The organism is Sinorhizobium sojae CCBAU 05684, assembly GCF_002288525.1.
Classification (GTDB): domain Bacteria; phylum Pseudomonadota; class Alphaproteobacteria; order Rhizobiales; family Rhizobiaceae; genus Sinorhizobium; species Sinorhizobium sojae.
Genome location: NZ_CP023067.1, coordinates 1867394 through 1980804, shown reverse-complemented (window position 1 = coordinate 1980804; position 113411 = coordinate 1867394). Strand labels below are relative to the sequence as shown.

Genomic DNA, 113411 nt, shown 5'->3' with positions numbered 1-113411 from the left:
GGGCGGGTGCCTGAACACCTGCTGAGATCAAATACGCCGGAAATATCGCTCCAATGTTCCGCAATGAAGCGGCTAAGTAACAAATAACTGGCTGGGTTAATTACACCGAATGTTCGCAACGGGCCGCGAAATGTGGCGCCATCAAAGAATGTTGTGCTGCCAAAATAGTTGTTTGGCGGTCTCAGGCTATCTTTAACATTGGAGAAATTTCGCGTCTTAAACGGCGGAGGGAGTTCGACAGGATAGAAACCTTTATCTAACAATCGGATTAATCGGGTCCGTGATGAAGCCATAATATTACTTCGGTCGAAAACGTGATTTTGGGATAGTTGTAGTCATTGTCATTATGCGTACTCCGGAGATCACGTCTGCTCAGCAGGTGTATTTTCAGATGGGATCACTCCAAGGTTGGTGAACTCCATCATTAAAAAATTAAGTGGAGTTTAATGCGGCCCAGTAAACTCGAAGCCGGACATTTGATTGCAGCAAAATGGAACCTCCACTTCGCCTTCGTCTCCATTCGAATTTTTTGCCAGCAATGGCAGCTTTGGCTGGCACCGGAAATTCCAGTCGGTCTCTACGGGCGGCAGCAGTGGGTCGGAACGGGCAGTTCGCACCGAGCACCAACCCTCAGATTTTCACCACTGGTTTATTGGAATTGCTTGTCAGGAAACGGAACAGTGCATCCTCGATCCGCTGGTGATCTGAATGATGCTGCCGCTGGCATTGGAATTCGCATGTTCCATCGACGCCAGTGCGGGACGCTGCGCGCCTCCTGATGCACGCGGCGCAGTACATCAGTCAGCTACCGCACGCTGGCCTCAGGTGTCGAGGCCAGTGGTTTGCAACTGGTTCGGCGAGTCTGCGATGATTGCAACGTCAGCGTCTTCCGCGCTGCCTTTCTGTCCACCACCGCAAACGGTTAGGAAAGATACCATGCCTTCGAACGAAAAAGCTGCAGCGGCGCGGGCACTTCTCGACAATCCGCTGTTTGAGCGGCTGATGGACGAATTGGAGGGAGCGGCGATCAACGGGTGCCTCAACGCTAAGCTCACCGACCACGAGACCCGTGCGGCCTTTGCAGCCGAGGCGCGGGCTATTCGGAATTTCCGTGCCAAGCTTAAGTTCATGGCGGAGCAAGCCAAGACGGAGGGAACAGGCGCCCCTGCGTAATGCGGGTGCCTCGGAGGCCAGGAGCGGCTTCTGCCGTCTTCAAGCTGCGTGCTTTGAAATTGAGTCATGAAGCCGCGGCAACCCATTAAATCGCGTAGTTCTTCGATGCGCAAATGAGGCGCGTAATCGCGCCGCTTAGCAACTCACAAAAGGTCTTTCCATGATGAACGATAGTGCCAACCTGCCTTTCGGCGGGAGCAAAACCGTTGAGGGCTCGACGGAACCCGCAACCTACGACGACCTGGATTTCTGGGAGCCGCACGAGGCCAACCAGCAAGACGAGGACGAAGAGAAGCGGGCCGGCAAGGAGACCGGACACTACACCGAGGAGCCAGGCGAGCTCAACGGCGAAGGCTACGAGCCGACCCATCCTGGCGAGGAGGAGGTAGCCAACGAAGCCGAGGACATGATCGTGACGCTCAAGGGCGGTGAGCGGGTTCCGCTTGGGGAGCTGAAGCTCGGCTACATGCGCGATCAAGACTACCGCCATAAGACCCAGGATCTGGCCAACCAGGGGCGGGCGCTCGAAAGCATGAGCAGCCGTGTGGCGGCGACCGCCAATGCCGTTGCGGAAATGGTCGCTGGGCAGATTCCAGACGAGCCGTCGGAGGAGCTGCGGCTACGCAACCCGCAGGCCTATCAGCGGCAATGGGCGCTGCATCAGGCGGGGCTGCAGCAAGTCGCGCGGGTGATGGCGCTCGCCAATGAACCGGCGGGCGTCGTAGCGGACCTTCAAGCTGCGGTGGCCGAGGAGAGGCTGGCGTCGGAGAACGCCAAACTTCTCGAAGCTTTCCCGCAGACGGGACAGGAGGAGGGGCGGCTGGCCTTCTTCGCAGACGCTTTCGAGACGGCGCGAGAACTCGGCTTCTCCGAACAGGAAATGCGCGAGGTGATCGACCACCGCCTCTTTAAGCTCGCACATTATGCCCGGCTTGGGCTCAATGCCGAGCGGGCGCGTGCAAAGGCCTTGCAAAAAATCACTGCAGCCCCGGCCCCGGTACCCCGCCTGAAGGCGAAGAGCCAGGCGCAGCGGCACAGCCGAGAAAGCCGCGAGGCAATGCAGCGGCTGACGCGAAGCGGATCAATCCGAGACGCTATGGCGGTCGATTTCGAATAGCGCGCTAAGAGGGCGGTCGATCGCCTCTTCACCCCAGACGCGTTGACATCAGAGGCTTTCGAAGGGCCTGGCGGGGCGTGGGCAGCCCCATTCATTATCATAGAAGGACGAACACATGGCAGTTCTCACGAATACATTTCAGACAACGCAAGCTGTCGGCAATCGCGAGGAGCTTTCGGACGTAGTGTCGCGCATCACGCCGGAGGACACCCCGATCTATTCGCTGATCGAGAAGGGCAAGTGCGCAACGGTACACCCGGAGTGGGAGACGGACGAACTCGCCGCACCGGGCGCCAATGTCCGAGAGGAGGGCGAGGAATATGCCTTTGGCGCGATAACCCCGCCAAAGCGGCTTGGCAACTATACGCAGATCATGCGCAAGGACTGGATCATCTCGGCGACGCAGGAAGTCGTTTCCGAGGCCGGCAACGTGCAGAAGCGGAAGTATCAGAAGTTGAAAAAGGGCGTCGAGATCCGCAAGGACGTCGAATATGCAATCGTCGATACTAACGCGTCCGTGGCCGGCGCAACGCGCGAGTTCGGCTCGTTGCCGACTTGGATCGAAACCAATGTCTCGCGCGCTCCCGGCGGCATCAACGGCGGCTTCGATCCGGGCACCGGCCTGACGGTGGAACCGACCGACGGGCCCCAACGGGCATTCACAAAGACCATCCTGGACGATGTGATGCAGCAGGGTTACCAAAACGGCGCGAATTTCCGGCATGTCTCGGTTTCGCCCTATGTCAAATCCGTCTTCGTCACCTTCATGTCCGACGGCAATGTCGCGCCCTTCCGATACGCGGTCTCACAGGGCGGAGAACGAAACACGATCGTCGCGACGGCGGACTATTATGAAGGGCCGTTCGGCACGGTGATGATCCACCCGAACCGGGTGCAAGCGGTCAGCGCCGGGCTCGCCCGCAATGCCTTCTTCATAGACACAGACATGCTGTCCTTCCTTTGGCTGCGCAATATTCAGGAAGACCGCGATATCGCTAAAACGGGAGACGCGGATAAAGGAGTCATCATCGGTGAAGGTACGCTGAAGGTGCACAATGAGAAGGGGCTTGGCATTGCGGCGGACCTCTTCGGGCTTAGCGCCGCCAGCTAGTAACTCGTGCCGATCCGTCGACTTTTCATGCGGGCGCCTGCAGGCGCCCTTTTGTTTTTGGGCCAAGACACGATGACAGAAGAGAAGATGAAGACCGTACCGCTTAAGCTGCTCTACGACAGCTGGACAACTGGAGGGGAACGCATCCCCGCCGGCACGGTACTCGATCTGCCGCTCCGTACGGCTAAACAGTTGATTGCCAAACGCAAGGCCGAGCGCGCCGATCCGCTGCCGGGGGAGTGACCATGGTAATACGCGACGGCGACTGGAAGCTCTTCGACTATGATTTTCTAACCGGCCGCTCTGTCTGGGTAATGGAGGACGGAAACAAAACCCATTGGCGGACGGACTATCCAGTCGAAAACCTCGTCCGCCAGAATGCCTTTGCCCGCAATGCCACCGCCGGCAACGGCTTCGGCGAATGGACGAAGGTTGCCTCTATTCCGCTCAATCTCGCGCATTCGGAAAACCTGGTCCGTGCCCATTCCGAAGGGGACGACCGCTATGTGAAGCGGTGGCTCAATGACGGCGACAACCGCGCGTGGCGAACATTCGAGGGACGGCTATGACGATATCGGACTATGCATCCCTGCTGGTCGATGCCGGCGCCTATGCCGGCCGCGAAGACATTGCCCATCTCTTCCCGCGCTTCGTTTCACTGGCGGAACAAAAGCTCAATCGCACATTGCGCGTGGCCGACATGGAGAAGGCGGCGACGCTGGCGCTGACGGAAGGCGAGGGCACCTTGCCCACGGACTTCCTGGAGGCGCGGCAGGTGCTTGCGCCGGGCAAGCGTGTGCTGCGGGCGAGACCGCTGGCTGAACTGACGGTGCTTGCAACATCGGGTGGCGCGCCGGTCGGGTATGCGATTGTCGGCGACCGAATCCGGGTGCGGCCGAGGGGGGCTGCTGAAATGGAGATCACCTATTACGCCAGGATACCGGCTTTGACGGCGGCCGATCCGAGCAATTGGCTGATCGACAAGGCGCCCGACGTCTATCTCTACGGGCTGGTCGAGGAGATCGCCATCTGGGAACGGGACGCCGCGAAGGCGGGCGCGGCGGAGACGCTGAAGCGACAAGCGATAGCGGGATTAGGGCTTGCCGACGAGCGCCTGCGCTGGGGCAATGCAGAAATCGTCATCGGAGGGCTGACGCCATGACGCTTCTGACCGTGATCAACGGGGTGTGCGATATCGTTTCGCTCGACCGTTTCGACAGCGTCTATGGGACGAACGATCCCAACGCGCAGACGATGGTGGCACTGGCGCAGGAGGCGGGCGGCGAGATTGCGCGGCGGGCCGACTGGAGGCACCTGTTCAAGAGCCTTGCCGTCTCCGGTTCGCCGGAGCTGCTGCCGTCCGACTATCAGCGGCTTGCGCCGGGGGGCGCGGTCCGCGGCGCAGATGGGGGATGCGTTCGGCTCGTGACCAATGACGCGCAATGGGCAGTGGTGGCGGCCGTCGGCTCTCAGGCGCCCTATTGCCATCTTCGCGGCAAGGAGATGCTCTTTTCCCCGGCCGCTTCGGCCTCCGGTGCGACGATCGACTATCTCTCCAGGAACTGGGTGCTCGGCGATCCCTATGAAGAGCGCGATGTCTTCCGCGCCGACGACGACACGACGATCTTTCCGGAGCGGCTGCTTGCCAAAGGGCTGATCTGGCGCTGGAAGCGGCAGAAGGGCCTTCCCTTCGAGGACAATCTTGCGGAATTCGAAGCGGATCTCCTGCAGGAGATCAATGCGGACAGGGGGGCATCATGACCAGGGTTCTTCCTGGCCGGCTGCCGCTCACCAATCGCGGCCAGGCGAGCATCGGCCGCTCCCAGACCTCGCAAGCGGTGACGTTTCCGGCGCCGAAAGGCGGGCTGGTGACGACCGCCGACATGGCCTCGCAAGCGCCGGGATCGGCGAGCGTGCTCAGAAATTTCCTGCCGACTCTGACCGGCTGCGCGATCCGCGGCGGCTCGCGAAGGGCGGGGCTGGCGGCGGATGGCGGCGCCATCCGGAGCGCCTTCAAATACAAATATGGCAGCAATGAAAAGCTGTTCATGGCGACGGCGAGCGCGATCTACAACATGACGGCGCCGGCAGCACCGCCGGCGCCGACCGCAGCGGAGGTCAGCGGGCTCAATGGCGGCGACTGGTGCGCCTTTCAGCACACGACGGCCGGCGGTTCCTTTCTCGTCTGCCTCAACGGCGCGGACGCACGCCGGGTCTATGATGGATCGACCTGGGCGACGACGCCGGCCATCACCTTCTCCGATACGACGACCATGGCTCAGCTCAACTATGGCTGGCTCTTCAAAAACCGCGAGTTCTTCCTGAAGAATGCGACGCTCGATGCCTATTACCTGCCGGTCAATGCGATCGCGGGCGCGGCTTCGGTGTTTCCGCTCGGCGGCGTGATGAAGAAGGGCGGATCGTTGCTGACCGGCTTTTCCTGGTCGCTCGAAAGCGGCGACGGGCTTTCCGATCTCTGCGTCTTCGTTTCGACGGAGGGGGAAATCGCCGTCTATTCCGGCTCCGACCCTTCGAGCGCCAGCGACTTCGCGCTGAAGGGCGTTTACCAGATCGGCAAGCCGCTCGGGAAGAATGCCTGGATCCGGATCGGCGGCGACGTGCTGATCGCCACCACGGACGGCCTGACGCCGATGTCGCAGGTGTTCGAGCGCGAGTTCTTTCAGCGAGAACGGCAGGCGCTGGCGCAGGTCTCGGTCTCGCGGCCGATCGAGGACGACTGGCGGCAGGCGGCGAATGCGACCGGCTCGGGCTGGACCCTGAAGCCCTGGGTCGAGCAGAACCTCGTCTTCGTCGCCTTTCCGGACAACAGCGTCGTCAGCGACAAGACCTTCGTGCTGAATGTCCTGAACGGGCGCTGGTCGACGATCAGCAACTGGCGGGCAAACTGCTTCGAGACGCTGCAGGGTGGCCTCTTCTTCGGATCGCTTGGCGGCTATTGCTGGCAGGGAGATACCGGCGGAACCGACGACGGGCTGACCTTTACCGCCACATATCTCTCGCAGTTCACGCCGGCGGGACAATTCGGCCAGCGGGCGGCGGCCTCGCTGGCGCATATGTATTTCCGCGCGAAATCCAGGCCGAAGGTGCAGCTCTTCGCGCGGGCCGACTTCGACAGGACCGCGCCGCCCTTCGACCGGGTCACCGAGGGCGATACGGCGTCGCCGGAATGGGATGTCGGACTTTGGGACGTGGCCCGCTGGGACGGCGTGTCGGAGATGTTGCGCTACGATTTCCGCCAGAACGTGCGGGCGGCGGGCGATATGCTTGCCGTCGGCTGCGTCATCACCTCCGGCGGCGCGGTGAAGCTCGACCTGGAGGTGGATCTCGCCACGCTGCAGGTTTCGACCGGGGAGGGGAGCGCTTAACGCGCATTTCTCCCTTCGCCTGCATTCGTCTCGCCAAAACGTGGCGCAAGGCAAGGGAGTGTGAGAAGTGCGGGTCAACATCCTCTGGGGCGGGACGGGCAACCGCGCGACAAACGAGGCGATCGGCTCCTTCGTCGCCAGCCGGATCGGCGGCTGCGAAAGGGGCTTTGCCGACTTCACGACGCTCGGCGTCCTGGAGCAAGGCCGGCTCATTGGGGGCGTCGTCTACCACAATTACGTGCCAGAGGCGGGGGTGATCGAGCTTTCCGCGGCCTCTACCAGCAGGCGCTGGCTGACGCGGCCGGTGCTCAAAGCCATGTTCGGCTATCCCTTCGACGAGATCGGCTGCCAACTGGCGGTGCTGCGCGTCTCGGAGGAGAACGGCGGCATGGCCGATATCGCCCGGCGCTTCGGGTTCACAAGCCATCGCATCCCCCGCCTGCGCGGACGAGGGGAGGCGGAAATCATCTTCACGCTGACGGACGATGACTGGCGGGCGCATGCCGTCAATCGTGCCGTCTCGATCAAATAGGTGTCCATATGGGAAAATCGAAAGCCCCCACTCCTCCCGATCCGAAGGCGACGGCGGCGGCGCAGACCTCGACCAATATCGGGACGGCCGTTGCCAACGGCTATATCGGCAATGTCAACCAGGTCACGCCGGACGGCAGCCTCACCTACAAGGTGACGGGCACGAACAAGTGGACCGACCCGATGAGCGGCAAGGCCTATGACCTGCCGACCTGGACGGCGGTCCAGGAACTCTCGCCCGATCAGGCGGCGATCAAGAAGCAGAATGATGGCGCGAACCTCAATCTCGCGACGCTTGCAAACCAGCAGTCCTCCCGCCTGACGGACCTGCTCGGCAAGCCGGTGGACCTTTCCGGCGCACCGGCGGCGGGCGACCCTTCGAAGCTCACGCTGCCGCAGTACCAGCAATTTTCCGGCGGGCCGAAGCTTGCGACCGCTGTCGGCAATGGCGGCAGCGTAACGCGCAGCTACGACACGGATTTCGACACGAGCCGATACGAGGAGGCGCTGATGGCCCGCCTCAACCCGCAGCTCGAACGCGACCGGGCGGCGCTCGAGACGCGGCTTGCGAACCAGGGGCTGCAGCCGGGATCGGAAGCCTATGATCGCGCGGTCGACGAGGCGAACCGGACGACGAACGACGCGCGCATTGCGGCCGTGCTGAATGCCGGGCAGGAGCAGTCGCGGCTTGCCGGGCTTGCGCGAGACAAGGCGGGCTTCGAAAATGCGGCCCAGGCGCAGGCCTATGGCCAGGCGCTGCAGAATGCCGATTTCAGCAACAATGCGCTGCAGCAGATGCACCAGAACGGCCAATCGGCGACTGCGGCCAACAATGCGCTCGACGACCAGAGCTTCAATGCGCAGCAGGCGCTGCTCAGCGCCCGAAATGCGGCGCGCTCGAACTACCTGAACGAGCAATATGCGATGCGCAACCAGCCGATCAACGAGATCTCGGCGCTGCTTTCCGGCGCGCAGGTGACGAACCCGAATTTCGTGCCGACGCAGGGGCAATCGATCCAGCCGGTGGATTATGCGGGGCTGGTGCAGCAGAACTACCAGAACCAGGTGGCGGCCTATAATGCGCGGCAGCAGGCGGGCGCGGGCTTGTTTCAGTCTCTGCTCGGCCTCCTGCCGAAGTCCGACCGCCGCGCCAAGAAGAATATCGAGAAGGTCGGCCGGCTCAAGGGGCACAATCTCTATGAATACCGCTACAGGGGCGAGCCCGCCGGCGGGCCGAAGCATATCGGGGTGATGGCGCAGGAGGTGGAGAAAGCCCGCCCCGATGCGGTCGTCCGCGGGCCTGACGGCATGCGGCGGGTGGATTATGGGCGGCTTTTTGCGGCGGGCAAGATGCCAAAGTAGGGCCGGCAATTCCTGACGCTCCCGAGAGATGCTCCCGATTAACGTTTGATGGAGGCACCATTGCCAAGAACAGGCGGAATCTATTCACCCCCGGCCGGCACCAAGGGCGTGCCGAACACGACAATTCAGAGTGTGCCCTATAACGCGCTGATCGACGACCTGACGGCCGATGCCAATGCCGCGCGACCGATCACCGCGGGCGGAACCGGCGCCACATCGGCGAGCGCCGCTCGAACGGCGCTCGGCGCGCAGACGGCCCATGCCGCGCTGAGTTCGATTTCCGCCCTCGCCACCTCGGCCGACAGAATGATCTACACGACGGCGGCGGATGCCTATGCGACAACGGCGCTGACGCCTTTCGCGCGGACGCTGCTCGACGACGCAAACGCCGCGGCCGCGCTGACGACGCTCGGGATCTCGGCCTTCATGCAGACGGTTCTGAACGATGCGGATGCGGCGGCGGCGCGTGCCACGCTCGGTGCCAACGATGCGTCCAACCTGACGACGGGCACGGTCCCGGACGCTCGGATTTCCGGTGCCTATTCCAGCATTACCACGCTTTCCACGTCAGGGAAGATCACGACCACCGGAAACGAGGTCGAAATATCCGGCGGGAACCCCAGGGTCAAATTCAACGACACGACAACCGGGGCCTATGACTTCTGGGCCTATGTCGACTCCCACAATTTCCATATCCTCGTTGACAGGATAGGTGACGGAGCCTGGAATACCCCGCACCCGCTTCAACTCGAGGGCGATACGAACACAGGCTATCTGTTCGGAAGCCAGATTCTCACGGCTGGAAACTACGACGCCCTGGGTGTGGCGCCGGAAGCGCGAACGATCACCGCCGGCAACGGCCTGACGGGCGGCGGTGACCTCGCCGCCAACCGGACGCTGACGCTGGGGACGCCGGGCAGCATCACCAATGCGACGACAAACTCGGTTACTTCGACGAGCCATACGCATGCGTTGGGGTTTACGGCTGCGGAGGTCTACGCCGGCGCAGGGGCGAACGACACGAGCTTTCCGTTGGGGCATGCTATCTTGTGTTATACTAATAATACGGCCCGGAACGCTTCTGTTACGCCAAGTCTGCGTTTAAATCTCAATTACCAGTATCTCTATTCCGGCCATACGGACGCGGGCAACCTATTGTCGGGAACGTGGCGGGCTCGCGGGGTGAACGGCGACGGTTGGGCCCTCTTGCAGAGGGTTGCGTGAATGGCGATGACATCATCCGGCACGACTCTCAATTCTGTTGCTTCAATCAAGGCCACGAGCGAGCGCGGCGTCTTCATCCTTCGTTGCAACATCACAGACGCGGAGGGAAACACCTATGACGCGGATTATTGCAGTCGCCCGGATGACATGTTCGGCTTGAACCCAATGGTCCGGAAGTGGCTCGCCGACAACCCTTCGTTCCCGATCCGGCCCTACATCCCGCCGACGGCAGCGGAAGTTCGCGCATCCTTGCCGCGGTTGACCGCGCGCAAGCTCCGAGTAGGTTTGCTCCGCGCCGGCATTTCACCGCGTCAAGTTACGGCCGCGATTGATGCCATGCCGGCGAGCGTCGACCGGGAGAAGGCGCAGATTGAGTGGGAATACGCGACGACCTTCGCACGAGCCGACCGTATCGTCGCGACGATCAGTACAGCGCTCGGCTTGAGCGATGCGCAAATTGACGCGATGTGGACCGACGCGCTCAACGTTTAACGTTCCGTGTTTGCCCGAATCGCTCACAGTGTGGCGGTGAGAGAAGCGGGTTAGGGCGGCGATCCCAATTGAGTGATGCCACGGTAACGATCTTTCTCGACTTCGCCCGTAGAAGGGAGGGCAGGTGGAGAGCCATGCAAAAGGCGACCGCATGGTCGTCAAAGAAAGGTATCTCACTACAAGACTGCGGTGAGCACGTCGCGGACGCTTTCATCCCCTACCAGGGTCTGGCGACCACTCTCTCATTGGAGTCAGGCGTCTGTCATCTAGGTCAAATGTGATAGACGGAATAAAGCCGAGATCGACTAGCTGCATGGGATCGGTGAACTTTATTGAACCTTCGTGCATGAAAGCGATCGAGCCCAATTCGTCAATCTCCTTCTTCATAGCGCGGTAATGCTGCGACGAATTGTAATGTTGCTGATCAGAGACTGCTTCAGTTATCTTGTCTCGATAGTTGGTAAAGAATTTGAAATGTAACAGCGCACCCCATAGGGGGGAGAAGTTGCGCTGGTATGGCAGCGGCTGGTGAATGCTGCTTCCAAAGAAACACGCTCTATCCCAATAAATTACCGGATACTTGATGAGTTCGTTGTTTTCACCAAAAAGGCGCTTTCTCGGGCCGCCTTTGATGCTTATTCCGCGTTTTCCAAAATTCACCTCGTAGCCTTGGCCATCGAAATTGTTGACACTTTTCCAAGGCATCTCGTCTGGTATCTGATTGTTTGCGCCGGATGGATAGAAGTCCAGCATAGGTGCCGGGAGCCGCCAAATATTGCGCTCTTCGAGCACACTAATGAGGTCTGGGAGTGTTTCTCGGGGACATTGATCGTAGACTAGGAACTCGTCTGAGTCCACGTTCACGTACCAGCGGTTGTGCCCATATTGCTCAATTAGAGCCTCCCGCCAAATACGCCCTCTTCTTGCTTCCGCGAATCGCATCGGCGATGTCCAGACATCTACGTCCTTCTGTTGAAGAAGATACTCACGAGATCCATCACTCGATCCGTCATCAACGCAAATGAAGCGGGTAACGCCCAATTTGCGATAGTGCCGGAGGAAGGCCGGTAGGATCGTGATTTCGTTTCGAGTAATAAATATGAGTGGCAAATCTGACACTGCCAAGTTCGAAACATCCCGGACTGGACAAATTGTCGATACCCTTCTGTCGCGGCGCTCCCGACGAGACACGCGCCAGTTATCAAAGTATGTTCTGGCAATTTGACCTAAAGATCGGCGTGGGAACGAGAAATCTTTTCTAAAAGGATATTGCATGATTACAGAATCCAAAACAATTTATATCGGGTCTTTCGACGAGCATCATTCCAGCACATGCGGAAGAATCTTAGTCTTGTGAGTAATGAAACGGGGGGTAACTTTTCTCTGAGGCGGTAACAGCCGATCGTATACTTGAGCCGCTGGCTCAACCGCTCCTGAAAGCTTTTGGCCCCGTATCGCTGTTCAGAACCAGAGCCTTCAGTAAAATCGTATGTCGGTCCGTCTACGTAGATCACCAAATCTCGTACCACAAATTCCGATACAACGTAGGACGCAAAGCACCAGGGATTCCCTAGCTCGAACCACCGGGACAAAAGCATTTCCTTAGCGCTCGACCGGTACAGATTGTAGATCCACTCAGCCGGAAATGTAAGATTTCTTGGCACGCTTCCCCGAACATAGCCGTCAACGAAGCCAAAAATAGACTTATCGGGACGCTTAATTCTACTCCTATTCGGGCCGACCAATCTGGTCGCGCAGGTAGCAACCATCCTGGTTGGATCACTTTCCAAAGCTTGAACAAGCTTTTCAAGGAAATCTAGGGAGGAGTGATCATCGCAAGCTCTAAGGCAGAAGTACTCACCCTCTGCTGCACCTAGACGAACGCCTCTTGCGAGATTTTCAGGTCCGCTGACGTGTTTTTCATTTGTGACCAATGAAAATCTGCTGTCTGTCCCACAGAAGGCCTTTGCAATTTCCGCAGTATTGTCGGTGGATCCATTTTCCAGAATGATGGCTTTGAAGTCGACAAACGTCTGATTTGCAATGCACTCCAGGCTGCTTCGAAGAGTCTTGGCGCCATTGTAAACGGGAACAACAACGGCGATCTTCGGTCTGCTGGCCATCACAGTCTCTTCAAAAAGCCGTCCGGTGCCACCGTGACCATGAGCTTGTTCGCCATCGTACGATCAATACTGAATTCAGGGTGCATGGCGGTATAGGCGTGAACGGCGGTCATCGGATTATTGCCTACATCCCAAGCGCGATCTCCGAAGAAGCCGGGAGATAGTTCTTCCACGAAAGTATCAAAAACAACGCAGTAGCAGCCCCGCGTTACGAGGGGCGCATAGGCCTCTAGCTCGGCGAGGACATGGTCGTGCGTGTGCATCGAATCGAGGCAAACCATGACTCTCTCGTGGCCCATCGCCAGCGCTTTGACAGACTCTATGACTTCTGCATCGATGGAAGAGCCCTGAATCATTTCGATCCGGGTGGCCATGGGGTGCTTTTCTATTGCGGCGCGGTTGTGCGCACGGATGTCAATATCTACGCCAACGACCTTGCGCTTGGCTTCCCTGGGATCGAATGATACACCTGCCTCGATGGCGTCACACATGTCAAGGAGAGCAAGCAAGGAGGCGCTGAGAATAAGCGACCCGCCATGTGCTATGCCGGTTTCAATAATAAGGTCAGGGCGAGTCGTCCACACCAGTTCCTGTATCGCCTGGATATCCTGCGGATATTGGATTATCGGGCGCCCCAGCCAGTCAAAATTATAGACATAGCGCTCCGCCATTGACTTGGCGCGCCACTCGGCAGAAATCGTCCGGAATTCCTCATTCCGGCCATAGGCTTCGATGGCAGAAGTACGTTCCAATCTGAATTGTTCAGCAGGGTCCATGAAATCAAACCTAGTTCTATTCGTCTATGCGGGTTTTCTCTGCAGTTCGGAGTCGGTCGGCGAGAATATCGGGAAGATAGCCCAGCACGTCCGCTGGATAAAACTGAAATTCCCGCTGAATCCTTTGAATTGATATTGGCGGGAATGAAACCGCGGGTGCGTGCTCCGCGACAGTGAGAGAACAACCAGTGCGGCCACAAATTGCCTCTACCCACTGCGCATGCGTGATATTTCTACCGCTCGCCACATTATAAATGGACTGGGTGCCCTCACTTGCGATCCGTGCGAGTAGATCCACAACATCGCCGATCCAGATGTAATCTTTTCGAGAATCTAAGGCCGTTTGCAAAGTAATACGCCCAGTTCGCGCCTCACGGCATAGGGCGCCGATGAAAGTATCCGCGCTTGCTTCATCAATTCCTACGACGTTCGAAAGGCGGGCGATGCGCACGTCAGGACGCCCCGATTGCAAACAGATCGCTTCACCCGTCAACTTGGAAAGGTTGTAGAGGTCGGAAGGATCGGCCGGGCGCGCTGATAAAGAGGCATTCTCCTCCGTCTGCGTCCCGTTGCCGTAAACTCGAGTTGAGGACAGATATAGGAATGAGCAAAAGTGCGCCGCACGCAGAATATCCGCGGTGAGGGAGACATGCGCGGTGATGGTATCAAAAGGACGGCTGCGGAAATCTGCGGTCAGCCCAATCGCATAAATGACGTGTCCGAGATCCGCGTCAGGCATTGCCGCAAAATCGCGAGGAGCGGCCAATACGTCGTGACCAAGCTCTCTGAGCCGTCGAACGAGATGGCCGCCTATCAGGCCGGATGCGCCAAAGACGGTGTATTTCACGACCGTTCCCCCAGCACCCGCAAGGGATTTCCGCCATAGACCGTATAGGATGTGAGCTCCCCGCGCACGATCGCGCCGGCCGCGACCACGCAGCCGCGCCGTATGATCGCACCGTCGAGAATGACGCAATTTGCTCCAAGCCACACATCGTCTTCGATTAGAATTCCGCCTCGGCTCGCCTGGAAGCCCTGTTGGCGGATAGGCTGGTTCCTATCCGAAAAGGCGTGGTTTACTGGGGCGAAGGTGCAGTTGGCGGCTACTAGAACATCATTGCCGATACGAATCCCATTTCCGGTGTAAAGCACGCACCCGCTGTTGAGATAGCAATGATTGCCGACCTCTAAATCGCCCCTGCCGCCTGCCGCCTTGATCTTCACGAAGCTGTCAATCACCGAGTTCGCTCCGATTACAACGCGGGTTCCGCGGGTCGAATCATCGATATCAGCCAAGGGGCTGACGTGAGCGGTGGGGTGAATCTCGATCACGTAACCACCAACTCGGGGAGAGCAACTACAAATTTCATTCCCTTTTCTGCCAGAGCAGCATTCTGCTGCTTGACCTCCTCAGCGATGTTCCACGGCAGAATGAGCAGAAAATCTGGTGTGTTTTCCAGAAGAACTTGAGGCGGCAGGATAGGAATGCGGCTGCCAGGCATAAACTTCCTTTGTTTCGCAGGCGCTGCATCGCAAATAAACGGTAGGAGATCGGCTTTTACACCGGCATAGTTGAGCAGCGTGTTTCCCTTCGCCGCCGCTCCGTAACCAGCCACGGTCTTGCCTTGCTTTTTCTGATCTAGGAGAAATGCAAGGAGGCCGTCCTTCGCTGCACAAACCTTCTCCTGGAAGGCCGCATAGAACTCCGCGCCGTCCATTCCTCGGCTCTTCTCATCAGCGAGTAGCGAGGCGACAGCGGGCGTCTCCATGTGCTTTGCGGACTTACGGCAGCCATAAACCCGCAGACTGCCTCCATGTGTTGATAGTTCCTCGACATCGAAGATGCGAAGGCCCGCGTTCTCAAAAATCCGCTTTACGGTGAAAAGGGACAAATAGGAAAAATGCTCGTGATATATCGTATCGAACTGAATGCCTTCCACGAGCCGCATAAGATGCGGAAATTCCAGTGTGACGACCCCTTGAGGTTTCAGCACAGTATAGAGGCCGCGCGTAAAGTCGTTGATATCAGGCACATGGGCATAGACATTGTTTCCCACAATGAGATCTGCCTGTGTGCCATTCTCGGATAGCTCGTCCGCCAGCGCCTGTCCGAAGAACCTCCGCAGAACCGGAATCCCAATTGTTTCGGCCGCATCCGCAGTGCTGTCGGTTGGCTCGACACCCAAGCAGGGAATTCCGGCGGCGACGAAGTTCCTCAACAGATAACCGTCGTTGGAGCCGACCTCGATTACAAAGCTGTCACGGTTGAGTCCGAGGCGGCGAATGATCGTAGCAGAATAGTCGCCAGCATGGTTGAGCCAAGTTCTAGAAATGGAGGAGAAATATGCATAATCCTTGCGGAATAGACCCTCGCGCTCCACGTAGTCGTCGGTCTGCACTAATCGGCACTCGGAACAAACGAAGAGACGTAGAGGGTAGTAGGTCTCCGGCTTTGCCAATTCGTCCGCAGTCAAATAGGCGTTTGAGGGAGGTGCAGTCGCCAGATCGAGGAACAAGTCCGTCAGTAATGTTCGACAGTGGCGACAATTCATATCGGTATCGAGCCCAATTGGGTTAGTGATGGATGCTGGCGATCTTTTAGCGAAATTTCGGTGATTGGCAACGGCCAACTGATCGCGATATCGGGGTCATCGAAGCGCAATCCAGCTTCGTGCTCGGGGCTGTAGAATGCCGAATGAAGATAAAGAAGTTCAGTATCGCCCTCTAACGTTTGAAACCCGTGGGCGCAACCTGTCGGGATGTAGATCGTTGTGCGGTTCTCGTGGGTCAGTTCAACGCCATGCCAATGACCATAGGTCGGTGAGCCCTTCCGGAGATCGACTATGACGTCGAATACTGCTCCCTTCACGCAGCGGACGAGTTTGGCTTCTGCACTTGGCCGGCGCTGGAAATGCATTCCGCGCACAGAGCCTTTGCGCTTTGTAAGCGACGTGTTCATTTGCACCCAGACGGTCTCGAGGCCTTGAGAGGCAAACTCCCGCACGCAGAAAGTTCGGGCGAAGAATCCGCGCTCGTCTTTGCGTTCTTCGATGTCGATCAGGAACGCCCCGGCAATTGGAAGAGCTCCGAATTTCATCCGTCCGCATAGGCCCCTATTTGTGCCAAGGTCAGAGCGCGTGCGTCCGCGCCCTCGTGCACAGCGCGATACCATGTCATAGTCTGCCTTACCGCTTCCGCCATGTCCCATCGGGGCGACCAGCCGAGAAGGGTGCGAGCCTTGTCAATCGAAAGGCTAAGGTGTGCCGCCTCGTGTACAGCCCGTGGCTGTGGCTCGCTTTGCCACTCTCCCGGCCAATGCCGCAACGCCTCTTTCAATACCGTCTCCACGTCACTTATGCCTGAAGGCTCAGGTCCAAAATTAAAGGAGGTGTCAAGGCCGGGAGTGTCCTCCTCATAAAGCCGCTGCGCCAGCAGGAGATAACCGGAAAGGGATTCAAGCACATGTTGCCAAGGACGAACGGACGCCGAGTTGCGAATCGAGATTGTCTCTCCAGCAGCGAGGGAACGCGCGATGTCTGGAATCAACCGATCCTCTGCCCAGTCGCCGCCACCGATAACATTACCAGCGCGAGCCGAAGCCAACTTGACCGGAGATTCCGCTCCGAAAACGGCGTTCCGCCAAGTGGCGACGGCGAGCTCCGCGGCGGCTTTGCTGGTGCTATAGGGATCATGCCCGCCTAGAGTATCGGTCTCTCGATAGCCATAGAACCATTCCCGGTTTTCGTAGACTTTATCGCTCGTGACGATTACGGCCGCACAGCGTTGATCATGGGAGCGCAAACTCTCTAGCAGATTGGCCGTTCCTATGACGTTCGTCTGCCATGTCCGCAACGGTTCGCGGTAGGAGCGGCGCACGATCGGCTGCGCGGCAAGGTGCAATACTACATCTGGCACAGCATGTCGCACACAAGCAGCAACTGCGTCGCCATCCCGGATGTCACAAACTATGTGGTCGAGATCGCGCTCAAGGCCAAGCTGGCGAAAGAGCGAGGGGCTCGTGTGCGGTTCCAGCGCGCAGCCGTAGACCTTTGCTCCGAGGTGTGACAACCACAAGGCCAGCCAGCTGCCTTTGAAGCCCGTGTGTCCAGTGAGCAGTACCCGCTTGTCGCGCCAAAAGCCTTTCATGCCCAAACTTTCCATGGAGCTTCCCCCGCGTTCCAAAGTGCGTCCAGATGGTTCTTGTCGCGCAATGTGTCCATTGCCGCCCAAAAGCCAGTATGTTTCCAAACAGACAGCTGGTTGGTAGCCGCCAAATGCTCCAGGGGCTCACGTTCCCAGAAGGTGTCGTCACCTTCTATGAGATCGATTGCACCTTGTTCACACACGAAAAAGCCACCATTTATCCAGCGTCCATCTCCCGCAGGTTTTTCGAGGAAGCTCTTCACCTTCGCGCCCGCTATCTCCAGTGATCCAAAGCGCCCCGCCGGCTGAATCGCTGTCACGGTTGCAAGCGTTTGCTGCTCTCGGTGGAAAGCGATCAGCGCCCCAATATCGACGTCGCTAACCCCATCGCCGTAGGTGAGGCAGAACGGCCCGTCAATGTAATCCCGTACTCTGCGGATGCGCCCTCCAGTCATGGTGTCTTCGCCGGTATCCACAAGTGTTACCTTCCATGGCTCGGCGTAGCGCTGGTGTACTTCCATGCTGTTGGTGCTGAGATCGAGGGTCACATCCGAGGTATGTAAGAAGTAGTTGGCGAAATATTCTTTGATCTGGTAGCCCTTGTAGCCGCAGCAAATCACGAACTCATGGATGCCGTGCTGCCCGTACAGCTTCATGATGTGCCATAAGATCGGGCGTCCGCCGATCTCGATCATTGGCTTCGGCCGCAGATGCGATTCTTCGCTGATCCGCGTCCCGAATCCACCTGCCAAAATTACTGCTTTCATCTTTAACCGCCAGAGGAATCGGACCGAAACGCGCAAACCGGAACCGTGAGTAGGTGTCCGGACCTCGATGCCATCTAGCATCACTGGACAGGCCGTTTCAACAGCTACGCCCGCTGTTGCAGTCCGCAATTTGGGTAAGCCATAGTCGCCCCTATCCAATAAGGTGAACCATGAACAAAACCGTGCCTCCCGGCGCGGCGATCCTGCTCGACTTTGTCCGTGAAGCGGAAGTCGGGCGGGGCGACCGCGCGTCTTATGATGTGATCTACGGCAACAATCAAGACAAGCTGCCGCGGCCGATAACGTCGATGACGCTCGACGAGGTCGAGGCGGCGCAGGCGGGGTGGTCCAGGTGGTTCGGGTCGAGTGCGGCCGGCGGCTACCAGTTCATGAAGAACACGCTGGATGCGCCGCGCTCGCTGAGGGACATAGAAGGCGAAATGGGGCTCAGCGGCAAGGAGCGGTTCACGCCGGACCTGCAGGACCGCATGGCCTACCACCTCTTGAAGCGCCGCGGCTATCAGGCGTTCATTGCCGGAAGGATGAGCCGCATTGCGTTCGGCAAGCGCCTTGCGCAGGAATGGGCGTCGCTGCCCGTGCTTGCGGACACGAGGGGCGCGAAGGGCAGGGTCAGGCGGGGACAGTCCTATTATGCCGGCGACGGGCGCAACAGGGCGCTGGTGGGGCCGGAGGCGGTGGAGGCGGTCATGGAGCGGGCGCTCGCGGCGGCGCGGCGGGCCGAGACGCCGGAGGAAGTTCCGATTCAGGCCGAGAGCCCGGTGCGGCCGCAGAAGCCGATCCGCAAGTCGGGCCGGTTCTGGACCTGGCTGCTGACCGCCGGCGGCTCGATCCTCACGGCGCTGAAGGAGCTCAACCTGGTGGCGCTCGACTGGCGGGTGCAGCTCGCCATTCTCACCGTCATCGTCGGCTTCGCGGCCTATGCGATCACCTCCATGCCGGCGGTGCGCCGGGCGCTGGGGGTGAAGTGATGCCGGGCTGGGTGAAGATCGCCGCCGGCGCGCTGGTGCTCGCGGCCGTCGCCTGGGCGGTGCTCCAGATCCGCGAGGAGGGCGCCCGGTCGGTCAAGCAAACAATCGAAAGGCAGAACAATGAAGCGGCTTTGCAATCGGCTGCTCGCCGCAGCGACTTTGACCGCTGCGTCGATGGCGGCGGCCTGTGGAACTTCGGGACCGGCGAGTGTCGCCGGCCTGCGCCCGGTGGTCGGGACTGACCTCATCGGCGCGCGCGGCGCCACGGCGGCGGACCAGCGGAAGATCGACCGGACCGTCGTCGGCATCTGCGCCGCGGCGGTGTGGTCGAAGGCGGAATGCTCGAGTCATGGGGAAGGGCGGGGTCACGGGGAAGGGCGGGGGCACGGGGAGGGACGGGAATGATCGACGGGCATGTTCACCAGCAGCTCGGCACGCTGCTCGCCGAGGTGAAGAACCTGCGCGAGGATTTCCGCCGCGCGGAGGACCGAAGCGATGCCGCCCGCGCCTCGATGAGCCGCCGGATCGAGGAACTGGCGGGGCGGGTGGGGACGCTCGAAGGCATTGTGGCCACGGCGCGGGACGATATCCGCGAGATGAAGCCGGTGACCGAGGATGTGCGCAAATGGAAGCTGATGGGCCTGGGCGCGCTCGGCGTCATCGGCATCGGCGGCGCCTCGCTCGGCGTGACCTTTGCCGATGTGGTGAAGCGCGGAATGGCGCTGCTCAGGGCCGGTTAAGAGGTCGCTGCCCCAAGACCGCACAGTCTTGGGCGACGGGCATTACAGCGGCCAGAACCACATCAGCAACGGCACCGTCGCGATGATGATGACGATCGACAGCGGCAGCCCGAGCCGAGGATAGTCGCTGAACCGGTAGCCGCCGGGGCCCATGACCAGCGTATTGCACTGGTGGCCGATCGGGGTGAGGAAATCCGAACCGGCGCCGATCGCCACCGCCATGAGAAAGGCGTCGGGCCTGTAGCCGAGCGCGGTGGCGAAGCTCGCGGCGATCGGTGCCATGACGAGCACGGTCGCGGCATTGTTGAGGAAAGGCGTCACCGCCATCGCCGCGATGAGGATGAGAGCGAGGGCCCCGGCCGGCGGCAGATGGGTGGCGATGCCGCCGAGCCAGCCGGCGATCAGATCCGAGCCGCCCGTCGTGCGCAGCGAGTCGCTCACGGGGATGAGCGCTGCCAGCATCACCAGGATCGGGCCGTCGACGGCGCGATAGACGTCGCGCAACGGGATGACGCGGAAGATCACCATGGCGAGCGCCGCAGCAAAGAAGGCGACCGGCACCGGCACCACGCCGATTGCGGTCGTCGCCATCGCCGCAGCGAGCAGCAGGAGCGGCAGGGTGCCGCGACGGATGGTGCCGAGCAGGATTTCGCGCTGCGCCAGCGGCAGGCAGCCGAAGTCCTGCAGGAAGGAAGGCAGCTCGCTTCGCGCCCCCTGCAGCACGACGATATCGCCGGCCTGCAGCCTGATGCTGCCGAGGCGCTGCTTCAGCCTCTCGCCCTGCCGGCTCACCGCAAGCAGGTTGACATTGTGATTGTTGAAGAGCGCCAGTCGCTCGGCGGACATGCCGATGAGGGATGAATTGCTGCCGATCACGGCTTCGATCGCCTCGATCTCCGAACGGGTCTTGTCGCCCGGCATCGGCAGCCGCTCGCCGGCGATCTTCAGCTTCGCCTGGGAGACGATGCGGTCCAGGGCGGCCGGCCCGCCCTCGAGCAGCAATATGTCGTCCGTCTCGATCACCACATCGGGAAGCGGCGCCAGATGCGTGCCGCGCCGGAAGATGGCGATGACGACGGCGCCGCCGTCGCCGATCCTGACGAGGTTGCTCACGGGCTTGCCGATCGCCGGCGAGCCGGGCGCCGCCATGGCTTCCGCCGTATAGTCGGTGATCTCGATCGCCTGATTTACCGAGACCTCCTGGCTCTTGCGCTCCGGTACCAGGCGATAGGCAAGCAGCAGGAAGACGCAGCCGACAAGCGCAAGCGAAGCGCCGACCGGCGTGAAATCGAACATCGAGAAACTTTCGCCGGTGAGGTCTGCACGCATCCGCGAGACGACGACGTTCGGCGACGTGCCGACCTGCGTCATCAGCCCGCCGATCAGCGAGCCGAAGGCCATCGGCATCAGAAAGACCGAGGGCTGCACCTTCGAGCGCCGGGCAAACTGAAACGCGACCGGAATCATGATCGCGAGCGCACCGATATTCTTGATGAAGGCCGAGAGCACGGTGACGGTGACCACGAGAAGCGCAAGCTGCGCCCGCACCGACTGCAGTTCCGGCAGGAAGCGCTGGATCGCCGCATCCACGATGCCCGAACGGGCAACGCCGGCGCTGACGATCAGGGCACTGGCGACGATGATGACGATGTCGTCGCTGAAGCCGTCAAAGGCATGGTCAAAGGGCACGATGCCGACGGCCACCGAAAGCATCAGCGCCGAGCAGGCGACGATGTCGTACCGGAGCCGACCCCATACGAAAAAGACCATCATGGCGCCGATGACGATAAACGAGAGGAACTGGTCGGCGGTCATAAGCGAGTACCTGAAGCAACGACTGATCGGACATGGGCCTTTTGCAACGCACCACCCGGCCGGTATCGGACGGGCAGCCTCGTTGCGCCGCCGTCCGACGGCCTGGCGAGTTTCCCTCTACATCCTCTAAAGCATCCATCGGATGCAACTGAAATATCGCGGAATTCCTGGCGAAGCGCCCCGCCTTCACCAGGAAACTGCGCCGGACCCCCGCCTTTTCTTGGATCGCCTGCGAAGAAGGAATAAGATGTTAGGAGCAGTTGAAGGCCTGACAACGGTTCCTCGCTTTGGAAATGCGCCCGGATGCCACCAGGAACACCAGCATGAAGATTGCCCTTGCCGTTTTCTACGCGACGCTTGCGCTCGCTGCCTGCACGCCCGCGACACGCACGGTCGGTTACGGGCCCGGCCTCGAGCCGATTCCCGGCAGCATCACCTATGGCGGCCAGCCGCGCACGAAACTGACCAAGGCGCCCATCGGCAGCATCGTCCCGCACCAGTTCTTCGATCGATTTGGATATCGAGTCTATGAGACCTACATCATCGAACCGGATCGCTCGCTGCGCCTGACAAGCCGCCGCATAGACTACGACATCTTCGACGATTGACTTGCGAAGGAGGGCGAGATGCCCTGCAAAGCTTTGAAAAATGCGGTTCCCCTGATCGTTGCGGCGCTCCTTTCGGGCGCCTGCACGGTGACCTATGCGGGCGGCTACGGCTATGGGCTCGAGCCGATCCCCGGCAGCATCACCTATGGCGGCCAGCCGCGCACGAAGCTGACCAAGTCGCCCATCGGCAGCATCGTCCCCCATCAATTCATCGATCGCTTCGGGCGGCGGGTCTACGAGACCTACGTGATCGAGCCGGATCGCTCGCTGCGCCTGGTAAGCCGCCGCTACCGCGACCTGCCCTTCTTCGACGATTAGCGCATCGGCCCGAATATCGGAAAGGGCGATGCGCGGATTCAAGGAGCTACAGAGACCTTGCGCGTCCGACAAGACGCGTGGCGTCGTGAAGCGAAATCTTCTCCCGCCCCCATTGCGTCCCGCGCAGACTCATGCGACCAAGGGCGCGATGGTGCTGCTGCCCTTGATCCGGCAGCGGCTGAAAAGGGAACACGGTGAGGATGCCCGAAAGGGGCCGATCCCGTGGCTGCCCCCGCAACTGTGAGCGGAAAGCGCATCTACAACATGTCACTGGCCGGGAGGCTGGGAAGACGTGGAGGCGCCTCGACCCGCGAGCCAGGAGACCTGCCATCGAACCGATCAACCACAACGGACGGGGTGTTCCGATGGAAAAGAAGTGGCTTCTGCCTGGCGGGCAATCGTCGGTCCGGATTTTCGCTATCTTCTCTGCGGCCCCGCTTGTAAAGCTGGCAGGGGCCGGCGGAGAACAGCCATGGCGAATTCGCATCAATCAGCGCACAAGATAACGCTTTCGACCGAGTGCCACTTCACAGGCGGGCCCTGCCGTCCGGGCGCCCAGTTGCTTGCCATGCTCAACCGCAGCGTTTCGGCGCTCGGCAAGCCGCTCGACGATGATTTCGCGATCGCCGGCACGGTGTGCATGGCCGCCTGCACGCGGCCCTGCACCATTGCCTTCCAGGCGTCGGGCACGGCGACCTATCTCTTCGGCGATGTCGATGTGGAAGAGAATATCGACGATCTCGTCGACTTCGCCGTCGCCCATGCGGACGGCGGCCCGAGACCTGCCGGCGGCGGCAATCTCGCCCGCGTCCCGGCGGCGCTGATCGTCTCCGAAGCCCTTGCCGGGCATTTCCAGTGAGGGGGGCCGTCTGGTCATCGTCGCAGTTCGTCCGTCGGTCAGCCGGCCTATTCAGTGGAGCTACAGCGCCGCGCGTCTTTTCAAAGGCGCAAAGGTCACCGTAACTCTTTGAATCTGCGCATCGAGCTTTCGGAAAATCGGGTACGATTTTCGGGCCGATGCGCTGGCGCCCGGCTGGAAATCGCGGGGGCGATCGCCTATTTGACGCGATGCGACCGTCGGAAGGGGGAAGGGTGGGAATGACTGACCAAAGCGCGATCTGCACACCGGATGACGTGTTGAAATTCTGGTTCGAGGAGCTTTCCTACGAACACTGGTTCACTCCGAGCGCCGAACTCGATCGCGAGTGCGCGCGGCGATTCCAGGACACGCATCTGGCGCTTTCGAGGCATGTCGACGACGTCTGGCGGGCGAACCCGCGCAATTGGCTTGCGGCTCCTTCTCTTCGACCAGCTCCCGCGCAACATGTATCGCGGATCGCCGCTGGCGTTTGCGACCGACGGCCTGGCCTTGCGCGAGGCGCAGCTTGCCATAGGCGCTAGCGCCGACATGGCGGTGCCGCCGGAATGGCGCGCCTTCTTCTACATGCCGTTCGAGCATTCCGAGAACCTCGCCGATCAGACGACGGCCGTGAAGCTCTTTACCGAGCTCGGCGAGCCAAACTATCTCGATTATGCGATTCGCCATCGCCAGGTGATCGAGCAGTTCGGTCGCTTTCCGCATCGCAACGCCATCGTCGGGCGCAGATCGACCTCGGCGGAGGAGGCCTATCTCGCCCAGCCCGGCGCGGGATTTTGACGGTGCTTCGTTGACGGGAAGGTCGTAAGAGGTGGCGGCGGTGTGCCGGTTTTGCATGTTTTCGCCATGTTCCTTATGGAGATCGGACAAGGGCCGTGATCGCTTGGCGGCGCCATCGGCGAGAGACGGATTGCGAAGGATTTTGAATTGCGTTCGGCAGCACACTTGACCGCCCTTTTGTTTGCCCTGGTTGCGCTGGCGCTCGCGGGCGGCGCGCCGGCGACGGCACAGGAAGCGGCTCAGCCCTTAGAGCAGAGCGAGCCTCGTCAACAATCGCCCGCAACGGCGGTCGAGCCTGCACAGCCAGCGCAGCCGCCGAGGCAAGCCGGGGCGGACGCCGAAGCTGCCGCAACGCCGGCACTGCAGCAGGCGGAAACGCAACTGGCCAAAGCCGAGCGCGATCTGCAGCAGCTTGGGGAGCGCGTTGCAAATGCAAAGGACGACGAACGCCTTGCCGAACTGAAAGTAGAGGCTGACGCTCTTGCCAAGGACATCGTTTCGGCGTCTGCGGCCCTCCAACCACGACTCGACGAGATCAAGGCCCGCCTGGAAGAGCTCGGCGAACCGCCGGGCGAGGACCAGCCGGCGGAAGCGGCAATCGTGACGGAGGAGCGGCAGCGCCTGCTTGCCGAACGCGCGGCGATCAATGCGGTCGCGGCCCGGGCGGAAAGTCTTGCCGCCGAGGCGAGAAGGCTCGCCAACACGATTACCGCGACCCGGCGCGCGCTGTTCTCAAACACATTGCTGAGGCAAACGGACGTGTCGGCAGAGATGCTGAGCGAGGCGGTCGCGGCGACGGTGGCCGAAGCTGCCGCATTGTGGCGCAGCGTCAGCAGCTGGCTGACCTTTGCCTGGACCTACAAGCGCGTGCCCTTCCTCAGCGCGATATTCCTGTCGCTCTGTGCGGCGCTGCTCTTCCTGGCCGGAGGGTACCGGCTCTTCGCTCCCTTTCTCCAGCGATATGACGAGGAGCCCACCTATTTCCGGCAATTGTCGGTGGCATTCTGGTCGACACTGATCCCGACCGCGGCGCTGACGGCCTTCGCCGCTTCGAGCTATTTCTTCCTCGACAGCTTCAATGTGCTCCGGCCCGATATCGCGCCGATCATTGCCGTCACGCTCGGCATAGGCGTCGCGCTGTTCTTTGTGACGAGACTTGCCAACTCTGTCCTGTCGCCGACGCGCTCGGGCTGGCGGCTCGTGCGGCTCTCGGACCGCGGTGCAAAAGTGCTGATGGTGCCGATCTTCGTGATGGCGCTCGTCAATGGCCTGGACTACCTGCTCGGGAGCATCAGCGAAGCGCTTGGTTCGCCCGTGATATTGACGGTTGCCAAGAGCTTCCTCGCGTCGATCATCATCGGGCTCATCCTGATGTCGATGGCCTGGATACGGCCGGTGCTCAGGCGCGACGACCCTTTCGACGCCCCGGGTCGCCCGTGGCCGCGCATCATATCCGTATCGCTCCTGGCCATGGGAGCGGCGCTGATCGCCATCGCGCTTGCGGGCTATGTCGGGCTGGCGCGCTTCGTCGCCACACAGATCATCGTCACCGGTGCGATCCTGGTCATGATGTATATCGGGTTTCTCACCGGAAAATCGGTCGCCAAGCACGGCGCTTTTGCGGAGACGATTGTCGGTCGCTACCTCGAACGGCGGTTCAACCTCGAGCCGGTAGCGCTCGATCAGATTGGCCTTGCGGCGGGGCTCGGCATCTATGCGCTCGTTCTTCTGTCCTTCATCCCGCTTATCCTGCTCCAATGGGGCTTCCAGGTCGCCGACATCGAATCCTGGGCCTATCGCCTCCTTACCGAGATCCGGATCGGCACGATCACCATTTCGCTGGTGGGCATTCTCGCCGGGCTGCTGTTCTTTGCGTTCGGCTACGCGGTGACGCGGTGGATGCAGGCCTGGATCGACAGGAACGTGATGGCGCGGAGCCGCGTCGATGCCGGCGTGCGCAATTCGATCCGCACCGGTATCGGCTATATCGGCATCGGCGTCGCGGCCATCATTGCCGTTTCGGCGGCGGGCTTCGATCTCTCCAGCCTCGCCCTGGTCGCCGGTGCTCTCTCGCTTGGCGTTGGCTTCGGTCTGCAGAACGTCGTTTCGAATTTCGTCTCGGGCCTGATCCTGCTGGTCGAAAGACCTTTCAAGGTGGGCGACTGGATCGTCAGCGGCACGACGGAAGGCTTCGTGCGACGCATTTCCGTCCGCGCAACCGAAATAGAGACATTCCAGCAGCAATCGATCATCGTGCCGAATTCCGAACTCATCAACGCGTCTGTCGGCAACTGGACGCATCGCAATCGCGTCGGGCGGGCGGAGGTTGCGGTGGGTGTCAGCTATGACAGCGATCCCCGCCGCGTCATGCAGATTCTGCTCGAAATCGCCGAGCAGCACCCCATGGTCCTGAAAAATCCGGAGCCGGCGGTCGCCTTCATGAACTTCGGCGAGTTCTCACTGGATTTCGAGTTGCGGGTATATCTGGCCGATCTCCTGACCGGCGTGGACGTGCGCAACGACCTGCGCGTTGCGATCTTCGAGCGCTTCCGAGAGGAGGGAATCGAGATTCCGTTTCCCCAGCGCAACCTCAATATCCATATCGAAGGTGACGACGACAACCAAAAGGCGGCGCTGGAAAAGGCCCTCGAAGATGAAGGTTTTTCCAAGTCCCGCGCGAAACGCGTGATGACGAGGTTGCAGCCCGTCGATGAAGACGCACCGGAGCCTGACGCTCGGAAGAAGAGCTGAATTCGGCTAATCGATTCTTACAAACGAGGCCGGCGGCACTACGGCGCCGTGCGTCTTTCAGGACGCACAAAGGACGCTGTAAGTTTTTGATCCACACATCGAACTTTCCGAAAATCGGGTCCGATTTTCGGGCCGATGCGGTAGGGCACCGCCGGTCTATGCATCAGGCGCCGGTCAAGCGTGATGGCCGCTGACGGCCTTGGCCAGTTCGCCGGCCAGTTCCTGGCTGGTGCAATGGGAAACATCGCCCAGAGACAGCATGCCGACCATGCGCTTATCGTCGTTGATGACCGGAAGTCGGCGAATCTTCTTCGACTCCATCAGGTGAATGGCGTCTTCGACGGATTCGCTGGTGCGGCAGTAAACGATCTCCTTCGTCATGACGTCGCGGGCGGTGAGCGAAGAGACGTCATCGCCATTGGCAAAGGCGCGCAACGTAACGTCGCGGTCCGTTACCATGCCGATCAGGCGGTCATTTTCGCCGACGGGCAAGGCGCCGATATCCTCCTCTTTCATGATGCGCGCGATGGTACGCAAGTCCGTGTCCGGCCCGATCCAACGAACGCCGGGATGCATGGCTTCTTCGGTTCTCATCATACCCTCCATCTGTCAGCTGAAACCCATTATACGCGATAAATCGTGGCTAATCGTGGGTATTCGCATGATGGGAAGGGAAATCCGCCGGCTCTGTTCAGGTCAACCGCCGTCGCCGCTCCAGTTCCGCCTCCGTCGGCTGCTCGAACTCGAAGGAGCCGGTCACGACGTCACCAGCGCGGACGTATTTGTTGACCGTTACGCCTGATCCGGAAACCCGTGAGCCGACGAGGTTCAGCGCCATGGGTTTCGCACCCTCGCCGAAGAGTCTCTTGCCCCTTCCAAGGACGACAGGAAAGAACGAGACATACATCTCGTCGACGAGGTCGTTCTGGAAGAGCGTCTGCAGGAAATCGGTCGAACCCTGCGTCAACAAGTTCGGTCCCTCCTCGCTTCTGAGCGCTCTGAGGGTGCCGACCACGTCCGTGCCCAGGGTCTGGCTGTTCTGCCAGTCGAGCCGCCGGTTCGGGTCGCGCGTCGCGACGTATTTCGTGATGCGGTCGAACAGGGTGCCGATCGGATCGTTGGCGCCTGCATAGGGCCAGTGGGCCGCGAATATGTCGTAGGTTTTTCTGCCCAGAAGAAGATCGAAGGGTTCGGCGAACATCTCATCCACCGCCTGGCCCATCGCTTCATCGAAATAGGGAGCGGCCCAGCCGCCATATTCAAAGCCGCCGACTGGATCCTCATGCGGACCGCCCGGCGCCTGCATGATTCCGTCGAGGCTGGTGAATGCACCAACAATGATCTTTCTCATGGCCGTATCTCCTGGCTCGCCCTGTCGCTGCATCTAAGACGTCCGCCGGCGGGGAATGCCGACAGGGGAGAAACGATTTTAATTCCCGGTCGCATGTTGTGGACCGACGGCAGGGTCCGCACTTCCGTGTGGCTCTCGACCTGAATGCGGACCGGACCAGGTTACAGCTTCAGCGTCTCGGCCTGCAGGAGCCCGCGATCGTCTCTTCCTCGTCGAGCCCACCGGCCGCTGCAAAGGCGAGCGCGTTGACGCGGCAGAGCTTGCGGTCCGGCGCATCCCGAAAAAGCCGCTCGAACGCTTCCACGATTTGCGGCTTCACCGACTGGCGCAGAACATCGAATAGAGAGCTTCTCCCATGGTGGCATATTATATCGAAAGCGCGGTCAGTATTTTGATGGCTCAATCGCCTTCGTCCGGGATGTTAAGGAGCTGACCGCAGGCCTTGCAATGTACCGCATCGACCTCATGTCGCTGCAATCCGCATTTGGGGCAGGGAAAGTTCACCTTGTGGGGACGAACGATCACTTGAGCAAGTCTGAAGAAAAGCGATATGCCGACGATCATCGTCACGACGGATGTCAGCTTGCCGAGCACGCCGGGAAGCGTGATGTCGCCGAAGCCAGTGGTGGTAATCGTGGCCACCGTGAAATAAAGGGCGTCGACGAATCCCGCTCCGGCCTCACGTCCATAGAAGAAGGTCGTGTAGACGAACCCCGTCACCACGAACAGGAAGACGAGGAAATTCAGGCAGGCCCGGATAAGATCGTGCAAATGCGCCCACCCGAAGCGGCGCAGGATTTCGCAGAGCAGCGGACTATTCCCGACCGCCCAGATGCGCATGGCTCGCAGGAAGGCAAAATTGAACAGGACCTCCGGAAACAATAATGTCCCGAGGATGACCAGGTCGACCCACGTCATGGGCCTCTTGATGAAGTTCCGCAATGACGACGCGGCGACTGCGCGTGCGAGCAACTCCCCGCCAATCCAGGCCGCGATCGTGTAGTCTATGATCAGATAGGAGGGACCGGCCCGCAGGTAGGGCCCCAGGAGGAAGAAGGCCAGTATGCTGATATCGATGATAGCCAGCAGCGCCTGCCAGCGCAGTGCCCACGGATCGCGCCCGCGTTCAATGCGCCGGATGGCCACGGACAGCGCTCGCAGGTTTGATGAGGCGGACCATGGCCGATGATCAGTCGTGTGCATGACCCGGAGATAGGCTTCCGGGGATTGGGGTCAAGCGGCTGCCGAAGAAGCTCGAAGATCCCGGTGCGATTTGAGACCGCGCCTCAAGGTATCGCGTCGACCGCAGCGTGCTGCTATGCCCGGTTGTTTGCCCATCATCTCATTAACACCCCCTAAAGCCTTTTCCCCCTAGCATGTCGTCGGGGAACACTCTTTCTTGAAGGCGATCAATGTCATTCTTCGGCGTTTCCGGAATGTATTATTCCGGCGAATCTCTTGGCGAGCACCGGATCGTGCTGGCCGAGGACTCCAATCTTTTCTCGTCCATGGTCTCGAAACGGCTGAAGGAACTGTTCGATATCGACGTGATCGTCTGCCGCGATCTTGAGGATCTGCAGTTCGCCATCGAGAATGCATCCTTTCCGCCGACGCTTGCCATCTCCAATATCAACCTGCCCGGGGCGGAAAACGGCGAGGCGCTAAACTATCTGATCGAGATGAGCGTGCCGACGGTCGTCTTCACGGGCTCGTTCCAGGAGAGCACCCGCGAGGCGATCCTGGCAAAGGATATTGTCGATTACGTCATCAAGGACAGTGTCTTTGCGGTCGACATGCTGGCGGAATCGGTCTGCCGGTTCCTGACCAACCAGAAGCATCACGTGCTGATCGTCGACGATAGTCCGACAGCGCGTGCACTGCTCACCACGCAGCTGAAACGCTACAATTTCCGCACGAGCTCAGCGGAAAGCGGTGCGGCCGCGCTCGAGATACTGAGGAACCATTCGGATATCGCCCTCGTCATCACCGACTACAACATGCCGGACATCGACGGTTTCGAACTGACGCGTCGCATCCGCGCCGCCCGCGGACCGCACCAGCTGCGCATCATCGGCGTTTCCTCTTCCACCGACCGGCTGCTTTCCGCGCGCTTCCTCAAAGCCGGGGGCAACGATTTCGTCGTTCGCCCCTTCGTCAATGAGGAGTTCTATTGCCGCGTCAATCAGAACCTCGACACGTTAGCGAAGATCAGGACACTGAACGAGAAGGTGAAGGTTCCCGCCTGAACCTCATTGTGACGTCGTGCTGCTTGCGAAAAGTTGTGGCTGTTGGTTGATCTGTTAACGGAATTGCAACCGGAGCATTCTTCAATCGCCGCGGACAGAATTGGGAATACCCGGTCCCGCACCTCCTGTCGAAGCACGGCTTCAGCAAGGGGCGCGAACCGGGCGCAATTGCATATCCGGCGCCTGCTGTGATTTTTGGGAGTGCCGCGGGCCCTCCTCTCCGTTGCGACGGGAAGCAGGTGGCCGGCAGCCGGATGAACGGCAAAAATTTGTGAAAGGCGATGCGCCGCGCTCGCGCGTCGCCAAAAGGGGGTGGGGGTGCAGGAATCGTGAGATTGCGCCGCGCGTCGAGACGGGCGAATTATGTGCAGAAGCACCGCGACAAGCGACTGCTGCTCATCGAGGATTCGCGCATGTTCGCCACCGCCCTGAAATACGGGCTGGAACTGACGCACGGCATCAACATCACCCATTGTGCCTCGCTAGACGCTGCCCGGGCGGAAATGGCCGCCGCCGTGGAGTCGCCATTCTCGCTCTCCGTCCTCGACCTCAACCTGCCGGATGCGCCGAATTGCGAGGCGCTGGACTTCGTTCTCGAAAACCGTGTGCCTGCCATCGTCTTTACGGCGGCCTTCAATGACGGCACGCGTGACGAGATCCTGGCAAGGGGCGTCGTCGATTGCATCATCAAGAACGAGCCGGGATCCATCGACCGCCTGCTCATGGCTGTCGACAGGGCATTGACGAACGGCCGGATCACCGTGCTGGTCGTGGATTCAAACAGGGAGACGCGTTCTGAAGTGGCGGGCATCCTGCGCAGAGAGCGGCTGTCGGTGATCGAGGCGTCCGAGGCAGGGGAGGCGCTGCAAATTCTGGATCAAGGCGAATCGATCGATGTCATTGTCGCCGATGCGGAGAGTGCCGACAGTGCGCCTCCGGTCTTGCTCGAAGAGGTCCGCAAGCGCCAGGAGGAGGACGCCGTGCCGGTGATCGGCCTCTGCGAGCACGGTGATGCGCGCTCAGCGGCGCGCTACATCGAGGCAGGTGGGGCAGACTTCATCCGCAAACCCTTCCTCGAGGCGGAGTTCTGTGGGCGTGTGCGTCACGCTGCGACGCTGCAGCAGCGCATCCAGGGGCTAAGGCGCGCCGCTGCAAGCGACTATCTGACCGAGATATTCAACCGCCGTCATTTCTTCCTCACCGGCCCGCGCCTCGTCGATCAATGTCTGAGGCGGGGCGAGGGAACGTCGATCGCCGTGCTCGACATCGACCACTTCAAGCGCCTCAACGACACTTATGGCCACGAGATCGGCGATGTCGTGCTGAAGCATGTCGCGCGGCGGATGAAGGCGCTGGTCGGCGAGGAGCATCTGCTTGCCCGCCTCGGCGGCGAGGAATTCGGCATCCTCTTCGACGGGCTGGATGTCCGCCAAGCATTCGCCTTCTGCGAGAGGGTTAGGGTGGAATTGGCGAAGTCCAAGATCGTCGTCGATGACGATGACCTGACGATCACGGTCTCCATCGGGTTGGCAACTGTAGAGGCGCCCGAATCCTTCGAGAACTACCTGCACGCTGCCGACCAGTTCCTCTACATGGCAAAGCACGCCGGGAGGAACCGCGTGATGTCGGAACTGACGCTGCTCGACGCGCTGGCCTCGTGATTAACGGCAGGCAGTCTCCGCCTTGCGCCGCGCGTCTTTTCAGACGTGCAAAGGTCGCTGTAGTGTAACTCTTTGAACCTGCGCATCCAGCTTTGCGAAATCGTTACGAAGCCGATGCGCTAGCGCGCGGCCATCTGCAGCGTCAGCTTGCGCTCGGCGCGCTCCTGCTGCGGCGAGCGGTTGTAGAGTTCGCGATAGCACTTGGAGAAATGCGAGGCCGAGACGAAGCCGCAAGCGACCGCCACTTCGACGACCGGCATCGACGACTGGATCAAGAGGTGACGGGCGCGGTCGAGGCGGATTTCAAGATAGTAGCGGGCGGGAGAGCGTCCCATCTCCTGGCGGAACAGCCGCTCGATCTGGCGCCGAGAGAGGTCGGCGCTTTCGGCAATCTCGACCAGCGAGAGCGGTTCGGCGAGGTTGGCCTCCATGAGTTCGATGATCGAGAGAACCTTGGCGTTCTGTACGCCGAGTCGCGCGCGCAGCGGGAGCCGCTGGCGATCGTGCGGGCCGCGGACACGGTCCGTCAGCGCCTGCTCGCAGACGCGGTTGACTAGGCTCTCGCCAAAATCCTGGTCGATCAGGTTCAGCATCATATCGAGCGAGGCGGTGCCGCCGGCGCAGGTGTAAATATTGCCGTCGATCTCGTAGAGATCGGCAAAAACATTCGCCTGGGGGAAGCTTTCCGAGAAGCCGGGCAGGTTCTCCCAATGGATGGCGCAGCGCTTGCCCGTGAGCAGGCCGGCAGAAGCCAGCACGTGTGCGCCGGTACAGAGGCTCCCGACGGCGATGCCGCGATTGTAGACCTCGCGAAGCCAGGCATTGACGGACTTGTTCTGGAAATCTTCGACAAAGACGCCGGAACAGACCAGCACCATCGAGGGGCGGCTCTCGCCACCGAGCGCCTTGCGCTCTTCGGCCAGCGACGAGTTGACTTCAAGGGCGATGCCGGCGGATGAAAGGACCTTCTGGCCATCTGTCGAGGCCAGGCGCCAGCTGTAGGCGTCGTAGCCCAGCATGCGATTGGCAATGCGCAGCGTCTCTATCGCCGCTGAAAAGGGCAGCATGGAGAAATTCGGCACCAGGAAGAAAACGAGCGAACGCTTTTTGATCAGGGGCTTGTTCATGAGATTTCCCATGCTAGAGGCGGTGCCTATTCGTCGCTTTTAATATAACAGTCAGCTTGTCGATTTACGACGTCTGCGAGGATAGCCGCGACGGGAAAATTTTTCGCAAAGCGGCATCGCAGTGATGAAGCTGCGCGTGCGGAATGCGGCAGATGTATGGAATGCGACGCAGCGCCCGCCGCAATGACGCAATACGGCGATCGTTGTTGAAGATTGCAAGAAGTACGACGGTTGTGATTCGGTTGCAGGCTTTGCTGATTGCGCCCCTGGGGCGCGGTATCGGAGATGTCGATATCTGAACAAGCGGCACGACGCGCCATCGCGAGCCGCTCAGTGGCAGTCAGGCGCCACTGCGCCAAGGAGTGGCTGCATTCCGTGCCGCGCAAAGGCCGCTGCAGCACTGCGCTGCGTGTCTTGGATCGGGTTCTATTCAGGGAATCGCGGGAGGCTTCAGCGGTGAATCGTCTCGCCTCGTCGGCGATGCGGCTGCAGGCGACCTGCAGCGCCGCGCGTCCTTCAGACGCGCAAAGGTCGCTGTAGTGCTATGAGTTGCCGCATGTGTTCGGCTTAGGAGACATGCAGTCGAGCGGCGATATCGATCGGGGCCAACCGCCGCCAGATGAGGTAGCCGCGTGACAAGCGAGCCTGTCGCCGCAAGCCGCCTCGGCGAAGGCAAGGAAGTATGCCGCGCCTGATTTGCAGGGTGCCCTGCCTAAGCAAGAATGGCATCCCACTTGGTGGAATGCCATTCAGTGGCTCGCTAAGCGGTCAATGCCGGGAGGATGGCATTTGGCGTCGCTGTTCATCATTCCGTCTTATGTACCATGTCGTCGACGGCGGGGAAGCCGATATCCTTCAACGTATCGTAGGAGAGGTTTTCCAATACGCGCTCGTTGCGATGCCGCTTCCAGGCGGCCCAGGCGCGTGCGCGCAAGTTGAAGAGAGCGGGGAGCGCCGAAAGGCTCTGGCTCGATGACGATGAATGCTGGTTCGTAGACACTGCTGGTATCCTTCTGAGCTTCTCAAAAGGTCGCGACCATAATGGCTGTATGGCGCAACCCTATTGATCAATCAAGCGAATATGTTTGATGTTTTCCATCAAACAATGTGATTGGTCCTTGCTCGACGACAACGGTTTTAGCCGACGGCATGACCATCTTCTGTTCCGCAGGGAACAGGTCGTTTCGGACCCATGCCGGCAGTCTCGCCAATTGCCGGCGGGTTTTCACCCGCACCCTGTCGATCTTGGCGGCGCGCCTCTCGGCGACGACGCGTTCGATCATGACCTGCACCCGAGACAGCATGGACAGCAGGAAATCGCCGTTCGCGTCCTCGCCGGGGTGCGGCGCGGCATCTTCGGGGCGAGAGGGCCTGCCCGCCAGCATACGCTCGGAGGGAACGCCATTTTTCTGCCGAGTGGACGTCGCGGCGTCGTCGATTGAAAGCGTCAGAGCGGCCATTCCTTTCTCCTTCCTTTGCTTTGCCAGCGGGCGCTTCCGCCTGCCTTGCGACTTGACTATCGCTCCGAGGTAATGTTCAATCAAACGAAATGTAATAAAGCTATCAATCAGATTTTCTGAATGAGGATGTGCCATGAACGTGATGCTGCGTCACGCGCTGCCACTGCTTGAGATGGATGTGCTCAAGACCTTTGTCGCCATAGCCGAGACGGGCAATTTCACCACGGCTGCGGAAGCCGTCTATCGCACACCGTCGGCAGTTTCGATGCAGATCAAGAAGCTCGAAGAAACTCTAGGCTCTACGCTGTTCCTGCGCGATGCGCGGTCGGTGTCGCTGACGCCGAAGGGTGAACTCCTGCTCGGCTTCGCCCGGCGATTGCTCTCGCTCAACAATGAGACTGTGTCGCGCTTCCTGATGCCCGACATGAACGGCGTGGTTCGGGTCGGCGCCCCGGAGGACGTGGGTGAGCGGATCCTGCCGGACGTGCTGAAGCGCTTTGCCGAGAGCTACCCGAATGTGACGGTCGACGTTTCGATCGGCATGAGCAATGCCATGCGGAAACGGGTCGACGAACATCGGATGGATCTCGCCATATACAACAGTCTTCCGGACGACGCGGCCAAGGACGGCGAAATCCTGATGCAGGAAAGGCTGGTTTGGGCTGGCGCCAAGTGCGGTAACGCGCATCTGCGCGATCCGCTGCCGGTCTCGATGTGGGAGGACGGTTGCGTGTGGCGTGCCGATGCCGTCGAGAAGCTTTCGCAGGCCGGGCGCAACTTCCGCGTTGCATTCCTGAGCGCTTACACGACCGGACAGAGGGCGGCCGTGCTTGCCGGCCTCGCAATTGCGCCGCTGCCGCGCTACCTGGTCCAAGGCGAGATGGTCCCGCTCGGCGAGCATGACGGACTGCCGGATCTCGGGCACTACAATATCGGCATGAAGGTGATCGAGGATGCGCCGGCACCGGTGCTGGCGGTCGCCGAGCATGTACGCGCCGCGTTTGCGGAACTGCAGATGCAATAGGCTGGGTCTTCGAGAAATAGATTGACATCCATAAGTCGTGCCTTATCATAAGTAATGACTTATGAAGATGCGATATTTGCTGCACTCGCCGACCCGACGCGGCGCGCGATTTTCGAGCGCCTCGCGCAGAAGCGGCAATCCGTCGCGGAACTGGCTCGGGCCATGCCCGTGTCGCAACCCGCGATCTCGCAGCATTTGAAGGTCCTGAGAGAGGCGCGGCTCGTGCGTGACGAGCCCATGGGGACGCGACGGATCTACTCGATAGATCCGGGTGGGCTCGGGCCGCTCAGGCAATGGCTTGATCGCTTCTGGGGCGACCAACTCGCGGCCTTCAAGGCAGCTGTCGAGCAACGGGAGGACAGATAACGGCATCGTAGCCGCGCATGCTTCAACAGCAGGTTAGTCGCAGGAGGAGGTATCAAGCACATGATCGAGCCGGCAGTCCGCAAATCCGTTACCGTCCACGCATCGCTGGAAAAGGCCTTCGACATTTTCGTCAGCGGCATGGGCAGCTGGTGGATCAAGGACCACAGTGTCTCGAAATCCGGCCAGCGGACGGTAGTCGTCGAGGCAATTGCCGGCGGCCGCTGGTACGAAATCGGCAATGGCGGCGAGGAATGCGATTGGGGCCGCGTGATCGATTGCGACCGACTCACCGCATCCTCTTTGCCTGGCAGCTCAATGCCGATTTCACCTTCGATCCGCAATTCCAGACGGAAGTGGAGGTGCTCTTCGAGGCAAGGGGCGAGAACGAGACAATCGTCACCCTCGAGCACCGCAATCTTGAGAACTATGGCGCGAGGGCCGCCGATCTGCGCGGCGTCCTTGATTCCGATCAGGGTTGGGAGGGGTTGCTCGCATCCTATGCCGCTATAGCGCCGCGCGTCTGATCAGACGCGCAAAGATCACTGTAGCACTTTGAATTGCTGTATGTCCTGAGTCCGAGATCGATCCAGGGCGACATGCAGTAGCGCATCGGCCCGAAGAGACCCGAATTTCGGAAAGCATGACAGGTAGAACGTTCTGCAGCGTCCTTTGTGCGTCCTGGAGGAGGCACAGCGCTGTAAGGTGCGAGAGACCCGACGGGGTGGCGCCGGGGGCGCCGTGACTGTCTACTCCCGGCTCCTGCGCCTCCTGCGTCCTCCTGCGGCCTCATCGTTGGCCAGCGCCTTCCGCGCGGGCAGGGTAACGGCCTCGGCGAGTTTCGGGAAGGCGTCCGCCTTGTTGGGCATGGCCATGGCGTTGACGAAGTGCTCCTGAAATTTCGATTCAAGAGCCGTCTCGATCTTCTCGATTTTCCTCACTGTTTCTTCGATCTCGCGGCGATGGCCGCGGTTCAGCAGGCACATGCGCGCGCCGGTGCCGGCGGCATTGCCGACGGCTTTCACCTTGTCGAGATCGCAGTCCGGAATGAGGCCGAGGACCATCGCATATTTCGGATCGATGAAGGTGCCGAAGGCGCCGGCGAGTCCGATGCGGTCGACGTGGTCTATTCCCTGCTTGTCCATCAGCAGCTTGACGCCGGCATAGAGCGCTGCCTTGGCGAGTTGGATGGCGCGGACGTCGCCCTGAGTCACCATGATCTTCTGCTCGCCGTCACGGAGTAGATAGGAGTAGGTGCGGCCGCTCTGAACGATGCGCGGCGAGCGGGCCGCGAGTGAGCCGTCCACGACGCCGTCTTCCGAAATGATGCCGGCAAGGAACATCTCCGCGATCACCTCGATGATGCCCGAGCCGCAGATGCCGGTGACACCGATTGTCGCCGCCGCCTCGGCAAAGCCCGGCTCGTCGGACCAGGGCTCGATACCGATCACGCGGAAACGCGGCTCAAGCGTGACGGGGTCGATGCGCACACGCTCGATGGCGCCCGCTGCCGCGCGCTGCCCACAGGAAATTTCCGCGCCTTCGAAAGCCGGTCCCGTCGGCGACGAGGCGGCGACCGTGCGTATCCAATTGCCGAGCACGATTTCCGCATTGGTGCCGATGTCGACGAGCAGCATCATCTCGTCCTGGCGATGCGGTCCCTCGGTCAGCGTTGCTCCGGCCGCGTCGGCGCCAACGTGTCCGGCAATGCAGGGCAGCACGTAGACGCGCGTGCCGCGGTTCATCGAGAGGCCGAGATCGTGCGCGGCGGCCCGTACCGCACCGGAAACCGCAAGCGCGAAGGGCGCGCCGCCGAGCTCCGTCGGGTCGATGCCGAGGAAGAGGTGGTGCATGATCGGGTTGCCGACGAAGACCGCTTCAAGAACATCCTCGCGCGAAACGCCGCCCTGAGAGCAGACCCGTTCAGTAAGTCCGTTCAGCGCATCGCGCACGGCTTTGGTCATCGCTGCGCGACCGTCCGGGTTCATCATCACGTAGGAAACGCGGCTCATCAGATCCTCGCCGAAGCGGATCTGCGGGTTGGATGTGCCGGCAGAGGCGACGGTACGGCCTGACAGAAGCGACGACAGATGCATGGCGATCGTCGTCGAGCCGATGTCGCAGGCGATTCCGTAGGCCTCGTTCTTCAGCCCCGGATAGAGCGCAATCATGCGCGGGCGTTCACGCTCCTCGTCCCGATGGATGGCCGCCGTCACCTTCCACTCGCCCTTGCGCAGGATCGCCTGTACCTGCGGCAGGATATGAAAGTCGACGTCCAGTTCGGTGAAGCCCCAATCGGTGGCAAGTGCCGCCATCAGCCGGTCGAGATCGCCGAGCGGCTTGTGCATGTCCGGTTCCTCGACCTCGACATAACACATCTGGATCGCCGCATTGCGTTCGATGACGCGCTCGTCGGAATCCTTGCGAACAACCTGGGCGTTGACGGCAACGTCCTGCGGCACGTCAATGACGAGATCGCCCTGCACCGTGGCGGAGCAGGAGAGGCGCCGGCCTTCCTTGAGCTCGCGCTTGTCGGCATAGCGCGTTTCCTTCGGGCCGAATTCGGAAATGTGGCCGTTGGAGGAGGTGATGCCGTGCTTGGCGAACTGGCCTTCCTGGACTTCCACTTGGCAGCGCCCGCAAATTCCCCGTCCGCCGCAGACGCTCTCGACATAGACGCCAAGTGAGCGCGCCGCATCGAGGATCGGTGTGCCGACCGGGAACCGGCCGCGCTTTCCCGAGGGCATGAAGAGCACCAGCGGATCAGTCTTGTTGTCCTTCGGTGGCACGTTCAGCATCTTTCTTCTCGCCTGCTGACTACTTCACAAGTCTGCGGGCATTCGCCCGCACACGCTTGGCGTAGGGGCGAAGTGCTGCCGCAGCCACACGATTGTGGCCGGCCGCCGCCGCCCTCTTGCCGGAGGCAATCGCAGCGGCTGCGTTCATGCCTTCCTTCATCAGGGCCACGTTGGCGGCAACGGCGCATTCGGCTGCGGCTGCCATCTTCTCCGTCACCATCCGGCTTGCCTCGGCGTAGTCCGCCGCCGAGCCGGTCATGGCGGCCATGGCCATTGCCTGCGTGCGGGTAGCGATCACTAACGGCGCCTGAAACCAGAGCGCCGTAAGATCGCGAGCAAGGGAACGGTGTTTGGCCATGTTACCTCGCGCCGGCGCGTGCCGCGCGTCCGCCGCGGCGTCCGCCGGAACCCGCCGGTGCCGCAGCCGTTACCGCATGGCCGCCCTCGGCCGGCTTGTGGTCGCGATAGGTCATGATCCAATGACTGCAGTTCGGATCGGTGCCGTTCAGAACGTTGGCAGCGCGTACCGCTTCCATTTCCTGCGGCCGGCAGGGATTCATGATGGCGGAGGTCATGCCGGCGCCGATCACCATCGGAATGAAGCCGGCATTGATGCCGTGGCGATGCGGCAGGCCGAAGGAGATGTTGGAAAGGCCGCAGGTGGTGTTGACCTTGAGCTCTTCGCGAAGGCGGCGCAGGAGCGCGAAAACCTGCTGGCCGGCCGTGCCCATGGCGCCGATCGGCATCACGAGCGGATCGACCACGATGTCGTGCGGCTTGATGCCGTAGTCGGCGGCGCGCTCGACTATCTTTTTGGCAACGGCGAAGCGGACGTCCGGATCCTCGGAAATGCCGGTCTCGTCATTGGAGATCGCCACCACCGGCACGTCGTACTTCTTGCAGAGCGGCAGGATCGCCTCGAGCTTGTCTTCCTCGCCGGTGACCGAGTTGACGAGCGGGCGACCCTTGGCGACTCTGAGGCCGGCCTCGATCGCTGCAGTCACGGAGCTGTCGATCGACAGCGGCACGTCGACCAGACCCTGGACGATTTCGAGCGTCTTGACGAGCAGCGGCGGCTCGGTCTCGTTCGGGTTGACGGCGGTCACACCGGCGTTGACGTCGAGCATCGTGGCTCCTGCGGCAACCTGCTCCAAGGCGTCCTTGATGACGGTCTCGAAGTTGCCCTCGATCATTTCGGCCGCGAGCTTCTTGCGGCCGGTCGGGTTGATGCGCTCTCCGATGACGCAGAACGGCTGGTCGAAGCCGATGATGATCTCGCGGGTAGCAGATGCAACGATGGTGCGGGTCATGGAAGGTCCTCTGGTCCTGTGGCGTGGCCTATCTAATAGGCCGGTTCTCGGTTTGTAAGACGCCGGATGGGCCGATGCGCCTGTTTTCTGTCGTGTCATAGCAAAGGCGCGATCCTTGTCGCGCCTTTGCCGCGTCTTCGTCAATGCGGATGGTGCGCCGCGGCTTCCGCCATCTGCTGCTGATTTTCCTCGATGCCTTCGCGAATATGCTCGAGCCGCTCGGCAACCAGCGCATCGGTCGGGGCGGCCTCGCGATGCCAGGGTCTGCGACCCTTAAGCACGCCGGATTCATGAACGATCTCCGCGACATATTCTTCCTGGCGGTAGGCCATGACGTGGACGCCCGAAACGCCATCGATCTCCTTCACCTCGTTGATGATATCGACGCAGAGCTGCTTGCCTTCCTTCTTCTGATCCTGAGCTCCCTCCAGCCGCTTGATGACGCTGTCGGGGATGTGGATGCCCGGCACGTTGGAGCGGATCCAGCGGGCCGTCTTGGCGGAGGCCATGGGGCCGACGCCGACCAGGATAAAGCACTTCTCGTGCAGGCCGAGATCGCGCACCTTCTTCATGTATTCGCGGAACATCGGCACGTCGAAGCAATACTGGCTCTGCACGAACTGGGCGCCGGCTTCGATCTTCTTCGCAAGCCGGTAGGGCCGGAAGTCGTAAGGCGGGGCGAAGGGGTTGATCGCCGCGCCGAGAAAGACCTGCGGCGGCGTCGTGAGCTTGCGGCCGGACAGGAACTTCGAATTGTCGCGCATAGTCCGGACGGTTTGGAGCAGCGACATGCAGTCAAGGTCGAAGACCGGCTTCGCTCCCGGCTGATCGCCTGCCTGGACGCCGTCGCCGGTGAGGCACATGATGTTCTGCACACCCATGGCCGAGGCGCCGAGGACATCGCCCTGGATAGCGATGCGATTCTTGTCGCGACAGGCGATCTGCATGATCGGCGCGTAGCCCATGCGTGTCAGCAATGCGCAAATGCCGACGGACGACATGTGGCAATTGGCTCCCGAGGCATCGACCGCATTGATGCCGTCCACCCAGCCGTCGAAGATCGCGGCGCGCTCGTACACGTCCTCGGGGTTCGCGCTGTCCGGCGGGTTGAGTTCGGCCGTGACCGCAAACTCGCCGCGGCGAAGTACGCGCTCCAACCGGCCTCTTGAGGAATGGCCGGGCAGGGGGTCGAGGGGTGCCGCGGGATCGCGCGGGTTGATGTCCGGACTCATCACTGGCCTTCCTTCTTCATTTCTTCACGGCGAGCGGCGGCTTCTGCCGTCACTCGCAGCCAGGAGGAGGTTTCTCGTAGAGATTGGTTGACTGGCTGCTGCACGTTCAAGATGGCGTCGCCTTTGACCATATTTCGAGAGCCCTTCCAAGCCTGTACCCAGACGCACGGCATGTCCGGCTCGACCTCGCAATGGCCGTTGGCGCGAACGCCGCCGCATGGGCCATTCCTGAGCTGCTTCGGACAGTTCATCGGGCAGGACATGCCTGTCGAAGACAGCGCACACTGACCGCACATCCGACAGTCGAACAGAAAACCCTTGACGTGGCGCTCGACGAACGTCACCGGCCGCTCGACCCGCGAGTAGCCGATGGCGCTCCACAGCGGATGCAGCATGAGGAACACGTCGGCGAAACGGTTATAAAACCACTCGAGGAAGCGCGAGTGGCGTACCGCCCAGAGCCGGACGGTGTACTTGTGGCGCGCGCGGCGGCTCGGCGAGACACTGCTCGGCGTGTAGGCTCCCGTCGCCGCCTTTTTGGCGGGCTGGGCATTGCCGGTGACGACCTTGGGATCAGGCATTTTCGCGCCCTCCAGTCTTGACGAGGGTGACGAGCCGCTCCTTGTCATAGGCGGCCTCCAACTCGGCCGCCGCCTTCTCTGCTTCGGCATCGAGGTCATCCGAAACCGGAACAGGATCGGACTTGCGCCACTCCGCGAGATAGTCGTCGGTTTCCGCCGCGCCGGTGCGCATGGCGCACATGTCGATCGCCTCGGTGAAGCGCAGCGAAAGTTCGCGTTTGGCGCTCTTGCGGCCCTGCTTGATGATGACCTGGGCGGGGATATCGCGCCAGTAGACAATAATGCGGTCTGCCATCGGATTCTTGATCTCCTCTAAAGCGGACAATGCGCATGTCCGGTGGGTCGTGGCTCACCTTGGCACGACGTCGGATATGTCCAAAAACGACGCTCCACGCTGGCCCTTTGAAGGAGATACGGCGGGGCCGTCCGCTGCCTCCTCAGGCAGAGGCGCGGGGTTCCGTATTCGAGGCTGACGTGGGCGGGATGGTTAAGCGGCGCGTCGGAACTCTGTATGTGTATTTTAGAATATAGCGATAACTGTGTTCATGGCGGGTTCAGATTGGAGGGGCCACTATTCAGTCGTTCGAAGAAAACAGGTGTTGAGATGAAGAAGATCGGAGTCCTCCTTCTCGCCGCAGCGACGGCCTTTACCGGCTACGTGCCAGCGCAGGCCATGCCGACTGCGTCGGTTACCGTGTCTCAGTCAAGTGATATTGACCTGGTACGGCACCGCCGCTGGCGCGACCGCGAACGTCACTATGGCTGGCGTAACGGTTATCGCGGCTACCGCCATCGGCGCCACGGCTATCGCAGACATAGTGACGGCTGGTGGTATCCATTGGCGGCCTTCGGGGCGGGCATGGTCATCGGCGGGGCCATAGCGGCGCCCCCGCCGCCGCGTTATTCCGCACCGCGTTACAGGGAGCCGGGCTTGCCGGCACGCCACGCCAGCTGGTGCTACAACCGCTACCGCTCCTACCGCGCCTGGGACAATTCCTTCCAGCCTTACAACGGCCCGCGGCAGCCGTGCTATTCGCCTTACAACTAATTACATTTCATCCCGTTCGCCGACCGGCGAGCGGGTTTTCGGCAGATTCTTGGTGCTCGGGCTTCGGCGAGTGCAAGTGGCGCACTGTCCGACGGCTGCACTGGAGCCCAATGAGAAGACCTGACGCTTAATGCCCGCGGTGGAGCACTGGTTCGACATAGGCGTCATCCGCGTGAACGCGGCCAAAGTATCAGCGATTTCTAACCAGAAGCGGACTGGTGTTTGCAGCATGAGCAAACAACCGTGTTGCCGGCGACCGAACAAATTCTGGTCCCACAGGTGCTCCGATAGCTGCGAGCGCCGCTGGACATTGTTCAAGTTTGCATCCTAATCGGACAGCATTCGATAGAGCGGGTTGGCTTTGCTCGCGAGAATGCCCGTAGGATCATTAGAGGGATGAACATGGCCCGCGAGAAAGCATTCGATGGTTTGTCCGAGTTTTTGGCCGTTGCAAAGCGGCTGAGCGTTCGAAAAGCTGCGCTCGACCTTGAAGTGACGCCGGGTGCGATCAGCCAGGCGCTCCAGAAGCTTGAGCGCCGTCTGGGAGCCCCGCTCTTCTACCGCACGACGCGGCGCATATCATTGACGGAGACAGGGGAGACCCTGCTTGCGAAAATTGCCCCTGCAGCCCAACTGATCGAGACAAGCTTGGGGGAGACGCTCCGGTCTTCCAACGAACCGTCCGGCACGTTGAAGCTCATCGTCGAGCGCCTTGCGTTGCCCCATGTCATAGAGCCGATACTACCGGCATTTCGCGAAGCTTGGCCGGACGTGAAGGTCGATATAACCGTAAGCAACACGCATGGTGACTTCATTGCCGAGGGTTACGACGCCGGCATCCTCATCGGCTCATATATCGCCAAGGAGATGATCGCGGTGAGGCTTTCGCCACCCTTCAAGTGGGCGGTGTTCGGCTCACCTGACTACTTCAGGGAAAATGGACGCCCTCGGGTGCCGGGTGATCTTACCAAACATCAATGTGTCCGGTTTCGTCGGCCGGAGAAAGGCGACATCTACCGGTGGGAATTCCTCGAGGACGGACAAAATGTCCGCATAGAGCCGAACGGCCCGCTGACAGTGAATGACGGGGAGCTCATGCGGAAAGTTGCATCGCAAGGCTTGGGCCTAATCTATTCATCGACCTTCCACGCATCAAGAGAGCTTGCAACCGGCCAGCTTGAACCCGTCCTGCTCGACTATTCACCAGGCAGCGATGGGCTGTTTCTGTACTTTACCAAGACAAAGCAAAACCAGCCAAAGCTGCGTGCGTTGATTGATACTTGTTCCCTACTAAGGCGCTCATCAAGCACCTGAATCTTACACGATGTGAGTGTTCGGGGAGGTAAGCTCGCCAAACTCACCGCTCCAGCACGCCCCCTGCAGCAATAGTAGCTTCGGGGGTGTCAACATCGATATGAGCGACTTCGCCGACATCACCCTCCGCGTTTTCGCTGACCTTCACACTCAGCATGTTTATGGCGATGCCTGCCTCAGGGCGCCGCAAGCGTTTTGAGGAAGGCGACAATGTCCGCCCCGTCGTCAGGCCTCGCCCTAGGTCTTCTTCAGCTCTTCGCTATTGACGGGCAGTGTTCGTACACGCCGCCCTGTTGCCGAAAAGATCGCGTTGGCGACGGCCGGAAAGACCGCCGACGTCGCTGTTTCACCTATTCCTCCTGGTGGCTCGGCGCTCGGGACAATATGCGTTTCAACATGGGGCGCCTCTTCGATACGAAGCGGCAGGTAATTGTCGAAGTTGCTCTGCTCCACGCGGCCGTCCTTGAGAGTAATCGCGCCATAAAGAGCCGCCGTCAGGCCGTATAACGCGCCGCCTTCCATCTGGGCGGCAACGGTATCGGGATTCACTATCAGTCCGCAGTCCACAGCGGTGACGATACGAGTAATCCTGACAGCGCCGTCACCCTCGACAGTGGCGTCGGCAATCATTGCGAGATAGGTGCCGAATGCGAACTGCACTGCGACACCGCGGCCCTGCCGGGCGGCCAGCGGCTTGCCCCATTCGGCCTTTTCGGCAGCCAGCTCCAACACCTTCAAGGCACGAGGATTATCCGTCAGCAATCGCTTGCGGTATTCGATTGGATCGGCGTTCGCGGCAGCGGCCAGTTCATCGATGAAGCTTTCGACCACAAAGACGTTGTGGGCAGGCCCCACACCGCGCCACCAACTGGTGAGCACGCCCTGTGGTTCGACCTGCTTGAACTCGACCTGGATCGCCGGGAACTTGTATGGCGGATGGGCCGCCCCCTCCACACCATCGGGATCCACGCCGTTTGCCATTGCGGCTGGTGCAATGCGGGAGAAAATCGACGAACCGGAGACGCGGTGGATCCAGGCGACGGGATTTCCTTGCTCATCGATTCCGCCAGACATTCGATCGTAGTAGTAGGGCCGATAATATCCGTGCTGAATATCTTCCTCGCGGCTCCAGATAACCTTGACCGGGCCGTTGACGTGCATCGCAACCTTTACAGCGTGGATGATGCCGTCGACTTCGAGACGGCGGCCAAACCCGCCTCCGACAATGTGATTGTTGATGATGATCTTCTCCGGCTCCAGGCCGGTAATCGTAGCAGCAGCAGTTTTCGCTGCAGAAAGGTTCTGAGTCCCCACCCAAAGCTCGCAAGCATCCTCGCGCACGTGCACCGTGCAATTCATCGGTTCCATTGCGGCATGGGATAGAAACGGCAGTTGGTAAACGGCGTCAATTGGCTGTGAGGCGCTCGCCAGCGCCCTCTCCACATCTCCTTCGCTGCGTGCAATGGCGCCGGGCTTGCGTGATTCCGACTCCAGATGCTGCACGATATCGGCACTTGAGACCTGTGCATTAGGGCCGTCGTCCCACTCAACGGCCGCCGCCTTCAGCCCCTTCTTGGCCGCCCCGGTATGATCCGCCACGACCGCCACGGCGCTGTCCGTCAGCACGACCTGGCGGACCCCCTTGATCGCGAGTGCGGTCTGCTCGTTGACCGACTTCGGCTTCCCGCCAAGAACGGGCGAGATGGCAATCGCTGCGATCTTGGTGCCGACAGGAAAGGCGTCGATGCCATACTTGAGCGACCCGTCGACCTTTCCCGGCGTATCCAACCGCTTTGCGGCCGTCCCCAGAAGTTTGAAATTCTCCGGAGATTTAAGCTTTACCGTTTCCGATGAAGGTGCAGGAAGCGAGGCAGCAATATCCACCAACTCACCATAGGCCCGTCGCTTTCCACTATCATCGATAACGAAGCCAGCTTCGGCCCGACAAGCTGCCGGGTCTACATTCCAGGCCTTGGCCGCGGCCTGAATGAGCAGCGTGCGAGCCGTCGCACCGGCCTCGCGCAAGGGCGTCCAGAACGCACGTATCGATGCGGAGCCGCCCGTCATCTGACGACTGAACATCGGATGGGAGTACAGCTCTTCATTAACAGGAGCATGTTCCAGCCTTACATCATCAAGGGCAACTTCCAGCTCTTCGGCGAGCAGCATTGCTTGGGCGGTATAGATGCCCTGGCCCATTTCCACTTGCGGCATGACCAGCGTGACAAGGCCATTCCGGCCGATGCGAATAAAGGCATTGGGAGCGAAATCCGCAGAGGCTGAGGCAGAGAAGTTCGGGCCAAGGGCCAAGTTTATGACGAGACCGCCACCCGTCGCCGCGCTCGCCTTCAGGAAAAGGCGGCGGTTCAAATGTGGACCGGGAGCACTGTTTGACATCATCTTGCCTCCCGTTACGCGCTTACACGCTTGATGGCGGCGCGGATGCGCTGATACGTCCCGCAGCGACAGATGTTGCCTGACATTGCGTCGTTTATGTCGTCGTCCGTCGGTCTTGGGATTTCGTGGAGTAGTGCTGCGGCAGACATCAGCTGTCCCGACTGACAGTAACCGCATTGAGGGACTTCAAGCTCGACCCAGGCATCCTGCAGCGCCTTCCCAGGCGCAACGGTATGCAAAGCTTCGATCGTCGTGATCTGGCTTCCTTCGACGCTTTCTATGGCAGTCACGCAAGAACGAGTGGCGACGCCATCGACGTGGACGGTGCAAGCGCCACAAAGAGCTTGTCCGCACCCGAACTTCGTCCCTGTCATGCCGAGCACATCGCGTAGGACCCAGAGGAGCGGGGTGTCGCCGTCTACATCCACTGTGTAAGAGCGGCCGTTAACTTGGACCGAAATTGCCATGCGTGTGCTCCAGCTTCGATTCCTGATCGGCGGAAGATTGCGAATTTATTGGCAGAGATAAATGTGCCAACGCTGCACTGGATGTATAGCTGCGCTGAACAATTCCCGGGGGAATCCGCCGATACCCAAAGCTACCCAATGGAAAGCGCCGCCTCGGCTCGGCGCACACCTGTTGCGGTCATTGGTGCCGGGCGCGACGTATGGCTCGAATGAGCCCTGATCGGAAGTTCGTTCGACGAGCGCGAATTCACACTTAGAGCCCATTGCGGACCTAAGCGCGCTCGCAAAAAATACCGATAATGAGTAGAAGAGTGCCGAAGGAGCCGACGCAGCCGAACATCGGGGAGCTTCTGCAGCTCGACGTTCCCGCAGGGGAGATTGCCAGACGTCGGGCGTTGTGGAAACAGCCCGAGCCTCGCTACCGACGCGGGGTACTGGCCAAGTACGCGGCTTTGGCCCGCCCGGCGAACGAAGGAGCGGTCACGGGCTGATGTCGACTTGGGCGGGCCGCCGTCGCATGCTGGACCGGCTGGCGACCGCTCCCCAGCCCGTGCGGCGAAAACCGTTTCGGCTGGGCGCCACAAGAGAGTGCTCCGAGCCCGGAGCCGACGTCCACCGCCATGCTCGATCATCACCATGCGTACGTTCTTGCGCGGCTGGGAGCCTGGCGACGGCTGGGCGGGATCGCCGGCGCTGGCAGCGCTTGGACGACCTCCGTTAAACGGCGCTCGACCTCGCGCAAGGACGGTCACGCCGCCGGTTTTTAGTATCGGCCGAATATTGCTGCGGATGCACATATATTTTCATGTCAAATCGGGCGGCTTCCATGATCTCTCCGGCTTTCGCGTGGACGATCAGCATGTCGCGCTCGGCGTGCTGAGAGATGCCGCCTGATCGGACCTGATGCAGATCTTCACCGGAACCGCTTGGATTTCCGGTGAAGATCTGCGTGCACGCGAAACCTAATTCCTCATCGGCGGCAGCTCGATGCCAGGATTGATGGCACCGATCATCTGTTCTTCGGGAACCGTACCTTCTATCCAGTTGTTCAACTGCTCGATCGTCAGCGGTTGGGGATAATAGCCCCGCTCGTCGGCGGCCCGTGACCCCACGAGGTATCCGTTGTCGTCAGATTCATGATCGACAATGATACTCTTCGAAGCATCGGACAGCTCTCTCAGCATGTCGTTCGGCAATGCCTCTTCATTGTAGAGAATGTATTCGAAGAACTCCTGCTTTTCTTCGGGCGTGTTATAGCCACGATATTCGGCCAGTTGCTCCAGGAGCGGGAACAGCGGACGGCCGACCGCCTCATCGGAGGCGCCGAAATCATCCCTGCCTTCCGCCAGAATCGCCGCACGCTCTTCGTCCACGGGCGGTTCGAGATTAGCCAGGATGGACTTCATGTCTGCTTCGAAATAGGCGCGCTGGTTCTCATTCGACTTCCAGTGCAGGATTGCTGCACCGCCCAGCCAGACCGCCGCTGAAATCCATCCCAACGGTCCCGCCCAGGAGGAGCCTGCAAACATGGCGATGGCCTGAGCCGTGCTGACGGCACCCATGGAGGTCCAAACCACACCGCCGAGCGTATTGCCGTTGGAAAATTCGGTGCCTGCGGTCCAGAAGGCAATCGGACCGGTCAGCGCCGTAGCGGCGTTTCCGAGGAACCGGACAGCGCCAGGGCCGTTGACGAACCCGGTGCGGGTAAACCGGTCAAGACGGCCGCCCTGGTTGAAGATGCTGCCCATTCCCGTTGACGGTCTGACGTGTCTGCCCTGTGGAATAAAGAAATTCTGGACGCCGGCGGCCGCCACGCGCGACATGTCGACCCCCGCCAGTGTGCCGAAGACCACCGCCCAGGCCTTGTCGTCGAGACGGTCGGAGGTCATGAATTCATCGACGCCCCAGATGTTCAGGGCGCCGCTGATGGAACTGAAGGGAATCGCCGCGGCACGCTGGCCACGCAGACCATCCTGCGGCTGGAAGGTCTGGCCTCCTGCCGCGGTGTTCCAGCGATTGGCGATGTTTTCCGCAATGGGCGACGGGTTTACCAAAGCCGTTGAAACCTGCAGGCTCGAATTCTTGATTTCGCGCGAAAGGAAACCGCCGCTCGGGCCATCGGGCTGTCCGTTTTCCAGCGCTTCCAATGTCATCAGCAGCGCTGCTCCGTGGACGGGTTGGTCGCGCAGAGCCTCGAGGGCTTCTTCGCGGCTCTTGCCTTCCAGGCCGTCCAGAATTTCTTTAACCGGCCCCGGCAGCTCCGCCATGCCGGGAGGCAGATCGATTATGTCGGCATCCGGATTTTCGAGCTGGTCTTCTATCTTGTCGTAGACGTCCAGAACATCGTTGAATACGGTGTTGAACTCCTCGTCGGAGACATTCCCGTAGAGGGAAGCATATTGCTGAAACAGTTCGGAATTTTCGAGCTTCGTCTCGACCTGCTCCAGCGTCAAGGTGGGAAGCGGCTCCTGTGGCAGGCCCAGGCCGGACGCCCCGATCATCGAGATTGAATTTTCGTCGTTCTCGTCGCCCAGAAGCGTTGTCTTCAGGTCTCCGTGCTCGCCGGTCAAACGCTCATAGCCATCGAGGCCGGTTCCTTCGAGGTTGCGCAACGACTCGGGCAGGGCCTCCAGCGCTGCATTCGTCGCAACCGCGCCGGCGAAAAGGCGTTCGAAATCCCTGACGGTTTCCTCGTTCTCCTCGAGATTGCCTTGTTCGGTGACGCCGATTGCATGCTGGCGCTCCTCCTCGGGAACCAGCCCCTCCAGATGGCTCCCTGCATACTGTGGATCACCGTAGAGGCGGACATAGTCCTGCGTGGTCCGATCGGCGTCCTGCGTCAGTTTGTTGACGCCGACGGAGACCATATGCAGCATGTTATCGGCGGCTTCGTTCCAGTCTTTTTTTGCGTAAACGTCGGCCATGGCAATCGCCAGGGTCGGGCCGTCTCCGTTGCCGATGCTTTCCGCAATCCCGAATCGCAGGATGCGGTCACCGCCGGTCCCCGCCTGAGGGTTCAGGTCGCCGCTATCGGCGTCGACCAACAGTTCCGCCAGGCGGGAGACGCCTTCGGGAATCTGCATCCGGCCGTTTTCATCGAGTTCGGCGGATGCGCCGGCCTGTGTGGCCACCACGTTCAAATCGCTGAGCAGTTCAGCCTCTTCGTCGGAGATCGTCCCATCTCCGTCCGCGGATGTCTCCTGCAAGGGATAGACAATCTCGGCCAGCCGTGAGGTCGGCGGATTGTCCTCACCCTCATAGGTTCCGGTCGGCGGCATCTCCGAAAGCTCGACGAGGATCTGGTCGGCCCGGTCGGCGGGAACACCAAACAATTGAAGGTCCAGCGAGTCGCCGTCGGTGATCCTCTCGGCAACATCAGCGACCATCACCTGATGCTTTGCCGCATCCAGCGCGTCCAGATATCCCTGATCCACCTTTAGCGTTCCAGGATCGATGGGGCCGTAAAAAGCCAGTTCCGCGATGAACTCATTTACGACCTGATCGCTGTCGAAATCGGAAGAAGTCGGGTAGGGCGGGTTGATCTTGCGGCGCAGGACATCCTCCAAATCCTCCTGAAAAGCGCTCCAGTCTCCGCTTTCAACCGCGGCCGCCCCGCTTTCCCGCAGTCCGGAAAACAGTCCGTTCATGTTGATGCTGAAGGACTCGGCCCGGGAACCGATCAGGTCCGACAAGCCCTCGGCTTGCGGCAGAATGGCTTGCAAATGGTCCCTGATCCCGTTCACCCCAGCTTCGAACGCTTCACGATCCATTATGCCGGCGGCAGAGATGAGTTCGGCGTCCACAAGCCCTTGCAGTTCGCTTTTCTGGGCGTTCGACAGATCATCGACGAAGTCCACTCCATCGAGAATCCTGAACATTCCCTGGATATCCTGCATGCGCTCGTCGCTGAGCATTGTGATCACATGCGTTTCCGGCAAGCCGTCCGGATCGGGACGCATCTCGGGATTGATCTGCGTCAAAAGCTCCGCATATTGCTCGGCATAGTCCTTGTCGGGATCGAAGCCGAGTTTTTCGGCCACTTCCGGATCGAGGTTCTCGTCGTAACCAAGCTGTCGCGCGATCTCGATGAGTGAATCGTTCTCCTGCGCCCTATAGGTGACCTGGCCCGTCGGACTGTCATTCGCAGGATTGCTCCCGTCGAGCTCGGTTGCCGGTTCTTGCGCCGGCGCGATTTTATAGACCGGCACGACGTTGAACGGCTCGTTTCCTCCAGTCTGCGGCGTATGATATGCCAAGACAATAGGGAGATCCTGGCTCTGGCCGAACCCGTTCGCGTAGGTATCAGCATAGTTTAGGGGCTGGCTGTTTTCGGTGTTGGAACCCTGAGTCTCGGCAGAATTGACGGGGCTATTCGCGGGTACCGCCTGGGTATTCCTGAGGCTGCTTTGCTCGACGATCCTGTTCCAGATAACGGATGAATCCTGGCGTTCTTTATCAAGACGCGATGTCAATCTGTTAAAGATTCTAGTAATCGCAGGCATCGTCCCTCCTTATCACCGGTTTCATCGTTGAAGTGATTATCTCCTCACCGCGAACCGGTCGTCGGTCGCGCCCGGTGACAGGATTGTGTACTTACCGGCAGTTGTGCACAACAAATTAAATTTCAATTTGTAATGTTTTATTCTCATTACATTTGGAATGTTCTTGGCAGGCGCGCTCTTTTGCGGACAGCCCCGGAGAACGGGCCGTTCAATCTTCCTCACCCGTGTCGTGCAAGGTCGTGGTTCCCGCCTGAAGTGCGGGAATATCGTTATCTAGAAAATAGAGGCAACAACGGCTGGCGGATCGGCAGGATCGACCGCGATTCGGAGTGGGTGGATGTGCAATCGATATCGGATCACCGTCGAGTTTGATGAGCTTTGGCGTGCGGCGCGACCGCACCACGACATGACCAACCGGGCCAATCCGACGACTGAGGTGCTTCACAGGCGGAGGCGAACTTCTTGGACGAGCCGAACCTGAAGGAGTGATACGGCACAAGCTCTAAAGCCGCTACGCGGCGCGACAGATCGGCCAGGGCGCGGCCATAATGACCGTTGAAGCGTTCAGAGGCAATGACCCGCGCCACGTCGCGAAGCTTGTTTGCCCACCAAACGAAGCCGCTGGACCAAGCCCACTTGGGATCGAGAAACAGATGGTTTCGCCGTTCTTGACGAATCGAGGCCATCAATTGATCGCGGAAAGCGGGATAGTGTTGCTCAATGTGATAGTCGCAAGCGGATAGCCCTGGATTGATGAGCAGCAGAAGGATTTCGGCGTTCTCCAAATCGCCATGATAGGCCTGCGGAAGCAGGTTCAGATGCAAGGCGGTTTCTGAGAGAAAGCCGCCCTCAAAGGCCTTCAGAAACTCTGAATACGACGAAATGCCAGGCTGGGTATATTTCGCAGGAATGGCATCGCGGGGATGAACATAGGGCGCGCGATCAAGCGCAGCCTCGTCGCAGAAGTTTCGGAGTTCACACATGCCACCTCATTGCCCCTGCTTCTCCTGGCGTGACCTCATAGCTTATGCTGACCGACCTCTATCCGGAAAGCCTGCTGATGAGCCGATGGAGCCATCCCGGTTAAACTTCGGTGTGGCGGATGATCTTGTGTGGCCGCCGGTCACCCAGATCGCCGCTCGGAAGCTTCCTACGGAGAATGAAGCGCGGCCTTCCCCTCTTGTGACCGGAATATTAGCCCGCTAGCGTCGTTGGCCGCCGGTGCACCAAATGGCTCGATTGAGCCCAATCCGGTCCTTCCAGGTGTCGCCGTCAGCAGCACAGGTGCGCCATGAGCGGTCATGCGCCTGGATTTAAGTCCTGCCCTTGGATAGGACAGTAATCCCGGATCGATTGACGACCAATCCACCTTGGATTGGCACCAACTTTGAGAGGCGGGCCGAACCAGCGACGGCTGGTCGATGATACCGGCCTTAACATAAACCCGACCCGGATACTGAGGGGAACACCCGTATAATGGAGAGCCGCCTCCTGCTCGGAGCGGAAATGTCACTGAGGCCGCTGGGGTGAAGGGACTCGCCCCCGTTCGGCGGAAACCGACTTGTCGGCCGGTACAAATCGAATTGGCACCATAAGCGCTTGTCTGTTTCGCCAAAGACATAGAGGGTCCCAGAGGAACGATCGCCCCCCAGTCTGAAGAGCGACCAGAAGACGAGCATCATGGCAACACGACGAAGTGGGTCGAGACCTTTAGCCTTTTCCGTCGAAAGGATGGCCCTCAGGCGTTCTGGACAGGCATCTCCCTCCACAATGTGGAATCCCAGCGACGTGTAGAACGGCGCGTTAAACGGGGCTAGGCGATCGGTCGTTAGAGTTGCACCTTGCAGCTTTCTTGCACGGCCTTCGTCCAGCAGGGCTTTCATAATCTGCCTTCCTATGCCCCTTCTCTGCCAGCCTGGATGCACGTCTATTTCGCCAATATGCAGGTAACTGTCGGCTATATACCCTCCGCCGTAACCGACGGGGATGGCCTGCTCATCGAATGCAGCGAACAGGAAGCCGGCATTGAGATATTGCTGCAGCTCGCCGTCGCTACTGGGCGCCGCTTCACCACTAACAGCGTCGGCTGCACGCAGCGTTTCAAATGAAGCTAGTTCTATCGTGCGTAATGCCGCAAAATGATCCCGGTTGGCTCGTCCGATACGGAAACTCACGTCGACCTCATCTACTTGGATTTCTAAAATTCTACCCAACAGCGTTTTACGAATGCCGAGTTCGCGATCCAACGGTAGTTGCAACCTTTTCCCGGACGTCGAGATGTGAAGCGCAACGTCATTTCACGCCTCCTTGTTGGAGGGCATGGTCACCTCGCGGCAATTTCGAACGCCAAGTGATCGGGCCGGAGCGCAGTTAGCACCTCCTCGGCGTTGAGGATTTCGCTGGGCGCGTGTGCTCCTGCATGGCTGAACTGCCGGCCGAGAAGACGCTCGACGACCTCGCACACGAGCGGTGCGGTGAAGGCGTAGATGTCCTGTCCCCGGGCGACAGTCCGTCGGCTGGCTCCTTCGCGCCTCGCGACAACTTCGACGACGAACTGTTGCGCTGAGCGCCCGGTCGGGTCCGCCGCCTTCGGAGCGGGCGTTGCCTTGTCGCGAATGTCGCTGAGAGCGACCGCGCTCAAATAGGTGTGGAGCTCTGCTGTCTTCACGTGCCGAGAGATCAGAACGATCTCCGAGAAAGGCATTTCGCTGACGATCTGACTGCCCAGCCCGGACCCGAATTCCCAATGCTTCTGCGCAGGCGGAAGAACCAAGGGACTGAGGCGGCCCTCGGAGACAACCATGCGCGTTGCCTTGTTCCGTTCACCGGTAACGCGGGTGCCGCGCGTCGGGTGCCAACTGTCGAGGCCGATCAAGATGTCAATCGTGTCCGCAGACGTCCAGTCTCCCAACGTGGCGGTGACCAGCAGATCGGCGAACCCGCCGTAGAATCCCATACCGGGAATGATGGCGATGCCGGCTTCGCGCGCAGGCTCATCGAACTTCTCGAGGGTCGTTCTGACGCTCGGTTGCTCGGCGCTGACATCAACATAGTGGATTCCCGATTTCACCGCTGCAGCGGCAAGCGCGTCGGCGGTGTCGAGAAATGGCCCTGCGCAATTGATCACGGCCTCTGCGCCGGCCAATGCCCGCATCAGCGACCCCTCATCGCCGACGGTCGCTGGGCAGCAGAGCACGTCCGGCTCGCGAAAGTTCGCCGCTGCAAACGCCTCGGCACTGCGGGCGATTGCGATCGGCCGAAGCCCGCGGCGCAGCAATTCTGCGACCACGAAGCGGCCGGTATGCCCTGTTGCTCCAAATACCGCCACCGCCCCAGAAGCTACCATCACATTCTCTGACATTCCGCCCTCCGTGCTACAGACCTGTCTGTTACAAACACTAGTACATACAGGTCTGTAGCGCGTCAAGGCCTTCCGTGCTATATCTGCCGGACAAAGTGGAGGCCTAAGCATGTCGAGAATCGCGTCCATCCCTGCCGGCCAAGGCGCCGACGTCCGCAACAGGATCCTGGAAACCGCGTCAGAGCTTTTCTACAAGCAGGGCGTTCGGGCGGTAGGTGTCGACCTGGTGGTCGAGAAAGCCGGCGTCGCGAAGACGAGCCTCTATCGTCATTTCGGCACAAAGGACGATCTCGTTGCCGCGTTTCTGGAGCGCGAAGACCGGGACTTCTGGGGCCAGTGGGACAGCGTGGCAGCGCAACATCAGGACAACGCCAGGGCGGAGTTAGACGCTCATCTGGGCTGGATCGGCGAACGTGTCGGACGGCCGCACTACCGAGGCTGCCCGCAGATCAACGTCGCCGCCGAATTCCCTGAAACAGACCATCCCGCGCGCAAGATCGCCGAGGCCCATAAACGCGAGATGCGGCGGCGGCTGAAAGTGATCGCGGAGCGTCTCGACGTGGCTGCGCCCCATGAACTTGCGGGTCAGCTCGCGGTTCTCATAAATGGCGCCTTCGTCAGCTCACAAATTTTCGAATCGGGCGAGGCCACGCCGTTGCTGCGGCGCGCGGCCGAAGCGTTGATATCCGCTGGCGAAGCATCCAGGTCGGGCCGACGGCAGTAACTCCGCCGCTTCGGAGCGTCCGCCATGCACCGACCCACAGCGGCCCTTAGGGCGCATAAGGCCGCCGCATGCGACCCCTCTGACGTTTCTCTTACCTCGCGACCAGCCATCTTCCTTCGGGGCCGGAGAGGTGATGGTGGTTTGCCCGAGCCTGGCGCGAGAGTCCCGGAAATTGCGAGCTGATCGGACCGCAGCGGGTTGAACTCGTCGCGACCAGCCGCCGATCCGAACGTCTTGAAAGTCCGCATCGCCGTCATTGCTGGTTGCAGCGGTCGGCTGCTCACCACCCCAATCGCATTCCGGTCCGGGTAACAAGCGTCAGACTTTCACCCACTTGCGCATCGACCCGTAGATCGAGCCCGGTCCAACGAAGTGCTTTGTGCGTCCTGGGGTGTAGAGCGGGTTCATTATGATCTCCAGGCCAACGGACGGCGCTATAGTGCATGTCGCTGGTGGACTCGATCGTAACGGACGCTTCGCGTCGTTTATGCATATCAGAGCGCCAGGATCCGCTGTGCAACTTTAGCGGAATGCACCGATCCTCACCTTTTTCGGTAGGCCTACATCTTTTTGAGCAGAAATGTACGGCGGGATAATTATCGGAATTGGGCGATAATGACAACCTACCCCGAATGGGTGTACCAATTACCAACGGTTTAGTCGAAGTACTGCGGAAGTGCAGAATTGCTAATTTTCAAAGGGTACGTTTATATCACCATATAATTCCTATTTTGATGAATGCTTATTTTTATAATCAAATATTATCTGGGGCTTTTCGGTGAACTATTTTCGCAACGACGCAAGTAGTATTTTGCCAGCCAAGAAGGATAATGGTGGTTCAGGGCGCCCTCGGAAACGACAAAAGAAAATACTCGTTACCGGGGGCGCCGGCTTCCTGGGGTCGCATCTCTGCGAACTGCTTCTCGGCACCGGACACGAGGTCGTCTGCGTCGACAACTTCTCGACGGGGTTGAGACGCAATATCGCTTGGCTGAAGCGCTTCGACAGCTTTCGCGTCATCTCCCACGACATCGTGGAGCCGATCGATCTCGAGGTGGACGAAATCTACAATCTCGCCTGCCCGGCATCGCCGCCGCACTACCAGGCCGATCCGATTCAAACGACAAAGACCTGTGTGATCGGGTCGCTCAACCTGCTGGAACTTGCTGCCCGCCACAGGGCGCGCATCCTGCAGGCCTCGACGTCCGAGGTCTATGGCGATCCGCATGTTCATCCGCAGGTGGAAAGCTATTGGGGCAACGTCAATCCCTTTGGCCCGCGCTCTTGCTACGACGAGGGCAAGCGCTGCGCCGAAACGCTGTTTTTCGACTTCCACAAGGCGCGAGGGGTCGAAATCAAAGTCGTTCGCATCTTCAATACCTACGGTCCCAGGATGCGCCCGGACGACGGCCGCGTCGTGTCCAACTTCATCGTCCAGGCGCTGAGGGGTGAGGACATCACCGTATATGGCGACGGTTCGCAGACCCGTTCCTTCTGTTTCGTCGACGACCTGATAGACGGGTTCGTCCGGGTGATGGCGTCGCCATCGTCGCTCACCGGACCGGTCAATCTTGGCAATCCCGGGGAGTTTACGATCGGCGAACTCGCGGAACAGGTGATCCAGTTGACCGGCTCTCGGTCAAGGATCGTCCGCCAGCCCCTGCCTGCCGACGATCCGCGACAGCGCCGCCCGGACATCTCCCGGGCGACCAGCGAGCTCGGCTGGCGTCCGACCGTCGACCTGACGGAGGGCCTTGCCCAAACCATCCGCTATTTCGACGAACTTCTTTCCCTGCCGAAGCGGCAAGTCCTGGAGCCGGCCTGATGATCGCCCCGCGTATCCTTGTCACGGGTGGTGCCGGCTACATCGGCAGCCATACTGCGAAGTTTCTCCGCCTGGCCGGGATCGAGCCGGTGGTGTACGACAACCTGACGACCGGTAACCGCTCCGCGGTGCGCTGGGGGCCGTTCGTTCACGGGGATGTTCTCGACACGAGCCGTCTGATCGACGTCATCGAACAATATCGACCGATCGCCGTCATTCATTTCGCGGCGTCTGCCTATGTCGGCGAGTCCGTCGCCGACCCTGCGAAATATTACAACAACAATGTCCGTGGCATGCTGTCACTCCTCGACGCATGCCGGGCGACGCGCCTCGGCAAGTTCATCTTTTCGTCGAGCTGCGCCACCTATGGCATTCCGAAGGTGCTGCCGATCGACGAGGCGACGCCGCAGCAGCCGATCAACCCCTACGGCAAGACCAAGCTGATCGCCGAGCACATGCTCGCGGACTATGGCGCGGCCTTCGGCCTCAGCTACGTGTCGCTCCGATATTTCAACGCCTGCGGAGCCGATCCGGAAGGCGACCTCGGCGAATGGCACGATCCGGAGACGCATCTCATCCCGCGGGCGCTGATGGCCGCGGCTGGTAAGATCCCACATCTGGAGGTATTCGGCGACGACTACGACACGCCCGATGGGACATGCATACGCGATTATGTTCATGTGGCAGATCTCGCGCTCGCCCATGTGCTTGCCTATCGGTATCTCGAAAACGGGGGCGGTAGCCTCGCGCTCAATCTCGGTACCGGCCGCGGGCTTTCGATCAAGGAGGTTCTTCGCACGATCGGCGAACGGACCGGCCGCGCGGTTCCGGTCGTGTTTCACCAGCGGCGCTCCGGCGATCCGCCGGTGCTCTATGCGGATGCGAGCCTTGCGCATCGCAGTCTCGGTTTCCTGCCGCAATTCTCAGACCTCGAGACGATCGTGCGAACGGCTGCGCCGTTCTTCGGGCTGGAGGTGCGGTCATGACCCGCCTTGGCCCCAGCGGGAGAACGGACAGTGGGCGCGGCGGCGAACCGCTGCTCGTCCCGCTGTTTACGGGCTATCGCCGCGTCGAATATCTGGCCGGAGCGGGTCTCTGGATTGCCTCTCTCGTTTACTTCTGGAACTGGTGGCTGGAGCCGCGCCACCATGTGAACGCCTTCGGCAGCATCGCCGTGACGGCGGTCCTTGCCTGGGTCACCCTTCTGCCGGCCTATTTCATAGCTGTCTTCTACCGTGCGGCGAAGCCGGACGGCGCGCTGCGGCTGCCGGAAGGCAGCCGTGTCGCGATGGTCGTCACCAAGGCACCGTCCGAGCCCTTTTCCGTCGTATCGGAAACATTGAAAGCGATGCTCGCCCAGGATGTGCCGCACGACACCTGGCTCGCGGACGAGGACCCGTCGGAGGCGACGCTGGACTGGTGCCGGAGGCACGCCGTGTTCGTCTCCACCCGGAGGGGACGCAGCGATTACCACCGGGCCACATGGCCGCGGCGCACGCGTTGCAAGGAAGGCAACCTCGCGTTCTTCTACGACCATTACGGCTATGATCGCTATGATTTCGTCGCCCAACTCGACGCGGATCACGTCCCCGAGCCCGGCTATCTCCGCGAGATGCTGCGGCCCTTTGCCGATCCGAAAGTGGGTTATGTCTCCGCGCCCAGCATCTGCGACCGGAACGCGGCCGAGAGCTGGTCGGCCCGCGGGCGGCTCTACGCAGAAGCGAGCATGCATGGCTCGCTGCAGGCCGGCTACAATGGCGGCCTCGCTCCGCTCTGCATCGGTTCTCACTATGCGGTGCGCACTGCGGCGCTCAAGGGTATCGGCGGCCTCGGACCCGAACTGGCGGAGGATCATTCGACGACATTGATGATGAACGCCGCCGGCTGGCGCGGCGTACACGCGCTCGATGCCATCGCGCACGGCGACGGGCCGCGCACTTTTGCCGATCTGGTTACCCAGGAGTTCCAGTGGTCGCGCAGCCTGGTCACGCTGCTGCTGCAATATTCGCCGCGTCTGGTGCCTCGGCTGCCGCTGCGGCTGAAATTCCAGTTCCTCTTTTCGCAGCTCTGGTATCCGCTTTTCGCCTGCTTCATGGCCGCGATGTATGTGATGCCGACGATCGCGCTCGCGCGCGGCGAGACCTTCGTCGCGGTCACCTATCCGGATTTCCTGCTCCATTTTGCACCGCTTTCGATCACCCTCGTGTTCCTGGCCTATCGCTGGCGGGCGTGCGGCACCTTCCGCCCCCGCGAGGCGAAGGTTTTGAGCTGGGAATCCATGTTTTTCCTCCTTGCCCGTTGGCCCTGGGCTCTTGCCGGCACGGCGGCGGCTCTGCGCGACTGGCTCACCGGATCGTTCGTGGATTTTCGCGTCACGCCGAAGGGGGCGTCCCAAGTCGATCCGCTGCCCTTGCGCGTGCTGGCGCCGTATGTGGTACTCGCCGTCGGAGCAGCGCTGCCGGTCCTCATCGTCAGCAATGCCGACAAGGCCCAGGGCTTCTATCTCTTCGCGATCCTCAATGCGGCGATCTACTCAATGCTGCTTCTCGTCATCGTCGCGCGCCATGCGCAGGAGAACACGCTCGCCAAGGCACCGCGTTTCTATCGGCCGACCATGGCGGTCGGGCTTGCAGCACTCGTCGCCTTGCCCGGGATCGCAACCGCGGAGCACGGAAAGGAAGGACTTGAGGCACTCACCTGGGGGACGGGGCGCCTGCGCATATTCGAAGAGCGCTATGCGGTAGCCGGTGCCGGGCTGGGGGGTGCGAGACTGCGCAGGATCGTTTTCCGACCCCGCTGGGTTTCGACGGCGGCGGAAGACGACGAGGCAGGCTTAAGGAACGAACGATGGCAGCAACATCGATAAATCGGCACGCCGGACGCGGCGGTTTACGTGGCATGCTCCCCACGCGCGCTGCCGTCTGTCTCATGCCGGCTGCCTTCCTCCTTGCATCTCCTGTGGCGGCGGAGGCGGTCGTTCCGAGCGGCGCCCGCCCGATGACAGGGGTGGAGCTTTACATGATGTTTCGCGGCAAGAGCTGGAAATGGCAGGACGGCGCGGGTTTCATGCGGGATGAAGGCCGCCTGTTCAGGGCCTGGGCGCAGGACGGCAAGAAAGCGACCTGGGCCGAGGGTCGCTGGATCGTCACGGACAGCGGCATGCTCTGCCTCAAGGCAACCTGGCACAGCCAGGGTGAGGCGGCCCAGGACAAGACCTGCTTCAGCCACCGTGTGCTGGACGGCACCATCTACCAGAGGCGAGAGCCCGCCGGTGACTGGTACATTTTCAAACACGCCCGGCCGGTGGCCGACGACGAGTTCTTTCGGCTCGTAAAAAAGGATCTGGTCAGCGCGAGGCTCCCCATCATTCAGATTTCGGGAGAAAACAGCATTCGTCCGCGACCCGAGGCGGACCAGGTTGGAGGTGTGCAATGAACAACAGGATAAAGGCTATCACCCTTTCATGCATGGGCCTGCTGCTGTCTGGCACCGTCCTGGCGGCCAGCATGCCGCGCGGCATTGCGGAGGCGGCTTCGGCCACCAAGGCGATGCCGTCACAGAAGCGCCCCGTGCTGACGGAAGATTCCATCGACTTCGGGGCCTACGATCCCCATGGCGATTTCGGCGGGCCGTCGCAGTCCAAGATCGAGCATCTGTTCCTGCCCTGGGAAGACGTCGAACTATCGACCTTGGCGCTTGCCGACGATTATGCGCGCGCACGTGGACGCACTCTGATGATCACGGTCGAGCCCTGGTCCTGGTCGCCTGAATGGCGCGTCACTGAGCGGGAGCTCTTGCGGAGCATTCTGAACGGGGAGCGCGATGAGTACATGGCAGCGGTCTGTTCCACGGCCGCCGGTCTGAAAAGCCCCATAATCATCAGGTGGGGCCAGGAAATGGATGAGACGGACAACCAGTTCTCCTGGTCGCACTGGTCAGGTGAGGAATTCAAGGCGGCCTACCGGCGCATGGTGACGGTGTGCCGGGCGCATGTGAAGGACGCTCGATTCATGTGGTCGCCCAAGGGCAATCCGGGGTTGGAGGTCTTTTATCCCGGGGACGATGTCGTGGACGTCATCGGACTGTCGGTGTTCGGCTATCAGGAATACGACCGCGGCACCACCGGTCGAGACCAGTCGTTTCCGGAACGGCTGGCACCCGGCTATGAGCGGGTAAAGGGCTACGGCAAGCCGATCATGGTGGCAGAGCTCGGCTACGAGGGGGATGCCTCCTATGTGGCGGATTGGGCGGCAAGCGTGGCATCGCGCCATGACGAATTCCCGGAACTCACGGCGGTGGTCTACTTCAACGACCGCGAAGTCTATCCATGGCCGCGCGGCTACGGACGGCCCGACTGGCGGGTCGTTCGCGAAACTGGCAACTAGCGCATCGGCCCGAAATCGTCCCCGATTTCGGAAAGATCGATGCGCAGATTCAAGGAGTTACAGGGTCCGTTGCGCGTCTAAGGACGTCCGGCGCTGTAGCCGTCGAGAGGAGGCATGAGATGAAGTCGTCCCTTCGCACACTATCGTTGATCGTCGCTATTGCCGTGGCAATGGGGGGTGCGACATCGGCCGCCGAGGCTGCGGGCGGCCGCGTGAACCCTCAAAGGGCAACACCGCTGACGCACAAGGAGCTCTACAGGCTCTACGGCCAAAAGTCGTGGATCTGGAAAGCGGGTGCGGGATACTTCTCCGCGCGGGAGCGCCGGTTTACCGCCTGGTCGAGCGAGAATGGCACTCCCTCCTACGGCGTGGGCCGCTGGTTCATCACCGGTCGAGGAAAGCTCTGCTTCAGGGCCGAGTGGCATGCCAAGGACGGCTCGGCTCCCGCAACGACCTGCTTCAGCCATCGCAAGCAGGGCGGCGTCATCCTCCAGAAGCGTGAACCGGCCGGCGAATGGTATGTTTTCAAGAACGCACCCGCGAAAGCTGACGACGAATTCACCAAACTGCGGCGCGGCAACTATGTGAGTGCGCGCTTGGCCCGGATCGTTTCACGTCTCGACAAGGCCGAATGATCCGGGCGCGGTTCGAACAGAGCACCGGTGTCAGGAATCCGGTCAGCATGGCTGTGGTCGGCGCCGGTCAGCGCTGGTTCGGGCCTACAGCGCCGCGCACCGAGCTTTCCGAAAATGGTTTCGGGCCGGTGCGCTAGCGAAGGAAGCAGCGCGACGTGCTGCCGAAACCGCTCGGTGTGCAGATATAAGGTGCGCGGCCGAGATAGGCGGTGCGTTCGAGTTTGCTGGTCTTTTGAGTGATGGCGACCCGCTTGGCCGCAAGGGGCTCGCTGGTGGAGACGGGGTAGCCGAGGTCTTTCGTCAGGGATGAGGTCTGGATACTCTGATCCGCCACTGCCGAGCACGCCGACGCTGTCGCTGCGACGAGTAGAGCGAAAATGCCGCGCACAACAGTGCTGCGGTTGCCGAGCAACTCGGCCGAATTTCCTGTCTGCGTTTTCACGGCTGGATCTCCTGCTTCGCCAACATGACAGGCACGGTAATGGAAACGAATTAAACGGCCGTGCAGAAAAAAGGTTCAACTTGAGCCATTGGGCGTCTCGGCCGGAAATCCGACCGGTTTCCGGGAATCTCGATGCGCAGCTTCAAAGAGTTACAGGATGTTTGCGCGTCTGAAAGCGTCTGAAAGACGCGTGGCTCTGTAAGGCCTCCATTTTTCAATAGTTCAGATACTCGCCGCGTTCAATGGCGTCGTGCATCTTCAGGAGACACAGGGGACGCTGCAAGTCTTGGCCGAAACGCTGAAGCTCTACCAGATCCCGCGTCGAATGCCGTTTGACAGCCAGACCCAGACTGGCGGGTGATACCATTGCCTCGACGGTGCGTCGATATTGATGGGGCGGAGCTTCCCGACGAGTGCATCCTCGATAGCCCGGACCGCGATACCGGTGGCAGCGGCGGTCTGCAGCAGCGGATAGGTGTGCATCGTGTCGCCAGGGCTCGGCACTTGTCGCGTCTGATAGAGGATGCCGCCGGTATCGACGCCTTCGTCTACCAGATGCACGGTCGCGCCGAAATTCTCTGGGTCGCCATTGACGAGTGCCCAGTAGCCACCCATCAGGCCGCGATATTGCGGGTTGATGCCGGCATGGAAGTTGAGGACCGGGCAGGGGATGGCCGCAAGCGTTTCCGGATTCAGCATGCGGCAACTGATCAGGAAGACGACGGCGGGTTGAAGCGCCTGCAGTTGCCCGTGGCCCTCTGCGTCATTGATCGACGAGATGCGGTGGACGGGGACTGACGGGTGGGGCTCTGCGGACACGCCATACGCGCGCAGAATTGCCTCCGCGCGCCGTTGCGCGAAGCGCTTGCCGAAACGGGAAAGGATCATCGTCGTCAGTTGACCGAGTGCCGTCGGCCAGCCGAGTTTGCGGGCGCGCCGCCTTACGAAGAACGCCTTCGACTCTGGCTGTTCCTGCAGGACGACGACGTCGTCGAAGCGAGCGGCGAGGGCATTGATCATGATGTTCGGATTGTCGCCGCCGGCGGTGACGACGACGATGCGCCGGTTGAAAATGTTCGCCTCTTCGTCGGACATGATTTTGACCCGGTCGGTTTGCGCGGTAGGGCGTGACGGCAGTAGCGGAAAGATATGCCGGCCCAGGCGTTACCGTGGTCTTAAGGGGGCGAGGCTCGGGGCCGCAAACGTGCAGAGCCCTGCGGCAGGGAGAGTGGGTGGTGGCGGCGGTCGGAAGACCGGGTTCACGAATTCGCGCCGAAGCCGCAACAGGCCACCAAATGCAATCTGTCGATCGGGAAGGGCGATCAGATTCCAGTCAGCGACCGCGTCAAGTCGCCATAGCCGGTGTAACGGTACTCGTACTCCAGTCCGAGCGTATCGGCGGCGCGACGCGCCTTTGCCTGAAGGGCCTCGTCTTCCACCTGCGAGAGATAGACGAGTTTTCGGTAATGGCCGAAATACATGTCCCGCAGTTCCGGGTGTCTATCGAGGCCGAGCGGCTCGATGACGAAGGCTTCGAACTGGCGGGCGAGGAAATCGGTAAGGAAAAAGGCGCTGATGTCTTCGTCCCAGCGCTCGGCGAAGGCATCATTGCCCGCGAAGAAGGAATAACAGTGCGGCCCCGGAATGCGGCCTACGCCTTCCTCCTCGCAAAGCCGGTCGATGAGGCCGCCGGTGCCGCAATCGGCATAGGCGATGAAGATGCGCTCGAAACCTTCCGCGCGCGCCTTGGCGATCGCTTCGCGCAGGCCCGGCACGATCTTTTCCGGGGTGTTGTGCCAGATAGCAGGCAGACAGCTGAGCGTGATGTGATCCAGCCGGTTTGTCTCGCATATCGCGAGGATTTCGCGCGCGATCGCCCCGCAACCGATGACTTGAACTTTCTTCAATTCACCACGTTCTCTTGCTGACGGCGGATTTTCCATCTCTACTCTGCCTCGCAGTAACGTGAAGGATTCGCGCTCATGAAAACCAAAACTCTCGCCGTAATCGGCGTCGTGCTGATGGCTCTCGCAACTTTGAGTTCCTGTGGGAACACTATCCGCGGCATGGGACAGGATACCGCAAACGCCGTGAACGCGACAGAGGACGCAGGGCGCAGGGTCGCCCGAGCGGCCAACTGACCGCGGTTCCCGCGTTCAACCGGCCCGCGCCCAAATGAGAAAGGCCGGCTGGGCTCATCCGCAGCCGGCCTCGTTTCTGTGAATTCAAACGACCTCAGCCGGCGGCAAGCTCGTTGTGCTTGCGCTTGATGAAGTCCTTGGCGGTTTCGACGGCGACAGCCGCGTCGCGGCAGTAGGCGTCGGCGCCAACGGCCTTGCCGAATTCTTCGTTCAGTGGAGCGCCGCCGACGAGCACGATATAATCGTCGCGCAGGCCCTTTTCCTTCATCGTATCGATCACGACCTTCATGTAGGGCATGGTCGTCGTGAGCAGAGCCGACATACCGAGAATATCCGGCTGCTCGCGCTCGAGTGCTTCGATATAGTTCTCGACCGGATTGTTGATGCCGAGGTCGACGACATCGAAGCCGGCGCCTTCCATCATCATGCCCACAAGATTCTTGCCGATGTCGTGGATGTCGCCCTTGACGGTGCCGATTACCATCTTGCCGAGCTTTGGTGCACCGGTTTCGGCAAGCAGCGGGCGAAGGATGGTCATGCCGGACTTCATCGCATTGGCCGAAAGCAGCACTTCCGGGACGAACAGGATGCCGTCGCGGAAGTCGATGCCCACGATGCGCATACCCTCGACAAGCGCCTTGGTCAGAATGTCGTAGGGAGTCCAGCCGCGATCGAGGAGGATGCGCGTTCCATCCTCGATTTCCTCCTTGAGACCATCATAAAGATCGTCGTGCATCTGCTGCACGAGTTCTTCGTCGGAAAGGTCCTCGAGAATGATTTCATCGTCTGCCATATTGGGTTTCCTCGGTTCCTGGCACGGTGATATCGCACGGGTGAGCACGGTTTGAGCACAATCCGGACGCGTTGCCCAATCCTTAGCGGGCGACGTCTAAAAATCTCCTTTCGAATGCGACGTCGCATATGACGAAAAGCGACTAAGCAGATATTCATGGGTCCACCCGGATTCACCCACCTTTATCTACTTAGATACCTTACAGCGCCGCGCGTCTTTTCAGGCGCAAGGGTCGCTGTGACACTTTCAATCTCCGCATCGAGCTTTCGAAAATCGGGTCCGATTTTCGGGGGCCGTTTACGCTCGGTTCGCCGCAGGTTCTGATCGCAAAACCTTGGGGCACATTTGCGGAACCTGCTTAGGGCTTCTCGGTTCCATGGCTCCTTCGTGAAATTGCCACCTTGGGTTTGTTCAGGTGGATAAAATCGCGCAGCATTTCAGCGCGTTGTACCCGGCAACCGTCGCTCTGATTCGCTACATCGCCGGATGCCCATAATCCTCAATGCGGCTGCAATTGGGGAGAGATGTCCGTCGCGTGGGTGGCGCGGCCCGAACGAGCGCCGCCTGAGGCCCCCCGTGTCGCGCGTCGGGCGAGTATCTAAGATGCGCCACCCGTTGGCGCATTGAGAACCGTACCGGGCCGGCGGCTTGCTAGCATTATAACGAAACAATGCCGGGCGCATGGTCTTGACCACTGGATTCGATCTCGGGAAAGGATTATGCGCCCAATCCAGTCTAGTGTGTTGCCGCGTCTTAACAAGGAGAGACACGGCGGGAGAGGAAGCGAGCGAATGAGCGACGTGACAGAACAAGGCGCGGTCGAAGGCGGCGGACGCCGTGCGCGTGGCGAGGGACGGGGAGCGGCGGCGCGCCGCGCTTCCCGCACCGGTGGCGGTCCGGGACCGTCCTTGCCCTATATCCAGCGCAAGATTCGCGAATATGAGGTGCTCGACGAAGAGGGCTTGCAGCTCATCGAGCGCAATGCCGATACCATACTCGAAGAGATCGGTATCGAGTTCCGCGACGATGCGGAGGCGCTTGAGCTCTGGAAGGCGGCCGGCGCCGATGTGCGCGGCCAGCGGGTGCATTTCCCGAAGGGCCTTTGCCGCGAGCTCCTGAAGAGCGCGCCCAAGGAATTCACCTGGAATGCGCGCAATCCGCAGCGAAACGCGCAAATCGGCGGCAAGGCGACGGTCTTCGCGCCGGTCTACGGCCCGCCCTTCGTGCGCGACCTTGAAGGCAACCGCCGTTACGCGACGATCGAGGACTTCCGCAATTTCGTGAAGCTTGCCTATATGGCGCCGTCCATGCACTCCTCGGGCGGTACTGTCTGCGAGCCGGTCGACGTCCCGGTCAACAAGCGCCACCTCGATATGATCTACACCCATATGCGCTATTCCGACAAACCCTTCATGGGGTCGGTTACGGCGCCCGAACGCGCCGAAGACACGGTCGCAATGGCGAAGATCCTGTTCGGCGACGATTTCGTCGAGAACAACACGGTGACGCTGAACCTCATCAACGCCAACTCGCCGATGGTCTTCGACGAGACGATGCTTGGGGCGGCAAAGGTCTATGCCCGCCATAACCAGGCCTGCGTTGTCTCGCCCTTCATCCTCTCGGGCGCCATGAGCCCGGTGACGATTGTCGGCACGCTGACGCAGATCCTTGCCGAGGTGCTCGCCGGTGCTTCCTTCACCCAGCTCATCCGCAAGGGCGCGCCGGTGCTTTTCGGTACCTTCGCGGCCTCGATCTCGATGCAGTCGGGCGCACCGACCTTCGGCACGCCGGAGCCGTCGCTCGTCTCCTACGGCGCGGCCCAGCTTGCTCGCCGGCTCGGACTGCCGTTCCGTACCGGCGGTTCGCTCTGCGGCTCGAAGATTCCGGATGCGCAGGCCGCGCATGAATCGGCGAGTACGCTCAACATGACACTGCTTGCCGGCACCAACTTCGTGCTGCACTCGGCCGGCTGGCTCGAAGGTGGCCTCGTTTCCTCCTACGAGAAGTTCATGATCGACCAGGACCAGCTCGGCATGATGCAGAAGATGGCCGAGGGCATCGATCTGTCCGAGGAAGCCCAGGCGATGGACGCGATCCGCGAAGTCGGACCCGGCAGCCACTATCTCGGTTGCGCCCACACGCAAGCCAACTTCCAGACGGCCTTCTATCGCTCGCCACTCGCCGACAACAATTCCTTCGAGCAGTGGGAAATCGAAGGCCAGAAGCGCATCGAAGAGCGCGCCAATGCGCTTGCCCGCTCCTGGCTCGAGCACTATGAGGCACCGTATCTCGATCCGGCCATCGACGAAGCGCTGAAGGACTTCATCGCCAAGCGCAAGGAGTCGATGCCGGACGCCTTTACCTGAAAGGCTCCCGAACGCGCCAGGGAGCAAGGCGGCAGGGCGCAGGTCGCGGACATGATCCAGAAGGAGGTCTGGCGCCCGCACTACGATCTTCAGGGGCCGAAGCCGAAATGACGGCCGGTCCCGCTTCGGCAAACGATCCGATCGAAACGATCCGTGCGGCTCTGCGGCCGCACGGACTTTTTTTGCGCGGTACGGTGAACTTTTCCGAAGGGGAGCCGGCGCCGGGGCTGACGAGCGGAAGAGCCGCGGCCTGTGTCCTCCTCATCGGCAATATCGGCGGTTCGATCTGGGAGCCTTTCGCCCGTTGGCGGGGAGATGCAGCGGATGCTGGCGGCATGGACCCGCTCGACAACTGGTCGAAACAGGCGATCCTGCCGGTGGCGGAGTCGACGGGCGCTACAGCCTATTTTCCGTCCGATCCGCCATGGCAGCCCTTCCAGCAATGGGCGATGCGGGCGGAAGGGCTGAAGCCTTCGCCGCTCGGTATTCTGATCCATTCGCGCTACGGTCTCTGGCATGGCTATCGCGGCGCACTGGGCTTCGATCGCGCCATGCCGGCGACGGGCGAGGTGGCGACCGGCCATGCTTGCAATGCCTGTGCGCAGAAGCCATGCGTTGCGGCCTGTCCCGCTCAAGCCTTGGTCTCCGGTCTGTTTGATGTCCGGCGCTGTCGCACGCATCTGAAATGCGAGGTGAGGGCGTGCGATTGCCTCGCCTCTGGCTGCCGCTCTCGCGACGTTTGCCCGGTTGGGCAGGACTATCGCTATCCAGCCGGGCAACTGCGTTTCCATATGGCGGCGCTCCGCCTGTAGTTGTACCGGGATCCGGGAGACTGTCCTACCTGCGCATTCCCTGAGCCTACAGCGGCCGCGCCTCTTTCAGACGCGCAAAGGTCGCCGTAACTCTTTGAGTCTACGCATCGAACTTTCCGACTACGATTTTCGGGCCGATGCGCTAGTCTCTGTCGGGAGCTCCCAACGGAAAGAAACTTCGGTATGGGCGTGCCTCGTCGACGACCCGCGCTACGGAGGAACGGGACAGAAGCCGTGCCCTGTAGGCGGTGAGCCCAGCATGGCGTTCGGGGATCGGGTGAACCCAGTCTGCATAGAATAGCGCCGGCGCGGCGGCACAATCGGCAATCGTGAAGCGACCGCAAGCCGCCCATTCCTTCGCTCGCAGGCGTGGCTCGAGCCAAGCGTAGCATCGATCGAGCAACGCACGCGCGTCGGCGACGCCGCGCGGGTCCCGCTCGCCTTCGTCGCGCAGGGCATCTCCAACAATTCGCTGCATCGGCGCCTGGACATAATCGTCGAACACGTCCGCCATCATGCGCGCCTCCAGCGCTTCGCGTGGATCCTCCGGCACCATCGCCGTCCCACTTCCATGAAACAGATCGAGATACTCGATCACCGCATTGCTTTGCGTGATTTCCCTGTCTCCGTCGATCAGCGCGGGAAATTGTCCGGTGGGAGAGAGAGCGACCATGCGCGCCTGGTTCTCCGGATGACCGGGATCGACCATCCGGAATTCGAAGCTCACGTTGCGCTCGTAGAGTGCGATCAGCGGTTTCCATACGAAGGAGGCAAACGGGTGCCCGTAAAGTGCAAGCGTCACTGCGTGGCTCCGTTGAATTGAAGGGTGGTTTCAATCATGTCGAACTCGCGCTGGCGGGCGCACTTTTCCAAGAGAAAAGCCGCTAATGGGAACAAGAGAGTTCCGCCGACAACTGCAACAACTTCGCAAGCGTTTTGCTCCTTGCTTCGCTGTCCCTGTCGGCGGGGTGCTCGATAAATGCGCAAGTCAAGACTGCGAATGCTTCTCCGCCCGGATCGCAGATTGGCGCGCTTATGTCTGTGACGCCCACCAGGTAGCCTGAGGGGCCGAGACGAAAACCGGCGGCTCGAACGTCCTCGAGATGCGCGCCTATCGCCGCGAGGTGTTGTTCGGGCTGCTTGCAGCCCCAGTGTTCCAGGGCCTGAACCCGTCTCTCCGGACGTTGAAAGGCAATCAGCGTAAGGCCCGAGCCCGTCGTGTAAAGGTCGAGTTCCCCGCCGACGCGGGCTCGGAATTCCCAGTGCCCCTTTGGGCTCGCCTGCGCGACGATGAGACCGTTTCCGGCTTCCGGCACAACGAGATGGCAGGCTTGCCCCGTCTCCTGGGCGAAATTGTCCATTAGCGGCTGGGCCTGCGCGATAAGGCGCCGTGTTGGCGGATGGCGGTTGGCAAGCAGGAACATCTTCATCGTCAGGGAATAACGATCACCGCCTTCGGAGCGTGCAACATATCCCCGTGCCACGAGCCTTTCGAGCATGCGAAAGATTTGCGAGGGGCTCAAACCCATTTCGCGCACGATCTCCGTCCGGGTCATGCTGCCGCTTTGTTCGGCCAGAATCTCTAGAATATCCAATCCCTTATCCAGGGCAGGCGCTCTGTATTTGTCGTCCTGCTCCTGTTCTCCACCCAATCCATTCGCCGGCTTTTTATCCACGTCGTCGCTTCCTTCCATGCCCCCTGATCGACCTCTTGCGAGAGGGGGATAGCACGATTTTCTCTTGCCAGGGAATTTCTTATGTGAAATATCATTTCATATACGAACGAACGTCGCACATGGGAGGAGACCATGCGGCTGCACGGAAAAACGATTCTCGTCACCGCGGCCGGGCAGGGGATCGGGCGCGCCAGCGCCCTGGCCTGTCTGAAGGAGGGAGCGAACGTCATCGCAACGGATGTGAATGAATCGCTTCTTTCAGGCCTCGACGGCATGGAGACGGCAGCGCTCGACGTGAGGGATCCGGCGGCCATCAAGGCGCTTGCATCTCGCATCGGTCCCCTGGACGGTCTGTTCAATTGCGCCGGCTTCGTTCATCACGGCACGCTGCTGGACGTAAGTGACGACGATTGGGCCTTCAGCTTCGATCTGAACGTGACGGCAATGATGCGCCTTGCGCGCGCCTGTCTTCCCGGCATGCTGGAGCGCGCTGCCGAAACCGGAACTGCCTCCATCCTCAATATGGCCTCGATGGCTTCGTCCATTAAGGGTTTCGTCAACCGGACGGCCTATGGCGCCAGCAAGGCTGCCGTCATCGGTCTGACGAAGGCTATTGCCGCTGACTTTGTGAAGCACGGCGTCCGCTGCAACGCCCTTTGCCCCGGAACGGTCGATACGCCGTCTCTGCGTGGCCGGATCGCCTCGGCCGCCGATCCCATCCAGGCAGAAAAGGATTTCATCGCGCGTCAGCCAATGGGGCGCCTGGCGACAGTCGACGACATCACCCCCATGGTCGTCTTCCTTCTTTCAGACGAAAGCCGTTTCGTGACCGGTCAGGCCGTGCTGGTCGACGGCGGCGTCACAATCTGACTGCGGCGGGAGGCGCGGACCATGACCGACATTATTCGGATGGAAGCCATCGAGAAGGCCTTTCCCGGGGTGCATGCACTCAAATCGGTCAACTTTGATCTGCGCAGGGGCGAGGTTCACGCCCTGATGGGCGAGAACGGAGCCGGCAAGTCGACGCTGATGAAGGTTCTGTCGGGCGTCTATACCCCGGACGGCGGTCGCGTTCTCGTCGACGGACAGGAAGTTCATCTGCCGACGCCCAAGGCGGCACAGGACCTCGGCATCGGTATCATCCATCAGGAACTGGCGCTGATGCGCGACCTGAATGTCGCGCAGAATATCTGGATCGGCCGCGAGCCGCGCCTGCCGTTCGGACGCATCGACGAGGCTAAGCTGAATGCCGATGCGGTGGCGATCTTCGCCGGCATGAATATCAGGATGGACCCCCGAACGCCGGTTGCGGGACTCACCATTGCCCGCCAGCAGATGGTCGAGATCGCCAAGGCGCTTAGCTATCATTCCCGCGTGCTCATCATGGACGAGCCGACGGCGGCGCTGAACGACGCCGAGATTGCCGAACTCTTCACCATCATCCGCCGCCTGAAGGCTGAGGGCGTCGGCATCATCTACATCAGCCACAAGATGGACGAGATCAAGCGCATTGCCGATCGCGTGACGGTCATGCGCGACGGCGCCTATGTCGGGACGGTTGCGGCCGAGGACACGCCGATCTCGAGGATCATCTCCATGATGGTCGGGCGGGAGTTGAAGGACGAGGTTGCGGCCATTCCGGACCTTTCCAATGCCGAAACGGCGCTGGAGGTCCGCAATGCCAGCCGCGGCCGTGAGCTGAAGAATATCAGCTTCAGTCTGAAAAAGGGCGAGATCCTCGGCTTCGCCGGCCTGATGGGCGCCGGGCGCACCGAGCTTGCCCGCGCCATATTCGGTGCCGAGCCGATCGACAGCGGTGAGATCCTGGTGCACGGCAAGCCCGTGCGCATTACGAGCCCGGCGCAGGCGGTACGCGCCGGCATCGGTTACCTCTCCGAGGACCGCAAGCATTTCGGCCTGGCGCTCGGCATGGACGTGCGCGCCAATATCGCGATGGCGAGCCTCGGGCGCCATTCCGATGCGATCGGCCGCGTCGACGAGAAAGCGCTCGGCCGTGTGGCCAAGGACTATATCGGCAAACTCAATATCCGCACGCCGGGCGACCGGCAGGAGGTCGGGCTGCTGTCGGGCGGCAACCAGCAGAAGGTGGTCATCGCCAAGTGGCTGCTGCGCGATTGCGACATTCTGATTTTCGACGAGCCGACGCGCGGCATCGACGTCGGCGCAAAGGCGGAAATCTACCGCCTGCTCAAGGAACTGGCCGCGCAGGGCAAGGCAATCATCGTCATTTCCAGCGAGCTGCCGGAGGTTCTGCGGCTTTCCCATCGCATCGCCGTGATGTGCGAGGGGCGTCTGACCGGCATTCTGTCGGGCGGAGCCGATCAGGAAAAGATCATGGAACTGGCAACGGAACGTAACGGCAAGACGGCGGCCTGAGGGGGAAGCGCAACCATGGGTGTAAAGCAGAGCGGGCGCGGCGGCGCACAGCAGAAACTTCTGGCCTTCGCCAGCCTCATCGTGCTGGTCATCGGCTTCTCGCTGGCCAGCCCCAACTTCTTCCAGGTCTCCAACATCATGGCGATCCTGCAGGCGACTTCGGTCAACGGCGTCCTTGCCGTCGGCGTGACGCTGATCATCATCACCGGCGGCATCGACCTGTCCATCGGCACGCTGATGACCTTCTGTGCGGTGATGGCGGGCGTGGTGCTGACCTGGGCGGGCATGCCGCTGTCGCTCGGCGTTTTGACGGCGATCACTACTGGCGCCTTGTGCGGCTTGTTCTCTGGCAGCCTCGTCGCCCGCATGAAGATCCCACCCTTCATCGCGACGCTCGGCATGATGCTGGTGCTGAAAGGCCTGTCGCTGATCGTCACGGGCACCAAGCCCATCTATTTCAACGACACACCCGGCTTCACCTTCATTGCGCAAGGCTCGGTAGTCGGCGAGCTTATCCCGGCCTTCCCCATGCCGAACGGCGTGCTGGTTCTCTTTCTCGTCGCGGGCGTTTCAGCGTGGATTCTCGGGCGCACGGTGCTCGGCCGCTACACGTTCGCACTCGGCTCCAATGAGGAGGCTGTCCGGCTCTCTGGCGTCAACACCGATTTCTGGAAGATCGCAATCTACACGCTGGCCGGCGGCATCTGCGGGATTGCCGGCTTGCTCATTGCCAGCCGCCTCAACTCGGCCCAGCCGGCGCTCGGCCTCGGTTACGAACTCGAGGCGATTGCCGCAGTAGTGATTGGCGGCACCAGCCTTGCCGGCGGCCGCGGAACCATACTCGGCACACTCATCGGCGCCTTGATCATGTCGGTTCTGACCAATGGTCTGCGCGTCCTGTCGGTCGCGCCGGAATGGCAGACGGTCGTCACCGGCGCGATCATCATCATCGCTGTCTATGCCGATCAGATGCGCGTCCGCGCACGCAAATAAGGCCGCTGGCGGAAACGCCACGGTCAAAGCTCACCTCAGCATTTCAACCGTGAACACCAAGGAGGAGATACCATGTTCACAAGACGAACCCTGCTCGGCGCCGTAGCCGCGCTTTCCCTAATGGCCGGCGCCACCGGTGCCGGCGCCCAGGACAAGCTTTATGTCCCGCTGATCTCCAAGGGCTTCCAGCACCAATTCTGGCAGGCGGTGAAGGCCGGCGCCGACCAAGCTGCAGCGGAATTCGGCGTCGAAGTCACCTTCGAAGGACCGGACAGCGAAAGCCAGGTCGACAAGCAGATTGATATGCTCGCAGCCGCGCTGGCGAAAAAGCCAGCCGCCATTGGTTTTGCGGCGTTAGACAGCCAGGCGGCCATCCCGCTGCTGAAACAGGCGAACGACGCCGGAATACCAGTTATCGCCTTTGACTCGGGCGTCGACAGCGATATCCCGCAGGCCACTGCCGCCACCAATAACGCCGCGGCTGCAGCGCTCGCTGCCGATACCCTGGCCGAACTGATCGGCGATGCCGGCAAAGTCGCTGTCGTGGCGCATGATCAGACCTCACGCACCGGCGTCGACCGACGCGACGGTTTCGTCAACCGTATGAAGGAAGCCCACCCGAACGTCGAAATCGTTGCTATCGAGTACGGCGGCGGAGACCACTTGAAGTCGACGGAAATCACCAAAGCAATCCTGACGGCAAACCCCGACATCAAGGGCATCTTCGGCACCAATGAGGGCTCGGCCATTGGGGTCGTCAACGGCGTGAAGGAGCAGGGCGCCAAGGTGGTGATCATCGGCTACGACTCGGGCAAGGCCCAGAAGGATGCGATCCGTGAAGGTCTGATGGCGGGTGCGATCACACAGAACCCGGTGGGCATCGGCTATGAGACCGTCAAGGTCGCCGTCGCCGCCGCAAAGGGCGAGAAGATCGAGAAGACCATCGATACCGGCTTCTACTGGTACGACAAGACCAATATCGACTCGCCCGAAATCTCCGCCGTTCTCTACGACTGATCCGATCAATCCCGTCGGGGGCCTGCGCCCCCGACGCCAGCACATGGGACAACGATGAAACTGCTGCGCTATGGCCCCAAGGGGCAGGAAAAACCGGGCCTTCTCGACGCCTCCGGCCGAATTCGGGACCTTTCGGTCCATGTGGACGACATTGCGGGTGACGTGCTTTCCCCCGAGGGCCTGAGGCGCCTGGCGGCCATCGACCCGAGCGGACTGCCACTCGTCGACGGCACTCCGCGTCTCGGCCCCTGCGTCGGCGGGGTGGGCAAGTTCATCTGCATCGGGCTGAACTACGCCGATCACGCGGCCGAAACCGGCGCTGAGATCCCGAAGGAGCCCGTCGTCTTCAACAAATGGACGAGCGCGATCAGCGGGCCGAATGACGACATCGAGATCCCGCGTGGCTCCGTCAAGACCGATTGGGAAGTGGAACTCGGTGTGGTCATCGGCAAGGGCGGCCGCTACATTGAGGAAGAAGATGCCCTCTCGCACGTGGCGGGCTTCTGCGTCGTCAACGACGTCTCGGAGCGCGAATGGCAGATCGAGCGCGGGGGTACCTGGGACAAGGGGAAAGGGTGTGACAGCTTCGGCCCGATTGGACCCTGGCTCGTCACGCCCGACGAAGCTGGCGACATCGGCAATCTGGGCATGTGGCTCGAAGTCGACGGCCATCGTTTCCAGAACGGCACGACCGCCACGATGATCTTCGGCGTCGCGCATCTGATCAGTTATCTCACGCGTTTCCTGTCCCTTCAGCCAGGCGACGTCATTTCAACGGGCACGCCTCCGGGCGTGGGGCTCGGACAGAAGCCGCCGGTATTCCTGAAGGGGGGAGAAGTGATCCGGCTCGGGATCGACGGGCTCGGCGAGCAAACGCAGAAGGTGGTCAGGGCATGAAGATTACCGCCCTCCGCACGGTGGACGTGCGCTTTCCCACCAGCCAGCATCTGGACGGTTCGGATGCGATGAACCCCGATCCCGACTACTCGGCCGCCTATGTCATTCTCGAAACGGATGGCCCGCACGAGGGACACGGCTTGACCTTCACCATCGGTCGCGGCAACGAGATTTGCGTCGCGGCCATCGAGGCGCTTCGTCCGCTCGTCGTCGGCGTCGACATGGATTGGGTGGCAGCGGACATGGGGCGCTTCTGGCGCCATATCACGTCTGACAGCCAGTTGCGCTGGATCGGTCCCGACAAAGGCGCCATCCATCTCGCAACGGGTGCCGTCGTCAACGCCGTCTGGGACCTATGGGCGAAGATCGCGGGCAAGCCGGTCTGGCAGCTTGTCGCCGACATGAGCCCGGAGGAACTCGTTCGGTGCATCGACTTCCGCTATCTCACCGATTGCATCACTCCGCAGTGGGCGCTCGATTTCCTGACGAAACAGGCGGAGGGCAAGGCCGAGCGCATCGCAATGCTCAAGGCTGAAGGCTATCCCTGCTATACGACCTCGGCCGGCTGGCTCGGCTATGACGACGCCAAGCTGCGGCGTCTTTGCCGCGAGGCAGTCGACGCCGGCTTCAAATACGTCAAGATGAAGGTCGGCCGTGATCTTGCCGACGACATTCGCCGCCTGAGCATTGCCCGCGACGAGGTCGGTCCGGACGTCAACCTGATGATTGACGCCAACCAGGTCTGGGAAGTCGACGAGGCCATCGACTGGGTTAGGAAGCTTGCCTTCGTGAACCCCTGGTTCATCGAGGAGCCGACGAGCCCCGACGATGTGGAGGGTCACCGGAAAATCCGCGAGGGCGTCGCCCCGGTCCAGGTCGCGACCGGCGAGATGTGCCAGAACCGGATTCTGTTCAAGCAGTTCATCATGCGTGGCGCAATCGATGTCGTTCAGATCGACAGTTGCCGCCTCGGCGGGGTCAACGAAATCCTCGCGGTGATGCTCATGGCTGCCAAGTACGGCTTGAAGGTCTGCCCGCATGCCGGCGGCGTCGGATTGTGCGAATACGTCCAGCACCTCAGCATGATTGATTATCTCTGCATCGCCGGAACCCGCGAGGGCCGCGTGATCGAGTATGTCGACCACTTGCACGAACACTTTCTCGACCCGTGCGTGATCCGCAATGCGGCCTACATGCCGCCCGCCATGCCGGGGTTTTCGATCGAAATGAAGCCGGAGAGCCTCGAAACCCACCGGTTCAGGATGGTTTGATGGATCTGCACCTCAAGCACAAGGTCATCGTCGTGACCGGCGGCGGTTCGGGTATCGGAGCCGCGATCACGGAGGTTCTTTCGGAGGAGGGGGCCCGACCGGTGGTGGTTGCCCGTCGTCCTCCGGCAGACGAGTGGCTCGCCCGTACCGGTGCCGATTTCGTTCAGGCGGAACTGGGTGACGACAATGCTTGCCGGGCAGCGGTGGATGTCATCAGGAAGCGCCATGGAGCCGTTCACGGCCTCGTCAACAATGCCGGAGCCAATGACGGTATCGGGCTCGACAAAGGACCGGACGCATTCCGCGCCAGTCTCGACCAAAACCTGGTGCACTACTACATGATGGTCCACCTGCTGCGTGACGACCTTCGCGCCACGAAAGGAGCCATCGTAAACATCAGCTCAAAGACTGCGCTTACCGGGCAGGGCGGCACGTCCGCTTATGTCGCGGCCAAAGCCGCACAACTCGGCTTGACCCGGGAATGGGCAGTCGAGTTCCTGCCCGACGGCATCCGCGTAAACGCCATCGTCGTGGCCGAGGTCATGACGCCGCTTTATCGTCGCTGGCTCGATACACTCGCGGATGGCGATGCGGCGCTCGCGGATATCACCGCCCGGATACCCCTGGGGCGGCGAATGACCACGGCCAGGGAGATTGCCGACACATGCGCATTTCTTCTGTCCGATCGCGCCAGTCACACCACTGGCCAGTGGATTTTTCCGGACGGCGGTTATACGCATCTGGATCGGGCAATATAGGCCATCCATTCGGTCGTTCTCCGGCTTCTCGGCGGAGGCGGCATTGGATCGGCTGCAGCCGTAGCCAAGCGGCTAGCGCATCGGCCCGAAAACCGTACCCGATTTTCGGAAAGCTCGATGCGCAGAGTCAAAGAGAGACAGCGACCTTTGCGCGTCTGAAAAGACGCGCGGCGCTGTAGCCAGCATCAGCCATCGGCCGAAGGGGTTCGCATCAATCCGCCGCAATTCATGCGATGCTAAGCGACACGATTCAACCTGAGTCCATGCCATGCCGCTGTTTCCCAAAGTCTTCCTCGCCGGCGCCGCCATTCTCTCGGCAAGTCTGTCTGCCCCTGCGTCAGCAAGCTGCCGCAACGTCACCCATCTCGGTGAGGAGTACATAGCCTGCAGCTTCGATCCGGCATCGAGCGACATCCGCCTTTACAACAAGGACCAGTCCGGTGTGCCGTTCAGATCCTTCAAGGCATTGTCGCTGGAACTGCGGCAGCGCAACGAATATCTCGTCTTCGCCATGAATGGCGGCATGTATCACGAGGATCTCTCGCCCGTCGGCCTGCACATTGAAGAAGGCGCGGAGAAAGCTCCGCTCAATACCAATCCCGGCTGGGGCAATTTCCACATGCTGCCGAACGGCGTCTTCCATGTCGCCGAAGGGAAGGCGGGGGTGATGGCCGCGGAAGCTTACCGCGCCGCCGGCATTCGACCACGCTTCGCCACGCAGTCCGGGCCAATGCTGGTGATCGACGGTGTGCTGCATCCGCGGTTCCTGCCGGACAGCGACAGCTTGAAGACGCGCAACGGCGTCGGCGTGACCGGTTCGGGAGACGTCGTCTTCGCGGTATCGAAACGGCCGGTGCGCTTCCATGATTTTGCGACTCTGTTCCGCGACACGCTTGGCTGCCCCAATGCGCTTTTCCTCGACGGCTCGATATCGAGCCTCTATGCGCCGGAGATCGACCGCCACGATCGGTTATTCCCGCTGGGGCCGATCATCGCCGTCGTGGCGCCGTTTCCGCGTTGAAATCCCGCATGCGGAGCCGTCAAGCCGTCGGATAGGCCTTCTGCAACCCGCCGGATTTCGTCAGTCCCGCCTTGAAGGCCTGGTAGGCCGGGTGCTGACTGGAACGCGCGGCCTCCAAGAGCCGCATCTGCAGGCGGGCCGGTGCCGCGCTACCCAGCCATGCTCCGAGAGTTTCCAGCTTCAGCGAGTTCAGGAAACGCGCCTCCGAGGCGAAGTCGAGATGGCGATAGAGGCCGTCCATCAAATTCTCGTCCTGCTCGGGGTTTTCCATCAACAGCTTGATGAAGGCCTGGTCGGCTTCGCCGAAGCTCGAAAGCTTGGCGGCGGTCGTATCCCTGTCCGGAAAGGCGGCTGGTCCACTCATCGCATCGTCTCCCTCGATTCGAACATCCGTTCGGGGATAGGACAGGCGACCATCATACGCAAGGCGGCTGCTGAGCTCATCGGAGCGGCAGCTGCATCACAAAGCAAATGCGCGCCTAAAGATGCTCAACCCAAAGCGCAGAACTGGATGAGGAGTGTTTGGCTGCCGGAGCGCAATGGCGTTCGCTCCGAATCCGGCGATCGGCAGAGCCTTTCGTTGGATATGGCGCTCGCGCCTGTTACGCCCGGCGGCTTCTTCGTTCGCGCGCCGGCGCGGCAGGGCCCTCATTTGCCGTCTTGTTGCGCATTGGGCCGATCTTTTCGACGATCACCTCCAGCGTCGGGCGCTCGCCCTTCGCGTGGTTGTCGAGTGCAAGCCGCATGGCGGCGAGATGGGTGCAGGAGGTGCCGCAGCAGCCGCCGACGATCCGGGCGCCGGCATCGATGGCAAGGCGGGCATATTCCGCCATCAGCGGCGGCGTGCCGGAATAGTGGATCTCGGACCCGCGGAACTCGGGAATACCGCAATTGCCCTTGACGACGACGGTGGCATCCGGATTTGCCGCCGTCATGTCGAGCAGCGAAGAGAGAATGTCGGAGGCCCCTACGCCGCAATTGGCGCCGACGGCGACCGGGCCATCGCCAATGTCGCCGGCGACACCATGGATATTCTTCGGGTGCAGGCCCATCATCGTCTTGCCGGCGGTGTCGAAGGAACCGGTGTAGACAAAGGGAAGGCCAACTTTGGTGGCGGCTTCGGCAGCGGCGCGAATTTCATCCGGCGAGGACATGGTTTCGATCCAGGCGACTTCCGCGCCGCCGGCCTTCAAGCCCTCGATCTGCTCGACGAAAGCCGAGACGGCATCCTCATAGGAGAGCGCACCGAGCGGTACCAGCAGTTCGCCCGTCGGACCGACGGAGCCGGCGGTGATGACCTTGCGCGGCGCTTTGTCGGCAACGGCGCGGGCGATCTCGGCGGCGCGCTTGTTCAGCGCATGCACCCGGTCCTCGGCCTGGTGCAGCTTCAGCCGGTGGCGGGTGCCGCCGAAGGAATTGGTGAGGATGATATCGGCGCCGGCATCGACGAAGTCCTGGTGCAGCTTGGTGATGTTTTCCGGCTTCGACTCGTTCCAAAGCTCCGGCGCTTCGCCCGCTTCGAGCCCCATGGCAAAAAGTGACGTGCCGGTGGCGCCGTCTGCAAGCAGAACGCCTTTCTGGGCGAGGAGGTCGGAAAGGGCGTTAGTGGCAACGGACATCGGCTTTCCCCGGCTGAAGAGGTTGTAACAAGATATAAAGATATGTTTATGTCTTTGCGATCGGAGAGGCAAGCGAAATATGCGCGGCGGCGCTGCGCGTTGTGAATGCACGCCGGCTGCTGTCATGCTTCACAAGCCGCTGGTGCATCCTGCCCAAACGAATCAGCGCCGCCGCAGGGAACGCAAGACGAGCCATTTCAGCGGCCGCAGCCTTTGATAAATCCGGGTCGCTCGAAGCCGTCCTCTCACGCGCAGCCCCGCGTGATAGAATCGGCCCCGCATCGTTACGGCCTCGTTGCGTTCCGAAAGCGCTGTCGTCGTCCTGCAGCTTTCCAGCTTCCAGGGCTCGTTTCCGATGCCCAGATCCATCCATTCGAAGCCGTTGTCGTGCAGCCACTTCAGTGATTTGTAAAAAAGGATGCTGCCGGGGGAATGCTTCGACCACTCGTCGCCTTCGTAGGACAGCATGATGGCGTAGTAACGCTTGCCTGCGACCAGGCCCCAAATGGTGGCGACGACCGTCTCCCCAACCATCAGGTAGAAGAGGATCAGCATCCCTTCGTGATGGAAGAGGGGTGTCCCGCCGTGAAAGAAGTCGTGCTTGTCGCGGTCGACATCGAAGCCCGGCACCATCGTCTCCTCGAAACGGCGCTGCTTCTGGCGGAGCATGATCTCCGTGACCTTCTTCACTGCGTCGGGAGCCCGCGCGATGTGAAAGCCCACGGGCGCTACCCGCTCAAGACCCCGGATTTTTCGAAGCAGCGTGCTGCGGCGAGGCACCTCCTCGTCGATTTTGTTCCAGGGCCGCCGCAGATCCGTCGCATGGCACGAGAGTTCGCTTTGACGCTCGCCGAGAAAGGCGAGCGGATTGACCAGCCCCTCCACGTCCGCCGGCATCTTAACGAGGTCGACGACGTCGAACGGGGGCAGCATCAGGGCAATCTGCTGCCACAGATACTCCGCGATCTCCTGCGACCAGATGATCTGCGAATTGAAGAGAATGGGCGCGTTGTAGTCGGCGGCCTCATGGTCCATGCACTGGAGAAGCCGTGCGCCGCCCCGGTTCAAGATCCGTAGGGGAAGGAACATCACGGGCCGCGAAGCTTCGTCTCGCACCTCGACGAAATGAAAGCTCTGGCTGCCAGAGCGTCCGAAGCTGTTCAGCCACGCCTGCAGAAACGTTGCCGTCTGAAATGCGTGGAATTGCACCGCCGGGCCCGCCGACCGACCATCACGGGGCCACTCCGGCGAGAGATCCTCCAGCCTTTCATGTATTGCTATCCTAAAGTGTTCCGGCACCGCGCTTCCAACAGGTCTTTGCCATAATCGCTTCGACACCGAACATGACAGCTTTCGGTTAAGAGCAGGTTTTTTTGAACGGTGCGGAACACGGGCGCGATCCAGACTACGGCGCCGCGCGTCGTATCAGACGGGCAAAGGTCGCTGCAGCACGTTGAATCGCTGCGTGTCTTTGCGAGGTCGATTTAACGAGACATGCAGTAGGGCTGCTCACTTCCGGCTCTGTTCGGCGGCGATGCTCTGCCGACGCCGGTCGCTCGCGGCGTTTCATCCGAGAGCGGAGCAGCATGATAGGAGCAATGGGACGCGCAACAGCGACGCTGCGCGTCAGGAAAGTCGCTTAGGGCGACGTGCGGGTGGGCGCCCTTCGTCGTCCAAGACGGAGAGTCACGCCGCCTTTCGGTCGCCGTCGTGACTTGCCGGGCTTACCATCGCCGAAATGATCGTCTGCAGGTCGATGACGCCGATCGGGCGGCCGCTGACATCGATGACATGGGCCTTGTCGATCCGCGCTCCCGTCATCATACGGGCGGCCGTCTCGAGTACGGTGCCCGCCGCAAGCGGCAGGCCCTCCGGATTACCCGAGAGCGGGCGCATGACGGTTTCGACATTGATCACGCGGCCACGGTTCACTTCCTTCACGAAGGCTGTGATGTAGTCATCGGCCGGCGAGAGCACGATGTCCTGCCCGGTTCCTTGCTGCACGACGCCACCATCGCGCAGGATGGCGATCTTGTCGCCGAGCCTCAGCGCCTCGTCGAGGTCGTGCGTAATGAAGACAACGGTTTTCTTGAGTTCCTTCTGCAGTTCGAGCAGCACCGTCTGCATGTCGACGCGGATCAGCGGATCGAGTGCGGAATAGGCCTCGTCCATGAGCAGAATTTCGGCGTCGTTGGTGAGCGCCCGAGCAAGGCCGACACGCTGCTGCATGCCGCCGGAAAGCTGGTTGGGATAGTGCTTCTCAAAGCCGCTGAGCCCGACGCGTTCGATCCAGCCGAGGGCACGCTTCTCGCTCTCGCGGCGGTCGACGCCTTGGATTTCCAGCCCGTAGACGGTGTTTTCAAGAACCGTCCGGTGCGGCAGCAGTGCGAATTTCTGAAACACCATGGCCGTCTTGTGGCGGCGGAACTGGCGAAGATCGTTTTCGTTCATCTGACAGACGTCGACGCCGTCATAGAGCACTTCGCCCGCGGTCGGGTCTATCAGCCGGTTGATGTGGCGGATCAGCGTCGACTTGCCCGAGCCGGACAGGCCCATCACCACCGTGATGCACCCGCCTGGCATGGAGATGTTGATGTCCTGGAGCCCGAGTACGTGTCCGTGTTTCTCGTTGAGCTCAGCTTTGCTCATGCCGTTCTTGACGAGGTCGATGTACCCCCGCCCGCGCGGGCCGAAGATCTTGTAGAGGTTCTTCACCTCGATTGCGTGGCTAGCCATGAACTACCTCCGAATGCGTCTGCAGCCGTCTGCCGAAGGCCTGGCTGGCACGATCGAAATGAATGGCGCTGCCGAAGACGGCAACGCCGTTGAGAGCACTTTTGCGCAGACCCGACACCCGCATTCTGCGATTGCCAGAGAGAATAGTAATGTGACAGGGCAGAGCGTCGTTCGCTGTGCTGTTTGCGCCGCCGATGCAGTTTCGTCGCGAAAGCACGGATCGCAATGGCAGGGCCGCCGTATGGGTTTGTGCCGTTCATATTCCCTCAGAGCGCCGCCTTGACCTTTTCCGCCACGTCGGGGCGCACCCACTTCCCCCAGATATCCTGGAAATTCTGCAGGAAATAGCGGGCGGCGTCCATATTGGTGGCGCGGTTCTGGTCCATCCAGGCGAGTATCCTGTTGACCGTCGCGTTGTCCCACTCCCGGGCCATCATGTAGTCCATGGCGACGCCTGCCTTGCCCGAGAAGGATTTTGTCACGACGGTGAAGACGTCGGAGATCGGATAGGAGTTGACCTTCGGGTTCGGGCAATCGGGAACGGCAGTGCATCTGTCCCACTCGGCCTTGTCGTGATCGACGCCGAAAGACAGGCGCACCATCTGGTATTTGCCGAGGATGGCGGTTGGCGCCCAGTAATAGCCGAGCCAGCCTGCCTTCTTCTCGAAGGCATCGGCGATGGAGTCGTCGAGGGCGGCGGCCGATTCGGGATTGACGAGCTGGAAGCCGGCCTTCTCCGCGTCGAGCGCCTTGAAGAGGTTTGCCGTCGAGGTTCGACAGTTCCAGCCGGCAGGGCAATTGTGGATCACCCCTTTTGAGGGTTCATCGGCGGCGGGAAATAGCTCTGGATGGCTCAAGGCATCGTGGACGGTCCTGATGTCCGGATGCGCGTCGGCGACGGATTTCGGCATCCACCAGCCTTCCACGCCCCCTTCGGTCAAGATCCTCGCCGCCTGGATGAGACGACCCTCCTCGATCGCCGCGTTGAGCGGCGTGCGCACCGAGCTGATCCAAAGCTCCGGCGCGACGTCGGGTTCGCCCTTTTCGTTCATCGAGGCGAAGGTCGGTATCGTGTCGCCCGCAACCAGCGTGACGCTGCAACCATAGCCGTGTTCGAGGATGATCTTGTCCACATGCGCGGCGATACCGGCGGAGGCCCAATTCATTTCGGCAATGCTGACATTGCCGCATTCCGCAGCTTCGGCCGAGCCTGCCAGCGCATGGATACACGCAGCCAGGAGTGTTGCTGCGATGAATTTCCTCATGGCGTCACGATCTTTCGCTACGTCTCCGGTCAAGCGGCTTTCCGACCCTACTGTATGCTTCTTTAACCCGTAACCGATCCAATGGCAAAAGACTTGCGGCAGCGGCTTCGGGTACGGGCGAGCAAAAATGCGGAATTCACCTTTGCTTAAGCTCTCAATAACGATCCGGTAAGGATGTCAGGCTAATTGTTTGCCTGCGGCGGGCAACTGCCTCAGGTCCGGATCAGGTGTTGCGTGCCGGACCATTCTTTCGTCAGCCTCCGGTGACCAATCCGCTCAGTCGTGCGGGGCGTCGTTGCACATTTTGTCGCCGCCAGCCCGGAAAAAGCCGCTGCCGTTTCTTTGCGTCCGAAGCTTTGGATGATACGGGGAAGGCATGACGCGAACGATCATGCTGCAGGGCACCGGCTCGGATGTCGGAAAATCGGTACTGGTGGCCGGGCTCTGCCGGCTTGCCTCGAATCGCGGCCTCAAGGTCAGGCCCTTCAAGCCACAGAACATGTCGAACAATGCCGCCGTCTCCGATGACGGCGGGGAGATCGGCCGTGCGCAATGGCTGCAGTCGCTCGCGGCCCGCGTGCCGTCATCGGTGCACATGAACCCGGTGCTCCTGAAGCCGCAATCGGACGTGGGCAGCCAGATCATCCTGCAGGGCAAGGTCGCCGGCCAGGCCAAGGGTCGGGAATATCAGGCGCTGAAGCCGAAGCTTCTCGGCGCGGTGATGGAGAGCTTCGAGCTCGTCTCCGCCGGCGCCGATCTCGTCGTGGTCGAAGGGGCGGGGTCGCCCGCTGAAATCAACCTGCGCCCTGGCGACATCGCCAACATGGGCTTTGCGATCCGCGCCGGCGTGCCGGTCGTTCTCGTCGGCGACATCGACCGGGGCGGCGTCATCGCCTCGCTCGTCGGCACGCATGCGATCCTGCCGGAGGAAGACCGGCAGATGATTACCGGCTATCTCATCAACAAGTTCCGCGGCGATGTCTCGCTCTTCGACGACGGGGTGGCGGCAATCGGGCGATTCACCGGCTGGCCCTGCTTCGGCGTGGTGCCGTGGCTGAAGAGCGCCGGACGTTTGCCGGCGGAGGACTCCGTCGTGCTGGAGAGATTGGCGCGCGGCAGCGAAAAGGCGCTGAAGGTCGCCGTTCCGGTGCTGTCGCGGATCGCCAATTTCGATGATCTCGATCCATTGGCCGGCGAGCCGGAGGTCGACCTCGTCTTCGTCCGGCCGGGTATACCGCTTCCCGCGGATGCAGGGCTGGTCGTCATCCCGGGCTCGAAATCGACCATCGCGGACCTCAAGGACTTCCGCGCCCAGGGCTGGGACCGCGACCTCGAGCGGCATGTGCGGCGCGGGGGCAGGGTGATCGGCATATGCGGAGGCTATCAGATGCTCGGCAGCCGCGTCACCGATCCGCTCGGCATTGAAGGCAGCGAGCGTGAGATCGCCGGCCTCGGCCTGCTTGCAGTCGAGACCGAGATGGCACCGGAAAAGACCGTGCGCAACAGCCGCGCTCGGTCGCTGCAGCACGACGTGGCGCTCGAAGGCTACGAGATCCACCTCGGCAGGACGACGGGGCCGGATTGCGACCGCGCACCGGTCTTGATCGACGGTCGCCCCGACGGGGCGATGTCGGCGGACGGCAGGGTGATGGGCACCTATCTGCACGGCCTTTTCGGCAGCGATGCCTATCGCGCCGCGCTGCTCCAGAGCTTCGGGATCGAGGGCGGGGGCGCGAGCTACCGCCAATCGGTCGATGGCGCACTCGACGATATCGCCGCAGAGCTCGATACGGTGCTCGATCGGGACTGGCTCGATCAGTTGTTCGGCTAGGCACGCCCTTCACCAACAAGTCTGCGAAGCCACCGCGGAGCCCGTCGTCCTTACGCGCCTACCACGATTGTTCATGATTGCGCCGCCGCCGCATTAGATGCAGCATGGCGCAAGCGGCGGCAGATGGTTTCCCCGGGGCGCATGGGGTGCGGACCCGCAGGAAAAGCTCGGACCGCAGCCATGACACGCGCGCAGCTCGTTTGCGTCCTTCTCGGCCTGGCAATCGTCGCGGCACTGACAATGCTGCGGACCAGTGATCCGCCATTGCTGAAATTCGCCCGCGAAGTCACGTTCGACGAGTATCAGCGCCTCGCGCCGCGGCCTTTCGAGGTACTCCCGGTGCGCGTCGTCGACATCGACGAGGCGTCGCTCGAGCAATTCGGCCAGTGGCCCTGGCCGAGAGACCGGATGGCGGATCTGGTCGATCGGCTTACCGAAATGGGCGCGGCCGTCATTGCCTTCGATATTCTCTTCGCCGAACCGGATCGTCTTTCGCCTCGGAGCGTCATGCGCGACGTCGGAGACCTGGATCCGGCGCTCGTCGCCCGCCTGCCGGACAATGACGAGACGTTTGCGCGGGCGATCGCGGGAAAGCCGGTCGTGCTTGGCTTCGGACTTTCCAATAGTGGAAACTATCGACCGCCGGTAAAGGCGGGCTTTGCCTTCACGGGCGAAAGCCCCTTCGATGCGCCGCCCAGGCTCGCCGCGGCAACGCCGATCAGGCCGGAACTCGAAACGAATGCGGCCGGCGTCGGCCATATCAGCCTCAATCCCGAAAGTTCCTCCGCCGTCGTGCGCGCCGTGCCGTTGCTCTTGAGCGACGGCGAGCAGCTCTATCCCAATCTCGCCCTTGAGGCTCTGCGGGTCGCGCAAGGCGCCTCGACCTATCTCCTCGCGGGGGCAACGGATGTGGCGGACACGATAACGCTGATCAGGGTCGGCGATTTCGTCGTACCGGTGACGGCGGCCGGAGAGCTCTGGCTCTATGTGAGCCCGGATCGGCCGGAGAGATATGTCTCGGCCGCCGAGGTCCTTGCTCCGGGCAGCGCCGCGACGGAAGCGAGGGCTGCAATCGGAGGCAGCATCGTCTTCGTCGGCACCTCGGCCGCCGGCTTGCTGGATATCCGTGCAACCGCTCTTGGAGATAATGTTCCCGGCGTGTCGCTGCACGCGCAGACCGTCGAGCAGATCCTATCCGGACGCTTTCTCTCCCGCCCGGATTGGGCCGACGGACTCGAAATCCTGTCGGTTGCAGTCGCAGGCAGCCTGCTCGTCCTGCTCACGACCTTCGTCAGCCCGGCCGTGGCGCTGGCCTGCGGCCTGCTGATCACCGTGCTCGCGCTCGTTGCCTCATGGCTCGCCTTCGTCCATGGCGGGCTTCTCTTCGATCCGCTGGCGCCGATCGTCTTCGGTTCGATCATCCATTTCGCAGCAACGGCCTACCGCTTCCTGGTGAGCGACCGGGAGCGGCGCGTCGTCCGGCGTGCCTTCGGGCAGTACCTGTCTCCCTCTTTGCTCTACCGGATCGAGCACACGCGAAACGCCTTGCGCCTCGGCGGCGACGACCGGGAGCTCACGCTGATGTTCGTCGACGTGCGCAATTTCACCGAGATCAGCGAGCGCCTGGCGCCGACGGAAGTGGTGCACTTTCTCAACAGGCTGCTCGACGCGCTGAGCCACCACGTGATCGACAATGAGGGCACGCTCGACAAGTTCATCGGCGATTCGATCATGGCCTTCTGGAACGCGCCGGTCGACGTAGCGGGGCACCCCGGCAAGGCCGTCCATGCGGCGCTGGCCATGCGCGAGACGCTCGCCCGGCTCAACGAGGCCGATGCCTTCGGCTTTGGTGACGAGCGCAAGGTCGCGATCGGGGTCGGCATCCATACGGGACTCGCCTGCGTCGGCAATATGGGAGCGGAAATACATTTCAACTATTCGGCGGTGGGCGACGCCGTGAATGTCGCCGCCCGCATCGAAAGCGCCTGCAAGGACATCGGCTTCGACATTCTCGTATCCGAAACGACGGCAAAGGCCCTCGGTGGCTGCGCCCTGCTCGATGCCGGGGCTCTGCCTCTCAAGGGCAAGACGACGCGAACGAGGCTTTTCGCCGTGGTCGGCGGCAAGGCGCTTGCCACGTCCCCGGAATTCTTCGAGCTGCAGCGCATTCATGGGCAGCTGATCGCGGCTCTGCAGGTGCGTTCGCCCGATACGCGCCGTATTCTGAGCATGGCGAAACTCAAGGCCGGCGGCTTGGCACCCGGACTTGAGGAGTTCTATCGCCGCATCCCGCGCCGCGCCGACCACTTTCCTGCCGAAGAGACGGAAAGGGGAGGGGCAGGCGAGTGAGTTCCGCCCTCATTTCCACCGGGCCGGCCTGTCCGGTCTGTCTGGGCGATCCGGTCTGTCGGGTCGGTCGGGCCTGTCCGGGCGAGAGTGGCCGTTCGGATGATCCGGCCTATCCGGTCGGTCGGGCCTATCAGGCCTATCAGGCCTGTCCGGCCTGTCCGGTTTGCCAGGCTTGTCAGGCTTGTCAGGCTTATGGGGCTTATGAGGCCTGTCCGGCTTGTGCGGCTTCGGCTTGGGCGGCCTTACAGGCTCCCCGGGTTCCGGGGTAATCGGCGCCTGGTCGACGCGCGGCGGCGGAAGCTTGTCGGGCCGGATTTGAAGGGCAGCCGCAAGGCCGCAGCCGCTGCCGCTCCAGCCAGACGAAAGCCGTTGCTGGCCCGACAGGAACGGCAATGCCCGCGGGTTGCCAAGCGCCCTGAGCGTGCCGCGATTGACCGGCCGGGTGTCCGACATCGCGCCGTTGGGTTTTGCGATCACGCAGTCGCAGCGGCGCGTCAGTTGCCGGCAGCCGCCGCGGCCGCAAAAGTCGGCCGCGCCCGACAGCAGCACGACGGCCGTCGTGCCGTCGCCGCCGACATAGAAGTCGAATACGGTGCCGCGAACGCCGATCGTTCCGGCCGGCGTCAGGATCCGGTAGGCGGAGTGCCTGGAATTGCCGCTGATCCAGCGGAACGTTCCCTTCGCCGCCGCAATCGTCAGATTCTGCACGGTTTTCGAGTCGTCGAAGACGAACCGGTCGATGACTACGGAGGAGCCGGCGCCGAGCGCGAGCTTGCTGCCATCCCGGAAGACGAACTGGCCGAGGCCGGACCTGGATGTCGATATCCGCTCGTCGCGGTGCACCGCGTCCTGCACGGCGAGCGGGCCGGCCGCGCCCCTGACCTCGGTCTTGATGCGGACCGCTTGGCCTACCGGTTCGGCCGCGCCTGCCGGGGGGGAGCCAGCAAGCGCAAAACTCAACCCAACAATTACGGCACGACGCAGATACGACATCGCACCCTCCGACGCGAACCTCCTTGAGGTTCGCGGACATGATCGGCAGACGGGAGCTGCACCTTCACCGCGGTCAGCTCCAGACGGTGCTTTTTACCATGCGGTGGTAAGCAGTGTCTGCTCACCTGTTGTGAGTAGCCACGACCCCGTAGATTCAAAAAGTTGCAGCGCCCCTTGTGCGTCCTGGAGGACGAACGGAGGGCATCTGGCGCAATTCGCGGGCAACGCGTCGCAGGGCGTCGATTGACATCGCAGCCAGGGCTTCATAATTAACGGGAATTGGATGGTTCCCTCGTGCCGGGCCGGTGCGAGGGAGTAAATGGGAATGCGGCGGGGCGGACCCACACCGGGCGCCCTTATCGCAGCCGACCCCGCGACTGTAGAACGGTCAGGGGCCGCTATCGGGTATGCCCATCCTCTCTTCGATGGACTGCATGGGCAGTTTCACCGGGGAGCGGTGGCGTGCCGGAAAAGCCACTGGTGTGGCATCGTGATCAGCCGGGCAGGACGCCTCTTCTTCTACGAATCGTCCGCCTTTCACGAAGCCGTAAGCACTGGGAAGGTGAGGCGGACCCGTTCGGGTCCAGGCATCGTCGCGCTGTTCCGTGTGATGCCTTGGCCCGTGAAGCCGTGAGCCAGGAGACCTGCCATCCGTCAGGGCATCCCGCCCGAGGGGAGAATTGTCCCCGATGCCAGCACGGAGGTTGTCGTGGCTTTCAGATTTCTCCGTCCCGCGACCCGCGGGCGCCTAGCGCATTGCTTTCTGCCTTGGTCATTCGTGAACTGAGGCTTTTCGCATGACCCTCTCCAATGTCGGCCCGACGCTCGTCCTCGGCGGTGCCCGCTCCGGCAAGTCCGGCTTTGCCGAAAGACTCGTCGAAGGCAGCGGTCTGTCGATGCATTATGTCGCGACCGGGCGCGCATTCGACGAGGAGATGCGCGACCGCATCGTCCATCACCAGGCGGCGCGGCAGGGCAAAGGCTGGACGACCCATGAGGAGCCGCTCGACCTCGTCGGTCTGCTCAGCCACATCGATGCGCCGGAGCACGCCGTCCTCGTCGACTGCCTGACGCTTTGGGTCACGAACCTGATGATGGAGGGGCGCGACATGGCGGCGGAGTTCGCGACTCTCGCCGCCTTCCTGCCGGGCGCTCGGGCCCGTCTTGTTTTCGTTTCCAATGAAGTCGGCCTCGGCATCGTCCCGGAAAACCGCATGGCGCGCGAATTTCGAGACCATGCGGGCCGGCTCCACCAGATCGTCGCGGAGAAATCCGCCGAAGTCTATTTCGTCGCGGCCGGACTGCCGCTGAAAATGAAAGGTTGACCATGACACGCGCAAAGGCCCAGCAGGGCAAGATCCCGGCCACCGTCATTACCGGCTTCCTCGGAGCCGGCAAGACGACGATGATCCGCAACCTGTTGCAGAATGCCGACGGCAAGCGCATCGCGCTCATCATCAACGAATTCGGCGATCTCGGGGTCGACGGCGACGTCTTGAAGGGCTGCGGCGCCGAGGCCTGCTCGGAGGAGGACATCATCGAGCTCACCAATGGCTGCATCTGCTGCACCGTCGCCGACGACTTCATCCCGACCATGACGAAGCTGCTCGAGCGCGAGAATCGCCCCGACCATATCGTCATCGAGACGTCGGGTCTTGCGCTGCCGCAGCCGCTGGTCGCCGCCTTCAACTGGCCGGACATTCGCAGCGAAGTGACGGTCGATGGCGTTGTCACCGTCGTGGACAGCGCCGCGGTCGCTGCCGGACGCTTTGCCGACGATCACGACAAGGTCGATGCGCTGCGCGCCAATGACGACAATCTCGACCATGAGAGCCCGCTCGAGGAACTTTTCGAGGACCAACTGACCGCCGCCGACCTGATCGTCCTCAACAAGACCGACCTCATCGATGTCGATGGGGTGAAGGCCGTGCGCGAGGAGGTCGCCTCCCGCATCCGCCGCAGGCCGGCAATGATCGAGGCGCGGAACGGCGAGGTTGCCGCCGCCATCCTGCTCGGCCTCGGCGTCGGCACGGAGGACGAGATCGCCAATCGCAAGTCGCATCACGAAATGGAGCACGAGGCAGGTGAGGAACACGACCACGACGAGTTCGAGAGCTTCGTCGTCGAAGTCGGTGCGATCACGGACCCGGCCGGATTCGTCGAGCGGCTGAAGAGCGTCATCGCCGAGCACGACATACTGCGTCTCAAGGGTTTTGCCGATGTGCCCGGCAAGCCGATGCGGCTCCTGATCCAGGCGGTCGGCAGCCGCATCGATCAATACTACGACCGCACCTGGGCACCCGGGGAAACTCGCGGCACGCGCCTCGTCGTCATCGGCCTGCACGACATGGACGAAGCAGCGGTACGCGCGGCGATCGCGGCGCTCGTGTGAGATGGTCTTGGGTTTGAACGCGAAATACCCCTCCTCTTGCAAGAGGAACCCCTCCAATAGGAGCCCCTCCCCAACCCCTCCCCACCAGGGGGAGGGGCTTACCTTGCCGCGCCGCCTCCACCTCCGTAAAAAACGGCTCAGTCAGACTGAGGGGCGGAAAGCGGGCAGGCGAGGGCCGCAGGCGCCCAGCCCTTCCCCCTGGTGGGGAGGGATTGGGGAGGGGTGTTTTCACGAGGAGGTCCCATGCACCTCCTCCTAGCCCAGAAAGGCACGATTGCCGACGGCAATGAAGCGATCGATCTCGGCCAGAGCCCGGCCGATATTCTGTTCCTCTCGGCCGCCGACACGGAAATTGCCTCGATCGCCGCCGCCCATCGCCAGCGATCGGGCGCAAAGAGCCTGCGCATTGCCAGCCTGATGAACCTGATGCATCCGATGTCGGTCGACACCTATGTCGAGCGGACGGCACGGCATGCCAAGCTGATCGTCGTGCGTCCGCTCGGCGGCGCCAGCTATTTCCGCTATGTGCTGGAGGCGCTACACGCAGCGGCGATCGCGAACAAGTTCCAGATCGCCGTGGTGCCCGGCGACGACAAGCCCGATGCGGGCCTCGAGCCTTTTTCGACCGTTTCGGCTGAGGACCGTGAGCGTCTCTGGGCCTATTTCACCGAAGGCGGTGCCGACAATGCGCGCCTTTTCCTCGACTATGCCGAGGCGTTGATCGATGGCGGAGAGAGGCCGGAACCGGCGCGGCCCTTGCTCAAGGCCGGCATCTGGTGGCCGGGGGCAGGGGTGATCGGGGTAGGGGAATGGATGCGGCAGGTTGGTTTCGGCGGGGGTACCGTTCCGCAGACGGATAGCCCGCCCACCATTGCCATCTGCTTCTACCGCGCCCTCGTCCAGAGCGGCGAGACCAAGCCTGTCGAAGCGATGATCGAGGCACTGGCTGCGGAAGGCATGCGGGCCTTGCCGGTCTTCGTCTCCAGCCTCAAGGACGCGGTCTCTATCGGCACGCTCGAGGCGATCTTTGCCGAGGCTGCTCCTGACGTGGTGATGAATGCCACGGGCTTTGCAGTCTCGGCGCCCGGTGCCGATCGCCGGCCGACAGTGCTCGAATCGACGGGGGCGCCGGTCTTGCAGGTGATTTTCTCGGGTTCGTCGCGCGCGGCCTGGGAAGCCTCGCCGCAGGGGCTGATGGCGCGCGATCTCGGCATGAATGTCGCCTTGCCGGAAGTGGACGGGCGCATCCTTTCCCGCGCCGTCTCTTTCAAGGCGGCCTCGGTTTACGACCCGCTGGTCGAAGCCAATATCGTCGGTCACGAGCCGCTTGACGACCGCGTGCAATTTTCCGCCCGTCTCGCCGCCAATTGGGCGAAGCTCAGACGGACCGAGACCGATGCGCGCCGGATCGCCGTCGTCATGGCCAATTACCCGAACCGCGACGGCCGCCTCGGCAACGGCGTCGGCCTCGACACGCCGGCGGGCACGGTCGAGGTGCTGAGGGCGATGGCGGCGGAGGGCTATCCGGCCGGCCAAGTGCCCGACGACGGCGACGCGCTGATGCGCTTCCTGATGGCCGGGCCGACCAATGCCGCGAGCCGCGACCGGGAGATCCGCGAGAGCATTTCCCTGAATCGATACAGGGACTTCTTCGCGTCTCTTCCGAGAAAGATTCAAGAGGAGGTGACGGAGCGCTGGGGGGCGCCCGAGGCCGATCCTTTCTTCCTCGATGATGCCTTTGCGCTTCCGCTCGCCCGTTTCGGCGATGTCCTGGTCGGCATCCAGCCGGCGCGCGGCTACAATATCGATCCGAAGGAGACCTATCATGCGCCGGACCTCGTGCCGCCGCATGGCTACATCGCCTTCTACGCCTATCTGCGCCAGGTCTTCGGTGCCGATGCGATCATTCACATGGGCAAGCACGGCAATCTCGAATGGCTGCCCGGAAAGGCGCTGGCGCTCTCCGAGGCCTGCTATCCCGAGGCAATCTTCGGGCCGACGCCGCACCTCTATCCCTTCATCGTCAACGATCCGGGCGAGGGCACGCAGGCCAAGCGCCGAACGAGTGCCGTCATCATCGACCACCTGACCCCGCCTTTGACGCGGGCGGAATCCTACGGGCCGCTCAAGGATCTGGAGGCGCTGGTCGACGAGTATTACGAGGCGGCAGGCGGCGATCCGCGCCGCCTGCGTCTGCTCAGCCGCCAGATCCTCGACCTCGTGCGCGACATCGGCCTCGACCACGACGCCGGCATCGACAGGGGCGACAGCGACGAGGCGGCGCTGGAGAAGCTTGACGCCTATCTCTGCGATCTCAAGGAGATGCAGATCCGCGACGGGCTCCATATTTTCGGCGTGGCGCCTCAAGGACGGCTGCTGACCGACCTTACCGTTGCGCTTGCGCGTGTGCCGCGGGGCTTAAGCGAGGGCGGGGACCAGAGCCTGCAGCGGGCGATTGCGGTGGATGCGGGATTGGGGCGTGGTGCTGAAGTTACCCCCTATGGCCTATCGGCCATCTCCCCGCTCCCGCCTCAACCCTTCGACCCCCTCGACTGCATCCACTCCACTCCATGGCCCGGCCCCAAGCCCGACCTACTCGCCACCCTCTCGGACGCTCCCTGGCGCACCGCCGGCGACACGGTCGAGCGCATCGAACTGCTTGCGGCGAAGCTCGTCTCCGGCGAAATCGCCTGCCCGGAGGACTGGACCAACACGCGGGCCGTGCTCAACGAGGTCGAACTTCGGCTGAAGCCCTCGATCGAAAGCTCCGGTGCAGCCGAGATCAAGGGCCTGCTCACCGGCCTCGACGGCCGCTTCGTTCCGCCTGGCCCATCCGGCGCTCCGACGCGCGGGCGCCCCGACGTGCTGCCGACCGGCCGTAACTTCTATTCCGTCGACAGCCGCGCCGTGCCGACACCGGCGGCCTATGAGCTCGGTAAGAAATCGGCCGAACTGCTCATCCGTCGCTACCTGCAGGACCACGGCGAATGGCCGACCTCCTTCGGGCTCACCGCCTGGGGCACTTCCAACATGCGCACCGGCGGCGACGACATCGCCCAGGCGCTGGCGCTGATCGGCGCCAAGCCCCTCTGGGACATGGCCTCGCGCCGGGTGACCGGCTACGAAATCGTGCCGCTTGCCGTGCTCGGCCGTCCTCGCGTCGATGTTACCCTGCGCATTTCCGGCTTCTTCCGCGACGCCTTTCCGGATCAGATCGCACTTTTCGACAAGGCGATCCGCGCCATCGGCGCGCTCGACGAGGACGATGCCGACAATATGATCGCCGCCCGCATGCGCGCGGAGGCCCGGCGTCTCGAAGGGGAGGGCATCGATGCCAAGGAGGCGGCGCGGCGGGCGTCCTATCGCGTCTTCGGCGCGAAACCCGGTGCTTACGGAGCGGGCCTGCAGGCGCTGATCGACGAGAAGGGCTGGGAAAAGCGCGGCGATCTTGCCGAGGCCTATCTGACCTGGGGCGGCTATGCCTATGGCGCCGGCGAGGATGGCAAGGCGGAGCGGAGCATTTTCGAGCAACGCCTGCGCTCGATCGAGGCCGTCGTCCAGAACCAGGACAATCGCGAGCACGACCTGCTCGACAGCGACGACTATTACCAGTTCGAAGGGGGCATGAGCGCGGCGGCCGAGCATTTGAGCGGCGCGCGTCCGGCGATCTACCACAACGATCATTCGCGGCCGGAAAAGCCGGTGATCCGCTCGCTGGAAGAGGAGATCGGGCGGGTGGTGCGCGCCCGTGTCGTCAATCCGAAATGGATCGACGGCGTGATGCGCCACGGCTACAAGGGTGCCTTCGAGATCGCCGCGACGGTCGACTACATGTTCGCCTTCGCCGCGACGACCGGGGCGGTGCGCGACCATCATTTCGAGGCCGCCTACCTGGCCTATATCGCCGACGAGAAAGTGCTCGAGTTCCTGCGGGACAAGAACCCGGCCGCTCTCGCCGAACTGGCGGAGCGGCTCTTGGAGGCGGTCGAGCGGGGGCTATGGAGCCCGCGCTCCAATTCGGCACGATTTGAACTGAGCGGCCTTGCCGCGCGCACCGGCAAGGCCGGAAACAACAGGGAGTGAGACGATGAGCGAAGAGACGGTCAACGAGCCGACGGCGGAGAAGGACGATGCCCGCCACGCCGTCAAGATGGCGAAGAAGAAGACTGCGCGCGAGAAAATCATGGCGACGAAGACGGACGAAAAGGGTCTTGTCATCGTCCATACCGGCAAGGGCAAGGGCAAGTCGACCGCCGGCTTCGGCATGATCTTCCGCCATATCGCCCATGGCATGCCCTGCGCCGTGGTGCAGTTCATCAAGGGTGCCATGCAGACGGGCGAGCGCGACCTGATCGAGAAGCATTTCGGCGACCTCTGCCAGTTCTACACGCTCGGCGAAGGCTTCACCTGGGAAACGCAGGATCGCGCCCGCGACGTGGCCATGGCGGAGAAAGCCTGGGAAAAGGCCAAGGAACTGATCCGCGACGAGCGCAATTCCATGGTGCTGCTCGACGAGATCAACATCGCGCTTCGCTACGACTACATCGACGTCGCCGAGGTGATCCGGTTCCTGAAAGAGGAAAAGCCGCACATGACCCATGTGGTCCTGACCGGCCGCAATGCCAAGGAAGACCTGATCGAGGCCGCCGATCTCGTGACCGAGATGGAACTGGTCAAACATCCCTTCCGCTCCGGCATCAAGGCGCAGAAGGGCGTCGAGTTCTGACGGGCGAGGGCGGGCATATTACCGAGACGGCCCCCCAGGCTTACAGTCGTGGGGGCCGTGGGGCGAGGCTGATGATCAAATCCCCCACCAGACCCTCAGCGGATGCGCCGGGTCCGCCAGCAGGCGGATTGCCAGTGCAATCGAGACGATAACGAGCAGCGGCTTGATGATCTTCGCGCCTTTGGCCATGGCATAGCGCGAGCCGACTTGCGCACCGACGAACTGGCCGACACCCATCACCAGTCCGACCTTCCAGAGCACCACGCCGTTGAGGACGAAGACGACAAAGGCGCCGAGATTGGAGCCGAAGTTCAGCAACTTCGTGTGCGCCGTGGCCTTCAGGATACCGTAGCCCGCGAGCGAGACGAAACCGAGCATGAAGAAGGAGCCGGTGCCGGGCCCGAAGACGCCGTCATAGAGGCCGATCAGCGGCACGAAGGTGAGCGTGAAGAGGAACGCCGATATGCGGCGGTGCCTCTCGATATCGCCAACGTTCGGCTTCAGGCCGAAGTAAATGGCAATCGCGATCAGGAGGAACGGCAGCACACCTTTGAGCGCGTCGGCGGGAACAATTGTCGCGAGGAGGGCGCCGAAGACGGAACCCAGCGCCGACATCAGGGCCATCGGCAATTGCTCCTTCAGGCTCACATGCCCATGCCGCGCATAGGCGAGGCTCGCCGACCCCGATCCGAAGAGGGATTGCAGCTTGTTGGTGCCGAGCGTTTCCAGCGGCGGAATGCCTGCGATCAGCATGGCCGGAATGGTGACCATGCCGCCGCCGCCGGCGATCGAATCGATGAAACCGGCGATGAAAGCAGCCGCAAACAGAAAGAGCAGGAGATGGAAGGCGAGGTCGGTCACGGAAGGCTCAAAGGGAATGGCAGCGTTTGATCCGTCTTGTGTCAGACGCCGTGCGCAAATGCAAATGGAGGACGATCTGGTGCAAGAATGCCCGGCTGTCGCTCCGGTCGCCCCTCATCCCGCTGCCGCGACCTTCTCCCCGCAAGCGGGCCAAGCCAATGCACCCCACCAATTTACGACGCGCCGATGACGCAATCCGGTTTGACCGCCCGGATGGGCTTCGGGTAGATATACGGATCATGCGACGGCGTCCGCGGAGGCGGACTGAAAGAGCGTCCGGTGCGGCCGACCCATGCAGGGGGCCTGATCCGGTGCTGTCCAGACCGGTGCGGGCCCCAATGCCCCGGCCGGCGCTTCGTATGGAACGCCGACCGCTGCGCCGGGCCCAGGAAGCAATCCCCGTGCAGCAATCAACCGAGTTTCAGCTTGCGTGCCGAGAGAGGCCGCGCTGCAGGGAGCCGCACCGCATGCCTTCGGCCGAGGGGACAGCCGTCACCAATGGAAATCTCGTTCTCGGTCTCGGTTGCGAGCGCCGGACAGCGCCGGAGGAAGTGATCGCGCTTGCCGAACAGGCGCTCGCGGAGGCAGGCGCCAGCAGCGGCGAACTATCATTTATCGCGTCACTCGATGCGCGTGCCGAGGAACCGGCCATTCGCGCCGCAGCGCAGCACTTTGCGGTGCCGCTTCGCTTTTTCGATGCGGCGGCGCTCGAGGCGGAGAAAGACCGCTTGCAAAATCCCTCTGAAATCGTCTTCGCCCATACCGGCTGCCATGGCGTGGCGGAGGGGGCCGCCCTTGCCGCCGCCGGCCGGGATGCGGTTCTGATCGTGCCGAAGATCCGCTCGGCTCGCGCCACCGCGGCGGTCGCCGGTATGGTTCTCAAAGGTCAAGAAGGAATGGAATGATGGAGGCAAGGTCAACCCCCCTCTGGGGGCGGGTGCTTCGTGCGGTCGGGAGTAAGAGACGATGACGGAAACCTTTTTCTCCGGTCTGCCCGACCTTGATCCGGGGACCGTGTGGCTGGTCGGGGCGGGGCCGGGCGACCCCGGTCTTCTCACGCTTCACGCGGCCAATGCGCTGCGCCAGGCGGATGTCATCGTCCACGACGCGCTGGTCAACAGCGAGTGCCTGAAGCTCGCCAAACCCGGGGCGACGCTCGAGTTCGCGGGCAAGCGCGGCGGCAAGCCTTCGCCGAAGCAGCGCGACATCTCGCTGCGGCTGGTCGAACTGGCTCGCTCGGGGCTGCGGGTGCTGCGGTTGAAGGGCGGCGATCCCTTCGTCTTCGGGCGAGGCGGCGAGGAGGCGCTGACGCTGGTCGAGCACGGCATTCCGTTCCGCATCGTGCCGGGCATTACGGCGGGCATCGGCGGCCTCGCCTATGCGGGTATCCCCGTTACCCATAGGGAAGTGAACCATGCGGTTACTTTCCTCACGGGCCATGATTCCTCCGGCGTCGTGCCGGACCGGATCAATTGGGAAGGCATCGCCAAAGGCTCGCCGGTCATCGTCATGTATATGGCGATGAAGCATATCGGCCAGATTGCCGCGAACCTCATTGCCGCCGGTCGCGCGCCGGACGAGCCGGTTGCCTTCGTCTGCAATGCGGCGACGGCGGACCAGGTGGTGCTCGAAACCACGCTCTCGCGGGCGGAAGCCGATGTCGCGGCTTCCGGCCTCGAGCCGCCCGCGATCGTCGTCGTGGGCGAGGTCGTGCGGCTGCGCCCGTCGCTCGACTGGAGGGGCGCGCTCGAAGGCCGCAAACTTGTAACCGATCCGTTGCCAGATCGCTTCCGGAACCCGGCATGAGCGGCCTGATGATTGCTGCTCCGAGCTCCGGCTCGGGCAAGACGACGGTAACGCTCGGCCTGATGCGGGCGCTTAAGAGGCGGGGACATTCTATTTCGCCCGGTAAGGCGGGGCCGGATTACATCGACCCGGCCTTCCATGCGGCGGCGAGCGGAAGGCCCTGCCTCAACTACGATCCCTGGGCGATGCGGCGGGATCTGCTTCTCGCCAATGCGGTGCAGGCCTCGGCCGACGGATCCACGCTCATCGTCGAGGCGATGATGGGGCTTTATGATGGCGCCGCCGACGGCAGTGGAACCCCGGCCGATCTCGCCGCCACGCTCGGTCTTGCGGTGGTTCTCGTCGTCGATTGCGCCCGCCTGTCCCATTCGGTCGCGGCGCTGGTGCGCGGCTATGCCGTCCATCGCGACGATGTCCGCGTCGCGGGAGTCATCCTCAACCGGGTCGGCAGTGACCGCCACGAGGCGATGCTGCGCGATGCGCTCGGCCGGATTTCGGTGCCGATCTTCGGCGTCATCCGGCAGGATGCCGCGCTCAGGCTGCCCGAACGCCATCTGGGTCTCGTCCAGGCAGGGGAGCACGGCGCGCTCGAAACTTTCATCGACCATGCTGCCGCCACAATCGAGGCCGATTGCGATCTCGATGCCATTCTCGCCGCCGCCATGCCGCTGCCATTGCAGGCAAGACCCGACCCCCCCGCGCTCAAGCCGCTCGGCCAGCGCATTGCCATTGCCCGCGATGTCGCCTTCGCCTTCGTTTACGAACATCTCATTGCCGGCTGGCGCGGGCAGGGCGCCGAACTCTCCTTCTTCTCGCCGCTTGCCGACGATGCGCCGGACGGCGCCGTTGACGCGATCTATCTTCCCGGCGGCTATCCGGAACTGCAGGCGGAACGCCTCGCCGGCGCAAGCACCTTCCGCAACGGCGTGCGTGCTGCGGCGGCGCGGGGCGTTCGCGTCTTCGGCGAATGCGGCGGCTACATGGCGCTCGGGGAGGGGCTTGTTGCCGCCGACGGTCGCCGGCACGAGATGCTGGGCCTCCTGCCGCTCGTCACCAGTTTTGCCGAGCGCAGGCGGCACCTCGGCTATCGTCGCGTCCAGCCGTTCGACACCGCTTTTTTCGACGGACCCATGACGGCACACGAATTCCACTACGCGACCATCGTCTCGGAAGGGGCGGCCGAGCCGCTCTTCTCGCTGACCGACGCGGCCGGAGCGGACCTCGGGCGGGCGGGCTTGCGCCGAAACAACGTCGCGGGCTCCTTCATGCACCTCATCGACCGGCTGGAGGCCCCATGACGGCTCCGATCGTGCACGGCGGCGGCATCAGCGAGGCTGCGGCGCGTTTCGGCGGCACGCCAGAAGACTGGCTCGACCTTTCGACCGGCATCAACCCGTGTCCGGTTGCCCTTCCCCAGGTCGACCCGCGCGTCTGGCACCGCCTGCCGGACGGGCATCTGGAGCAGGCGGCGCGTGCGGCGGCAAGCCGCCGTTACCGGACCGGCAACCTGCTGCCATTGCCGGTGCCCGGCACGCAAGCGGCAATTCAATTGCTGCCGCGGCTGGCGGGCTCTGCGAAGCGTGCCGCGATCTTTGCGCCGACCTATGGCGAATATGCCCGCGTGCTGCAGGCGGCCGGCATGGTGGTCGATTTCGTCGAGCGCGTCGAGGATCTCGCCGCCGCCCAATTCGCCGTGGTCGTCAATCCCAACAATCCCACCGGCAGGCTGTTCCAACCGGAGGAAATCCTGGCCATGGCCGAGGCGATGGCCTCGCGCGGCGGCCTGCTTGTGGTCGACGAAGCCTTCGGCGATCTCTATCCGGCGGCAAGCGTTGCTCCGCATGTGGCGGACCACGACAATCTGATCGTCTTGCGTTCCTTCGGAAAGTTTTTCGGGCTTGCCGGTCTGCGGCTCGGCTTCGTCGTTGCCGCGGCAGCGGTGCTCGAGTCGCTGCGCGAGTGGCTGGGTCCGTGGGCCGTTTCCGGTCCGGCGCTGGCCCTGTCGGCGAACCTGATGGATGCGCAGAGCGAGGCGGTCGCCCAGCGCATTTTGGAGCGGAAGGCCGGCTTGGATGCGGTGCTCGCGGGAGCCGGGCTCAAGGTGATCGGCGGCACGGGGCTGTTCGCTCTCGTGGAACATGTGCGAGCCCACGACCTTCACGAGGCCCTTTGCGGGGCGCGCATCCTGACCCGAAGGTTCGACTACAATCCGCACTGGCTGCGAATCGGCCTTGCGGCGGACGAGCATGGGGATCGCCGCTTCGCCGAAGCCTTGCAAATGGCAGGGGCCTAGATGTTTGAAACCCTTCTCATCCTGGCGGTTGCGCTGCTGCTCGACCGTCTCGTCGGCGATCCGGATTGGCTGTGGTCGCGGATTACGCATCCGATCGTCCACTTCGGTCGGGCGATCAGTCTTTTCGACAAAGGATTCAACCGCGCCGGACTAGGGAAGGGTTCCTTGAGGCTGCGCGGGCTGGTGACGATCGTCGCCCTGGTTGTTACGAGCATTGTCGTCGGCGTCGTGCTCGACCGCCTTTTCGATGTCCTCGGCGCCGTCGGTTTTCTCGTCGAGGCAATCATCGTTGCCGTCTTCCTGGCGCAGAAGAGCCTCGCCGATCACGTGATACGCGTCGCCGACGGGTTGCGCCGCGACGGCCTTGCGGGTGGCCGCGAGGCGGTGTCGATGATTGTCGGGCGCGATCCGAACACGCTCGACGAGCCGGCCGTCTGCCGCGCCGCGATCGAGAGTCTGGCCGAGAATTTCTCCGACGGTGTCGTTGCTCCGGCCTTCTGGTATGCCCTGGCCGGCCTTCCGGGATTGCTCGCCTACAAGATGCTGAACACCGCGGACTCGATGATCGGCCACAAGAGCCCCCGCTATCTGCATTTCGGCTGGGCCTCCGCGCGGCTCGACGACCTCGTCAATCTACCGGCCGCGCGGCTTTCGGTCCTTCTCGTTGCCGCCGGCGCCTATCTGAAGCGCGGCGCGGAGGCGGCAAGAGCCGCAGTCGACGTGGCGCGGCGCGACCACGGCCTGCACCGCTCGCCCAATTCCGGATGGCCGGAGGCGGCAATGGCCGGGGCGCTCGATCTGCAGCTTGCCGGGCCACGGATTTATGGCGGCGCGATGGTGGACGAGCCGATGATCCATGGGAGCGGCCGGCCTGTCGCGTCCGTGGAGGATATCGACGGTGCCGTCTCGGTCTTCTCCGCGGCCTGTTCGGTCTTGGCCGCGTCCTGTGCCGTGCTGGCGCTGCCGTTGTTGCTCTGATGAGGAATAGCGCGGCTTTTCCGTCTGCTCGCGCTCGAATTCTCCAGAAACTCAGGCATCGATCCCGGCGTAGCGCATCAGGCGCGCCATGACGGGCACGAAGACGCGGCGGTTGTTGTCGATGCGGATCACGCCGTCCTTGCGCAGTTTGGTGATCTGGCGGCTGACGGTCTCGATGGTGAGGCCGAGATAGTCGGCAATGTCGGCACGCGACAGGGGCAGGTCGAATTCGTTCGCCGCGTCCTCCCCGGGATCAACATGGGTTGCGATGAGATAAAGGAAGCTTGCAACCTTCTCCTGGGCCGTCTTGCGGCCCAGCGTTAGCAACCATTCGCGCGCCTCGTCGAGTTCCTTGAGCGCCTGCTCGTGCAGCCGGTGCTCTAGACCCGGTGCCTCGGCCATCAGCCGCTCGACGATCGCATGGGGAAAGGCGCAGATGTCGATATCGGTCGCCGCTTCCGCACTCAGCGCGCTTTCGCGTGTGAAGGGCCTGCCCATGAAGTCCGGCGCGAACTGAAGACCGACGATCTGCTGCCGGCCATCCGACATCATCTTGCTCAATTTCACGACGCCGCGGATGATGTTGGCATGGTTCTGGGTCGCTTGGCCCTGGCCGATCATCTCGCTGCCGGCCTCAACCGCGCGCCGCGTCGCGTATCGGCTGAGTTCCGTCAGTTGGCCGGGCGTGAGCGCGCCGCAAACGCCGCCGTGGCGCGCCTCACAGGCGATGCACACGACGGGGATTTCGGAGTTATGGATGTCCTTGCGGCGGTTCTCGGCGGCAATCTGCAATTTTTTTCTGCCCGTCTCGATTAGCACTCATCGAAACAAAAAGGATCGTCGATGGCAAATCAAGGCTTAGTAGGTGCCGTTTGTGCAGGCGCGAAACTATGTCTCATGCAAAGTTGACGTTTATCAATTAGTCCCACTCGTCATTCGACTTGATCAATATCAAAGGATGCTCAGCCCTTTCATCCTATCTCTGCTCGCACCGTGAGCGGAGACGAAGATGGACGATGCACTTGTACTGAGGCATGCCGCGCCGGTGCCGCGCTATACCAGCTATCCGACGGCGCCGCATTTCTCGGCAGAGGTCGACAATTCACGATATGCGAGTTGGCTCGGCGCACTCGCCGCCGGCGACAGGCTGTCGCTCTACGCCCATATTCCCTATTGCGACCGGCTCTGCTGGTTCTGCGCCTGTCATACAAAGCAGACGTTGCGCTACGATCCGGTCGCCTCCTATCTTCAGGCGTTGCGCCGTGAAATCGCGACGGTCGGCGGGCTTACGGGTGTCGGCGCCCGCGTTACCGCGCTGCATCTCGGCGGCGGTTCGCCGACATTGCTCCGGCCGGAGGACCTGATTGCGCTCAAGGAACAGCTCACCCGCCACTTCGCCTTTGCCGAGCAGTGCGAAGTCAGCGTCGAGATGGATCCGAACGATCTCGACGCCGGCCGCCACGACGCGCTCGCGGCGATCGGCATGACACGGGCGAGCTTCGGCATCCAGGATTTCGATCCGAGGGTGCAGAAGGCGATCAACCGCATACAGACCTATGAGCAGACGCGCGACGCAATCGAGGCGTCGCGGGCTCGCGGCGTGCGTTCCGTCAATTGCGACGTGCTCTACGGCCTGCCTTACCAGACGATGTCGTCGCTGGAGCGCACCATCGGCGCGGTGCTTTCTCTCGCTCCGGATCGGGTCGCGCTCTTCGGCTACGCGCATGTGCCGTGGATGAAGAAGCACCAGGCGATGATCCCGGAGGAGAGCCTGCCGGGCATCGTCGAGCGCTATGCGCAGATGTCGCGGGCAGCCGAAATGCTGGTCGTCGCCGGCTACCAGCCGATCGGCATCGATCATTTCGCCAGGCCAGCGGATTCGCTCGCCGTCGCCAGCCGGGAGGGGCGGCTCCGGCGCAACTTCCAGGGTTATACCGATGATGCCGCCGAAACGCTGATCGGCCTCGGCGCATCGGCAATCGGTCAGTTCCGGCAAGGTTACGTGCAGAATAATCCGGCGACGGGAGAATATCTGCGTGGGGTCCGGGAGGGCGGGCTTGCCGCCGTCCGCGGTTATCTCATGACGCCGGACGACCGGCTGCGGGCGCGGGTGATCGCGCTCATCATGTGCGAGTTTGGATTCTCCTTCGAGCGGATCGCGGCGGAGTTTCCCGGGCTTTCCGCAGCGGTCATAGAGGAGGCGCGGCTCTTTCGCGCCCGGGACGCCGATGGTCTCACCGTGATCGAGGACGGCGTCTTCGGCCTGACCCCGCGCGGCAGGCCCTTCGCCAGGACGGTCGCGGCCGCCTTCGACGCGCATCTTCGCTCGGGGCGGGGACGGCACTCGGTCGCCGTTTAGCAACAGCTGCCTTCAATTCTCAACCGCTGAAGCCAAGGAGGCATTGGCTTTTGCGGTGCATTTTTCTATAGGGATCGCCAAGACTCGAATTTCATGAGGTATTGCGCGTGACAGCTACATTCGACAAGGTTGCCGACATTATTGCGGAAACGAGCGAGATCGATCGCGAGACGATCAAGCCGGAGAGCCACACCATCGACGATCTCGGCATCGACAGCCTGGATTTCCTCGACATCGTTTTCGCGATCGACAAGGAATTCGGCATCAAGATCCCGCTTGAGCAGTGGACTCAGGAAGTCAATGAAGGCAAGGTCTCGACCGAGGAATATTTCGTTCTGAAGAACCTCTGCGCCAAGATCGACGAATTGCGGGCCGCCAAGGCCTGATTGACGCCTCCATCCGGGTTCGATCCAATTCCGATGCCGCCTGCTGCGTCCTTCGCTTGACAGGCGGCATCGGCATTTTTACTTCAGCCGCGAAACCAACGGGGTGAGCCCTCATGCTCCTTGAGTATTTCCAGATGATCGACAGGATCGAGAGCGTCGATCTGACGGCCGGCCGGCTCACGGCGCGATCGGTCGTCCCGGAAAAGAGTCCCGTGTTCGAGGGGCATTTCCCCGGCTATCCGCTGGTGCCGGGCGTCCTCCTGATCGAAACGATGGCGCAAGCCTCCGGCTTCCTCGTCCTCGCGGCGACGAAATTCGCGGCGATGCCGTTCCTGATGTCGGTCGACGGCGCCAAGATGCGCAGCTTCGTCGAGCCCTCGGCCGAACTCGAGATCGAGGCGCTGCTGGAGCATGAGGGGTCCGGTTTCGCCGTCACCAAGGCGAAGATTGCCTCGGGCGGCAAGAAGATCTGCGATGCCCAGTTGAAGCTGAGAACGGTAGCCTTCGATCAGGTGCCGCTCGGCGAAATCGTTCGCAAACGCGCCGAGGAACTGGGTCTCATGGCCGCAACGGCCGGTTCGGAGAAATAAGATGACGAAATCCGCAAACGACGTGGTGATCACCGGCATCGGCATCGTGACGAGCCAGGGTGTCGGTACCGAGCCGCATGTGAAGCTCCTGACCGCGGCCAAGGCACCAGAAGTGCGGATCGAAACCGAACGTTTCGCGCCTTATCCCATTCATCCGCTGCCGGAAATCGACTGGTCCGAGCAGATCCCGAAGCGCGGCGACCAGCGGCAGATGGAGAACTGGCAGCGCCTTGGTGTCTTCGCCGCCGGCCTTGCGCTCGACGATGCCGGCCTGAAGGACGATCTCGACGCCTGCGGCAGCATGGACATGATCGTCGCCGCCGGCGGCGGCGAGCGCGACATCAATGTCGACTCGCTGATCGTCGACGAGGCCTTGAAGCGCAATGACCGCGAGCGGCTCCTGAACGAGAAGCTGACCACCGAACTGCGCCCGACGCTCTTTCTCGCCCAGCTTTCCAACCTGCTTGCCGGCAATATTTCCATCGTGCACAAGGTCACCGGCTCCTCGCGCACCTTCATGGGCGAGGAGGCAGCCGGCATCTCGGCGGTCGAGACGGCTTTCGCCCGCATCAAGGCCGGGCAGTCGACCCACACGCTCGTCGGCGGGGCCTTTTCGGCCGAGCGTCTCGATATCGTCCTGCTGTTCGAGGCCATCCAAGCGCATGCGACCGGCGAGTGGCATCCGATCTGGTCTCGCGAGGCCGGGAATGGCGGCGGCATGATACTCGGTTCCGTAGGCGCTTTCCTCGTGCTCGAATCGCGCGAATATGCCGAGGCGCGCGGCGCCCGCATCTATGCGACGATCGATGCGATCGGCGGCGACCGCGGCAGCCGCGACGAGGGCAAGCTCGAGGCGCGCCTCAAGGACCTGGCGCAGCCGGCCGCAGATACCGACCCGCAGTCGACCGTCGTCTTTTCCGGCACCTCGGGGTTCCACGACCTCGTTCGCCGCGAAAAGTCCTTCCTCGAGACCGAACTCGCCGGCCGGCCGGTCCGCGCCTTCGGTGGCCTTGTCGGCCATGGGGTCGAGGCGCAATTCCCGGTCGGGATGGCGCTTGCCGCGCTTGCGCTCGGCAATGATGCCGAAATCCCGCCCTTCGATCCTGCCGAAACGCGGATGACGGCGCCCGCAAAGGCAGCCGTCGTGACGACCATCGGACATGCCCGCGGCGAAGGCATCGCCGTGCTTGCCGCTGAATAAGGGAGCTCGACCATGAGCAAGGCATACAAGGACCATCTCGGCCGTCCGATCGTCGCCGTGACGGGCATGGGCGTCATCACCTCGCTCGGCCAGGGGATCGAAGATAACTGGGCGGCGCTGACGGGCGGCGTATCGGGTATTCACAAGATCACCCGTTTCCCGACGGACAGCCTCTCGACCCGCATCTGCGGTACGGTCGACTTCATCGAGCTGCCGGCCGAAAATGCCGTCGAGCGCTCCTATGCGATGGCGCGGGAGACGACCCTGGAGGCGCTTTCGCAGGCCGGGATTTCGGGCGACTTCAACGGCCCGCTTTTCCTCGCCGCACCGCCGATCGAGCCGGAATGGAATGCCCGCTTCGAGCTTGCCGACCGCTCGCCGCCGTCGGAGCGTCCTGGCGATGCCTACAACCGCTTCCTCGCCGCCATGCGGCAGAAGGCCGATCCGGTATTTCACGAGGCGGTGCTCTTCGGCTCGATTTCCGAGCGCCTCGCCGACCGTTTCGGCACCCGCGGCCTTCCGGTGACGCTGTCGACCGCTTGCGCTTCCGGCGCCACGGCGATCCAGCTTGGCGTCGAAGCGATCCGTCAGGGCCGCACCGATCGCGCGCTGACGGTCGCGACCGACGGCTCGGTCAGTGCGGAAGCGCTGATCCGCTTCTCGCTGCTTTCGGCGCTCTCGACCCAGAACGATCCGCCGGAAAAAGCATCGAAGCCCTTCACCAAGGACCGCGACGGCTTCGTCATCGCCGAAGGGGCGGCGACGCTGGTGCTCGAGTCGCTGGAGGCGGCAGTTGCCCGCGGCGCGCGTGTCTACGGCATCTTGAGGGGCTGCGGCGAGAAGGCGGATCTCTTCCACCGCACGCGTTCCTCGCCGGACGGCGGTCCGGCCATCGCGACGATTCGGGCGGCGCTTGCGGATGCCGGCATTGACGAAGGCGGCATCGGCTACATCAATGCCCATGGCACTTCGACGCCGGAAAACGACAAGATGGAATATCTCTCCATGTCGGCTGTCTTCGGCGATCGCCTGCCGTCGATCCCGGTTTCGTCCAACAAGTCGATGATCGGCCATACGCTGACGGCCGCCGGTGCGGTCGAGGCCGTGTTCTCGATCCAGACGATGCTGACCGGAACGCTGCCGCCGACGATCAACTACCAGAATCCGGATCCGGCCATCGTTCTCGATGTCGTGCCGAACGTGAAGCGCGACCAGCAGGTGACGGCCGTGCTGTCGAACTCCTTCGGATTCGGCGGCCAGAACGCCAGCCTCGTGATGACGGCCGAGCCGGTTTGAAGATGGTGCAAGCGAGCCCCCCTCTGGCCTGCCCGTCCTCCGCAGCAGCTGTGCTGCAGCTGCAAAGGGTGGACCGGCCAGAGGGGATTAGCGCCTCGCCATTAGCAATAGCGGCCACCTGCTCGACCATCGAAATACTTCAAAGGAAAAACCATGCGCGCCCTGCAATTGCTCGATGACCGCAAGCTCGAAATCACCGACCTGCCGGAGCCGGAGGCCCCCGGTCCCGGCGAGGTGACGCTGCGCGTCAAGGCGGTTGCGCTCAACCACATCGACGTCTGGGGCTGGCGCGGCATGGCCTTCGCCAAGCGCAAGATGCCACTCGTCATCGGCGCGGAGGCATCCGGCGTCGTCGAGAGCATCGGGCCGGGCGTCGGCAATGTGCTGCCGGGGCAGCTCGTGTCGATCTATGGCGCGCGCACCTGCGGCCTTTGCCGCCCCTGCAGGGAGGGACGCGACAATCTCTGCGAACATGTGGGCGGCGTGCACGGCTTCCATCTCGACGGCTTCGCGCAGGAGAAGGTCAACCTGCCGGCGCGCCTGCTGGTGCCGGCGCCTCCCGGCGTCGATGCGGTCGGCGCGGCGCTGGCGCCGGTCACCTTCGGCACGGTCGAGCACATGCTCTTCGACAATGCCAAGCTCGAGCCGGGCGAGACGATCCTCGTCCATGCGGGCGGCTCCGGCATCGGCACGGCCGCCATCCAGCTTGCCAAGAAGATCGGTTGCACGGTCATCACCACGGTCGGCTCGGACGACAAGATCGAAAAGGCCAAGGCCCTCGGCGCCGATCACGTCATCAACTACCGCACCGATCGCTTCGAGGGCGTGGTGCGCAAGCTTACCAAGAAGAAGGGCGTAGACGTCGTCTTCGAGCACGTCGGCAAGGACACCTGGGCGGGCTCGATGCTGTCGATGAAGCGCGGCGGACGGCTCGTTACCTGCGGCTCCACCTCCGGCGTTTCGACGGAAGTCAACCTGATGATGCTCTTCCAGCAGCAGTTGAAGCTGCTCGGCTCCTTCGGCTGCCGCATGGAGAACATGGCCAACGCCATGCAGAAGATGGCGCGCGGGCTCGTTCATCCGGTGATCGATACGGAGGTCGGGCTCACCGACATCGATCGCGCGCTCGAACGGATGGAGTCCCGCCAGATCTTCGGCAAGATCGTCCTCAGGATGGACTGAACCCGGTGCGCATGCTGATCACACGGCTGGTGCTTGCCGCCGATCGCTTCAGGCAATGGGCGATCGCCCAGTTCGTGCTCCTGCTTCTTTCGGTGTTGAAGCTTCTTCCGCCGGATGCGGCGATCAATTTCATGGATCGCGTCGCGCGCTGGATCGGCCCGAAAACGCGCCGCCACAGGCTGACGCTCACCAATCTGCGCAATGCCTTCCCGGAAAAGGGCGAGGCGGAGATCAAGGAGATCGCGCTCGAAAGCTGGGGCAATATGGGCCGGCTCGCTGCGGAATATGTGTTCCTCGACCGCCTCTTCGACTTCGATCCGGAACGCGCCGAGCCGGGCAGGGTGGAGGTCTCCGGCATCCCGCTCTTCATGGAACTGCGCGACAACCCGCGACCCTTCATCGTCTTCACGGCGCATAGCGGCAATTTCGAAATGCTGCCGGTCGCGGGTTCCGCCTTCGGGCTGGAGGTGACGGTTCTCTTCCGGCCTCCGAACAATCCCTATCTCGCCGACAAGGTGTTCGAGTTCCGCAAGGCCCGCATGGGCAATCTCGTGCCGTCGCATGCGGGCTCCTCCTTCGCGCTCGCCCGCCAGCTCGAACGCGGCGGCGGCGTCGGTGTCCTCGTCGACCAGAAATTTCGAAAAGGGCTCAAGACCAAGTTTTTCGGCCGCGACGTGCAGACCAATCCGCTGCTTGCCAAGCTCGTCCGGCAGTTCAATTGCGAAGTCTATCCGGCCCGCTGCATCCGCTTGCCGGGCGGCCGCTTCCGGCTCGAACTGGAGCCCGCAGTCGAAATTCCGCGCCGGGCGGACGGCAGCGTCGACGTCACCGCAACGGCACAGATGCTGAACGACAAGGTCGAGAGCTGGGTTCGGGAATATCCGGGCCAATGGCTCTGGTACCACGACCGCTGGCATATCAAGCGCAATCTGTAATTCGTCGATCCCTTTCCGGGATCGCTGGCGTTTTCTGATCCTCCGGCACTGCGCCCGCATCGTGTCTTCAGAAGACAGGATCGACTTTTGGGGGCGAACCGCCGGCGCGTTTCTCCAGATCGCCCGAACGTTGCCCATCGCGCAGGGGGGACGGTTGGGATTGGCCGTTTATGCCTGGATTTTCGCCCGGCGGCGACTTCCGGTAACGTTGCAGGTCCATCAGTTTCGCTTTCTCCTGTTGAACACGCGCGCATAGAGTGTAAACTTATTGTTGTGTTCGGGGGAACATGCGTGGGCGCCTCAAGGGCCCTGCATTCCGCATGAGGGGCAATCCGCCAACCGAAGCGATCGGCTGCGACAGGCCGGTTGGCTCGGTGCGTCGGGCTGGCAATGGGGTTTCGAATTGAAGGAACTGATTGAACTGTTCTGGTTCAAATATTCGCAAATGCAATTTGCCGTGAAGGTGGCGGACGAACATCTGATCGGAATTCTGGACCGCGAACTCGATCCCATCCTCAAGGCCGTCTATGACCGGAAGGCCGCTAGCGTCGAGGAGGCGCGCCTCCAATTTCAATTTCTGGTGGACATGCTGCGCGCCGAGGCGGACGATCTCACCTGCGTGCTGCGCCATTCGCAATTGCTTCGCTCCCTGATCGACCGGTATTTCGCAGCGACCGGCGCGGCCGACGTCGCGGGGCTTGATCTCGAACGCACCCCGAAGCTGCCGAAAAGGGGGCGTGCCGACGAAGGCCTGCTCAACGAGGCGATCCTCGATTCCTTTCCCGACCGGATCGCCGTGATCACGCCCGACTACCGTTATCTCTACGCCAACCGGGTCAATGCGGATCATCTCGGAAGCAAGCCGATCGATCTCATCGGCCGCCACATCGTCGAATTCATCGGCCTGCAGCGTTTCGAGCAGCGGGTCAAAGCCTATCTCGACCGCTGCTTTGCGGGGGAAATCGTCGACTATTCCTTCGCCAAGTCCGTCGGCGGAAATACGGTCGCGGTCCGCTGTCGCATGACGCCCTGCCTGTCGAGCAAAAGCAGGGTCATCGGCGCCATTCTCGTTATCCAGGAGCAGGCCGACTGCCGGCGGGCGATCGCGGCCTGAGTCGGGAAGCGACTTGATTGGCCGTCAAAGCGCTGCCGTGAATGTCCCCGAGCACAGCCTTCAGAGCGGTTGTTCCAACCCGCTTCTCTGGTGCGACTTCCACAGGTAGTATCCGAGCACGGCACCGAAGAAGAAGGTGTGCGCAATGAACTGCACCAGCGGGTTCGCGTCGAGGAACCACGGGAAGAGAATCGGTGCGATGACATAGAAGTTGATCAGCCAAAGGACGAGGCCGAATATGCTGCCTGCGCCGATGAAAGCGACCGGCCCTCGCAACGCGGCGCCGATCTCCCCGAAGATCACTCCGTAGATGATTGCGAGTACCATATGGACAATGAGGCCGGCGATGCCCGCCGTCAGCAGTGAATAGCCGGGATCGAGTGCCTCCGCTCCGAGCGCAATGGCACCGATCATGCGCAGCGGCATGAAGAAAGCCTCTGCTCCCATCATCGCTGCGCTGACAATCATCTCGAAGGCGGCAAACACGATTCCTGCAACGATACCGGCGATGGCGCCCTGTCGAAGGCCCCATCTCATGTCGCGCGGTGTCAGCGGCATGTGTATGTATTCCCGATACTCCATGGCTGTCTCTCCCATTCAGAAAAGCTTTTCCTCGCAACGGTTGGAAGAGTTGGCTGTTCCCTGATAAGGGCAGGTGTCACGGGGAATTGAACGCCCGGGATTTCTCCCCGGCTATCAGCCGCTCGACGATGGTTGGTATTTCGCCGCCCAGGCGCAGAAGACGCGGCCAACGGCAGCAGCCAACGCAGCCATGAGGTCGGAGTGTTGTTCCCCGTCGGACCAGGCAATCAGCTCGGATCATGCGTCTGACGAGCGACAATGCCGCGCAGGTACTCCTGTTCGAAGCTGACATGGCGGCGCAGGTTGGTGAAGAAGCCGCGCAGCATGTAGCCGGCCGTCTCGGGGTTGACGGTGCGGTCGTCCGTGCCCAGTCGATCCAGCATCTCCGTCAATTCCTCGGCGAAGCATTCGTCCTCGCAGTGCTCGTATTTCAGCCGCT

At 61.9% G+C, this 113411-nt stretch carries 109 protein-coding genes, 4 pseudogenes and 2 riboswitches (2 of these 115 running past the window's edge); of the genes and pseudogenes, 65 read left to right on the top strand and 48 right to left on the bottom strand.

The window, feature by feature from the left end:
• Positions 1 to 293, bottom strand: partial view of an RNA-directed DNA polymerase gene (locus tag SJ05684_RS09735; protein ID WP_157211935.1) — the beginning only. It extends 1345 nt beyond the left edge of the window; only the first 293 of its 1638 coding nucleotides appear in the window; it begins with the start codon at positions 291 to 293; the stop codon falls past the left edge of the window.
• A 643-nt stretch (positions 294 to 936) separates the two neighbouring features.
• Between SJ05684_RS09735 and SJ05684_RS09730 the strand changes: the two genes are divergently transcribed.
• From SJ05684_RS09730 to SJ05684_RS09675, 12 genes are all read left to right on the top strand, one after another.
• Positions 937 to 1173, top strand: a complete 237-nt coding sequence (locus SJ05684_RS09730) for a hypothetical protein (protein ID WP_034850797.1) — start codon at positions 937 to 939, stop codon at positions 1171 to 1173.
• Positions 1174 to 1333: 160 nt separating this feature from the next.
• Positions 1334 to 2290 carry a hypothetical protein gene (locus SJ05684_RS09725; RefSeq protein ID WP_034850795.1) on the top strand — a complete coding sequence of 319 codons (957 nt, stop codon included), beginning with the start codon at positions 1334 to 1336 and terminating at the stop codon, positions 2288 to 2290.
• 115 nt (positions 2291 to 2405) lie between these two features.
• Complete coding sequence (locus SJ05684_RS09720; RefSeq protein WP_034850793.1) at positions 2406 to 3401, top strand: DUF5309 domain-containing protein; 996 nt, start codon at positions 2406 to 2408, stop codon at positions 3399 to 3401.
• A gap of 72 nt (positions 3402 to 3473) precedes the next feature.
• Positions 3474 to 3644: a hypothetical protein gene (locus SJ05684_RS29985; RefSeq protein WP_172901116.1), complete on the top strand. Its 171-nt coding sequence runs from the start codon at positions 3474 to 3476 to the stop codon at positions 3642 to 3644.
• A gap of 2 nt (positions 3645 to 3646) precedes the next feature.
• On the top strand, positions 3647 to 3970 hold the full coding sequence (locus SJ05684_RS09710; protein ID WP_034850789.1) for a hypothetical protein: 324 nt from the start codon (positions 3647 to 3649) through the stop codon (positions 3968 to 3970).
• A complete protein-coding gene (locus tag SJ05684_RS09705; protein WP_034850787.1) occupies positions 3967 to 4563 on the top strand; it encodes a phage adaptor protein in 597 nt (198 codons plus the stop codon). The genes SJ05684_RS09710 and SJ05684_RS09705 overlap by 4 nt, the downstream gene beginning before the upstream one ends.
• On the top strand, positions 4560 to 5162 hold the full coding sequence (locus SJ05684_RS09700; protein WP_034850785.1) for a hypothetical protein: 603 nt from the start codon (positions 4560 to 4562) through the stop codon (positions 5160 to 5162). The genes SJ05684_RS09705 and SJ05684_RS09700 overlap by 4 nt, the downstream gene beginning before the upstream one ends.
• The gene (locus tag SJ05684_RS09695; protein ID WP_034850783.1) at positions 5159 to 6787 is read left to right on the top strand and encodes a hypothetical protein; all 1629 of its coding nucleotides are present in this window, start codon (positions 5159 to 5161) and stop codon (positions 6785 to 6787) included. Before SJ05684_RS09700 ends, SJ05684_RS09695 begins: the two co-directional genes overlap by 4 nt.
• 67 nt (positions 6788 to 6854) lie before the next feature.
• A complete protein-coding gene (locus tag SJ05684_RS09690) occupies positions 6855 to 7319 on the top strand; it encodes a GNAT family N-acetyltransferase (protein WP_034850781.1) in 465 nt (154 codons plus the stop codon).
• A gap of 8 nt (positions 7320 to 7327) precedes the next feature.
• Entirely contained in the window at positions 7328 to 8680 is a 1353-nt protein-coding gene (locus SJ05684_RS09685; protein WP_034850779.1) for a tail fiber domain-containing protein, read from the top strand.
• A 60-nt stretch (positions 8681 to 8740) separates the two neighbouring features.
• A complete protein-coding gene (locus tag SJ05684_RS09680; RefSeq protein WP_244426574.1) occupies positions 8741 to 9904 on the top strand; it encodes a hypothetical protein in 1164 nt (387 codons plus the stop codon).
• A complete protein-coding gene (locus tag SJ05684_RS09675; protein ID WP_244426573.1) occupies positions 9905 to 10396 on the top strand; it encodes a hypothetical protein in 492 nt (163 codons plus the stop codon). It abuts the gene before it with no gap.
• A gap of 210 nt (positions 10397 to 10606) precedes the next feature.
• Here SJ05684_RS09675 and SJ05684_RS09670 read toward each other — a convergent pair whose 3' ends face one another.
• From SJ05684_RS09670 to rfbF, 9 genes are all read right to left on the bottom strand, one after another.
• Entirely contained in the window at positions 10607 to 11671 is a 1065-nt protein-coding gene (locus tag SJ05684_RS09670; RefSeq protein WP_050979894.1) for a glycosyltransferase family 2 protein, read from the bottom strand.
• 2 nt (positions 11672 to 11673) lie between these two features.
• Positions 11674 to 12519: a glycosyltransferase family 2 protein gene (locus SJ05684_RS09665; RefSeq protein ID WP_034850776.1), complete on the bottom strand. Its 846-nt coding sequence runs from the start codon at positions 12517 to 12519 to the stop codon at positions 11674 to 11676.
• Complete coding sequence (locus SJ05684_RS09660) at positions 12519 to 13295, bottom strand: cephalosporin hydroxylase family protein (protein WP_034850774.1); 777 nt, start codon at positions 13293 to 13295, stop codon at positions 12519 to 12521. Before SJ05684_RS09660 ends, SJ05684_RS09665 begins: the two co-directional genes overlap by 1 nt.
• Positions 13296 to 13311: 16 nt before the next feature.
• Positions 13312 to 14142, bottom strand: coding sequence for an NAD-dependent epimerase/dehydratase family protein (locus SJ05684_RS09655; protein WP_050979893.1), 831 nt, complete (start codon positions 14140 to 14142; stop codon positions 13312 to 13314).
• A complete protein-coding gene (locus SJ05684_RS09650) occupies positions 14139 to 14534 on the bottom strand; it encodes an acyltransferase (RefSeq protein WP_244426572.1) in 396 nt (131 codons plus the stop codon). Before SJ05684_RS09650 ends, SJ05684_RS09655 begins: the two co-directional genes overlap by 4 nt.
• 89 nt (positions 14535 to 14623) lie before the next feature.
• Positions 14624 to 15847 carry a class I SAM-dependent methyltransferase gene (locus tag SJ05684_RS09645; RefSeq protein WP_050979892.1) on the bottom strand — a complete coding sequence of 408 codons (1224 nt, stop codon included), beginning with the start codon at positions 15845 to 15847 and terminating at the stop codon, positions 14624 to 14626.
• Positions 15844 to 16392, bottom strand: a complete 549-nt coding sequence (gene rfbC, locus SJ05684_RS09640) for a dTDP-4-dehydrorhamnose 3,5-epimerase (RefSeq protein WP_034850770.1) — start codon at positions 16390 to 16392, stop codon at positions 15844 to 15846. Before rfbC ends, SJ05684_RS09645 begins: the two co-directional genes overlap by 4 nt.
• The gene (rfbG, locus tag SJ05684_RS09635) at positions 16389 to 17456 is read right to left on the bottom strand and encodes a CDP-glucose 4,6-dehydratase (protein ID WP_034850768.1); all 1068 of its coding nucleotides are present in this window, start codon (positions 17454 to 17456) and stop codon (positions 16389 to 16391) included. Before rfbG ends, rfbC begins: the two co-directional genes overlap by 4 nt.
• Complete coding sequence (gene rfbF / locus SJ05684_RS09630; RefSeq protein ID WP_034850928.1) at positions 17438 to 18205, bottom strand: glucose-1-phosphate cytidylyltransferase; 768 nt, start codon at positions 18203 to 18205, stop codon at positions 17438 to 17440. Before rfbF ends, rfbG begins: the two co-directional genes overlap by 19 nt.
• Positions 18206 to 18375: 170 nt before the next feature.
• Between rfbF and SJ05684_RS09625 the strand changes: the two genes are divergently transcribed.
• From SJ05684_RS09625 to SJ05684_RS09610, 4 genes are read left to right on the top strand one after another with little or no spacing between them, the layout of a single operon-like run.
• Positions 18376 to 19194 (top strand): lysozyme family protein, encoded by an 819-nt coding sequence (locus SJ05684_RS09625; protein ID WP_034850766.1) that lies wholly within the window; start codon positions 18376 to 18378, stop codon positions 19192 to 19194.
• Positions 19194 to 19436, top strand: coding sequence for a hypothetical protein (locus SJ05684_RS09620; RefSeq protein ID WP_244426571.1), 243 nt, complete (start codon positions 19194 to 19196; stop codon positions 19434 to 19436). Before SJ05684_RS09625 ends, SJ05684_RS09620 begins: the two co-directional genes overlap by 1 nt.
• The gene (locus tag SJ05684_RS30365) at positions 19369 to 19599 is read left to right on the top strand and encodes a hypothetical protein (protein ID WP_085938957.1); all 231 of its coding nucleotides are present in this window, start codon (positions 19369 to 19371) and stop codon (positions 19597 to 19599) included. Before SJ05684_RS09620 ends, SJ05684_RS30365 begins: the two co-directional genes overlap by 68 nt.
• Entirely contained in the window at positions 19596 to 19934 is a 339-nt protein-coding gene (locus SJ05684_RS09610) for a DUF1515 family protein (RefSeq protein ID WP_034850764.1), read from the top strand. The genes SJ05684_RS30365 and SJ05684_RS09610 overlap by 4 nt, the downstream gene beginning before the upstream one ends.
• Positions 19935 to 19976: 42 nt before the next feature.
• Here SJ05684_RS09610 and SJ05684_RS09605 read toward each other — a convergent pair whose 3' ends face one another.
• Positions 19977 to 21749, bottom strand: coding sequence for an SLC13 family permease (locus SJ05684_RS09605; RefSeq protein ID WP_095694246.1), 1773 nt, complete (start codon positions 21747 to 21749; stop codon positions 19977 to 19979).
• Between the two features lie 323 nt (positions 21750 to 22072).
• On the opposite strand from SJ05684_RS09605, the gene SJ05684_RS09600 reads away from it, so the two are divergent.
• The 5 genes and pseudogenes from SJ05684_RS09600 to SJ05684_RS09580 all read left to right on the top strand — a co-directional run bounded on the left by SJ05684_RS09600 (position 22073) and on the right by SJ05684_RS09580 (position 27083).
• Positions 22073 to 22357, top strand: a complete 285-nt coding sequence (locus tag SJ05684_RS09600; RefSeq protein ID WP_034850743.1) for a hypothetical protein — start codon at positions 22073 to 22075, stop codon at positions 22355 to 22357.
• A gap of 18 nt (positions 22358 to 22375) precedes the next feature.
• A complete protein-coding gene (locus SJ05684_RS09595; RefSeq protein ID WP_050979890.1) occupies positions 22376 to 22675 on the top strand; it encodes a hypothetical protein in 300 nt (99 codons plus the stop codon).
• Between the two features lie 132 nt (positions 22676 to 22807).
• Positions 22808 to 23021, top strand: a riboswitch (cobalamin riboswitch).
• A 126-nt stretch (positions 23022 to 23147) separates the two neighbouring features.
• Positions 23148 to 23534, top strand: a complete 387-nt coding sequence (locus SJ05684_RS09590) for a DUF1636 family protein (protein WP_034850740.1) — start codon at positions 23148 to 23150, stop codon at positions 23532 to 23534.
• 239 nt (positions 23535 to 23773) lie between these two features.
• Positions 23774 to 24332 (top strand): annotated as a pseudogene (locus SJ05684_RS09585) (DUF924 family protein).
• Positions 24333 to 24479: 147 nt separating this feature from the next.
• Positions 24480 to 27083, top strand: coding sequence for a mechanosensitive ion channel family protein (locus SJ05684_RS09580; protein WP_095694245.1), 2604 nt, complete (start codon positions 24480 to 24482; stop codon positions 27081 to 27083).
• 174 nt (positions 27084 to 27257) lie between these two features.
• On the opposite strand, the gene SJ05684_RS09575 is transcribed toward SJ05684_RS09580, so the two are convergent.
• The 4 genes and pseudogenes from SJ05684_RS09575 to SJ05684_RS09560 form a co-directional block, all read right to left on the bottom strand.
• Positions 27258 to 27677, bottom strand: coding sequence for a CBS domain-containing protein (locus tag SJ05684_RS09575; RefSeq protein WP_034850755.1), 420 nt, complete (start codon positions 27675 to 27677; stop codon positions 27258 to 27260).
• A 97-nt stretch (positions 27678 to 27774) separates the two neighbouring features.
• Positions 27775 to 28434: a dihydrofolate reductase family protein gene (locus SJ05684_RS09570; protein WP_034850739.1), complete on the bottom strand. Its 660-nt coding sequence runs from the start codon at positions 28432 to 28434 to the stop codon at positions 27775 to 27777.
• 190 nt (positions 28435 to 28624) lie between these two features.
• A pseudogene (locus tag SJ05684_RS30360) lies at positions 28625 to 28801 on the bottom strand (DUF5939 domain-containing protein); the annotation flags it as partial.
• Positions 28802 to 28833: 32 nt separating this feature from the next.
• Positions 28834 to 29637: an ion channel gene (locus SJ05684_RS09560; RefSeq protein WP_034850737.1), complete on the bottom strand. Its 804-nt coding sequence runs from the start codon at positions 29635 to 29637 to the stop codon at positions 28834 to 28836.
• Positions 29638 to 29846: 209 nt separating this feature from the next.
• Here SJ05684_RS09560 and SJ05684_RS09555 point away from each other — a divergent pair, with 209 nt between their 5' ends.
• Both SJ05684_RS09555 and SJ05684_RS09550 read left to right on the top strand, forming a co-directional pair.
• On the top strand, positions 29847 to 30680 hold the full coding sequence (locus tag SJ05684_RS09555) for a response regulator (protein ID WP_034850735.1): 834 nt from the start codon (positions 29847 to 29849) through the stop codon (positions 30678 to 30680).
• A 365-nt stretch (positions 30681 to 31045) separates the two neighbouring features.
• Complete coding sequence (locus SJ05684_RS09550) at positions 31046 to 32341, top strand: GGDEF domain-containing response regulator (RefSeq protein WP_244426570.1); 1296 nt, start codon at positions 31046 to 31048, stop codon at positions 32339 to 32341.
• Between the two features lie 119 nt (positions 32342 to 32460).
• Here SJ05684_RS09550 and SJ05684_RS09545 read toward each other — a convergent pair whose 3' ends face one another.
• The 3 genes from SJ05684_RS09545 to SJ05684_RS09535 form a co-directional block, all read right to left on the bottom strand.
• Positions 32461 to 33468, bottom strand: coding sequence for a GlxA family transcriptional regulator (locus SJ05684_RS09545; protein ID WP_085938954.1), 1008 nt, complete (start codon positions 33466 to 33468; stop codon positions 32461 to 32463).
• 805 nt (positions 33469 to 34273) lie between these two features.
• Positions 34274 to 34468 (bottom strand): hypothetical protein, encoded by a 195-nt coding sequence (locus SJ05684_RS09540; RefSeq protein ID WP_034850729.1) that lies wholly within the window; start codon positions 34466 to 34468, stop codon positions 34274 to 34276.
• 67 nt (positions 34469 to 34535) lie between these two features.
• Entirely contained in the window at positions 34536 to 34928 is a 393-nt protein-coding gene (locus SJ05684_RS09535) for a hypothetical protein (protein ID WP_050979889.1), read from the bottom strand.
• 133 nt (positions 34929 to 35061) lie between these two features.
• Between SJ05684_RS09535 and SJ05684_RS09530 the strand changes: the two genes are divergently transcribed.
• From SJ05684_RS09530 to SJ05684_RS09520, 3 genes and pseudogenes are all read left to right on the top strand, one after another.
• Entirely contained in the window at positions 35062 to 35952 is an 891-nt protein-coding gene (locus tag SJ05684_RS09530; protein ID WP_034850727.1) for a LysR substrate-binding domain-containing protein, read from the top strand.
• Positions 35953 to 36006: 54 nt separating this feature from the next.
• Positions 36007 to 36318: an ArsR/SmtB family transcription factor gene (locus tag SJ05684_RS09525; protein WP_034850725.1), complete on the top strand. Its 312-nt coding sequence runs from the start codon at positions 36007 to 36009 to the stop codon at positions 36316 to 36318.
• A gap of 60 nt (positions 36319 to 36378) precedes the next feature.
• Positions 36379 to 36842: pseudogene (locus SJ05684_RS09520) on the top strand (SRPBCC family protein).
• A 222-nt stretch (positions 36843 to 37064) separates the two neighbouring features.
• On the opposite strand, the gene SJ05684_RS09515 reads toward SJ05684_RS09520, so the two are convergent.
• The 6 genes from SJ05684_RS09515 to SJ05684_RS09490 all read right to left on the bottom strand — a co-directional run bounded on the left by SJ05684_RS09515 (position 37065) and on the right by SJ05684_RS09490 (position 42531).
• On the bottom strand, positions 37065 to 39113 hold the full coding sequence (locus SJ05684_RS09515; RefSeq protein WP_034850723.1) for an ASKHA domain-containing protein: 2049 nt from the start codon (positions 39111 to 39113) through the stop codon (positions 37065 to 37067).
• A gap of 19 nt (positions 39114 to 39132) precedes the next feature.
• The gene (locus SJ05684_RS09510; protein WP_095694244.1) at positions 39133 to 39471 is read right to left on the bottom strand and encodes a hypothetical protein; all 339 of its coding nucleotides are present in this window, start codon (positions 39469 to 39471) and stop codon (positions 39133 to 39135) included.
• A gap of 1 nt (position 39472) precedes the next feature.
• The gene (locus SJ05684_RS09505) at positions 39473 to 40423 is read right to left on the bottom strand and encodes a methyltetrahydrofolate cobalamin methyltransferase (protein WP_034850720.1); all 951 of its coding nucleotides are present in this window, start codon (positions 40421 to 40423) and stop codon (positions 39473 to 39475) included.
• Positions 40424 to 40563: 140 nt separating this feature from the next.
• On the bottom strand, positions 40564 to 41655 hold the full coding sequence (locus SJ05684_RS09500; protein WP_034850718.1) for a methylenetetrahydrofolate reductase: 1092 nt from the start codon (positions 41653 to 41655) through the stop codon (positions 40564 to 40566).
• Positions 41655 to 42236, bottom strand: coding sequence for a methylenetetrahydrofolate reductase C-terminal domain-containing protein (locus tag SJ05684_RS09495; RefSeq protein ID WP_034850716.1), 582 nt, complete (start codon positions 42234 to 42236; stop codon positions 41655 to 41657). Before SJ05684_RS09495 ends, SJ05684_RS09500 begins: the two co-directional genes overlap by 1 nt.
• Positions 42229 to 42531, bottom strand: coding sequence for a virulence factor (locus tag SJ05684_RS09490; RefSeq protein WP_034850714.1), 303 nt, complete (start codon positions 42529 to 42531; stop codon positions 42229 to 42231). The genes SJ05684_RS09495 and SJ05684_RS09490 overlap by 8 nt, the downstream gene beginning before the upstream one ends.
• A gap of 309 nt (positions 42532 to 42840) precedes the next feature.
• On the opposite strand from SJ05684_RS09490, the gene SJ05684_RS09485 reads away from it, so the two are divergent.
• Positions 42841 to 43284, top strand: a complete 444-nt coding sequence (locus SJ05684_RS09485) for a BA14K family protein (protein WP_034850712.1) — start codon at positions 42841 to 42843, stop codon at positions 43282 to 43284.
• Here the strand turns inward: SJ05684_RS09485 and SJ05684_RS29585 are convergent, their stop codons facing one another.
• Positions 43285 to 43602: a hypothetical protein gene (locus tag SJ05684_RS29585; RefSeq protein ID WP_157211934.1), complete on the bottom strand. Its 318-nt coding sequence runs from the start codon at positions 43600 to 43602 to the stop codon at positions 43285 to 43287. It lies immediately after the preceding gene.
• A gap of 78 nt (positions 43603 to 43680) precedes the next feature.
• On the opposite strand from SJ05684_RS29585, the gene SJ05684_RS09480 reads away from it, so the two are divergent.
• On the top strand, positions 43681 to 44598 hold the full coding sequence (locus tag SJ05684_RS09480; protein WP_244426569.1) for a LysR family transcriptional regulator: 918 nt from the start codon (positions 43681 to 43683) through the stop codon (positions 44596 to 44598).
• Positions 44599 to 44835: 237 nt separating this feature from the next.
• On the opposite strand, the gene SJ05684_RS09475 is transcribed toward SJ05684_RS09480, so the two are convergent.
• From SJ05684_RS09475 to SJ05684_RS09445, 6 genes are all read right to left on the bottom strand, one after another.
• Complete coding sequence (locus tag SJ05684_RS09475) at positions 44836 to 46995, bottom strand: xanthine dehydrogenase family protein molybdopterin-binding subunit (RefSeq protein ID WP_309546778.1); 2160 nt, start codon at positions 46993 to 46995, stop codon at positions 44836 to 44838.
• 14 nt (positions 46996 to 47009) lie between these two features.
• Positions 47010 to 47462 carry a (2Fe-2S)-binding protein gene (locus tag SJ05684_RS09470; protein WP_034850708.1) on the bottom strand — a complete coding sequence of 151 codons (453 nt, stop codon included), beginning with the start codon at positions 47460 to 47462 and terminating at the stop codon, positions 47010 to 47012.
• A 962-nt stretch (positions 47463 to 48424) separates the two neighbouring features.
• Positions 48425 to 51718, bottom strand: coding sequence for a hypothetical protein (locus SJ05684_RS09460; RefSeq protein WP_157211933.1), 3294 nt, complete (start codon positions 51716 to 51718; stop codon positions 48425 to 48427).
• A 602-nt stretch (positions 51719 to 52320) separates the two neighbouring features.
• The gene (locus tag SJ05684_RS29580) at positions 52321 to 52947 is read right to left on the bottom strand and encodes a hypothetical protein (RefSeq protein WP_034850702.1); all 627 of its coding nucleotides are present in this window, start codon (positions 52945 to 52947) and stop codon (positions 52321 to 52323) included.
• Between the two features lie 450 nt (positions 52948 to 53397).
• A complete protein-coding gene (locus tag SJ05684_RS09450; RefSeq protein WP_244426568.1) occupies positions 53398 to 54210 on the bottom strand; it encodes a GNAT family N-acetyltransferase in 813 nt (270 codons plus the stop codon).
• Between the two features lie 77 nt (positions 54211 to 54287).
• Positions 54288 to 55325: a saccharopine dehydrogenase NADP-binding domain-containing protein gene (locus SJ05684_RS09445; RefSeq protein WP_034850699.1), complete on the bottom strand. Its 1038-nt coding sequence runs from the start codon at positions 55323 to 55325 to the stop codon at positions 54288 to 54290.
• Positions 55326 to 55434: 109 nt separating this feature from the next.
• Here SJ05684_RS09445 and SJ05684_RS09440 point away from each other — a divergent pair, with 109 nt between their 5' ends.
• The 7 genes from SJ05684_RS09440 (at position 55435) to SJ05684_RS09410 (ending at position 62894) form a co-directional block, all read left to right on the top strand.
• Positions 55435 to 56049, top strand: coding sequence for a TetR/AcrR family transcriptional regulator (locus SJ05684_RS09440; protein ID WP_034850696.1), 615 nt, complete (start codon positions 55435 to 55437; stop codon positions 56047 to 56049).
• Positions 56050 to 56860: 811 nt separating this feature from the next.
• Positions 56861 to 57874 carry a UDP-glucuronic acid decarboxylase family protein gene (locus SJ05684_RS09435; protein WP_050979888.1) on the top strand — a complete coding sequence of 338 codons (1014 nt, stop codon included), beginning with the start codon at positions 56861 to 56863 and terminating at the stop codon, positions 57872 to 57874.
• On the top strand, positions 57874 to 58860 hold the full coding sequence (galE, locus tag SJ05684_RS09430; RefSeq protein ID WP_034850692.1) for a UDP-glucose 4-epimerase GalE: 987 nt from the start codon (positions 57874 to 57876) through the stop codon (positions 58858 to 58860). The genes SJ05684_RS09435 and galE overlap by 1 nt, the downstream gene beginning before the upstream one ends.
• Positions 58857 to 60740, top strand: coding sequence for a glycosyltransferase family 2 protein (locus SJ05684_RS09425; protein WP_034850691.1), 1884 nt, complete (start codon positions 58857 to 58859; stop codon positions 60738 to 60740). Before galE ends, SJ05684_RS09425 begins: the two co-directional genes overlap by 4 nt.
• Positions 60722 to 61309: a DUF995 domain-containing protein gene (locus tag SJ05684_RS09420; RefSeq protein ID WP_034850689.1), complete on the top strand. Its 588-nt coding sequence runs from the start codon at positions 60722 to 60724 to the stop codon at positions 61307 to 61309. The genes SJ05684_RS09425 and SJ05684_RS09420 overlap by 19 nt, the downstream gene beginning before the upstream one ends.
• Positions 61306 to 62259: a glycoside hydrolase family 26 protein gene (locus SJ05684_RS09415; protein WP_034850687.1), complete on the top strand. Its 954-nt coding sequence runs from the start codon at positions 61306 to 61308 to the stop codon at positions 62257 to 62259. Before SJ05684_RS09420 ends, SJ05684_RS09415 begins: the two co-directional genes overlap by 4 nt.
• Positions 62260 to 62378: 119 nt before the next feature.
• Positions 62379 to 62894, top strand: coding sequence for a DUF995 domain-containing protein (locus SJ05684_RS09410; RefSeq protein WP_034850685.1), 516 nt, complete (start codon positions 62379 to 62381; stop codon positions 62892 to 62894).
• Between the two features lie 133 nt (positions 62895 to 63027).
• On the opposite strand, the gene SJ05684_RS09405 is transcribed toward SJ05684_RS09410, so the two are convergent.
• The 3 genes from SJ05684_RS09405 to SJ05684_RS09395 all read right to left on the bottom strand — a co-directional run bounded on the left by SJ05684_RS09405 (position 63028) and on the right by SJ05684_RS09395 (position 65279).
• Positions 63028 to 63336, bottom strand: coding sequence for a hypothetical protein (locus SJ05684_RS09405; RefSeq protein ID WP_050979887.1), 309 nt, complete (start codon positions 63334 to 63336; stop codon positions 63028 to 63030).
• Between the two features lie 306 nt (positions 63337 to 63642).
• A complete protein-coding gene (locus tag SJ05684_RS09400) occupies positions 63643 to 64431 on the bottom strand; it encodes a formyl transferase (RefSeq protein ID WP_034850684.1) in 789 nt (262 codons plus the stop codon).
• A 227-nt stretch (positions 64432 to 64658) separates the two neighbouring features.
• Complete coding sequence (locus SJ05684_RS09395; protein ID WP_034850682.1) at positions 64659 to 65279, bottom strand: DUF1638 domain-containing protein; 621 nt, start codon at positions 65277 to 65279, stop codon at positions 64659 to 64661.
• A 39-nt stretch (positions 65280 to 65318) separates the two neighbouring features.
• Between SJ05684_RS09395 and SJ05684_RS09390 the strand changes: the two genes are divergently transcribed.
• The gene (locus tag SJ05684_RS09390) at positions 65319 to 65477 is read left to right on the top strand and encodes an entericidin domain-containing protein (protein WP_034850681.1); all 159 of its coding nucleotides are present in this window, start codon (positions 65319 to 65321) and stop codon (positions 65475 to 65477) included.
• Between the two features lie 94 nt (positions 65478 to 65571).
• Here the strand turns inward: SJ05684_RS09390 and SJ05684_RS09385 are convergent, their stop codons facing one another.
• Positions 65572 to 66270: a cobalamin B12-binding domain-containing protein gene (locus SJ05684_RS09385; protein ID WP_034850678.1), complete on the bottom strand. Its 699-nt coding sequence runs from the start codon at positions 66268 to 66270 to the stop codon at positions 65572 to 65574.
• 791 nt (positions 66271 to 67061) lie between these two features.
• Between SJ05684_RS09385 and SJ05684_RS09380 the strand changes: the two genes are divergently transcribed.
• Together SJ05684_RS09380 and SJ05684_RS09375 are read left to right on the top strand one after the other, a co-directional pair.
• Positions 67062 to 68636: a trimethylamine methyltransferase family protein gene (locus tag SJ05684_RS09380; protein WP_034850676.1), complete on the top strand. Its 1575-nt coding sequence runs from the start codon at positions 67062 to 67064 to the stop codon at positions 68634 to 68636.
• Between the two features lie 107 nt (positions 68637 to 68743).
• Positions 68744 to 69448: a 4Fe-4S dicluster domain-containing protein gene (locus SJ05684_RS09375; protein WP_034850675.1), complete on the top strand. Its 705-nt coding sequence runs from the start codon at positions 68744 to 68746 to the stop codon at positions 69446 to 69448.
• A 142-nt stretch (positions 69449 to 69590) separates the two neighbouring features.
• Here the strand turns inward: SJ05684_RS09375 and SJ05684_RS09370 are convergent, their stop codons facing one another.
• Together SJ05684_RS09370 and SJ05684_RS09365 are read right to left on the bottom strand one after the other, a co-directional pair.
• A complete protein-coding gene (locus SJ05684_RS09370; protein ID WP_034850674.1) occupies positions 69591 to 70250 on the bottom strand; it encodes a glutathione S-transferase family protein in 660 nt (219 codons plus the stop codon).
• 82 nt (positions 70251 to 70332) lie between these two features.
• Positions 70333 to 71142, bottom strand: coding sequence for an IclR family transcriptional regulator (locus tag SJ05684_RS09365; protein ID WP_083846040.1), 810 nt, complete (start codon positions 71140 to 71142; stop codon positions 70333 to 70335).
• A 114-nt stretch (positions 71143 to 71256) separates the two neighbouring features.
• Between SJ05684_RS09365 and SJ05684_RS09360 the strand changes: the two genes are divergently transcribed.
• From SJ05684_RS09360 to SJ05684_RS09320, 8 genes are all read left to right on the top strand, one after another.
• The gene (locus SJ05684_RS09360; protein WP_034850673.1) at positions 71257 to 71994 is read left to right on the top strand and encodes an SDR family oxidoreductase; all 738 of its coding nucleotides are present in this window, start codon (positions 71257 to 71259) and stop codon (positions 71992 to 71994) included.
• Positions 71995 to 72015: 21 nt separating this feature from the next.
• On the top strand, positions 72016 to 73521 hold the full coding sequence (locus SJ05684_RS09355) for a sugar ABC transporter ATP-binding protein (RefSeq protein WP_034850671.1): 1506 nt from the start codon (positions 72016 to 72018) through the stop codon (positions 73519 to 73521).
• 15 nt (positions 73522 to 73536) lie between these two features.
• Complete coding sequence (locus SJ05684_RS09350; protein ID WP_034850669.1) at positions 73537 to 74514, top strand: ABC transporter permease; 978 nt, start codon at positions 73537 to 73539, stop codon at positions 74512 to 74514.
• A 72-nt stretch (positions 74515 to 74586) separates the two neighbouring features.
• Entirely contained in the window at positions 74587 to 75531 is a 945-nt protein-coding gene (locus SJ05684_RS09345; protein ID WP_034850667.1) for an ABC transporter substrate-binding protein, read from the top strand.
• Positions 75532 to 75585: 54 nt separating this feature from the next.
• Positions 75586 to 76428 (top strand): ureidoglycolate lyase, encoded by an 843-nt coding sequence (locus SJ05684_RS09340; RefSeq protein ID WP_034850666.1) that lies wholly within the window; start codon positions 75586 to 75588, stop codon positions 76426 to 76428.
• Positions 76425 to 77699, top strand: coding sequence for an L-fuconate dehydratase (locus SJ05684_RS09335; protein ID WP_034850664.1), 1275 nt, complete (start codon positions 76425 to 76427; stop codon positions 77697 to 77699). Before SJ05684_RS09340 ends, SJ05684_RS09335 begins: the two co-directional genes overlap by 4 nt.
• The gene (locus SJ05684_RS09330) at positions 77699 to 78457 is read left to right on the top strand and encodes an L-fucose dehydrogenase (protein ID WP_034850663.1); all 759 of its coding nucleotides are present in this window, start codon (positions 77699 to 77701) and stop codon (positions 78455 to 78457) included. The genes SJ05684_RS09335 and SJ05684_RS09330 overlap by 1 nt, the downstream gene beginning before the upstream one ends.
• 268 nt (positions 78458 to 78725) lie before the next feature.
• Positions 78726 to 79478 carry a phosphodiester glycosidase family protein gene (locus SJ05684_RS09320; protein ID WP_034850660.1) on the top strand — a complete coding sequence of 251 codons (753 nt, stop codon included), beginning with the start codon at positions 78726 to 78728 and terminating at the stop codon, positions 79476 to 79478.
• 19 nt (positions 79479 to 79497) lie between these two features.
• Here the strand turns inward: SJ05684_RS09320 and SJ05684_RS09315 are convergent, their stop codons facing one another.
• The 6 genes and pseudogenes from SJ05684_RS09315 to SJ05684_RS09290 all read right to left on the bottom strand — a co-directional run bounded on the left by SJ05684_RS09315 (position 79498) and on the right by SJ05684_RS09290 (position 85098).
• Positions 79498 to 79842 (bottom strand): hypothetical protein, encoded by a 345-nt coding sequence (locus tag SJ05684_RS09315; RefSeq protein WP_034850658.1) that lies wholly within the window; start codon positions 79840 to 79842, stop codon positions 79498 to 79500.
• 238 nt (positions 79843 to 80080) lie between these two features.
• Positions 80081 to 81097 (bottom strand): betaine--homocysteine S-methyltransferase, encoded by a 1017-nt coding sequence (gene bmt / locus SJ05684_RS09310; protein ID WP_034850657.1) that lies wholly within the window; start codon positions 81095 to 81097, stop codon positions 80081 to 80083.
• Positions 81098 to 81259: 162 nt separating this feature from the next.
• A complete protein-coding gene (locus tag SJ05684_RS09305) occupies positions 81260 to 82306 on the bottom strand; it encodes a GNAT family N-acetyltransferase (RefSeq protein ID WP_034850656.1) in 1047 nt (348 codons plus the stop codon).
• A gap of 477 nt (positions 82307 to 82783) precedes the next feature.
• The gene (locus SJ05684_RS09295) at positions 82784 to 83833 is read right to left on the bottom strand and encodes a quaternary amine ABC transporter ATP-binding protein (protein ID WP_034850655.1); all 1050 of its coding nucleotides are present in this window, start codon (positions 83831 to 83833) and stop codon (positions 82784 to 82786) included.
• Positions 83826 to 83924, bottom strand: a pseudogene (locus SJ05684_RS30355) (proline/glycine betaine ABC transporter permease); the annotation flags it as partial. The gene SJ05684_RS09295 and the pseudogene SJ05684_RS30355, both read right to left, overlap by 8 nt.
• 175 nt (positions 83925 to 84099) lie before the next feature.
• The gene (locus tag SJ05684_RS09290; RefSeq protein WP_034850654.1) at positions 84100 to 85098 is read right to left on the bottom strand and encodes a glycine betaine ABC transporter substrate-binding protein; all 999 of its coding nucleotides are present in this window, start codon (positions 85096 to 85098) and stop codon (positions 84100 to 84102) included.
• A gap of 376 nt (positions 85099 to 85474) precedes the next feature.
• On the opposite strand from SJ05684_RS09290, the gene SJ05684_RS09285 reads away from it, so the two are divergent.
• Complete coding sequence (locus tag SJ05684_RS09285; protein WP_034850653.1) at positions 85475 to 86929, top strand: cobyric acid synthase; 1455 nt, start codon at positions 85475 to 85477, stop codon at positions 86927 to 86929.
• Between the two features lie 180 nt (positions 86930 to 87109).
• Complete coding sequence (locus SJ05684_RS09280) at positions 87110 to 89278, top strand: CHASE2 domain-containing protein (RefSeq protein ID WP_034850652.1); 2169 nt, start codon at positions 87110 to 87112, stop codon at positions 89276 to 89278.
• A 9-nt stretch (positions 89279 to 89287) separates the two neighbouring features.
• Here SJ05684_RS09280 and SJ05684_RS09275 read toward each other — a convergent pair whose 3' ends face one another.
• Entirely contained in the window at positions 89288 to 90271 is a 984-nt protein-coding gene (locus tag SJ05684_RS09275) for a FecR family protein (RefSeq protein WP_095694243.1), read from the bottom strand.
• Positions 90272 to 90538: 267 nt separating this feature from the next.
• A riboswitch (cobalamin riboswitch) is annotated at positions 90539 to 90937 on the top strand.
• 131 nt (positions 90938 to 91068) lie between these two features.
• Here SJ05684_RS09275 and cobU point away from each other — a divergent pair.
• The 4 genes from cobU to cobO all read left to right on the top strand — a co-directional run bounded on the left by cobU (position 91069) and on the right by cobO (position 97389).
• Positions 91069 to 91596 (top strand): bifunctional adenosylcobinamide kinase/adenosylcobinamide-phosphate guanylyltransferase, encoded by a 528-nt coding sequence (cobU, locus tag SJ05684_RS09270; RefSeq protein ID WP_034850646.1) that lies wholly within the window; start codon positions 91069 to 91071, stop codon positions 91594 to 91596.
• A gap of 2 nt (positions 91597 to 91598) precedes the next feature.
• Positions 91599 to 92663, top strand: coding sequence for a cobalamin biosynthesis protein CobW (gene cobW, locus SJ05684_RS09265; RefSeq protein WP_034850645.1), 1065 nt, complete (start codon positions 91599 to 91601; stop codon positions 92661 to 92663).
• Positions 92664 to 92906: 243 nt separating this feature from the next.
• Positions 92907 to 96746 (top strand): cobaltochelatase subunit CobN, encoded by a 3840-nt coding sequence (cobN, locus tag SJ05684_RS09260; protein ID WP_034850644.1) that lies wholly within the window; start codon positions 92907 to 92909, stop codon positions 96744 to 96746.
• A gap of 4 nt (positions 96747 to 96750) precedes the next feature.
• Positions 96751 to 97389, top strand: a complete 639-nt coding sequence (gene cobO / locus SJ05684_RS09255) for a cob(I)yrinic acid a,c-diamide adenosyltransferase (protein ID WP_034850642.1) — start codon at positions 96751 to 96753, stop codon at positions 97387 to 97389.
• A gap of 75 nt (positions 97390 to 97464) precedes the next feature.
• Here cobO and SJ05684_RS09250 read toward each other — a convergent pair whose 3' ends face one another.
• A complete protein-coding gene (locus SJ05684_RS09250) occupies positions 97465 to 98250 on the bottom strand; it encodes a TSUP family transporter (RefSeq protein WP_034850640.1) in 786 nt (261 codons plus the stop codon).
• 467 nt (positions 98251 to 98717) lie between these two features.
• Here SJ05684_RS09250 and SJ05684_RS09245 point away from each other — a divergent pair, with 467 nt between their 5' ends.
• The 5 genes from SJ05684_RS09245 (at position 98718) to cbiB (ending at position 103327) form a co-directional block, all read left to right on the top strand.
• Entirely contained in the window at positions 98718 to 99155 is a 438-nt protein-coding gene (locus SJ05684_RS09245; protein WP_034850638.1) for a cobalamin biosynthesis protein, read from the top strand.
• 61 nt (positions 99156 to 99216) lie between these two features.
• Positions 99217 to 100056 (top strand): uroporphyrinogen-III C-methyltransferase, encoded by an 840-nt coding sequence (cobA, locus tag SJ05684_RS09240; protein ID WP_095694242.1) that lies wholly within the window; start codon positions 99217 to 99219, stop codon positions 100054 to 100056.
• Positions 100053 to 101354, top strand: a complete 1302-nt coding sequence (locus tag SJ05684_RS09235; RefSeq protein ID WP_034850624.1) for a cobyrinic acid a,c-diamide synthase CobB — start codon at positions 100053 to 100055, stop codon at positions 101352 to 101354. The genes cobA and SJ05684_RS09235 overlap by 4 nt, the downstream gene beginning before the upstream one ends.
• Complete coding sequence (gene cobD / locus SJ05684_RS09230; RefSeq protein WP_034850622.1) at positions 101351 to 102349, top strand: threonine-phosphate decarboxylase CobD; 999 nt, start codon at positions 101351 to 101353, stop codon at positions 102347 to 102349. Before SJ05684_RS09235 ends, cobD begins: the two co-directional genes overlap by 4 nt.
• Positions 102350 to 103327 carry an adenosylcobinamide-phosphate synthase CbiB gene (cbiB, locus tag SJ05684_RS09225; RefSeq protein ID WP_034850620.1) on the top strand — a complete coding sequence of 326 codons (978 nt, stop codon included), beginning with the start codon at positions 102350 to 102352 and terminating at the stop codon, positions 103325 to 103327.
• Positions 103328 to 103378: 51 nt separating this feature from the next.
• Here the strand turns inward: cbiB and SJ05684_RS09220 are convergent, their stop codons facing one another.
• Positions 103379 to 104119, bottom strand: a complete 741-nt coding sequence (locus tag SJ05684_RS09220) for a Crp/Fnr family transcriptional regulator (RefSeq protein ID WP_034850618.1) — start codon at positions 104117 to 104119, stop codon at positions 103379 to 103381.
• 217 nt (positions 104120 to 104336) lie between these two features.
• Between SJ05684_RS09220 and hemN the strand changes: the two genes are divergently transcribed.
• From hemN to SJ05684_RS09180, 8 genes are all read left to right on the top strand, one after another.
• Positions 104337 to 105686 (top strand): oxygen-independent coproporphyrinogen III oxidase, encoded by a 1350-nt coding sequence (gene hemN, locus SJ05684_RS09215; protein WP_034850614.1) that lies wholly within the window; start codon positions 104337 to 104339, stop codon positions 105684 to 105686.
• A gap of 107 nt (positions 105687 to 105793) precedes the next feature.
• Positions 105794 to 106072 (top strand): acyl carrier protein, encoded by a 279-nt coding sequence (locus SJ05684_RS09210; RefSeq protein WP_012708338.1) that lies wholly within the window; start codon positions 105794 to 105796, stop codon positions 106070 to 106072.
• Positions 106073 to 106185: 113 nt separating this feature from the next.
• The gene (locus tag SJ05684_RS09205; protein ID WP_034850612.1) at positions 106186 to 106662 is read left to right on the top strand and encodes a 3-hydroxyacyl-ACP dehydratase FabZ family protein; all 477 of its coding nucleotides are present in this window, start codon (positions 106186 to 106188) and stop codon (positions 106660 to 106662) included.
• Between the two features lies 1 nt (position 106663).
• Positions 106664 to 107863, top strand: coding sequence for a beta-ketoacyl-ACP synthase (locus SJ05684_RS09200; protein WP_095694241.1), 1200 nt, complete (start codon positions 106664 to 106666; stop codon positions 107861 to 107863).
• Between the two features lie 12 nt (positions 107864 to 107875).
• Positions 107876 to 109159: a beta-ketoacyl-ACP synthase gene (locus SJ05684_RS09195; protein ID WP_034850595.1), complete on the top strand. Its 1284-nt coding sequence runs from the start codon at positions 107876 to 107878 to the stop codon at positions 109157 to 109159.
• A gap of 153 nt (positions 109160 to 109312) precedes the next feature.
• A complete protein-coding gene (locus tag SJ05684_RS09190) occupies positions 109313 to 110341 on the top strand; it encodes a zinc-binding dehydrogenase (protein ID WP_034850594.1) in 1029 nt (342 codons plus the stop codon).
• A gap of 11 nt (positions 110342 to 110352) precedes the next feature.
• The gene (locus tag SJ05684_RS09185) at positions 110353 to 111276 is read left to right on the top strand and encodes a lipid A biosynthesis lauroyl acyltransferase (protein WP_034850593.1); all 924 of its coding nucleotides are present in this window, start codon (positions 110353 to 110355) and stop codon (positions 111274 to 111276) included.
• Positions 111277 to 111679: 403 nt separating this feature from the next.
• On the top strand, positions 111680 to 112390 hold the full coding sequence (locus tag SJ05684_RS09180; protein WP_034850592.1) for a PAS domain-containing protein: 711 nt from the start codon (positions 111680 to 111682) through the stop codon (positions 112388 to 112390).
• Between the two features lie 60 nt (positions 112391 to 112450).
• On the opposite strand, the gene SJ05684_RS09175 is transcribed toward SJ05684_RS09180, so the two are convergent.
• Entirely contained in the window at positions 112451 to 112972 is a 522-nt protein-coding gene (locus SJ05684_RS09175) for a hypothetical protein (protein ID WP_034850591.1), read from the bottom strand.
• Positions 112973 to 113199: 227 nt separating this feature from the next.
• Positions 113200 to 113411 carry the 3' portion of a hemerythrin domain-containing protein gene (locus SJ05684_RS09170; protein WP_244426564.1) on the bottom strand. The gene runs 328 nt beyond the window's last position, so the window shows 212 of its 540 coding nt (coding positions 329–540); the start codon falls outside the window, past its right edge — the gene reads right to left on this strand; the stop codon is at positions 113200 to 113202.

Bases quoted from the DNA above. Each gene is read 5' to 3' on its own strand.
- SJ05684_RS09560 (WP_034850737.1), bottom strand. From the start codon at position 29,637: ATGCACACGACTGATCATCGGCCATGGTCCGCCTCATCAAACCTGCGA.
- SJ05684_RS09710 (WP_034850789.1), top strand. From the start codon at position 3,647: ATGGTAATACGCGACGGCGACTGGAAGCTCTTCGACTATGATTTTCTA.
- SJ05684_RS09725 (WP_034850795.1), top strand. From the start codon at position 1,334: ATGATGAACGATAGTGCCAACCTGCCTTTCGGCGGGAGCAAAACCGTT.
- SJ05684_RS09530 (WP_034850727.1), top strand. From the start codon at position 35,062: ATGAACGTGATGCTGCGTCACGCGCTGCCACTGCTTGAGATGGATGTG.
- SJ05684_RS09555 (WP_034850735.1), top strand. From the start codon at position 29,847: ATGTCATTCTTCGGCGTTTCCGGAATGTATTATTCCGGCGAATCTCTT.
- SJ05684_RS09285 (WP_034850653.1), top strand. From the start codon at position 85,475: ATGACGCGAACGATCATGCTGCAGGGCACCGGCTCGGATGTCGGAAAA.
- SJ05684_RS09695 (WP_034850783.1), top strand. From the start codon at position 5,159: ATGACCAGGGTTCTTCCTGGCCGGCTGCCGCTCACCAATCGCGGCCAG.
- SJ05684_RS09610 (WP_034850764.1), top strand. From the start codon at position 19,596: ATGATCGACGGGCATGTTCACCAGCAGCTCGGCACGCTGCTCGCCGAG.
- SJ05684_RS09685 (WP_034850779.1), top strand. From the start codon at position 7,328: ATGGGAAAATCGAAAGCCCCCACTCCTCCCGATCCGAAGGCGACGGCG.
- SJ05684_RS09470 (WP_034850708.1), bottom strand. From the start codon at position 47,462: ATGGCAATTTCGGTCCAAGTTAACGGCCGCTCTTACACAGTGGATGTA.
- SJ05684_RS09360 (WP_034850673.1), top strand. From the start codon at position 71,257: ATGCGGCTGCACGGAAAAACGATTCTCGTCACCGCGGCCGGGCAGGGG.
- SJ05684_RS09505 (WP_034850720.1), bottom strand. From the start codon at position 40,423: ATGACCCGCACCATCGTTGCATCTGCTACCCGCGAGATCATCATCGGC.
- SJ05684_RS09445 (WP_034850699.1), bottom strand. From the start codon at position 55,325: ATGTCAGAGAATGTGATGGTAGCTTCTGGGGCGGTGGCGGTATTTGGA.
- cbiB (WP_034850620.1), top strand. From the start codon at position 102,350: ATGTTTGAAACCCTTCTCATCCTGGCGGTTGCGCTGCTGCTCGACCGT.
- galE (WP_034850692.1), top strand. From the start codon at position 57,874: ATGATCGCCCCGCGTATCCTTGTCACGGGTGGTGCCGGCTACATCGGC.
- SJ05684_RS09290 (WP_034850654.1), bottom strand. From the start codon at position 85,098: ATGAGGAAATTCATCGCAGCAACACTCCTGGCTGCGTGTATCCATGCG.
- SJ05684_RS09395 (WP_034850682.1), bottom strand. From the start codon at position 65,279: ATGGAAAATCCGCCGTCAGCAAGAGAACGTGGTGAATTGAAGAAAGTT.
- SJ05684_RS09345 (WP_034850667.1), top strand. From the start codon at position 74,587: ATGTTCACAAGACGAACCCTGCTCGGCGCCGTAGCCGCGCTTTCCCTA.
- SJ05684_RS09575 (WP_034850755.1), bottom strand. From the start codon at position 27,677: ATGAGAACCGAAGAAGCCATGCATCCCGGCGTTCGTTGGATCGGGCCG.
- SJ05684_RS09730 (WP_034850797.1), top strand. From the start codon at position 937: ATGCCTTCGAACGAAAAAGCTGCAGCGGCGCGGGCACTTCTCGACAAT.
- SJ05684_RS09195 (WP_034850595.1), top strand. From the start codon at position 107,876: ATGAGCAAGGCATACAAGGACCATCTCGGCCGTCCGATCGTCGCCGTG.
- SJ05684_RS09320 (WP_034850660.1), top strand. From the start codon at position 78,726: ATGCCGCTGTTTCCCAAAGTCTTCCTCGCCGGCGCCGCCATTCTCTCG.
- SJ05684_RS09570 (WP_034850739.1), bottom strand. From the start codon at position 28,434: ATGAGAAAGATCATTGTTGGTGCATTCACCAGCCTCGACGGAATCATG.
- SJ05684_RS09350 (WP_034850669.1), top strand. From the start codon at position 73,537: ATGGGTGTAAAGCAGAGCGGGCGCGGCGGCGCACAGCAGAAACTTCTG.
- SJ05684_RS09295 (WP_034850655.1), bottom strand. From the start codon at position 83,833: ATGGCTAGCCACGCAATCGAGGTGAAGAACCTCTACAAGATCTTCGGC.
- SJ05684_RS09415 (WP_034850687.1), top strand. From the start codon at position 61,306: ATGAACAACAGGATAAAGGCTATCACCCTTTCATGCATGGGCCTGCTG.
- SJ05684_RS09660 (WP_034850774.1), bottom strand. From the start codon at position 13,295: ATGGACCCTGCTGAACAATTCAGATTGGAACGTACTTCTGCCATCGAA.
- cobD (WP_034850622.1), top strand. From the start codon at position 101,351: ATGACGGCTCCGATCGTGCACGGCGGCGGCATCAGCGAGGCTGCGGCG.
- SJ05684_RS09545 (WP_085938954.1), bottom strand. From the start codon at position 33,468: ATGAACAAGCCCCTGATCAAAAAGCGTTCGCTCGTTTTCTTCCTGGTG.
- SJ05684_RS09245 (WP_034850638.1), top strand. From the start codon at position 98,718: ATGCCTTCGGCCGAGGGGACAGCCGTCACCAATGGAAATCTCGTTCTC.
- SJ05684_RS09315 (WP_034850658.1), bottom strand. From the start codon at position 79,842: ATGAGTGGACCAGCCGCCTTTCCGGACAGGGATACGACCGCCGCCAAG.
- cobO (WP_034850642.1), top strand. From the start codon at position 96,751: ATGAGCGAAGAGACGGTCAACGAGCCGACGGCGGAGAAGGACGATGCC.
- SJ05684_RS09385 (WP_034850678.1), bottom strand. From the start codon at position 66,270: ATGGCAGACGATGAAATCATTCTCGAGGACCTTTCCGACGAAGAACTC.
- SJ05684_RS09525 (WP_034850725.1), top strand. From the start codon at position 36,007: ATGACTTATGAAGATGCGATATTTGCTGCACTCGCCGACCCGACGCGG.
- SJ05684_RS09485 (WP_034850712.1), top strand. From the start codon at position 42,841: ATGAAGAAGATCGGAGTCCTCCTTCTCGCCGCAGCGACGGCCTTTACC.
- SJ05684_RS09700 (WP_034850785.1), top strand. From the start codon at position 4,560: ATGACGCTTCTGACCGTGATCAACGGGGTGTGCGATATCGTTTCGCTC.
- cobN (WP_034850644.1), top strand. From the start codon at position 92,907: ATGCACCTCCTCCTAGCCCAGAAAGGCACGATTGCCGACGGCAATGAA.
- rfbF (WP_034850928.1), bottom strand. From the start codon at position 18,205: ATGAAAGCAGTAATTTTGGCAGGTGGATTCGGGACGCGGATCAGCGAA.
- SJ05684_RS09390 (WP_034850681.1), top strand. From the start codon at position 65,319: ATGAAAACCAAAACTCTCGCCGTAATCGGCGTCGTGCTGATGGCTCTC.
- SJ05684_RS09590 (WP_034850740.1), top strand. From the start codon at position 23,148: ATGGCGAATTCGCATCAATCAGCGCACAAGATAACGCTTTCGACCGAG.
- rfbC (WP_034850770.1), bottom strand. From the start codon at position 16,392: ATGAAATTCGGAGCTCTTCCAATTGCCGGGGCGTTCCTGATCGACATC.
- SJ05684_RS09500 (WP_034850718.1), bottom strand. From the start codon at position 41,655: ATGAGTCCGGACATCAACCCGCGCGATCCCGCGGCACCCCTCGACCCC.
- SJ05684_RS09280 (WP_034850652.1), top strand. From the start codon at position 87,110: ATGACACGCGCGCAGCTCGTTTGCGTCCTTCTCGGCCTGGCAATCGTC.
- SJ05684_RS09595 (WP_050979890.1), top strand. From the start codon at position 22,376: ATGCCCTGCAAAGCTTTGAAAAATGCGGTTCCCCTGATCGTTGCGGCG.
- SJ05684_RS09330 (WP_034850663.1), top strand. From the start codon at position 77,699: ATGGATCTGCACCTCAAGCACAAGGTCATCGTCGTGACCGGCGGCGGT.
- SJ05684_RS09185 (WP_034850593.1), top strand. From the start codon at position 110,353: ATGCTGATCACACGGCTGGTGCTTGCCGCCGATCGCTTCAGGCAATGG.
- SJ05684_RS09600 (WP_034850743.1), top strand. From the start codon at position 22,073: ATGAAGATTGCCCTTGCCGTTTTCTACGCGACGCTTGCGCTCGCTGCC.
- hemN (WP_034850614.1), top strand. From the start codon at position 104,337: ATGGACGATGCACTTGTACTGAGGCATGCCGCGCCGGTGCCGCGCTAT.
- SJ05684_RS09340 (WP_034850666.1), top strand. From the start codon at position 75,586: ATGAAACTGCTGCGCTATGGCCCCAAGGGGCAGGAAAAACCGGGCCTT.
- SJ05684_RS09495 (WP_034850716.1), bottom strand. From the start codon at position 42,236: ATGCCTGATCCCAAGGTCGTCACCGGCAATGCCCAGCCCGCCAAAAAG.
- SJ05684_RS09480 (WP_244426569.1), top strand. From the start codon at position 43,681: ATGAACATGGCCCGCGAGAAAGCATTCGATGGTTTGTCCGAGTTTTTG.
- SJ05684_RS09475 (WP_309546778.1), bottom strand. From the start codon at position 46,995: ATGTCAAACAGTGCTCCCGGTCCACATTTGAACCGCCGCCTTTTCCTG.
- SJ05684_RS09410 (WP_034850685.1), top strand. From the start codon at position 62,379: ATGAAGTCGTCCCTTCGCACACTATCGTTGATCGTCGCTATTGCCGTG.
- bmt (WP_034850657.1), bottom strand. From the start codon at position 81,097: ATGTCCGTTGCCACTAACGCCCTTTCCGACCTCCTCGCCCAGAAAGGC.
- SJ05684_RS09515 (WP_034850723.1), bottom strand. From the start codon at position 39,113: ATGCTGAACGTGCCACCGAAGGACAACAAGACTGATCCGCTGGTGCTC.
- cobW (WP_034850645.1), top strand. From the start codon at position 91,599: ATGACACGCGCAAAGGCCCAGCAGGGCAAGATCCCGGCCACCGTCATT.
- SJ05684_RS09670 (WP_050979894.1), bottom strand. From the start codon at position 11,671: ATGCAATATCCTTTTAGAAAAGATTTCTCGTTCCCACGCCGATCTTTA.
- SJ05684_RS09190 (WP_034850594.1), top strand. From the start codon at position 109,313: ATGCGCGCCCTGCAATTGCTCGATGACCGCAAGCTCGAAATCACCGAC.
- cobU (WP_034850646.1), top strand. From the start codon at position 91,069: ATGACCCTCTCCAATGTCGGCCCGACGCTCGTCCTCGGCGGTGCCCGC.
- SJ05684_RS09355 (WP_034850671.1), top strand. From the start codon at position 72,016: ATGACCGACATTATTCGGATGGAAGCCATCGAGAAGGCCTTTCCCGGG.
- SJ05684_RS30365 (WP_085938957.1), top strand. From the start codon at position 19,369: ATGGCGGCGGCCTGTGGAACTTCGGGACCGGCGAGTGTCGCCGGCCTG.
- SJ05684_RS29985 (WP_172901116.1), top strand. From the start codon at position 3,474: ATGACAGAAGAGAAGATGAAGACCGTACCGCTTAAGCTGCTCTACGAC.
- SJ05684_RS09200 (WP_095694241.1), top strand. From the start codon at position 106,664: ATGACGAAATCCGCAAACGACGTGGTGATCACCGGCATCGGCATCGTG.
- SJ05684_RS09675 (WP_244426573.1), top strand. From the start codon at position 9,905: ATGGCGATGACATCATCCGGCACGACTCTCAATTCTGTTGCTTCAATC.
- SJ05684_RS29580 (WP_034850702.1), bottom strand. From the start codon at position 52,947: ATGTGTGAACTCCGAAACTTCTGCGACGAGGCTGCGCTTGATCGCGCG.
- SJ05684_RS09400 (WP_034850684.1), bottom strand. From the start codon at position 64,431: ATGTCCGACGAAGAGGCGAACATTTTCAACCGGCGCATCGTCGTCGTC.
- SJ05684_RS09235 (WP_034850624.1), top strand. From the start codon at position 100,053: ATGAGCGGCCTGATGATTGCTGCTCCGAGCTCCGGCTCGGGCAAGACG.
- SJ05684_RS09365 (WP_083846040.1), bottom strand. From the start codon at position 71,142: ATGGAAGGAAGCGACGACGTGGATAAAAAGCCGGCGAATGGATTGGGT.
- rfbG (WP_034850768.1), bottom strand. From the start codon at position 17,456: ATGGAAAGTTTGGGCATGAAAGGCTTTTGGCGCGACAAGCGGGTACTG.
- SJ05684_RS09645 (WP_050979892.1), bottom strand. From the start codon at position 15,847: ATGAATTGTCGCCACTGTCGAACATTACTGACGGACTTGTTCCTCGAT.
- SJ05684_RS09605 (WP_095694246.1), bottom strand. From the start codon at position 21,749: ATGACCGCCGACCAGTTCCTCTCGTTTATCGTCATCGGCGCCATGATG.
- SJ05684_RS09205 (WP_034850612.1), top strand. From the start codon at position 106,186: ATGCTCCTTGAGTATTTCCAGATGATCGACAGGATCGAGAGCGTCGAT.
- SJ05684_RS09375 (WP_034850675.1), top strand. From the start codon at position 68,744: ATGACGGCCGGTCCCGCTTCGGCAAACGATCCGATCGAAACGATCCGT.
- SJ05684_RS09620 (WP_244426571.1), top strand. From the start codon at position 19,194: ATGCCGGGCTGGGTGAAGATCGCCGCCGGCGCGCTGGTGCTCGCGGCC.
- SJ05684_RS09625 (WP_034850766.1), top strand. From the start codon at position 18,376: ATGAACAAAACCGTGCCTCCCGGCGCGGCGATCCTGCTCGACTTTGTC.
- cobA (WP_095694242.1), top strand. From the start codon at position 99,217: ATGACGGAAACCTTTTTCTCCGGTCTGCCCGACCTTGATCCGGGGACC.
- SJ05684_RS09665 (WP_034850776.1), bottom strand. From the start codon at position 12,519: ATGGCCAGCAGACCGAAGATCGCCGTTGTTGTTCCCGTTTACAATGGC.
- SJ05684_RS09705 (WP_034850787.1), top strand. From the start codon at position 3,967: ATGACGATATCGGACTATGCATCCCTGCTGGTCGATGCCGGCGCCTAT.
- SJ05684_RS09175 (WP_034850591.1), bottom strand. From the start codon at position 112,972: ATGGAGTATCGGGAATACATACACATGCCGCTGACACCGCGCGACATG.
- SJ05684_RS09535 (WP_050979889.1), bottom strand. From the start codon at position 34,928: ATGGCCGCTCTGACGCTTTCAATCGACGACGCCGCGACGTCCACTCGG.
- SJ05684_RS09425 (WP_034850691.1), top strand. From the start codon at position 58,857: ATGACCCGCCTTGGCCCCAGCGGGAGAACGGACAGTGGGCGCGGCGGC.
- SJ05684_RS09720 (WP_034850793.1), top strand. From the start codon at position 2,406: ATGGCAGTTCTCACGAATACATTTCAGACAACGCAAGCTGTCGGCAAT.
- SJ05684_RS09380 (WP_034850676.1), top strand. From the start codon at position 67,062: ATGAGCGACGTGACAGAACAAGGCGCGGTCGAAGGCGGCGGACGCCGT.
- SJ05684_RS09490 (WP_034850714.1), bottom strand. From the start codon at position 42,531: ATGGCAGACCGCATTATTGTCTACTGGCGCGATATCCCCGCCCAGGTC.
- SJ05684_RS09275 (WP_095694243.1), bottom strand. From the start codon at position 90,271: ATGTCGTATCTGCGTCGTGCCGTAATTGTTGGGTTGAGTTTTGCGCTT.
- SJ05684_RS09335 (WP_034850664.1), top strand. From the start codon at position 76,425: ATGAAGATTACCGCCCTCCGCACGGTGGACGTGCGCTTTCCCACCAGC.
- SJ05684_RS09440 (WP_034850696.1), top strand. From the start codon at position 55,435: ATGTCGAGAATCGCGTCCATCCCTGCCGGCCAAGGCGCCGACGTCCGC.
- SJ05684_RS09510 (WP_095694244.1), bottom strand. From the start codon at position 39,471: ATGGCCAAACACCGTTCCCTTGCTCGCGATCTTACGGCGCTCTGGTTT.
- SJ05684_RS09420 (WP_034850689.1), top strand. From the start codon at position 60,722: ATGGCAGCAACATCGATAAATCGGCACGCCGGACGCGGCGGTTTACGT.